Raw genomic sequence first — 100,661 nt, 5'->3', positions numbered from 1 at the left:
CCTCCGCCGCGAAGTCCTCCAGATCACACCGGACCGCGGCCAACTCCCCACCCAGCACACCCAGTCAACGACACACCCGATCAAACGGACACGCCACCGGCGAGTGAACCTGACCAAGCACTACTAGAACTTCGCCGGAAAGAGCAGGCGGAGGACGAGGTAGATCACCAGTGCGGCGGCGACGATCAGGCGGGCGACGTTCTCCACGCTCACCGGCGCCCGACTCCCGTGGCGGCCAGGCCGAGGAGGGCGAACACCACGGCCGTCAGGCCGACGTAGGCGACGTCCGACATGGCTGTGACACCCCGCAAGTCATCGGGGACGGGGGAGGGTACCGTCCGGCCGGGAGACTTCAACACGGTTTCTGACGCTACGTCAGATTGTCGGGGCGAGCCGCCTGCCGCGCCGCGGGCCGCGCGCCGCGGGCGGGCGACGGCGCCGGGCCGCCCGCCCGGCTGCCTCACGGATGCATCCGCGCGCCCTTGATCACCTTGTCGACGGCGTTCCGCGGCCCGTACACGGCCAGGCCCACCAGATCCAGCTGGTCGCCCGGCACGGCCCGCACCGCCGCGCGGTTGTCCCGGTCGTTGCCGGTGGCGAACAGGTCGGAGGTGAACAACGAACGGGGCAGGGCACGGCTCAGCGCGCGACCGTGCGCCGCCGTCAGCGTCTCCTTGCCCGCCTCGAAGACCAGGACGGGCTGACGGAACATGGGCAGGTACGCGGTGTCGTCGGCGTCCGCATACGGCTCGCCGATCACCTCGGGCAGCTCCGTACCCAGACCGCTGACCAGGAAGGCGGTCACGTTCAGTCGCTGCCAGGGTTCCAGGTCGTCGCGGAGCAAAACGGCAATCTTGGTGTCGAAACGTACGGGGGCCGGCTCGTGAGAAGTCATGACCCCAGGCTGCCGACCGGCCCGCCGCGCCGTCTTGTACGTTCTTTGCATGGTCGCCCAGCAGCAGGTTTCCGCATGGCGCCCGCAGGTTCCGGGCGTCGTGGAGGTCTTCCACGCCCACTTCACCGAGCACACCTACCCGATGCACGTGCACGACGCGTGGACCCTGCTCATCGTGGACGACGGCGCCGTCCGCTACGACCTGGACCGCCACCAGCGCGGCACCCCGCACGACACCGTGTCCCTGCTCCCGCCGCACGTACCGCACAACGGCTCGCCCACCACCGCGGGCGGATTCCGCAAACGGGTGCTCTACCTGGACCTGACACAGCTGGACGAGAGCTACATCGGGGCCGCCGTGGACGGACCCGACCTCGCCGACCCGCTGCTGCGCCACCGCGTCGGGCAGCTGCACGCCGCGCTGGCCCACCGCGGCGACGAGCTGGAGGCCGAGAGCCGGCTCGCCCTGATCGGCGCGCACCTGCGCAGCCACCTGCGCCCCAGGCTGACCGTCCCGCCCCCACCGGCGACCCGGGGCGTGGCCCACGCCCTGCGGGACCTCCTCGACGCACGACTGTGCCAGGGGGTGACCCTGGACGAGGCCGCCGGCCTGCTGCACGCCCACCCCACGCACCTGGTGCGCGCGTTCGGCGCGGCGTTCGGCATCCCACCGCACCAGTACGTGATGGCCCGCCGGGTGGAGCACGCCCGCCGCCTGCTGCTCGACGGCCGGCCGCCGACGACCGTGGCGACCGAGGCCGGCTTCTACGACCAGTCGCACCTGACCCGGCACTTCAAGCGGATCCTGGGCGTCACGCCCGGGCGCTACGCCCGCCCGGACCGCACCCGCGACGGCCGCAACGCGACGGCCCCGACACCACAGTGAGCGGCCCGGAAACGTCCCCCACTCGGCGCCCGCCGCCCCGACGAGCGTCCAGGTCGCCACTGCCCACAACGAGAGCGCGCTCAGCAGGCCCACCACCAGGCGGCCCGCCGGCCCGCCGGCCCGCCGGCCCGCCGGCCCGCCGGCCCGCCGGCCCGCCGGCCCGCCGGCCCGCCGGCCCGCCGGCCCGCCGGCACGGTCGCCGTCGCCGGTACGGGGCCACCAGGGGAAAGTGGGCGGCCTGTCCGTCGATGTGGCTGAGCAGGTCGCGGGCGCGCCGCCGTCGGTGGTGCCGAGGTACCGCGGGGCCCGCGCGAACCCGACGCGATCGAAGTGCTGGAGCAGGGCGCGTACGTTGCGGCCGCTCGCGGTGCGTTCGGCCACCGCACCACGCCGGACCGGACGGGAGAACCTGCCGCCCGGCATCGCTTCGTCCATGCTCCGCGACCCTACCGAAGCCGAGCGGGTGGGCCCGGTGCGCGGCTCACCCGGTGTCCGCGGCGGGCCCGGCGACCGGGCCGCGGATCTCCGAGACGATGGTGCGGGCCCAGTCGGCAGGGGAGTGGTCGCCGAGGAGCGCGGCCAGCGCCGCGGTGTGGGCGGTGCGCTGTCCGGTGGTCAGGGACAGTGCCCGGTGCAGCGTGTCGACCAGGTCCCGGGGGGAGTGCGGGTCCGTCAGCAGGGCCGCGGTGGCGAGTTGTTCGGCGGCGCCTGCATGGCGGGACAGCACGAGGGCGCCCGGCCGGCCGGTGGCGGCCCGGGCCGTGACGTACTCCTTGGCGGCGAGGTTCATGCCGTCCGCCACGGAGGTCACCCAGAACACGTCGGCGGCGAGGTACTCGTCGACCACCTGCGGGAACGGCAACGCCTGCGGAAGGTAGTCGACGGGCTCCCAACCTCCGGTGCGCCAGCGGTCGTTGACGGCGGCCACGGCCGCTTCGAGGGCGGTGCGGGTGGCGTCGTAGGCGTGGATGCCCGGTTCGGGGGGCGGGCACACCAGGCGGAACCGCAGCCGCCCCCGCCATCGGGGTTCCCGTTCCAGGAGTGCGTCGACGGCACGGACCTTGTGGACGGGTGCCTTGGCGTAGTCCAGGCGCTCGACGGACAGGACCAGCCGGGACGGCTCCCCGGTGGGGCGGTGCGCGGCGCCGACCCGCTCCCGGGCCAGGACGGAGACGGTCGTGCGGTCGATGCCCAGGGGGTGGACGCCGGTGCGCGGGACGGGCCCCGAACCGGCCAGCAGCCGGCGGAAGTTGTCCGCGAAGGCCGCGGTGTGGAAGCCCGCCCAGTGCAGTCGGGCCAGGGAGCCGATCAGCTGCTCGGCGTCCGGGAGCCGCCGGAAGACGTCCGGCGCGGGGAACGGGGTGTGGTGGAACAGGCCGATGCGCAGGTCCGGCCGCCGGGCGCTGAGCAGGCCGGGGACCAGCCAGAGGTTGTAGTCGTGCAGCCACACCGTCGAGCCGTCCGCGGCGTGCGCGTCGAGGTGCCGGGCGAAGGCGGCGTTGACCGCTTCGTAGTCGGCCCAGTGGGACGGCGCCCGACGGATCAGCTGCGGCTGGGACATCAGCGCCGGCCAGAGCGTCTCCTTGCAGGCACCGTGGAAGTAGCCGGCCCACCGCTCGGGCGTCACGGGCAGCAGGGCGAGCGGAAGCCCGGTGGCGGGGGCCGAGCCGTGCGAGCCTGGGGCTCCGGGCTCCTCCTCGACGAGGGCGGCTGCCCACGTCGCGTCGAGGCCGCCGGTGGCGTCGCCGAGCACGGACGTCAGCGTGGGCAGGATCCCGTTCGGGCTGACGGGCTGGCGCCACCGCCCCTGTGACCAGTGCACCGGCGGCCGGTGGTAGCCGACGACGACGGACCTGGGGGGCCGTACCCAACCCACCCGCTCCAGGGCGTCCAGGATCGCCGCCGCGCCCTCCAGTGGTGGGCGGTGGACCAGCTCGCTGTGCGGCACCTGGTCGAGGAGCGCGGGTTCGGCGTTGCCCATGATCACGCCGTGCGCACCGAGCTGGAAGAGGGAGAGGTCGTTGAGCGAGTCGCCGGCGACCAGCAGCCCGGACGCCGGCCATTGGAGCTTGTCCGCCAACCGCTGGAGGGCCTGGCCCTTGCCGGCGTGCGGTGGCAGCACGTCGAAGAAGCGCCCGGCGGAGTAGGTCCAGGAGCAGCCCAACCGGGCCACGGCCGCGGTGATTTCGGGCGACAGGTGCTCGGGGGTCAGGAAGAAGGAGCAGCGACCGTCCTGCGGCACGCCGTCCTGGTGGACGAGTGCGGGAAAGGGGCGCAGGGCCGTCCGGACGCGCTCCGCGCCGGGCCATCCGGTGCGCAGCTCCGCCTCCAGTGCGTCGACGTGGGCCATGCCGGCGGCGTCGATGACGCTGGCGCCGACGTCCGCGATGATCCAGCGCGGCCGGGGGAGCAGCGGATCGCGGGCCAGTCGGGTCCGGATCGACGGCAGGCCGCGCCCGGTGGCGAAGACCACGGTGATCTCCGGGTGCCGGTCCAGCGCCCGACGCAGCCGGTGCCGCGCGGCCCGGTCGCCGCCGAGCAGGGTGCCGTCGAGATCGGTCACCAGGACCCGAAGGTCCGGGCTCGGTGGTCGTGCCACCACCGCGTCGTCCCATGTGCGTTCGGACATCTCGCTCCTTCGCCGCCGCCGAACCACCCTCGCCATGTCTGCCGCGTCGCCGGCTTCAGGCCGGGAGGCGGGCGAGCCGGGCCCGCAGCCCGGCGGAGTCCAGCGCGGCGCTGGATCCGGGGCCGGTGACCGCGGCCGCACCGCAGACCACACCCGCTGCCAGGCAGGCATCGAGCGAGCCGCCCGCCAGCCGCTCGTGCAGGAAGCCGACGTTGAAGCAGTCACCGGCTCCGGTGGTGTCCACCACCGGCACCGGCAGCGCGGCCCGTGCGGCCCGCCGCCCGCCCTCGGCGGCCACCGCCCCGTCGCCGCCCCGTTTGATGACGGCGACGGGCACCACGTCCGCCAGCGCCTCCAGCGCCTCCGCCGCACTGGCCGTCCCGGTGATCCGCAGGGCTTCCGCCTCGTTGGGCGCGAAGACCTGCACCTGGGAGAGTGCCTTGGCCACGTCGGGCATCCCGAGGTGACCGGCGTAGTCCTGACAGTCCATGAAGACCTCGGCGCCGCGCCGGGCGGCCACGTCGAGCGCTTCCGAGATCTCGGGACCGAACTGGAGGTACGGCAACATGACCACGGCCGGCCGGTGGGTTTCGATCAGCTCCGCCAACGGCCGGGCCGGGATCGGGTCCTCGTACGCGATCATCGCCCGGTCCTGCGGGCCGGACAGCGCGACCGTCACGTTCCGCACGGGTTGCGGATGGTGCCGGAACCCGTGTTCGTCGATCCCCTCGGCGCGCGCCGCGGCCAGCACCTCACGGCTGAACACGTCGGATCCGAAATCGGCCGCCCACACCACGTCACGACCCAGCCGGCGCAGCCCCATCGCCAGGGTGAACGCGCCGCCGGGCACCATGCCCAGTCCGCCGGCCCACACCTCGGAGCCGAACGCGACCTGACCGGCCAGTTCCCGGAACACCAGGTCCACCGCATAGGCCCCGACGACCAGCACGTGGGCCCCGGTCCGCGGCGCGGTCCGGTCGGCCCGCCCGGCCAGCGGCTCCACCAGCGGTTCTGCCGGCGATGCGTCGTGTCTGGGCGCCTGCGGAACGCCGTGCGGGTGAGCCATGCGGGGAACTGTAAGCGGACGCCCGACGCGGGAGCCCGTCATCGTCACGGCCTGTCCGAAAGTTGTTGCTGACGGTGGCGGAACGGGGTGTTTTGGGCGGCGACATCCGGGCACGCGATCGTGCGTCGAGGAACCACACCAACGAGAGAAGGAGTGCGACCGTGACTGCCCATCAGAAGATGACTGCCAAGACCGAGCAGGCCAGGGGCGCTGCCAAGGAGGCCGTGGGCCGGGCGGTGGGCAACGAACGCATGACTGGCGAAGGGCGCCTGGAGCGAGCCAGGGGCGAGCTGCGCGAGGCGGCCACGCGCGGCGGCGAAGCCGTGGCGAAGGGCAAGGACGCCCTCCATCGGTGAGGGCGGGCCGCAGCTCGGCGGCCGGGAGTCATCGGGTGCGCGGAGCAGGTGCCGGCGGTCCGGAGTCCAGCTCCGGGCCATCCGCCTCCGCAGACACCACCCCGCTGCCGCACCGGCCGAACGCGACGGTTGCCCGTCCTGGTCCGTGGACCCGGCCGGCGCCGCGCACCACCGCACTCGTACGGGAGGAGAACCACAGTCATGACCCACGGCTACGAGGAGTGGCGGGCCCAGGAGGTCCGGCGCCCCGGTGACATACCGTCGGCGACCCCGCTGGCGTGGCTGGCGGAACGGCACTCGGCGCACGGCCAACGGCTGGCGGACCGCCAGTTGCCCGAGGACTTTCCGGGGCCGGTCGTCCGCGGTGACGCGGGCGACGCCCTGGCCCAGCTCGCGCTCGGCACGCAGCTCGCCCGCAGTGCGGCCGCCGGCCAACCGGGCGCGGTGCTGGAAGCCCTCCAACTGGGCGCCACCTGGCGGCAGATCGCCACCGCCTTGGACACCAGTCCCGATCGGGCCCGCGCGCTGCTCCGCGACCATGCGGACGCCCAGTTGCGGCTGCACGAGGGGGATCACGACGCCGGTGCCGGGCTGTTGGGATGGGATCCCGCCCAGCGCGACACGGTGCGGGCGCTGACCCTCCTCGGTGATGACGAGTCGGCCGACGCCGTGGGGGCGTCGGTGCCGGGCGCGACGTGAGCGCGGCACCGGGCGACCGGCCGATCCGTGGCTCGTCCGGGTGGCCCTGCCGGGACGGTCACGGTGCTCGGTGCGTGGCGGACGGGGCGACTGCGGGGACGGGCCGGAGCCGGTAGGCGTCCCCGTCCGTGACCACGCGGCCGCCGGTGGGCGGTGGGAAGTGCGTGCCGAGGAGCAGCGTCTCGCCGTCGGCGAGCTCCGACAACAGCGCGCGGCGGGTGGCTCGGGCCTGCTCGGGATCGATGTCCACGCAGCTGCCGAGCGTCGGGTGGGCGAGTTGGACGGGGTGGTGGAGGCAGTCGCCGGTGATGAGCGCGGCGGCGTCGCCGCTGCTGATCTCGACCGCGAGGTGCCCCGGGGTGTGGCCGGGCGTCGGGACCAACCGCAGTCCGGCGGCGAGTTCGGTGCCCTTCGAGGCCACGTCCACCAGGTCGAGCAGGCCGGCGTCCTCGACGGGGTGCACCGAGTCGCGGAACATCTGGCGGCGCGGTTCGTCCATGGCGTAGCCGGCCCAGAACTCGCGCTCGGCCCGGGACGTCACGTAGCGGGCGTTGGGGAAGGTGGGGACCCACGCGCCGCCGTGCTCCCGGGTGTTCCAACCGACATGGTCGGCATGGAGGTGCGTCAGGACCACCACGTCGACGAGGTGCGGGGCGAAGCCCGCGGTGGTGAGGCGCTGGAGGTAGTCGGTCCGCAGGTCGTGCCAGGCGGGGTTGGCCCGGGTCTTGCCGTTGCCGATGCCGGTGTCGACCAGGACGCGGAGGCCACCGACGGAGAGCGCGAAGCTCTGACTGGCGAGGTGCAGCACGCCCGCGCCGTCCGCGAAGTGGGGTTGCAACCAGCGGTGTTGGGCGACGGTGTCCGGGGTGGCGCCGGGCAGCAGCCAGGGGCCGGTCTCCGGCGGCAGAGGGACCTCGTCGATGCGGTGGACGGTGACGTCGCCCACGGTCCAGGAGGGGGCGGCGGGGTTGGTGGGCTGAGTGGTTGACGTGGAGCTCGACATCGATCGTCGTTCCTTCGTGCGGTGCGGTGGATAGTGGGCGACGAGGCGAACGGGTGCGGGGTGCGGGGTGCGGGGAATCGCTAAAGCAATCCGTTTGCGTTAGCTCGATCGTAGGGCCTATTCTCGACTAACGCAATCGATTAGCTTTTGGGTTCCGGTGGGTGCAACGCCCCACCGCCACGGCCCAGATCAGGAGACACCCCCCATGCCCCTCCCCGACACCGCCCTCACGCCCCAGGAGGCAGCCCGCTGGGCCGAGCGCTCCGGGCTCACCCTGCCGGCGGACCGACACGCCGCAGTGGCGGCCACCGCGGAGCACATCCTGTCCGTCGTCTCGGTCCTGCGGGAGCTGGACTTCGGCGACACCCCGCCCGCCACCGCCTACCACGCGGGGGAGGCCAAGTCCGATGCAGCCGTATGAGCTCTCCGCGACCGCCGCAGCCGACGCGTTGCGCGCCGGCCAGCTGTCCCCCGTCGAACTGGTCGACTCGGTGCTGGACCGCATCGGGCAGGTCGAACCGCACCTGCGGGCCTACGTGACCGTCACCGCGGACCGCGCCCGTCAGGAGGCCCGCGCCGCCGCCCGCGAAACCACCGACGGGCAGTTCCGCGGGCCGCTGCACGGCATCCCCATGGCGCTGAAGGACCTGATCGACGTCGCCGGCACTGCGACCACCGCCAGCTCCCGGGTCCGCGCCGACCACCGCGCGGAGGCCGACAGCACCGTCGCCGCCCGCCTGGGGGCCGCCGGCGCCGTGCTCGTCGGCAAGACGCACACCCACGAGTTCGCCTACGGACTCCTCACCCCCCAGACCCACAACGCCTGGGACCGGCAGCGCATCGCCGGCGGCTCCAGCGGGGGATCGGCCGTCGCCGTAGCCGCCGGAGCCGCAAGCTTCGCCCTGGGCACCGACACCGGCGGATCGATCCGCGTGCCCGCCGCGCTCAACGGCGTCGTCGGGCTCAAGCCGACGTACGGCCTCGTCCCCCGACACGGCATCACCTCGCTGTCCTGGTCGCTGGACCACGTCGGTCCCCTGACCCGCACCGTCGAGGACGCCGCCCTGGTCCTCTCCGCCCTGGCCGGACACGACCCGCGCGACCCCGCCTCCCTGCTCACCGACCCCACGGACCACCGACCACCGCACGGCGGCGACCTCACGGGACTGCGCGTCGGCGTGCCCCGCAACTACTACTTCGACCGGATCGCCCCGGACGTCGAGGCCGCAGTCCGGCGCGCCATCGACCAGCTGGAGGAGCTCGGCGCGCGGCTCGTCGAGGTCGAGATCCCCATGACGCGCTACCTCCAGGCCACCCACTGGGGCCTGATGGTCCCCGAGGCGACCGCCTACCACGAGCGCACCCTGCGCACGGTCCCCGACCGGTACGGGGACGACGTCCGCGTCCTCCTCGAAGCGGGTGAACTCATGCCCGCCGGCGACTACCTACGCGCCCAACGCGCGCGCACGCTGATGCGCCAGGCGTGGTCGCAGCTGTTCGACGAGGTGGACGTGATCGCCGCGCCGACCGTCCCCACGGTCGCCGTACCGGCCGACCAGGAGACCCTCACCTGGCCCGACGGCACCACGGAGGGCGTCCCGGACGCCTACGTCCGCCTCTCCGCGCCCGCCAACGTCACGGGACTGCCGGCCCTGACCGTCCCGGTGGGCCACGACGGGGCGGGCCTGCCGATCGGCATGCAGTTGATGGGCCGGCCCCTCGGCGAGTCCGCGCTCCTGCGCGTGGGCCACGCCTACGAGCAGGCCGCACCCGCCCGGACGCTCGCGCCGGTGGCCTGAGGCCGGGGCACTGCCACCACACTAGAAGCAAGGTCTTTGCGTTAAGGCTTAGGGTGGTGGCATGAGTCCCCGACCGATGGCGCGCCCGGGTGGGCGCAGCGCCCGCGTTCAGGAGGCGGTGCACGGCGCCGTGCGCGAGCTGGAGGCCGAGGTGGGCCGTGACGCCTTGACGGTGCCGCTGGTCGCGGCCCGCGCCGGCGTCACCCCGTCGACGGTCTACCGCCGCTGGGGCGACCTGCGGGAACTGCTCTCGGACGTCGCCGTCGAGCGCCTGCGCCCGGAGGCGCCGCCGGAGGACCACGGTGCGCTGGCCGCCGATCTGACCACCTGGGCCGAGCAGTTCCTCGACGAGATGACCTCGCCCCCCGGCCGCGCCTACCTCCGCGACGCACTGCTCGGCGACCCGGACGGCAACAACGCCGGCCGCTGCTCCGCCTACGCGGCCGACCAGATCGACGTCATCCTCGCCCGCGCCACCGACCGGGGTGAGCCGGCGCCCGACGTCGAAACGGTGATCGACCACGTGGTGTCGCCGATGATGTACCGCATCCTGTTCCGCCCCAGCCCCCTCGACGCCGACTACGCCCACCACCTGGTGGCGGGACTCCTCGACGGCCCGGCCGACGCCGCTTCCGACGGGACGGACGCCTGATGTCACGCCCGTGCCGCGCAGGTGACCGGAGGGCGACCTGCTCCCCGTACCGCCCGACGAAGTCGGCAACCGAAACGGCTTGGCGGAGCCCGCCCGGTGAGAGCAGGCCCCGCGTCGTGCAGTAACAGACGCGGTCCCTCGCGCCCCGGTCGCCTACGGGCAGCGCCAGGCCGTAGTGCCCGACGGGGACGCCCGCGTGCCCGACCCCGACCATCCGGCCGGTCTCCCGGCGGAACTGGCGTACTGTACGCACCGGTTCGAGTGATCGTGACCGCGCGGGGGAGCGCGGGGCCGGTGGGACGGCCGCCCTCGGCCGCCCCGCGACCGGACGGGCCGTGACCAGCGAGACGAGGAGTGCGAGCGTGCGGGCAGCAGTGATGTTCGGGGCGGGGGACGTACGGGTGTGCCAGGTGCCGGACGCCCGACTCGTGCGGCCGACCGACGCCGTGGTGCGCGTCACCCACGCCGCGATCTGCGGCAGCGACCTGTGGCGCTACCGGAAGTTGCCGCCGTCCACGGCCGGCGTGCGGATCGGCCACGAGTTCATCGGCGTGGTCGAGGAGGTGGGCGCCGAGGTCACCACCGTACGCCGCGGCGAGCTCGTCCTCGCGCCCTTCAAGTGGTCCGACGGCACCTGCGAGTTGTGCCGCGACGGCCTGCCCAACTGCTGCCCGAACGGCGGTTTCTGGGGTGGCGAGCTGGACGGCGGGCAGGGCGAGGCGGTGCGGGTGCCGCAGGCGGACGGCACGCTCGTGCCCCTGCCCATGGGACCGGACGACCCGCGCCTGCCCGCGGTGTTGGCCCTGTCGGACGTGCTGTGCACGGGCCACCACGCCGCGCTCGCGGCGCGCGTGCGCCCCGGAGCCACGGTCGCGGTCGTGGGTGACGGCGCGGTCGGCCTGTGCGGCGTACTGGCCGCGGCCCGGCTGGGCGCGGAACGCATCGTCATCCTGGGGCGGCACGCCCGACGGACGGAACTGGCGCGCCGGTTCGGGGCCGTCGAGGTGGTCCCGGAGCGCGGCGCGGCGGCCGTAGAGCGGGTCAGGGAGTTCACCGGCGGCCACGGGGCGCACGCGGTCCTGGAGTGCGTCGGCACCGGCGAGGCGCTACGGGATGCCTTGGACATGGCGCGTCCCGGTGGCGCCGTCGGCTACGTCGGGGTGCCGCAGGACGGCGAGGGCGTCGACGTGCGCCGGTTCTACCGCCGCAACGTCACCCTCGCCGGCGGCACCGCCCCGGCCCGCGCCCACGCGCCCGAACTCCTTCCGGACGTGCTGTCCGGGCGCCTCGACGCCTCCGCGGTCTTCGACCGCACCATCGGACTGGACGACGTCCCGGACGGCTACCGGGCCATGGCCGAGCGCGAGGCCCTGAAGGTACTCGTCCGCCCCTGAAATCCCAGCACCGGCCGGCGTTCCGTCCTGTCGGCCGGTGGTGGCCGGTCGTCGCTCCGCTCAGCGAACCGAGATCATGCCGTGGCGGCTTTTGCGTTCACCGGGAGTGGACTCCAGGCCAAGTAGGGTGTGCACGCTGCGCTATCGACGTCCACGTGGGACTTCGGCGATCGTTGGCATCACGGATTCCGGTGCCTCTCAGAGGGAGAGGGCGTCGTCGGGTTGGTCGGCCCAAGGTTGGTGTCCATGTGGCCCGTTGGTGACTCCGTGACGTCCAACGGGAGGCTGGCCGGCTTGGTGCCATTGCTCGTGGCGGCGTTGATTTCCTGCCAGAGGCGTCGCGGCCTGTGTTGGGAGACGCGGAACTGCTCGCTCTGCCGGCCGTCTCAGCCGACGGCGGCACATGAGGTGGCTGGGTCGTCGGCGAGCTAAGCCGGGTGTGGACTGCGTCGGTCTCGGTGTCCCGGGAGTGCCGCACGTCGGTGACGCGGAGGGCGATGGCGAACTGGGCGTCGAGGCCGTCGCCAGCGACGTCCCAGGGCGCGAGGGCGGCGCTGGACTGATGAGGGAGAACACGAACGATGACGACGACGGAAGGCGAACCCGAAGGCCGTGGCCTCCTGGTGCAGGTCTACGAGATCTGCCCGCTGTGTGAATTCTTGAACGTTCCCTCGCGGGAGTACACGAAGCTGGAGGCTGCGACGTCGCGCCTTTGCCCGACCCGGTGTGGGGCGACCCTCGATGTGGTCATCGTGCAGGCGCGGCAAGCCACGTCGGAGACGGACAGGCTCGTTGTCGCGTTCCATGACGTACTGGCCGGCACGGACTGGCCCCCGAGCGCCGACGACTTGGCCCTGTTGGTATATGACTCCGAACCGCGAGAACGGCTCTGGAACTCCACGGCGGAGGGCCCTCACCCCTCTGATGCTGACAGCGCTGAGGATGCCTGAGCCGCACCAGAGCGGACAGACCGAAGGCGGCCACCCTAATGGTGTTCCGAACGGCTCCGAGTACGAGACGGTGACCCCCGATCTCGGACCCGACTGCCATGGTCGGATCGATCCGAGGACCATGGGCGCGATCGGGTTGCGGTTGAACTCGTTGTGGTGCGTGGTGCGTCGCGGCGTCCGGAGGCGTGCGGGCCGCCCGGTCATGATCGGGCCACCTCGTCCAACAGGGCCATCGCCGCGCTGATCGTGCGGAGTTCCTGTTCGGTGCACCGTTCCTGGAGTGACTGGGCGAGCCATTCCTGGCGGGCCCACCGGTCGCCCCGGCGCCGGCCGCGGCCGACGACGGTGAGTGTGATCAGTTGCCTGCGGCCGTCGAGCGGGTCGGGGTGGCGGACGACCAGATCGGCCCGCACCAACGCCTCGACGGTCTTCGCCATGAACTGTGGACTGACCCGCTCCACGGTCGCCAGTTCGCTGGCCGATGCCGATCCCTGTGCGTCCAGGCGGGCCAGGACCGATGCCTGCTCGGGGGCGAGGTCCTCGTCGGTGGCCAGCTCCTTCAACCGCCGTTTCAGGCGACTGAACGCGATCCGCACGTCGGCCGCCGCCCGGACCGCCGACTCCGCAAGGAGGGCGTCGATGCTCTCGCTCATGCTCCGACGCTAAATATATTCAAGCTGGGCTGTCAATATAAATTGATCAATTGAAGTTGTCGGTTGTATCGATCCAAAAGTTGATCGGTTGCACTTTGTTAGTCGTTGCGCTTACTGTGGAGGGGCGGGCAGATCGGTGCGATCGACCACGGGGGCGCGCTGGCAGTGCCTCCCTGCGGGCCCGCGGCACCCGAGGGAAGGACCCACCATGAAGACCGATCCCCGCATCGCGATCATCGGCGGCGGGCCGGGCGGCCTGCTCTGCGCCCGTGTGCTCCAGGGCCACGGCATCGCCGCCACCGTCTACGACGCCGATGCCGCCGTCGACTCCCGCGACCCGGGCGGCACGCTCGACCTGCACGCAGACTCCGGCCAGATCGCCCTCGAAGACGCCGGCCTGATGGACGCCTTCACGGCCCTGGCCCGGCCGGAGGGGCAGGCCAAGACCCGCCGGGACCACCACGGCACCGTCCTCGCCGCGTTCGTCCCCGCCGAGGGCGATGCGACCGCCCCCGAGGTCGACCGCGGCCAACTACGCGCGATGCTCCACGACAGCCTGCGGCCGGGCACCGTCCGATGGGGACACGAACTCCTCCGGGCGACATCCACGGGTGGTGGCGCGCACCACCTCGCCTTCGCCAACGGCGCCAGCGTCGAAGCGGACCTCGTCATCGGCGCCGACGGCGCCCGGTCCAGGGTGCGCCCCCTGCTCACCGACGCCACACCGGAGTACTTGGGCGTCGCCTTCCTCGACGTCCGCTTCGACGACGTCGACGTCCGACACCCCGAGGTCGCCGCGCTCGTCGGCGAGGGGCACCTGTTCGCCAGCGACGGCGACGGCCGCGCGGTGATCGTCCAGCGCAACAGCAACGGCGTGGTCCGCGGCTACCTGGCCTTCCGTGCCGGGCCCGACTGGCACGTCGAGGCCGACCTCGACCTCACCGACCGGGCGGCCGTCCGCTCCCACCTCCTGCGGGAGTTCGGCGGTTGGTCCGCGGACCTGCGCCCGCTGCTCACCGACAACGACAGCGTCCACGTCCCGCGCTCCTTCTGGGCCCTGCCCGCCCCGCTGGCGTGGGACCCGGTGCCCGGAGCCACCCTGATCGGCGACGCCGCGCACCTCATGGCCCCGTTCGGCGGCCACGGCGCCAATCTCGCCCTGCTCGACGGTGCGGAACTCGCGCGCGCCGTGGCCAAGGAGGCCACCGTCGGCGAGGCCGTCGCGCGCTACGAGGCGGCGATGTTCCCCCGTTCCGGAGAGCTCGCGGCAGGGGCGAACGAAGGGCTCAGGCGGTTCTTCGCGACCACGTCACCGGACGCGCCGCACCTCCCCCCGGACCACGCCCGGGAGCACGGGAACTACCTGAACAGGGCCGCCGAATACCGCCGTCGTCGGGCCGCGGAGGAGGTGACCGCGGGGTGAGCGCCGTCGGCGGTGCGCCGCGCGAGTGGAGGGCTGCCGCACGGCGGGAAGCGGCGCGGGCGAGCCGGGGGTTAGTCCTGCTCGGCGGGGGCGTCGGGCCGCCCGGCCCAGCCCTGTTCGAGCAGGTCGAAGGCGCGCGCGATGGCGGCGTCGGGGTCCGGAGTGCCGTGGCCGAGGTCGCGGGCCTCCAAGGCGAAGCGGGCCAGCGCCCGGCACGTCGGGTCGCCCTCGGGCACACCGCTCTCGTCGGCGATCGCCGCCGCCAGGTCGACCTCGTGCTGGAGCCACATCCGGCGGGCGTAGTCGCGCAGCGCGGGGGTGTCGTCGATGAGTTCGAGGAACCGGGCGAACTGCGGATCGGTGTCGGCCCCCTTGCGGAGCCGGGCGTGCAGTACGTGGTCGCGCAGGGCGCCCGGAATGGACTGGCCGGTCGGGCGGTGCCGCACCGCGGCGAGCAGGTCCGCCCTGATCTCCTCGCCCTCGTCGAAGACGAGCGCCTCCTTGCTGGGGAAGTGCTTGAACAGCGTGGTGGTGGACACGTCGGCGGCCTCGGCGACGTCCCGGATGCCCACCTGGTCGTAACCGCGCTCGACGAAGAGCTGCAGGGCGGCGTCGGCCAGCGCCTTGCGCGTGGCGGCCTTCTTGCGTTCGCGCCGGCCGAGCGGTGCGCGGTCACTGGTGGCATCGGTCATGGCGCCATCATACGTTCGGGGTCACCGGCCCAAAAAGTTGTACGGGTCCACCCATGGTCCGGTCGCTCACAGTCCGAGCAGCAGCGGCTCGTCGGGGACGCCCGTGCTGAGCAGCTCCCGCAGCGGGGTGCCGAGATCGCGGGGAGAGAACAGGTCGGGCCCACGGTAGGCGGAGATCTCCGCCGGCGACCACCACTTCACGCCCACGATGCACTCCGCCGCCAGCTCCGCCGCGGTCAGCGCACCGCACGGCGTGAATCCGGCCGTCCGTACGAGGAAGTAGTCGTTGACCACGCCGTCGTGCTCGACCGCGTACCCGGCGCCGACGACTTCCTGGTGCCACACGTGCGGCGGGTCGTGCTTCACCACGAGGCCCACCTCCTCGCGCAGTTCACGCCGCAGCGCGGTCAGCGGCTCCTCGTGCGGCGCGATCCGGCCGCCGGGGGCGGCCCAGACCGCGGCCCCCTGCTCGCGGAGCGCGTGTCTGCACAGCAGGAGGCGATCGAGGTCGTCGAGCACGAGCGCGCGGGCCGAACGACGCAGACGCAACGGCATCCGGGCAGGCTAGCCCCGCGATACCGGGGGCGGTCAACCGTGCCCGGTGTCGATCACGCAGAAGAGGTTGCCCTCGGTGTCGGCGAGCACGACGAAGTCGGCGTCATCCGGGTAGTCATCCCACTCGACGCGCCGGGCGCCCAGCGCCAGCAAGCGCTCGACCTCGGCGGCCTGATCGGCGGCGTCCCTCGCGTACAGGTCGAGGTGGACCCGCGGGCGCGGCTGGACGGGAGACTCGCTCAGCCCGAGGGACAACTGCGTCCCGGCCCCGTTCTCGGGCACCAGGACCACCCAGTCGTCCGTCATCTCCTCCCGCGGGACGTACCCCAGCGCAGCCTTCCAGAACGCGGCTGCACGGGGCACGTCCGCCACACCCAGCACCACTGAACCGACCTTCAGCATGGGCCGATTCTGCCCGATGCCGACGAACTCAGGTGTCACCGGGTGGTGTTGGGGGACGCGCAGCTCCAACGGTGTGCGGGCGCGGCGCGGGTCGGCCGCGCCGGGGGTGGTCGGTGGTGTCGGTCGTCCGGGTGTGGCCGGTCAGCGGTTCTGGGCCCACCAGACCGCGAAGCCGATGACGCCGGTGCCGCACGCGTAGGACGCGCCGCGCAAGAAGTTCGTGGCGACGAGCCGACCGTAGCGGCGCCACGGGTGCGGGAATCGGCGGGGTGTCTGCGGGCGGCCCTCCAGGGTCTGCATAGGAAGCCCCTCTCGTGAACGCGGAGAACAGCGACGGTTCCACCTGGGGAGTCCCGAGCGGGCGGCGTCGGCCGCCGAACCGTTGGGCCCGAGCTCCCTAGCGTTGAGTAAGAGCTTACGAGGTTGTGCGCTTGTGAAGCCGTCGCGCTCCCGGCGCGTCCTCAAGGGATTTGAGGCGGGAAGCGCGAACCCGCCTGGATGCACCGCCGGATGGCCCACCTGGCGAACGGGGTGTCGGCCCGTGCCGGTGTTCCGTTCCGCTGCCCGAAGGTCGACGTCGGAAGGGGGCGCGAACGGAGGAGCGGCTTCAAGTGCACCTTGCCTGGGTGGACTTGATGCCGTGGAGCGTTCCGGTGGCAGTTCCGGTGGCGGAGGCCGTGCCCGGCTCGGGGGCTCGTCTGGGGCGCCGTCCAGCTGACTGTGGGTGGGGGAGGGGGCTCAGTGGAGCGCTCGTCGGCGGATGGGGTGGCGGCGCGGGGGCGTCTGGCCGAGTTGGAGGATCGGGTACGGGACCGGCGGGCGCCGGCGCAGGTCGACCCTGCGCGACACCGTGCCGCCTTCGCCGCCAGCCTCAACGAACTGGCCGGTGGTCTGAATGAGTGCGCCATGCGCGGTGGGCTGCCAGGCTGTTGAGGGGCGGCTGCCGGTCTACGGGGAGGCGTTGGCTCTTCATCGCGAGCCGGCCGAGGTCGAGGGTGGCGCGCGCCACGCCGGACTGGCCGTGAGCCTGGTCGGTATCTCTCTGCCGCTGGGGGAGGCTGGTCGGCTGTCGACTGTCGGATGCGGTGGCGTGTCAGGAGGGAGCGGTCGCCCTCTGCCGAGTGTTGGTCGACGCGGACCCCGGCGCCTGCCTGCCGCGGCTCGCTCGGACGCCCTGGAACCTCGCCGTCGTTCTTCGGGAGTTGGGCCGGTGCCGCGCGGACGTCGAGGAGGAGGTCGAACGCCTTCGGGAGCGGATCCGCGCCGAGGGGCGCGCCTCCCTCGGGAGGGTTGAGCCCCGCCGCTGCTCGCGGCGTGCGCCGCCGGGTGACTCACGACGGGTGGGTGTGATGCCCGGGGTGTTCTTCCCTCACGCGCCGGGGTCGCCGTCGCGCTGCGCCAGGAGTGCCGGGAGGAGTCCGGGGAAGGCCCGGTCGAACTCCTCCAGGCGCAGGGCGTTCATGCGGGAGGTGCCGGCGTAGTACTGGCGGATCAGGCCGGCCTCGCGGAGCACGTGGAAGTGGTGGGTGGCGGTCGACTTGCTCACCGGCAGGTCGATCGTGCCGCAGGCGACGTCGTGGCTGGTGGCGTGGAGGTGCCTGACGATGCAGCGGCGCACCGGATCGACCAGTGCCTCCAGTACCTGCTGGAGGGTGATCGTGGCCAGGTCCGGGTGCGGCGGGGTGCGGTCCCTGCCGGCTCGCTCTGCTGCCGCCATCGCCCGTGACCTCCCGATCGTCCGTTGGCCTCCCGCGCACATGGTACGACACGCGTCGAACTTTGATGACCATCAAGGTTTGATGTGTGTCGAAGTTTGACACTGGTCGAACTTTTGGTTTGAGTGAGGCACGGCGACCCGGATCGGCGTCGCCGTCACCGAACGGAAGGACGAGGCGTCATGGTCAGAACGGTGCGGTTCCACGAACTCGGCGGGCCGGAAGTGCTGCGGCTGGAGGACGTGGAGATCGGCGAACCCGGGCCCGACGAGGTGGCCCTGCGCGTCGAGGCGATCGGCCTCAACCGCGCCGAGGTGCTCTTCCGCAGCGGTACCTACATCGAGCAGGTCAAGCAGTTCCCCGCCCGTCTGGGAACGGAGGCCGCCGGCGTGGTCGAGGCCGTCGGCTCCCGGGTGACCGGACTCAAGGTCGGCCAGGCGGTGAGCGTGGTGCCGGCGTTCTCGATGAACGACTACGGCGTCTACGGCGAGCGGGCGCTGGTGCCCGCGGCCGCGGTCGTGCGTCGCCCCGACGGGCTCGACGCGGTCGCCGGCGCAGCGGTCTGGATGCCCTACCTGACGGCCTACGGCGCCCTGGTGGAGGTCGGCGGCATGCGCGCCGGGGACACCGTCGTGGTGACCGCGGCCTCCAGCAGCGTCGGCCTGGCCGCGATCCAGATCGCGCTGCGCGTCGGAGCGGTGCCGATCGCCACGACCCGCACCGCGGTCAAGAAGGACGCCCTGCTCGCGGCGGGTGCGGCGGACGTGGTCGTCACCGACGAGGAGGACGTGGTGGCGCGGGTGCGCGAGCTGACCGGAGGCCGGGGTGCCGAATTCGTCTTCGACGCGATCGCCGGGCCCGGTGTGCTGGACCTGGCCAAGGTGGTCGCACCCGGCGGCACGCTCTTCGAGTACGGCGCCCTGAGCGGCGAGGTCACGCCCTACCCGGCGTTCGAGCTGGGGATGCCCGCCCTGAACATGCGCACCTACACCCTCTTCGAGACCACCGCCGACCCGGAACGGCTGCGCCGGGCCGAGGCGTTCGTCGCGTCGGGGCTGAGCACGGGGGCCTTCAAGCCGGTCGTGGACCGGGTCTTCGGCCTGGAGGAGATCGGCGAGGCGCACCGGTACATGGAAGCGGGTGCACAGATCGGGAAGATCGTCGTCACCGTCGACCACTGACGGGCCGCGGGGCCGGTGCCGGGCCGGCGATCGCCCGGTTGGCGGGACGGATTGTTGCGGCGGGGCCGGTCGGGGTACCTCGGCAGAGGTCACCGACCGGGCACCCGACACCCTCCGGAATCGAAGGAGCCGCCGTGAGATTCGGCGTATCGACCTTCCTCACCGACCGAGGCACCGCGCCGACGGCACTGGCGCGCGCCGTCGAAGAACGCGGCCTCGACTCCCTCTTCGTCGCCGAGCGCACCCACATCCCGGTGGCGCGTCGTACGCCGTCCCCCCGAGGCGGGGAGCTTCCCGTGCCGGTCCAACGGCCCCACCCGCCGATCTACGTGGGCGGTGGTGAGGGCGCGTTCCCCCGGGTCGCCGCCCTCGGCGACGCCTGGTTGGCCAACGGCGGCCCGCCCGGCCAACTGGGGCCGCAGATCACACGGATGCGGAACACCGCGGGCCGCGACGTGCCGGTGACCGTCTACGGGGTGCCGGCCGACCACGCCGTCGTCGAGGAGTACGCCCGGCTCGACGTGGAACGGCTGCTGTTCTCCTTGCCCACGGTGCCGGAGCCCGAGACGCTGACCCACCCCGACCGGTTCGCCGAGGTCGCGGGGCGCGTCCGGTGACGGGAACGGGAACGGAACAGCCGTGCCGGCGATGACGAGCGGGCGGGCCCGGCAGTGCTTCGCCGCCTCGCGGATCGCCCGCCTCGCCACCGCGGACACCGACGGCCACCCGCACCTGGTCCCGGTCGTCTTCGTCCTGACGGGCGACCACCTCGCCTTCGCCGTGGACCACAAGCCCAAGCGGACCGCCGAACTCAAACGACTGGCCAACATGCGGGCCCGCCCCCAGGTCTGTCTGCTCGTCGACGCCTACGACGAGGACTGGGACCGGCTGTGGTGGGCACGGGCGGACGGGACCGCCACCGTGCTGCCACCCGCGGACGCCTCCTCGCCCGCCGCACACTACGTACGCCTGTTGGCGGCGAAGTACCCCGTGCAGTACGCCGGGCGCCCACCTGCCGGGCCCGTCGTCGAAGTGGCCGTGACCCGCTGGTCCGGCTGGCACGCCACATGAAGGAGCCCGAGGCGGGGCCGGGACGAGACGGGGGACGGCCGTGCGCTGACCCGGCGACCGCCCTCGCCCTGGAGACGCTGTTGGCAGGCTGACCGTGACCCGGGGAGGGCCTCCCGGCCGTCGTTCGACGGCGCGCCCCGGCCCGGCGTTCGGACCGGCGCGGACGGCGCACTGGGGTGCGCGCGGCCGCGAGCCGTGGGACTCCGCACGCCCCTACCGGGGGCGCTGGGGCACGGCAATGATGAGCACACCCCGAGCGAGCCAGGCGACTCCGCACACCTGCCCCCGGTCAGGTGCACATGCGGCGGAAGGAGTCCACGTTGCTGCTTCTCATCTCCCCGGACGGCGTCGAAGAAGCCCTCACGTGTGCGAAGGCGGCGGAGCACCTCGACATCGTCGACGTCAAGAAGCCCGACGAGGGCTCGCTCGGCGCGAACTTCCCCTGGGTCATCAGAGAGATCCGCGCCGCGGTCCCCGCGGACAAGCCGGTCTCCGCCACCGTGGGGGACGTGCCGTTCAAGCCCGGCACGGTGGCCCAGGCGGCGCTCGGCGCAGTCGTCTCCGGCGCCACGTACATCAAGGTCGGCCTCTACGGGTGCACGACGCCGGAGCAGGCCATCGAGGTCATGCGCGGGGTCGTCCGGGCCGTGAAGGACCACCGGCCGGACGCGTGCGTCGTCGCCTCGGGCTATGCCGACGCCCACCGGATCGGCTGCGTCAATCCGCTCGCACTGCCCGACGTCGCGCGCCGCTCCGGCGCCGACGCGGCCATGCTCGACACCGCGATCAAGGACGGGACGCGGCTGTTCGACCATGTTCCGCCGGAGGTCTGCGCGGAGTTCGTGCGGCTGGCCCACCAGGCCAATCTGCTCGCGGCCCTCGCCGGCAGCGTCGGTCAGGCCGACCTCGGCGCACTGACCCGCATCGGCACCGACATCGTGGGGGTGCGCGGGGCGGTCTGCGAGGGGGGCGACCGCAACGCCGGACGGATCCAGCCGCACCTGGTGGCCGCCTTCCGCGCCGAGATGGACCGGCACGCCCGGGAGCACGCCACCACCGTCACCACCGCCCCCTCAGAGTCGGTGGATTGAGGAACTGCGGGCGCCCGAGCCGTTCGTCGTAGCCCGTCCGGAGGCGGCGTGACCATCAGGTTCAGCGCGGCGGTGCTGCGCGCGTACAAGAGTCCGTTCGCGGTCGAGGAGGTGGTCCTCACCACCGGGCCGGCCCGTGACGAGATCCTGGTGCGGATCGCGGGCTGCGGCATGTGCCGCACCGACCTCGCCGTCCGGCGTTCGGCGGGCCGCTCACCGCTGCCTGCGGTGCTCGGCCACGAGGGGTCTGGCGTCGTCGTGGAGACGGGCGGCCCGGAGACCGGCCTGGACGTCGGCGACCACGTCGTGCTGAGCTTCGACTCCTGCGGCCGGTGCCGGAACTGCACGGGCGCGGCCCCCGCCTACTGCGACTCCTTCGCCGCGCTCAACCTCTTCGGCGGGCGCACGGAGCACGCCGCGCGGTTAACCGACGCGGCCGGAGACGCCTTGGCACCGCGGTGGTTCGGCCAGTCCGCGTTCGCCGAGTACGCGGTGGTCCCGGCCCGCAACGCCGTCCGGGTCGACCCCGCCCTCCCCCTCGCCCTGCTCGGACCGCTCGGCTGCGGCTTCCTGACCGGCGCCGGAGCGGCCCTGAACACCTTCGGCGTCGGCCCCGGAGACACCCTCGCGGTGTTCGGCGCCGGCGCGGTGGGCCTGGCCGCGGTGATGGCGGCCACCGCCGGCGGGGCGGCGACCGTGGCCGTCGACAGCCACCCCCAACGGTTGCTCCTCGCCGAGCGGTTCGGCGCGCGCCCGCTGCACGCCGCGACGGCCGACCTGCCCGAGCGCATCCGACGCCTGACCGACGGCGGAGCCCAGTACGCCCTGGACACCACGGGGTCCGCCCGGCTGATCAACGAGGCGCTGCGGGCACTGCGCCCGACCGGCCACCTGGCACTGGTCGCCCGGCTCCACACCCCACTGCCGCTGGAACCAGGGACCCTGGATCGGGGCCGGCGGATCTCCCACCTCTGCGAGGGGGACGCCGTACCGGCACTGCTGATTCCGCGTCTGACCGGACTGTGGCAGGTCGGACGGTTCCCCTTCGACCAACTGATCCGCACGTACCCGCTCGCGGACGTCAACGTGGCCGAACGTGACTGTGACGCCGGCCGCGTGGTCAAGCCCGTCCTGCTTCCGGTGACGGGAAGCGGATGAGCCGGGCGACCGCATGCCGGACGTCGGACGTTCGCGCCGTTCCGCCGTCCCGTCGCGCACCGCCCGAACGGATCCTGAACGTCATGCACGTGCCGTAGTTCGTGGGCGCCCCGCGCGCCGAGGGAGGACACATGGTCAGCACGGCCCGTCGGAACACCGGTGCGGACGGCGTGGACGGAGGCGTCGGCCTCACCGCGCTCCTGGTCGCCGCGGCCCGGGCGATCGAGACGCACCGCCACGACAGCCTGGCCCGGGACGTCTACGCGGAGCACTTCGTGCGCGCCGCCCCGGCGTGCGCGGCCTGGCCGGTCCGCATCGAACACGTTGCGGACGGGGACGCGAATCCCCTCTGGGGGCGATTCGCACGCTACTTCGGACTGCGCACCAGGGTCCTCGACGACTTCCTCCACCACGCGGTGCACGCCCGAGGCGCCCGCCAAGTGGTGTTGCTCGGCGCGGGGTTGGACACCCGGGCCTACCGCCTCGACTGGCCGCCGGACTGCGTGCTCTACGAGATCGACAGGCACGGCGTGTTGGCCTTCAAGCACGAGGTCCTCGACGGGGTGTCGGCCCGGCCGGGTACGGCCCGTGTGCCGGTCCCGATCGATCTGCGCGACGACTGGGCCGGGGCGCTGCTCGACGCCGGATTCGACGCCGACACACCGAGCGCCTGGCTGGCCGAGGGGTTGCTGTTCTACCTGCCCCGAGCCGTCGAGACGTACCTGATCGACACGATCGACGGGCTGACCACGGGCGGCAGCGCCCTGGCCTACGAGGTCAAGCTGGAGCCGAACTTGCTGGCGTACCGCGACAGTCCGCTCTACACCTCGACCAAGCACCAGATCGGCATCGACCTGCTGGACCTGTTCGACGCTGAACCGCGCCCCGACTCGGCCGGCGACCTGGCGGGCAGAGGGTGGTCCACGGCGGTCCACACCCCCTTCGACTTCACCCGGCGGCACGGCCGCGGCCCGCTGCCCGAGGAGAACGACGCGCTGGCGGGGAACCGCTGGGTGTTCGCCGACAAGCCCCGCCCGTAACGCCGCTGCCTCCCCGTGCCGACCCTGCCCGCCTGGCAGTTCAACGCCGCATGGGCTGGTCGCAGAGGGGGGACAGCTCGGCGTTCGTCGCGGGACGGAGCGTCGAGAGGACGTGCCGGGCGGCCGTCAGGTCGGTGGGGCGGTCGGAGTGGGACACGGTGTGGACCAGGCCGCCGCGGCGCAGGCGCAGTTCCCGCCACGCGGTGAACCCGTCGTAGGCCACCAGTTCGCGACCGCCGCCGTAGTCGTCGGTGCAGGTGACCGTGACCCCGGGGAGAACGGGACAACCGTGGGCGTCGGCGCGACGGGTGTCCTGGTCCGGGCGTGCCACGGCGAGGTGGGGTCCGGCGGCGCCCAGCCGCTCGTAGTCGGCGCCGAAACCGGGCCGGACCGCGGCGAGCGCCAGCCCACCGGCGGGCGTCCCCGCGACGGCGCCCACCCCGGCGAACAGCCACCCCCGCACCTGTACCCGCACCACCGTTTCGCCGCTCACTTCCCGCATGGGCCGCATGCTGCGGACCGCGTCGGGCCGTACCCCCCCCAACGGAGCCAGGCACGGCACCCCGTGCAGACGGGGCGTGTGCGCGGAGTGCGGGGCCTACCCAGCGGCACCGGCTCCCGTCAGCCAACCGGTGGCGCGCACCACCTCGTGTGCGATGTCGACGACGGAACGCCCGTCGGTCGCCACCCGTACCGTGTCCGCGGGGGCCCGTTCGTCCAGGAGCCGTGCCTTGAAGGCGCTGTTCTTCAGCTCCTGCGCCAGCTCCGAGCCACGTTCCCGGCCGGCCAGCCGCTCCCCGGTGGTCGCGTCCGACGCGGTGAGCAACACCCGGGCGATCCTGACGTCCGCGCCCATGGCCCGCCGGAACATGTCCTCGTTCTCCGCCAGTACGCTCACGGTGTTGGTGTAGACGAGGCGCCGGTACCCGAGCTCCGCGTAGTTCGACCAGATCGCCGCGAGATTGCGCGCGGCGAGCTCTCTCCGGTGCGGGTCCGCCTCCGGAGCGGGATGCGCCTGCGCCATGAAGTCGCCCTCGACGACGCAGTGCGCGACCGGCGCGGCGCGCAGGCGCGCCGACACCTCCCACCCCACCGTCGTCTTGCCGACCCCCGCCCGCCCGCCGATGAGCAACACCTCTGATCGATGTTCCATGCCCGCACCCTGCCACCGAACGGCCGGTGCGGGCGAACGAATTGCGTGCGGATCGGGAGCGGGGGAGAGGGGTCGCGGAGGGCACGGAGCCGGCGGCGCTGAGGTCCCGGCGGCAGCTACTGCTCGCCCGACGCGGGCTGCCCGGACGGCGCCGGATCGTGTGCGGGCGGGTCGGCGGTCAGGCTTCCCAGCAGGGCGAGCGCCTCTTCCGAAGGGCTGCCCGGGGCGGCTTGGTAGACGACGAGCTGTTGTCCCGGCGCGCTGTTGACGGTCAACGACTCGTAGGCGAGGGTCAGCTCGCCGACCAGCGGGTGCCCGAAGCGCTTGGTCTCGTGGGTCTTCTGACGGACGTCGTGGCGGGCCCACAGGCGGCGGAATTCCGAGCTCTTGAGCGACAACTCCCCTACCATCGAGATCAGTTCGAGATCGTCGGGGTCGGCCCCCGCGGCGGTGCGCAGTCCGCTCACGGTGTTGGCCGCCACGCGTTCCCAGTCCGGATAGAACGCCCGGGCGTGCGGGTCGAGGAACACCAGCCGCACCAGATCACCGCTGTGGGCGTGGCCGGCGAACAGCGCCCGGCCCAGGGAGTTGTGGGCCAGCACCGTCAGCCGCCGTCCCAGGACGACGGCCGGTGTGCGGTGCCAGGTCGCCATCAGCTGCGAGAGGACCGGACTGACCTGTTCCGGCCGTGCCCGGCCGCGGCTCCGTGAACGGACCCGCGTGGGAGCCGGTGTCGCCAGCCGGTGCACATGGTCCGTCGCCTCCTCGTCCAGGTGCAGGACCCGGGCGAGTGCCTCGACGACCTGCACCGAGGGGTTCCGCTCGCGGCCCTGCTCCAGTCGTACGTAGTAGTCGACGCTGACCCCGGCCAGCGTCGCGACCTCCTCCCTGCGGAGCCCCGCCACCCGGCGCCGTGGGGAGACCGGCAATCCCGCGGCGTCGGGTGTGACCAGGGCACGGCGGGCACGCAGGTACTCCCCGAGCGGGTTCGCGCTGTTCATGGACACAACCCTAGGACCGACGGACGGGGCGGGGGCCCCGGAAGGTGGCCGTGGTACTCCTACGACGGGGACCCCTGCGAGCAGACCTGCCTGTTCAGCAGTGTGCGGCCGCCGCATCGTCGAGCCATGAACGCAACTCCTCCCAGCAACACTTCCGACAACACCGCCAACACCGCCAACACCGGCAACATCATCAATACCGTCAACGCCGGGAACGTCAGCGGCGGCAGCCCCGCGCCGAACCTGTCCGGCCGGGTCGCGGTCGTCACCGGAGCGTCCAGCGGCATCGGTGCGGCCACCGCCCGTCGCCTGGCCGCCGGCGGGGCAGCCGTCGCCCTCCTGGGCCGCCGCACCGACCGCCTGCGCGCGTTGGCCGACGACTTGGAACGCACCACCCCCGGGGCAGTCCTGCCGGTGCCCGTCGACCTGACGGAGCCCGGGGCCGTCGACACCGCCGCCCGCACCGTCACCGCACGCCTCGGCCGAGCCGACCTCGTGGTCGCCAATGCCGGAGCGATGCTCGGCGCCCCCTTCGAGACCGCCGGCACCGACGAGTGGGACCGCATGATCGACCTCAACCTGCGCGCCCTGGTGCACACCGCCCGCGCCTTCACCGAGGACCTCCTCGCCGCCGCGGCCGCCGGCCGGCCCGCGGACTTGGTCCACGTCGGATCGGTGGCCGGTCACACCTGCTTCCCCGGCTGGTCGGTCTACTGCGCCACCAAGGCCGCGGTGGCACACCTGACCCGCAACCTGCGCGCAGAACTGGGCCCCCGAGGCGTCCGCGTGAAGAACGTCGAACCCGGTGTCACCGTCACGGAGCTCGGCAGCGACATGCGCGATGCCGCCATGCAGTCCACCCTCGCCCGCATGCGGACCGACCTGAAGCCCCTGACCGCCGACGACATCGCCGACGCCCTGGCCTTCGCCGTCGCCGCGCCCCCGCACGTCAACATCGCCGAACTGGTCGTCGTCCCCGTGCAGCAAGGCTGACCTCCGTCCGCCGGCCGGTGAACCGGGGCGCCGGCCCTCTTCCGCCCGGTGCCGCACCTCCGGCCGCGGAAACGGGGCGGGAGTCCGGAGGGCACCCCGCCGCGAACACCAGTTTTTCCCAAGGCCGTTGACATGACGTCGCTCCTCCCGGACGGGCGGTGCGTTCGAAGTCGGCGGCCTTGGGGTGGGGTTGGCGTGACGGGCCCGCACCCCGGTGTTCAAGAGTTGGTAATGGGCGGGGAAAGACATTGTCATGTCCATTCAACGCGCGTAGCGTTCAATGCGGCAGTGCGGTTTCCTCGAAAGGCGTCTCTCCAACCCCCCACATTTCAGGAGATCTTGATGCCTCGTGCTGCCCTCGGGCTGTCCGCCGCCGCCGTGATAGTGGTCGGCCTGGCCGCCGCCCCGGCGCTCGCCGAGCCGCCGGCACCACCGTCGACCTCCACCGCGCGCAGCGAGCTGGCAGCGCTGACCGTAGGCACTCCGCACTCCATGGACGGCTACGCCCGCGACAAGTTCTCCATATGGGCCAAGCAGCCCGACGGCTGCACCACGCGTCAGGACGTCCTCGCCCGCGACGGCAAGGACGTCCAGGACAAGCCGGGCAGCTGCCAGCCGGCCAGCGGTTCGTGGTACTCCGCCTACGACGACGCCACCGTCACCGACGTCGCCCAGGCCACCATCGACCACATGGTTCCGCTCGCCGAAGCCTGGCGGTCCGGCGCCGACACCTGGACCGCCGACCAGCGCAAGGCGTTCGGCAACGACCTGAAGGACCCGCAGCTGCTCATCGCCTCGGAATCCTCGAACAGTTCCAAGAGCGACAGCGGACCCGCCGACTGGAAGCCGACCAACCACACCTTCTGGTGCACCTACGCCAAGGACTACACCCACATCAAGTCCGTCTGGAAGCTGACCAGCACCGACGACGAGAAGAAGGCGCTGGGCTCGATGCTCGACACCTGCACCGACTGACCCGACGGTGACCCGCCTCCCGCACGCGCCACGGGGCTCCGCGCGTGCGGGAGGCGCTGCGTGCCCGCCTCTTGCCGGGCGGTGACAGTGTTAGTGGCGGCGGCAGTCGCGGTGGACCGGCCTGAGGGCGTCCGCTACGCCACGGTGGAACGGCTCGTGGCATCCCGGAAGTAGTGCCCCTGTTCCAAGTCCTCCATGAGCCCGTGATGGGTCGGCCGCCACCCCAGGAGCTCGCGGGTCAGTGCGCTGGAGGCCGCTGCGTCAGCCCCGAGGAAGGCCCCGAGCCAGCCGAAGTGCCGCTCCGCGTACTCGGGGGAGACGGGGAGGGCGGGCAGGTCGAGGTGCCGGCCGATCGCCTCGGCGATGGTGCGGACCGGTATCCCCTGCTCGGCGACGCCGTGCAGCACGGACCCCGCCGGGGCACCTTCCAGCGCCAGCCGGAACAGTCGGGCGACGTCGCTGCGATGCGCGGCGGACCACTGGTTGGACCCGTCGCCGACGTAGCCGGAGGCACCCTTCTCGCGGGCGGTGGCGATGAGGGACGGGACCAAGCCGTGATCGCCCTCACCATGCACCGACGGCGGCAGTCGCAGCACCGACGAGCGGACCCCTTGCGCGGCCAGGGCGAGCGTGGTTTGTGCGGCGGCGGCCCGGGGGCCCGCGGTCGGGGCGGGGGCGTCCCGTTCGGTCGCCAACCGCCCTTCGCTGATCCCCAGCGTGCCGGAGGCGATGACCAGGGGCCGGCCGGACCCCTCCAGGGCGGCGCCGAGGGTCTCGACGGCGCAGAGATCGGTGCGCGCCGCCTCCCGGAACTGTGAGAAGTCGTGGATGAACGCGAGATGGATGACGCCGTCCGCGGCGGTGGCGCCCGCCCGCAGGCTGTCGAGGTCCGTGAGTTCGCCGCGGTGCACCTCGGCACCGGCGTGCGTTAAGGCGTCGGCCGCGGCGTCCGAGCGGGCGAGCCCGACGACCTGGTGACCCGCGCCGATGAGCTCGGGGACGACGGCGGAACCGATGAACCCGGAGGCGCCCGTGACGAATACGCGCATGAGGGGAACTCCTAGTGGTCTCGCCCTCGTCGACAAAGATCGCCGAGGGTCGAACGATGTCAGTGACTGTCATCAACAGTACCACGGTGATGTCAGTCCCTGTCATCGCGTAGGATGCCCAGCATGAGTCGATGGGAGCCCAACGCACGTGGCCGACTTGAGCAGGCGGCACTGGAGCTCTACACCGAGCGCGGATACGAACAGACCACCGTGGCGGAGATCGCCAAGCGGGCGGGACTGACCGAGCGGACGTTCTTCCGGCACTTCCCCGACAAGCGCGAGGTCCTGTTCGCCGGATCGAGCTCCCTCCAGGACCTGTTCGTGCACACCGTTTCCGAGGCGCCCGACGCCGCCGCACCGATCGACGCGGTGACCGGGGCCCTCGAAGCCGCAGCTGCGCAGTTCCAGGGCCGCTTCGACCACGTCAGCCGGCGGCAGGCCGTCATCGTCGCCAACGCCGAACTCCGCGAACGCGAGCTCATCAAGCTCGCCTCGTTGTCCGGGGCGCTCACCGACATCCTGCGCCGCCGCGGCGTCGGCGAGCCGACCGCGCGCCTGACGGCCGAGGCGGCGGTCGCGGTGTTCAAGATCGCGTTCGAGCGCTGGATCGAAGAGGGCGGCGAAGGGGACTTGACGCACCTCATCCGCGAGTTGCTCGCCGAACTCAAGGCCGTGACCGCGGGCGGCTGACCCCGCCGTCGCGTCGAAGTTCCCCCGCACCGCCCGGTCGTGGAGCGGCCCCCGCGCTCCACGACGTCAGACGCCCTCGACAGACGCGCGACGCGGGCCCGCAGCGAGCGTCAACACCACGCCCACCACCACCTGGGCGTTGCCGCAACGCCACCACCGGCAGGGCGCCCCCGATCTGCGCAGGTGACGCGTTGCGGGGGCGTCGTACGACACCGCAACGGGCGGCTGCCGTTGCCGTTTCTTCGGTTGCCTGGCGCAACGGGTTCACCGGGCGCCATTGTGTGGCGCAGGGCGAGGCGGCCCACCCGGGGCCCGCCGCCCCCGTCCGCCCTGTGGCGGGTGAAGGAGGGCAGGGATGGATCGTTCGCTTGTGTCGGTGCGGGCGGCACTGGTGCTGTTGCTCGCGGCGCTGACCGGAGTCGGCGTCGGCCTGTTATCGGTGCTGGCCGGCGACGGAACGGCGCGCGGCATCCTCGCCGGGCTCGCCGCCGCCGGAGCGGCCCTGCCGCTGTGCAACCGGGCCATCGCCCCGGATGCCGCCACCGGCCGACCGGAGGCGGGCACGGAACGGGTGAACGGCGGAAGCGTCCGTGGGTGAGCTGCGCCCGCTCGGCGAGCACCTGACGCCGGAGTCCCGAGCGTTGGCCGTCGCACTGCGGGAGCTGTTCGAGGGCCTGGAGGTCTCGGTGCGCCGCTATGCCGCCCGACGGGTGCGCGACGCCGGCACGTTCTCCCGCTACCTCGGCGGTTCCCGCATCCCACCGTGGGAGGTGGTGATGGACCTCTTCACCGATGTCGCCGAGCACCGCGGTATGGCCGCCACCCCGGACGCCATCGAACTGGTGAGGCGGCTGCACCGGACGGCGGTGGAAACCAGCGGTTCGCCCCGGCACGCGGTCGAGGTGCTCGAACAGCAGCTCGCCGAGGCGGACCGCGTCTCGCGCCGCTCGACCGCCCGCGGCGACGCGCTGGGTGACGCCCTACTGGACCGCAAGCACCGCATCGCCGACCTGGAGGTGCGCCTGAACCAACTGGAAGCCGAATGGAGCGCGGAACGACAGCGGGCCGAACGCCTGGCCGCGGCCAACCCCGACGTCACGGAGCTGCTGCACGAACGCGACCAGTTGCACGACGAGGTGACCCGGCTGTCCGCCCAGTTGCACGAGGCGCAAAAGCGGCGCGACGAGGCCGAACAGCGCTGCGCCCTCCTGGAGCGCCAGTTGGACGCGGTCGAAAACGTGCAGCAGGCCGCCGTCGCCGTCGTACCCGCGGCGTCTCGGGCCATGCCCAAGGTCCTGATCGTCGATGACCAGCCCGACAACCTGCTGGCCATGACGGCCGTCCTGTCCACCCTCGACCAGGAACTGGTCGCCGTCCCCTCGGGCCGCGAGGCCCTCAAGGCCCTGCTCGACCACGACGACTTCGCCGTGATCATCATGGACGTCCAGATGCCGGACATGGACGGCTACGAAACCGCCGCCCACATCAAACGACGTCCCCGCACCCACGACGTGCCCATCGTCTTCCTCACCGCCATGGGCACCGACCCCGAGCACTCCGCCCGCGGATACGCCGCCGGCGCCGTCGACTACATCGGCAAGCCCTTCGACCCGTGGGTCCTGCGCGCCAAGGTCGCCGTCTTCACCGGCATCTACCTCGAACAGCGACGCCTCGCCGGCGGCCGGTGACGGCCGAGTGGACGGCCGGGCCGGCGCCCCGCCCTCCGCGCGGCAGCGCCCGGTGCCGCAGTCGGTGCGGCACGGGCGCTGCGCGACGCCGGTCCAGGCGCGCCGGTCAGAGGGCGCGCCGGTCCGGGAACGGCCGGAACTCGGGACCGTAGGTGCCCGGGTCGTCGGGACGCTCGATCTCCATCAGCTCCACCGCGGGGGTCTCCAGCCCGTGCATGGCGTGGACCGCCGCGCCCAGGGCACGGTGGCCGCCGCCGTCCCAGGCGCGTTCCAGAGAGCTGAGCACGGCGTGGAAGTTGGCGTCGAAGCGGTGCAGCAGGCGCCGCACGTGCTCCGGCGGACGGTGCCAGCCCCCCTCCGGCACCCGCGCCATGGGGCGGGTCTCCGGGAACGGCACGGGCGCGCCGGTGAACCGCCACCTGCCCCGGTCCTTGCGCAACCGCCGGCCGTGGTAGATCTCGCCGAAGGCGTAGTAGTGGGCCGGATGGTCGTCCTCGAACGTGTCGGACGGGGAACTGGCGGTGCCCTCGCCCTGTTCCTTGATCATCTCCATGGCCCACTCGACGTCGTCGAGGTTCGCGACGGGCCGCAGCACGTCCGAGCCGATGTGCTTGGACAACTGCTCCCGCGTGGACAGTTCGGGATCCACGCTGCGGAACGCCCTCTGCAGCTCGCCGTAGAAGACCCCCACGCTGAGGGATTCGTCCAGACGTTGCGCGAGCGGGGCCTCCGGCTCCTCGATCGCCATCATCACGTCGCGCACGAACGCCTTGCTGAGCCCCGCCAGGTACACGGTCACATCGGCGCGCACACCGCCGGGCAGGGGGCCGGGAAAGTCGGGTGCGGCGTCCCTGACCCTCGGCCGTCCGCCCACCGCAACCAACAGGTTGCACACCAGGCCCAAGTGGAACATCTCGTCGCCGACGATGCGTCGGATCAAACGGGCGGCCTCGCTGCGTCGGTCCTTGATGGACCACCAGGCGCACAAATAGGGCGGGATCGTGGCGAGTTCGAGTGCCACGGCGACCTGGAGCGAGTCCCGGATCCAGGCCACCCCGCGGGCCTCCTGGGGAACGGCGAGGAGGCGTCCCACGGTCCCGGAGCCCGGACCGGGAGCGATGGGCGGCCCGTCCACCGGGAGTTCGGCGGCCTGCGCCGCACCGGCGGCCGCGACCGGTGTGGCGGCCGCGACGGCGGCCGATGCCAGGAAGCTCCGGCGTTTGAAGCGGTTGTCCATCAGCACGTCCGGAACATCCCTCGCGTCAGTCACCGTTGCCTCCGCTCACAACCATGGTCCGCCTCGACGTCATTGCCTGGGGCTCTCAACCAGTTCGCGAAGGTAGCAGCCGCCACCACCGTTCCCGGGGCGCATGGCGTCGGCGAGTGCCTCGACCACCCTGTCGGGCCAATCGACGGCAGACGGAGGAGAGCCTGATCTCCGCTGGGGGCAATCGCCGGACCGACCGCTCCTGCGGCAGACACCGCCCCGCCGCGCCCGCGGCGCCCCGAGCAGGACGAGCCGAGGCCCGCCCGCGCCTGCGCCGCCCCGCACATTGCCGCCGCGCGCGCGGCTCCGACGGCCGCACCACCAGCGAAGTCATCACCATGTCATCGCGATGTCAACGGTCACCGTCAGCGTCGCTGACGTGCGATGCAGGAAGACCCGAGAACTTGAGGGAGCCAGGCCGATGCCGAACGGGAGGCTAGAAGTCCGGCCCCCGCGCGTCCCGTTGGCGGCGAATGCCGTCCAGGAAGGAGGAGATCCGTGCACGGTTGGCGCCGGCATCGGGCAGGGCCACCGACCGCTCGAAGAACTCGCGCGACCCGGCGAGGTCTTCCGCCGCGACGTCGTTCCAGACCAGCCGGGTGCGGAGCGCCTCGGACGCCACGTCGATCTGCCCGTTCAGCGCCCCGCGCGCCAGACGGCCGAGCTCGGCCGCCTGCTCCACGTCGCCCAGGCACGCCTCGGCGGTGCTCGACTTCCCGAGAACGGCCGCGTAGAGCGGCACGTCCCTCAGACGGACGGCCAGGTCCGCGGCCCGGCTCAACGCGTCGACGGCGTCCCGGGCCCGGCCGAGGTCGAGATGGAGGATTCCCAGGCGGAGCAGCGTCTTGCCGAGCAGCCGTGGGCTTTCGACCCGCTCGGCAAGGACGATCGCCTCGGTGTAGCACTCGTACGCCCGGTCGTGCTCGCCCAGCTGGTGGTGCATGTCGCCGACGGTCGCCGTGACCACGGCCGTGAGCCAGGCGTCGTCCAACTTCCCCGCGATCTCGGCGGCTTCGGCGAAGTGGCCCATGGAATCGGTGACCTGGCCCTGGAGGTTGGCGAACGTTCCGAGGTTGCCCAGGGCTCTGGCCTGTTCCAGCAGGTCGTCGGAGCTGCGGCTGATCTCCAGGGCCTGTGTCAGCCAGGGGTGGGCCTGGGCGTACCGGCCCTGCAGGCCGTACAGCATTCCCAGGCAGGTGCGGATTTCGGAGGCCATCCGTCGGTCGGCGACCACGGTGACCAGGGGCAGTACCGTCTCCAGGGTGGTGCGGCACTCGTGGAACCGGCCCTGCCGGGTGAGGTAGTCGAACAGCCCCTCGGCGAGCCAACAGGCTTCGTCCAGCTTGCCCACGCCCACCGCGTGCCCGACCACGTCGACCAGCTCGGCACCCATCGCGTCCAGCCAGTTCGTCGCCTCCTCCCAGTCGGCGAACGGCGCGCTCCCCGGCGTCGGACCGGTCGGGAAGGCGGACGGCCCCCAGTCGCTCGAACGCCGGGCGGCGGCCACGTACAACCGGAACACCCCGTCCCGGACCGCCGCGACCTCCGCGGGGAACCCGGCCGCGACCCGTCGCGCGTACACCGCGACCAGGTCGTGCAAGCGGTAGCGGTCGGCCGCCACCTGTTGGACGAGGCTCGCATCGACCAGGCTCGTCAGGACGTGCTCGGCCTCCGGCCGCGTCCAGTCGAGCATCGCGGCCAACGCCACCGCGTCGAGCTCCACGGTGGGCGACAGTCCCAGGGCCCGGAACGCACGCTGTGCGGCGACCGGCAGTTGGTCGTAGGAGAGCTGGAACGCGGCCTCCACGCTGCGGTCCTCGACCGAGAGTTCGCCGAGCCGCCGCTCGTCGTCCGCCAACCGGTCCACCAGGGAGCGCAGCGCCCACGTCGGACGGTTCTGCAACCGCGCGCCGGCGATCCGCAGGGCCAGCGGCAGCTGGTCGCACAGGCCGGCCAGCCGGCGGATCGTGTCGTCCTCGTGCGCGGGCCCCGCGCCGCCCACGATGCGGCTGAGCAGCCCCACCGCGTCGTCCATGTCGAGCGGCGCCAGCGAGACCCTGCGGTCGACGTCCAAACCGGTCAGCCGCTGACGACTGGTCACCAGCAGCATGCTGCCGGGGCCGGCGGGCAGCAGCGGACGCACCTGTTCGGCGCCGGACGCGTCGTCGAGCACCACGAGCAGCCGCAGGGCAGCGGTGGCCGTCCGCCAGGAGGCGGCCAACTCGTCCAGGTCCTCACAGTCCTCGCCCTCGTCGGCGCCGACCGCCCGCAACAGCCGGCGCAGCACCCGCTGCGGACCCGACGCCCCGCGATCCTCGCGGTACCCGTGCAGGTCGACGAAGAGGCAGCCGTCCGGATACCGCTCCCGGCCCGCCCGGGCCGCGCGCACCACCAGCGCGGTCTTGCCGACCCCGGCCATGCCGTCCACCGCGCGGACCGTCACGCCCCCCTCGTCGGCCGCCGGCGCGCCGAGGAGCGCGAGCTCCCGGTCCCGGCCGATGAAGTTCCCCACGCCGACCGGAAGTTCGTTGCGCACGCGGCGTTCCCGTCGGGTGCCCACGGGGTGCGCAGTCTGCGGACGCCGGTGCTCCGGCCGTACGGCGGTGCCGATCAGCTGCGCGTCGTCGCCGCGCAGCACCGCCTCGTGCACCTGCCGCAGTTCGGCGCCCGGCTCCGCCCCCTGGTCCGCCACCAGACGACGGCGCACCTTGGCGAAGACCTCCAGGGCGTCGGCCTGCCGATTGCCGACGTACAGGGCGCGCATCAACAGGGCGGCCAGCGCCTCGTGGTACGGGTGCGCCTCCGTCAGCGCGAACAGTTCGCCGATCGCGGCCACCTGCCGGCCCAGGCGCAGTTCGCAGTCCAGCTTGTCCTGGACCAGGGCCAGGCGGTATTCCGTCAGCCGCAGTCGTTCCCCTTGCGCGAACGGCCCGGGAATCCCGGCCAGCGGCTCGCCGCGGAACAGTTCCAGCGACCGGGACCAGGCATCCGCCGCGGCCTCCAGATCGCCGCCGACCCGTGCCGCCGACGCCTCGGCGGCGAGCTCCGCCATGCGTGCCGCGTCCACCCACACGTTCCGCGGGACGAAGCGGTAGCCCCCGCGGTCCGTGAGGATCACGGAATCCGCCGGGCCGCCGCCGGCGCCGTCCAGGCACTTGCGCAGTCGGTGGACGTAGACCGGCAGGACCTTGGCGCCGGTCCCGGGCTGTTCCGTGCCCCACACGCCGTCGAGGAGCTGCTGTCGGCTGGCCGTCGTGCCGGGGCGGAGCAACAACGCCGCGAGCAGTGCCTGTTCACGCACCGGGCCGAGGGCCAGCGGCACGTCGCCGCGCCATGCCTGGAGCGGGCCGAGGAGAGCCAATCGAAGCTGCTGCACGGCCGTGTGTACCCCCCGTCGAAGACCCGCAGGGGAGTATAAGCCGCTGATGACGGCCCTCCGGCCCGGCCTCCAGGAGGCTGCACAACGTGTGCGCGCGGTGAATTTCCCGCCCGGACCGCGCACCGACGCGGCCGGTGGCGCGAGGCACCGCTGAGGGCCGCCGCGCGCCACCGACGCCGTGCGGGACTACGACCGCAGCAGGGCCCGCGCGGCCCGGGCGACGTGGGCGTGGGAGATGCCGGCCGCGTCGAGGAGCTCGTCGGTGGTGCCGGAGCCCGGCAGGTCGGTGACGGCGAGATGGGCGAAGGCGGGATGGTCGCCGGTGGCGGCGAGCGACGACAGGACGGCCTCGCCGATCCCGCCCTCGGGGTGGTGGTCCTCGACGACCACCAGGGCTCCGGTCTCCCGGGCGGCGCGCGCGAGGGCGTCGGCGTCGAGGGGCTTGACGGAGTACAGGTCGATGACGCGGGCCTCGATGCCGTCGGCGGCGAGGTGTTCGGCGGCGGTCCGGCAGGCGTGCAGGGTGACGCCGGCGCCGATCAGGGTGACCCGGTCCTGCTCGCTGTGGCGGAGGATCTTGGAACCGCCCACCGGGAACGTCTCGTCGCTGTCGTAGAGGACCGGGTAGGCGCCGCGGGTGGTGCGCAGGTAGGAGATGCCGTCGAGATCGGCCATGGTCGCGGTCAGGGCCGCCGCGGAGGTGGCGTCGCTGGGGTACAGGACGGTCGAACCGTGGACCGCGCGCATCATGGCGAGGTCTTCGAGGCCCATCTGGGAGGGGCCGTCGGCGCCGATCTCGACGCCGCAGTGGGTGCCGCACAGCGCCATCGTGATCTGGGAGACGGCGGCCATGCGGATGAAGTCGTGGGCGCGGGTCAGGAACGCGGCGAAGGTGGTGGCGTAGGGGCGGTAGCCGCGCACGGCCATGCCGACGGCGTCGGCGATCATCTGCTGTTCGGCGATGTAGGTCTGGAAGTACCGCTCGGGGTGGGCCTTCGCGAAGTCCTCGGCGTGGGTGGAGTTGCCGACCTCGGCGTCCAGGGCGACGACGTTCGGCCGGGCGCCGACGGCGGCCAGCGCCCGGCCGAACGCGACGCGGGTGGCGACGGCGTCGCCGACGTCGAAGCGGGGCAACTCGACGGGGTCGGTCGACGGCACGGGGGCGGGCACCGCGTCCGGCGGTCGGGGGCCGCGCACGCGCAGGTGACGGATGCCGCCCAGCTCGGCCACGGCCCGCTCGGCCAGGTCCTTGGGCAGCGCCTTCCCGTGCCACCCCTCCTTGTCGGCCACCTCGGCCACGCCGCGGCCCTTGACGGTCCTGGCGACGATCACGGTGGGGGCCAGGCCGTCCGCTGCCGTGGTCAGGGCCTGGTCGATCTCCGCCACGTCGTGCCCGTCGATCACCAGCGCCCGGCACCCGAACGCCTCCACCCGGCGGGCGTAGGCGGCGGTGTCCCACTCCAGCTCGGTGGGTCCGCTCTGGCCGAGCCGGTTGACGTCGATGAGCACGGTGAAGTTGGCCAACCGGTGCTGCCCGGCCTTGTCGAGGGCCTCCCACACGGACCCCTCGGCCATCTCACTGTCCCCGCACAGCACCCACACCCGGTAGGGCTCCTTCTCCAGGTCCCGGCCGGCCAGCGCGATGCCCACGCCGTAGGCGATGCCCTGCCCGAGGGACCCGGTGGCCAGGTCAACCCACGGCAGCACGGGAGTGGGGTGGCCTTGGAGACGGTGGCCGAACCGGCGGTACGTCGTCATCAACTCGTCGTCGGTGACGGCACCGGCGGCCTTGAACATCGCGTACAGCAGCGGAGAGGCGTGCCCCTTGGAGAAGACCAGGTGGTCGCCGGCCGGATTGTCGGGCGCGTTCCAGTCGTAGTGCAGGTGACGGGTCATCAGGACAGCCATCAGATCGGCCGCGGACAGGCTTGAGGTGGGGTGTCCGGAGCCGGCGGCGGTGCTGGCGCGCACCGAGTCCACGCGCAGCTGCTGCGCGAGTTCGAAGACGTCGGGCAGGTCGCTCTCCGGCCCGAGCGTGGTGGTCTGCGCTGCGGTCATGAGGGGGCCTTTCGTGGACGGCCGGTGGGCGCCGGGTGGGGTGCCGCCGGTTCGGGTTTCGGGGTGGCCGATCAGCGTCCGGGCAGGGTAACCGCGCCCTTGGCCAGGGATCGGGCAGGAGCGCGCCCTTGGGCGATCCGTTCGAACGCGCCGACGGGCCCGCGGTCCGCCGCCCCCGGCCGGTCGGCCCCTGCCCGGAGCGGCCCGACGACCGCACGCTGGAACCGTCGCGACCCGGGGACAGCGGTCGTGGGGTTCCTCGACCTCCGCGGTCGGCACGCCGTACGGACCGCCTACCGCGACCTCACCGCCCAGCTCGGTACGGCGATGACCGGTGCGCTGGTGCGGCCCATGGCGGAACGGGGCGTGGAGCTCATGGCCGGGGTGGTCCGGGACGAGGTCTTCGGCGCCCTGGTCGTCTTCGGAACCGCCCGCACCACCACCGCGTTCCCGGCCGACCACGCCACCCGCCTCGCACCCCTCACCGACACCGACGTCGACGAACTGCTCACCGCGCCCCGCTGCGCACCCGCGCCGTTCCGCCACCGAGGCGCCGCACCGGTCGACCCGGCCGCCCTGAAGGACCTCCTGGCCCGGCTCTCACAGATGGCCGACCTGTCCGAACTCGCCGAAGCCGAATGCACCCCGGTGCTCGCCCGGTCGGACGGCTGCACCGTCGTCGACGCCCGGATCCGCCTCGTGCCCCACCGGCCCACCGACCCGTATCTGCGCCGACTCCCGTGAACCCCCGGTGAAACGACCGGCAACGGAGGCCGGACGCGCTCCGGCTCAGCGGCTCTCCGTCAACCCCTGGGTCCGCAAGGGGAGGTTCCAGGCATTGCGGCGGTGCACGGCGTGCAGCGTGCGGTGAAGTGGAGACGGCGGCACGGCCAGCACCGGGCAGCAGCAGCGCGCGAGGCAGTACCGCCCTACGGAGGGCCACATCGCGCGGTGCAGCCGGCCGCGCGGACCGGCCCCGACGACCAGTAGGTCCTCGACGCGGTCGGCGACCGCGACCAGGACCGCCCCCGGTTTGCCGCACACCACGATCCGCTCCAACGGCACACCGGGCCCGGCGCTGCCGAACGCGTCGTCGAGGGCTTCGGTGAGCCGGTCGACCGCCATGCTGCGCCAGGCAGCGGTGGACGTCGGGCCGGGCCCGCCACGATGAGGGATGTTGCCGCCCGGCGGCTCCCAGGCCAGCACGGCGCACAAGGCGGCGTTCCTGACGCGGGCCTCGGCGGCGGCCCGATGCAGAGCGGTCAGACTTCCCAGCGAACCGCTCACGCCCACCACGACGCGCCCGCCCGGCCTGCTCATCGGTCAGCTCCCCATTCCTCGTCCCGTGGGACGTCGACGTGCGCCACGGCTCTCCGTGACGCGGAAACCCGCGCCACGTCCTCACCGCTCCATCGAAAGCGCAGCTGCGCGGCCGGCGCGGGGTCGTTGGCGCTTCCCTTGCGCGGTCAGGGGCATCCCTGACGCTTCCTTGATTGTTCCCGTGCGCCAGCGAGCCGCCGCCGGCACCACCTCTCAGCCGACCAGCCCGACCGCGGGCCGAACCGGCTGCCCGACGGCGTAGTGCACGTACTCGTCCGCCAGGCGAAAACCGGCCGTCCAGGCCAGGAGGCGACTGGCGCGGTTGTCACGGGAGCAGGTCCAACTCGGCAGGTGTCCGCGCGCAGTGATGTCCCGGCACAGTGCGGTGACGCAGGCGAGGGCGAGCCGCTGCCGGCGGTGCGCCGGCAGTGTCACACAGGCGATGTCCTCGTACCCGGTCCCGCGGAAATACGTACAGGCGACGGCGAGGAGGCCCCCGTCCCGGAACGCACCCCAACAGTGTCCGGAGGCGGCCAGCTCCACCGGACCACCCCAACTGGCATGGACCCAGGAGACGTCCACGCCCGGTGCGCTCAGCGCGCCCAGCGCCTCGGCGTCCTGAGCGACCAGCCGGCGCACCGTCACGCCACGCGGCGGGCGCACAACTGCCTGGGGTTCGCGCAACAGATACACCATGCGCTCCCAGGGCACCAGCAGGTCGAAGGCACTGCCCAGCAGGGGCAGGAAACGGGCGGGTGCCTGGGCGTAGTGCGCGGCGAACCTGGCCAGTGCGAGCGGCGCGAGCGCCGTGGGGTCGCCCCGGAACAGCACGTGGTCGGCACAGGCAACCACCACGGCACGCGGGTCGTGCGCCCGGTCGGCCCACCAGTGGCCGGTGCGGGTGAGGAGCGCGTGTTCCGCCAGTGCGATCGCGCCAGGAGGCCCGTCCGCCAACCAGGCGTTCAGGTGCGGAAGCTGACGGGACGAAAGTTCGATCACAGGAGTTCCTCGTGGGTGTCGCGCAGCGCGCGGACCAGCCTGCCGGACGGGGTTCGCCCGGGCGTGGTGGTCGATGCGCTGGTCGCATGGCCCGAACGGGCCGTAGGGGCCGGTTCGGGTGGGTTGGGTGAGGCTGGCGTGCCGACTCACGCGGTGTCGCGTGGCGCACCGGCCGCGGTCGGCGGCTCGTCGGCGAACTGGGTGGACTCGACTGCCCAGTTGAGGTGAACGGCAGGCCGTTCCCGCACGGAACGCGGGGCGAGGACGCCGCCGCGGTCGCTCACGACGTCCCGCAGGGCCGCGGAACGCGCCTCAGCAGGACCCGGACGTCCTCAGGCAGCGCACAGCGTGCCGCGGACCCTGGGGATGGGGCGGGTGGTCGAAGAGAAGCCGGACACCGTTCACAGCCCCATCGAATGCCATGCACCAGCGGCCCGCAACAAGCGCCCGCCCCTCTTGACGCACCCCTGATGAACTGTGGTTTCGCCGGCCGGGGAAAGCGGATCGATGGGGCGGGGCGGTCCCGGCGCCCACCCGTCCCAGGGGCGGACGGCACCGGATCACCCGCCAATTCCAGTCCCCCCGGCTCACCGCACCGACTCTGCCGCCCACTCCACAGCGAGACCAGCCTCCCCTAATCTCCTCCTGAAGCAGCGTCATGACCGGCCAGCCGAAAAGGAGTCACCAGGTGGAGGACATCGCGCCCGTCGGGCCGCCGCACCGCATGGATCCTTCCGGCGGCTGCCCGCATGCCGACAACGCCCGACTGCTCGCGCACGGTGCCGTCGCCCCCGTGGTGCTGCCCGGGGAGATCGAGGGCATGGCCGTGCTCGGGCACGCGGCGCTCAAGGAGTTCCTCGGCCACCCCGACGTCGCCAAGGACGCCAGGCACTTCACCGCCCTGAGCGAGGGCAGGATCCCCGAGGGCTGGCCGCTGCGGACCTTCGCGACGGTGCGGAGCATGACCACCGCGGACGGCGAGGACCACCGGCGTCTGCGGTCGCTGGTGAGCCGCTCCTTCACGGCCCGGAGGGTGGCCGAACTCCAGTTCCGTGTCGACGAGTTGACGGACTCCCTGCTCGACGACCTGGCAGGGGCCGCCCGGGCCGGTGGGGGAGTCGCCGACCTGCGTCGTCACTTCGCACTGCCGTTGCCGATGGGGGTCATCAGCGAACTGCTCGGTGTGGCCCTCGCCCACCGCGACCGGCTCCACGAGCTGTCCGTGGAGGTGGTGACCACCGACATCGGGTCACAGCGGGCGATCGCCGCCAACCACGAGTTCGTCGCCGTCATCGGCGAGTTCGTCGCGGCCAAGGCCCGGCATCCCGGGGACGACCTCACCAGTGCGCTCATCGCCGCCCGGGACGACGACGGCGACCGGCTGAGCGGGCCGGAGCTGATCGGCACGCTCCTGTTGATGATCGTCGCGGGGCACGACACCACGCTGAACCTGATCACCAACGCCGTACGGGCCCTGTGCGGCCACCGTGACCAACTGGAGCTCGCGCTCAGCGAGCGGGTGACCTGGGGCGACGTGGTCGAGGAGACGTTGCGGTGGGACGCGCCCGTCAGCTACTTCCCGTTCCGCTATCCCGTGCGGGACCTGACCCTGGACGGAACGGTCGTCCCGAAGGGCACCCCGGTGCTCGCCGGTTACTCCGCCGCCGGGCGGGACCCGGCCGCCCACGGGCCGGACGCCGACCGCTTCGACGTCACCCGGCCCGGTCGGCCCGACGCGGTGCGCCACCTCTCGCTCGGGCACGGCGCCCACTACTGCCTGGGAGCGCCGCTGGCCCGCCTGGAGGCGGAAACCGCGCTCCAGAGACTCTTCCGCCGTTTCCCCGATCTGGAACTCGCCGTCGCGGAAGACGCGTTGCCCCGCCACGCCGGCTTCGTCGCCAGCAGCGTGGGCTCGCTTCCCGTACGGCTGTGGCCGTCCTGACCTCCGGAGTCCCGCGGAACGGCGCGTGGCGCCTGCCCCCGGCCGCCCGGCGTCACCACGAGGGGTGCCCGGCGTCACGACCACGGGCCGGAGTCGCGCGGGCACGCTGCGCCCTCCAGCGGGGCGCCCGGACACCGCGAGTGGGGGCGTCCATGCCTGGGGCGGCCTTCCCCGCGAGCGGTACGGGGCCGATGGGGTGACGATGGACATGACGTGACCCGACCGTGCTGGTCCATGAGAAAGGCGGGCGGTATGACATCACCCTCAGCATCTTCGGGCAACAGCCAGCCCCACGCCCAACCAACCGGCCCCGCGGGCGAAGCGCTGGGCGCCATGGCGAACCTCGGCTGGCAGGCCCTGCTGACCATCGGCCTGGCGTCGATCGCCCTGGGCGTCGTCGTCCTGGCCTGGCCGGGCCGGACCCTGCACGTCGTCGGAGTCGTCTTCGGCATCTTCCTGGTGGTCAGCGGCGTCTTCCAACTGGCCGCGGCGTTCGGCGTGCACGTGCCCGGACACCTGCGTGCCCTGCACTTCATCACGGGCGCGCTCTCCCTCCTGCTCGGACTCGTCTGCTTCCGCGGCACGCTGCAGTCGATCCTGCTGCTCGCCCTGTGGATCGGCTTCGGCTGGTTGTTGCGCGGCATCATGATGACGGCGGCCGCGGGTTCGTCCCCCGAGATGCCCGCGCGTGGTTGGCAGCTGTTCCTGGGCATCATCACCCTGCTGGCAGGCATCGTGTTGATCGTCTCGCCGTTCGGATCGATCGCCGCCCTGACCGTGGTCGTGGGCATCATGGCCATCGTCCTGGGGGCCGTCGAAGTCGTCCACGCCATCCAACTGCGCATGACGGCCGGTCGACTCACCCGGGGCACGACCACCAAGCACCGGCGGTCCCTGTTCCACGCACACCCCCACCCCCAACACTGACGTCCCGCAGCACGGGCCGGACGTACCGCGTCAGCGGACCCCGGCCCGCGCTGCATGCCCGGGCGTTCTAGCCCGGGGCGATCCGCGCCATGACGGGACATGACGCGTCGTGCGGGATCACCCAGGAGAGCCGGAGCCGGAGCCGGGCTCGCGGCGCCGTGGAGTGGCGGAGGCGGGCCGCGGGTCAGGGGCCGGGCCAGGAGTGGGTCCCGGCGTCGGTGGGGTCGGGACGGGCGGCACGGGGTCCGGTTCGGGCCGCGGCGGGGACGGCGGCACCGGGTCCGGGCCGGGTGGCGCGGGGACGGGCCCGGGTGCGGGACCCGGCTGCGGGCCCGGCGGACCGGGGTTCGGGCCCGGTGCGGGTGGGACCGGATCCGGCCGGGTGGGTCCGGGCGGTCCCGGGGGCTGCGGCACGGTCATGGCGACCTCCGTCCATGGGGTAGCGCGTCCTGTCCACCGTACGACGCCGGTGCCCGGGCCCCGCCCTCGTCCCTGCCCACGCACGCGGCAGCCACCCGTACGCACGAGCCTGCGCCCGTACGGCTCCTGGCTCCCAGAGGGACCGGCGGAGGGCACCACGTGGCGGCGGACGGGGCGACGGAGAAGGGAACGGCCGAAGGAGCGGGGCACGCCGCGAAGTTGCTGACGGAGGGCCGCGGCGGAAGGTCCGGCACACTGCGTGGAGGGCGGCAATGAGCGGCACATCCGGTACCCGCCAACGGGAACTCGTCCGAGCCCTGCTGGAACGCCACGGCGAGACGTACGCGGCGGAGAGCGGCATCCTCCTGCGGAACACCCCGCAGCCGCTCTACCAACTCGCGGTGCTGACCGATCTGCTCAGCACCCGCATGCGCGCATCGGTCGCCGTGGCCACGCTGCGGGCACTGCGCGACGCGGGACTGAGCACCCCGCGCCGCATGCTCGATGCCACCTGGCAGCAGCGCGTGGACGCCCTCGACGCGGGCGGGTACCGACGCTACGACGAGAGCACCGCCACCCGACTCGGCGAGGGTGCGGAACTGCTCCTGGACAGGTACGGCGGCGATCTGCGGCGGATGCGGGAGACGGCCGACGGCGACGCCGACGCGCTGCGCCGGACGCTCCGGGAACTGCCGGGCGTCGGCCCCACCGGATCCGCGATCTTCCTGCGTGAGGTGCAGGGCGTCTGGTCGGAGTACGCCCCGTTCCTCGACCCGAAGGCCGTGCAGGGCGCGGAGCGGCTGGGGCTGCCGGACGATCCGGGGAAGCTCGCGCGACTGGTCCCCAAGGGGCGGGCCGCCGCCTTCGCCTCCGCCCTGGTGCGCGTCGCGCTGGACCGGGCGATCGCCGAGGAGGTGCGGGCGGCGGCGCACCGCTGACCGGTCGGCCCGTGCCCGCCCGCGCCGGAGCGTCGCGCGTCCGTCCCCACCGCCTCGGACGACCAGCACGGCGAGCAACGCCACCCCGGCCAGGAACCATGCGACGTCGTCGCCGGCATGCCGCACTCCGCGCACCACGGAACGGCACCGGTGCCCTGTCCGACGCGGGTGGTTTGGCCAGGGCTCCCGTCCGGATACCCATGGCCCATGATCCCCTCAAAGGTCGACGACACCCTGCCGGAACTGGCGCCGTTCCTCCACGCCGTCCAGGCACGTAGGCCCGACGACGGCACCTGGTGCGAGGCGTGGACGGTGCGCGACGTCCTGGCCCACCAAACGGGCAACGCCGAGGAACTGGCCCGGGTCCTCGGGGCGTTCCTCGCCGGCGCACCGGTGGCGACCCGGGGCTTCGAACGGGAGGAGCCCTACCGGCGGATGTCCGACGCCGACCTGTGGGCGGCGTTCATGGCCGGCTGCGAACGGCTCACCGAGGTCGCCGCGGCCGCCGCACGGGACCTTTCGCCGGACACGGAGGTGGAGTGGACCGGCCGGGTCGTGAAGGTGCCCTTCTTCGCGGAGCACCTTCGAGAGGAACTCATCCTGCACCGCTGGGACCTGACCGGCGACGACCGCACCGCCGTGCAGGCGCTCAACGAGCCGTGGATGACGGAGCACAGCGTGGTGTCGGTCGGTCGACCGTTGCTGAAACGGGGCCGCACCGGCCTCGACCTGGGACCCGAGGGCCGGGTCGAGGGGCGCCTGCGCACACCGGGCACGGACGACGTCGTCGTGGTGGCCGACGCGGACGGCGCCAGCATCCGACTCGCCGCCCCCGAAGGGCCCGCCACGATCGAGAGCGACGCGGCCGTACGCGTCCTGCTGCTGTGGGGACGACGCCCCGCCGATCCGGCGCGTTGGCACAGCACCGTCGGCCCCGACGCGCTGCGCAGGGTGCGGACCCTGCTCAGCGGCTACTGAGACGACGGTCCCCACGCGGCCGGCGCGGCCCGCCAGCCCGCCACCCGCGCTACCGGTCTGCCGCGCCCCCGGCCGCCTCCTCGACCACGCGTCCGAGGGTCCGACCGCTGAGCACGGACCGGGCCCGTCGCGCGTCGGGCGCGCCGTGGTCCCCGGCCCGCCCGTCGTTCTCCTTGACCAGCAGCCAGGCTTCCCGCTCTCCGGCGCCACCGCCGCGGAACCGGGTGAGCGCGTAGCCGCCGTGCAGCTTGCTCCCGTCGAGCCAGAAGGAGGCGTGGCCGCGCTCCAGGGCTTCGCCGAAGGTGCGGCCGCGGTCCTTGCGCCCCGGCAACGGGCGGTAGCTGCCCTCGTCCCAGACGATCACGGTGCCCGCACCGTACTCGCCCGCCGGGATGACGCCTTCGAACTCCCGGTACTCCAGCGGATGGTCCTCCGTCGGCATCGCCAACCGCTTGTCGTGCGGATCGGCGGACGGGCCCTTCGGCACGGACCAGGACTTCAGCACGCCGTCGACCTCCAGCCGGAAGTCGAAATGCAGGGTGCTGGCGTCGTGGATCTGCACCACGAAGTGCGGTGCGGCCTCGGAGGGGGTCCGCCCGCCCCGCGGCTCGCCGGTCCGGTCGAAGTGCCGCCTGCCCCGGTACGTGGTCAGCGCTTCGTCGCCGCTCACGGTCCGCCCACCTCCCATCGGATGCCGGATGCCGGATGCCGGATGCCGGATGCCGGATGCCGTGCCGCACCTCCACTGTGGCGCGCGCCGGATCGCGCCGCACGCGCACCCGGACCCGTGCCGGCCGGGGCCTACCGGTTCGGTCCGGGCATCGAGTCGGTGATCAGCTCGGCGAGTTCGTGCAGCTGCGTCGTGAGGACGCGGCGCTCCTCGGGCGTGAACCGGGACAGGGCGCGCGACTGCCGGGCCCGCAGCTCGGTGCGCATCGCGGCGAGCCGGCCGGCGCCGTCCTCGGTGAGGCGGATCAGGACCTGGCGTTCGTCCAGGTCGGAGCGGCGCCGGGTGACCACGCCGGCGGCTTCGAGCTGCTTGAGCATCCGGGTCGCGGTCGGCACGCTGACGTCGGCGTGGGAGGCGAGCCTGCTGACGGCCAGCCCCTCGCTCCGCACGTCGTCGGCCAGCGGGTCGAGGAGCGCCAGCTGCGCCATGGACAGCCCGGCCGAAGACCGCCCGGCGGTGGCGGTCCGCGACCGCCGCATGGCATAGAAGAGCTGGTCAGCGGCGCGCGCCAGCTCCTCGACGCCACCTTCGTCGGGGGTGGCGTCCCGGTCGTCCACGACCTCGTGCTTGCTCGCCTCTCGCATGATTGTTAGCTTACTCAATGAAACACTTAGCAAGCTAACAACTAGAGAGCTAAGGAGCTGGCGATGAACTTCCCCGCCCGCATCGACGTCCACCAGCACATCGTCCCGCCGGTCTGGGCCGACGCCCTCGCCGCGCGCGGCCTGGACTCCGGCGGCTGGGCCGTCCCCGCCTGGAGCGCCGACAGCGCCCTCGCGATGATGGACCAGCAGGGCATCGCCATCGGCGTGCTCTCGGTCACCGCGCCCGGCGTCCACCTCGACGGCGAAGGCGACGCCGACGCCCGAGACCTGGCCCGCGCCGTCAACGAGTACACCGCCGAACTCGTCAAGGACCGCCCGGACCGCTTCGGCCACTTCGCCAGCGTCCCCCTGCCCGACGTCGACGCCGCCGTCGCCGAGGCCGTGCACGCGCTCGACGTCCTGGCCGCCGACGGGGTCGTGCTGATGTCCAACGCCCACGGCCGCTACCTCGGCAACCCCGACTTCGAGACGCTGTGGGCCGAACTCGACCGGCGCCACGCCAACGTCTTCGTCCACCCCGCGCAGCCCCCGATGCCGCTGCTCCCCGGGACCCCGGCCCCCCTGGCGGACTTCGTCTTCGACACCACCCGCACCGCCCTCAACCTGGTGCTCAACGGCGTCATGAACCGCTACCCGAACGTCCGGGTGATCCTCTCCCACGGCGGTGGCTTCCTGCCCTACGCCGCCTACCGCTTCTCCGGCCTGGCTCCGCTCGCCGTGGACCCGGACCGCGACTCCGACGCCGTGCTGCGCGACCTCAAGCGCTTCTACTTCGACACCGCGCTGTCCGCCAGCCCCAGCGCCCTGCCCGCCCTGCTCGCCTTCGCCGAACCCGGCCACGTCCTCTACGGCAGTGACTGGCCCTTCGCACCCCAAGAAGCGGGCACCTACTACAACACCTACCTGGAGACCTACCCCGACTACGCCCCCGGCCAGGCCGACGCCATCAACCGGACCAACGCCGAAGCGCTCTTCCCGCGCCTGGCCGGCCGCACCGGCACCGCCAACGCACCGGCGGGCGACGGCCACACGACGCCGCCCGGTCGGTGAAGCCGTGGCGACGGGCCCCACCGGCCACGTCGCCACCACTTCGCGGAACGCGTCCTAGTGCGGATTGAAGATGACGCTGGCGAAGCGCGCGCCCGCCGGCGCGGCCTGTCCGGGGGCGAGCTGCGTGAAGTGGCCCCGGCAGCGCTTGCCGTTGTAGACCGCGAGCGGCTTCTTCGTCGCGTTGCGCGCGCCGCGCGCCGCCTGGCTCATGTCGAGGCACTTGTTTTCCGGCGGGTTCTTCAGCGCGTACGTCTTGCCGTTGGGTCCCACCCACGCGAACGAGCCGCTCGCGGCGGCCGCCACACCGGCGGGGAGGGAGAGGGCCAGAGCAAAACTACTGACACCGAGGGCAATGCGGTGGAACGGGCGCATCATTGTCCTTTCGCGGACAGGAACGACAATTGACACCCGGACCAACGGCCGAGCCGCGGAGAAGGAAACGGTCTGCCCCGCGGTGTGGCCGCGAGGCGTGGAACGGGCGGAAGCCGAAGCCGGTCCCGCCCGCCCGCAGTTCGGCGATCCGGCGCTCGTCGTTCGAACCGTTCGCCGAGGTGTTGGCGGGCGGTTCCGATGAAGCCAGGATGGGACGCTCGGTCTGTGCCCGGGCCGCGAGTTCGTCGCGCCTGCCGTCGAGAAGGAGAAGCCATGCTCGTAGCTGTCGACCACGTGCAGCTCGCCGCCCCGCCCGGCAGCGAGGACCGGTTGCGGAGGTACTACGGGGACGTGCTCGGCATGACGGAGATCCCCAAGCCCCCGGTCCTCGCGGCGCGCGGCGGCTGCTGGTTCCAGGCCGGCCCGGTCCAGCTCCACCTGGGCGTCGAGGCGGATTTCCGGCCCGCGAAGAAGGCCCACCCGGGGCTGCGCGTGACCGGGATCGAGGAGTACGCCGCCCGCCTGGAGGCACGCGGCGCCCAGGTCGTCTGGGACGACGACCTGCCGGGCCACAAGCGCTTCTACTCCGAGGACCCCGTGGGCAACCGGCTCGAATTCCTGGAGTCGGCGCGGTAGGTGGTAGGTCGTAGGGGGCGCTGGAGGCGGGGCGCCGGACGGGCCTGGTCGAGCCGACGGCCGCGGTGACGCCACGCCTCGGACCGCGCTGGCATCACGCGAGGTGAGCAACCGAGTGCGCCTGGACGTGCCGGCCTGGGCCGGCACGTCCAGGCCCCGCATCGCGTCCGGCGGCAGAACGGGGTGAACTGGAGAGGAGTGGCCGGCTTCGCGCGGTGTCCGCGCACCGCCGCGTCGACCCGGCACGCACCGCCATCGATGAGGGGATGCACCATGCCGGCAGGTTCGAGCAGGAAACGCGAGCGGCAGTACGAGCACATCAAGGAGCAGGCCGAAGAGCGCGGCATGCCCGAAAGGCGTGCGAAGGAGATTGCCGCGCGCACCGTGAACAAGGAACGTGCCCGCGCCGGAGAAGCCAAGACCGCCAGCCGGACGTCCCTCCGGGACCCCAAGTCCGCCTACGAACGAGGCGGCGAACGCAGCCACCGCGGTGCGCAGGGCCCCACGAAGGACCAGCTGTACGAAGAGGCCAAGAAGAAGAACGTCGAGGGCCGTTCCCACATGAACAAGGAAGAACTTCGCAAGGCGGTCGGTCGGTGAAGCGCGGGTAGCCGACTTCCGGGCCGCCGCCCAACGGTCGAGCCGGCCCGCCCTGCCGACCTTGGGGCGCGCTGGTATGCGTGTGCCTGTGCCTCGGTCCCGGTGCGTCGTCTTGCTGTCCTGCGCTCATACCCACCCCACTTCGCTGTACCGGCGGCCGGCTCCCATCATCGCCAGGCCGGGCACTCGTCCGGCTCGCGGAGCCCGCGGCCGTGCCTCAGACGCAGCTGCCGGGAGTTCGACCAGGAGGGAACCGGCCGGGGCGTGACTTGGTGGGGGTAACGCGTGCAGAACGGTCGGTTAACCTGAATCCGTTATTCCGGAATTCATGGGGGCAGCGGGACTTTGACCAGGGTGGACGTCATGGTCGTCGATGATGAACCGTTGATGCGCGGCGGTCTCCAGCGCATCTTGGAAACCGACGAGAACATCCGTGTCTGTGCGACGTGCGACGGGGGCGAAGCCGTGGCCGCCGCGCTGCGGCATCGCCCGGACGTGGCGCTGGTCGACATCCACATGCCCGATGTCGACGGGGTCGCCGTGCTGGAGGAACTGCGTGCCTTGGCGCAGCCGCCGGTCGTGGCCATGCTGACGGGGTTCGGCAGCGACGCCAACGTCGTGCGGGCACTGGCTGCGGGGGCGTCGGGCTTCTTGCTCAAGGACCGGGCGTTGGACGAGTTGATTCCCGGTGTCCACCTCCTGGCCGCGGGCGGCAGCGCCCTGTCCGCACGGGTCACGCGCGCCATCCACGCGGCTCCACGGCCCGCGCAGGCGGCGGTGAGTGCCGCCGGTCCGGGGTACGCGGCCCTGACCGGGCGGGAGCGCGAGGTGTTCTGGCTGTTGCCCACGGGGGCGTCGAACGAGGAGATCGGTCGGCGGCTCTTCCTCAGCAAGACGACGGTGCGCGACCACGTCAGCGCCATTTTGGCCAAGCTCGGCGTGGCCAACCGGATCCAGGCGGCGGTGCTCGCGCAAAGCCTGGACGCCCGCGTCCCGGAGCAGTCGCGGGGCCAGGCAGGTGCGACGCCGTCCGCCCCGGCTGGCGCGTCACAGGGGTAGTGGTGCGGCGATGAGGCGTCCGCCGAGGTGGTTGATGGAAGGGGCCGTGCTCGGTTCCGCCACGGTGGAACTGTTCACCGTGGTCGACGAGGTCGGTGTGGGGGCACGGTGCACGTACCTGTTGGCCGTGGCGTTGCTGACGGTGCGCCGTCGCTGGCCGCTGGCGGCCGTGCTCGCCGCCCTTCCGGCCGCCGTCACCGGCTACCTGTGGCTCGCGCCGATGTTCGCGCTGAGCACGGCGGCCGCGGTGCTCGGCAACCGGCTGGTGGTGTACGCCTGCGCGCTGCTGATGTTCCTCGTCGCCGCGATCCCGTGGTGCGAGGAGATCCGGGACTGGTCGATGTCCCACTGGGTGACGGCGTTGCTGGGGCCGGGGCTCTTCAGCGCCGGCCCCTTGGCGTTGGGGCGGCTGGCCCGCATCAGAGGGGAGCTGTCGCTGCGGGTGCGGGAGCTCACCGAAAGCCGGGAGCGCGAGCGGCTGCTCGTGGCGCAGGAAGCCGTGGCCGCCGAACGGGCGCGCCTGGCACGGGAGATGCACGACGCGGTGTCCCACCACGTCAACCTCATCTCCGTCGAGGCCGGAGTGCTCTCCCTCACCGCCGACCACGCCGATGCGCGACAAGCCGGGCAACGGATCAGCGCGTTGAGTTCCACCACTCTCGACGAGTTGCGGGACATGCTCGGCGTCCTGCGCGGTCCGAGCGAGCCGGAACCGTCGCCCGGCCTGGCCGAACTGCCTGCGCTGATCGCGTCCAGTGGGCTCGACGTGAACCTGGCCTCCCGGCTGCCGTCGGACGCCCGTTGGTCCGCCGCGACGGAACTCGCCGCGTACCGAACGGTGCAGGAGTCGTTGACCAACGCCGCCAAGCACGCTCCGGGCTCCCGCGTCACGGTCACGCTCACCGCAACGGGCGGCGTCGACCGCCCGGCGGGGGAGTTGACCGTCGAGGTCCGCAACGGCCCTCCGGCGACGGGCGCCACACCCGCGCCGGGCGGCGCGGGCCACGGTCTGGTGGGGCTGCGGGAACGGGCGGCCCTGCTCGGCGGCACGGTGACCGCGGAACGGACCGGCGACGGCGGTCACCTCGTGCGGGCGTGCCTGCCGTGACCCCCGACGGGTGTCGGGGCCCCGACACCCGTCCGAACAAAACGGACGGCGTAGCGTTTTTGCGGAGGAAGGCGTTGGATTCCGCCTTGTTGCGTGAACGTGGCGACAGTGACAATCACCATCGCCGCCCGGAGGTACGGGTCGAAACGAACTCTCCGGGCGGCGACACGACAACGCACAGCACCATCAGAGAGGGCACACGCGTGTCTGCCTCCATATTGTCCCGCACCGCCCTGCGCCGTATGGCCGTGACCGTGGCCGGCGTCACCGCCGCCAGCATCTTCGCGACCACCGCGACCGCACACGCCGCGGAGGCCCAGTCCCACCAGGCGCCGCGCCCCGCCGCGGCCGCGGACGTCGCCGACGACATCCCGTTCGACGACGCATCGATCGACGCGTTCGCCAACATCCTGCGCATCATCGACGAGATCCCCGAGTCCGTCCTGGCCCAGGGTCAGGAAGCCACCGTGAAGTGGCTGGAGGAGCACGCCGGCATCAAGGCGGTCGAGGCCACCGGGCCGGTCCTGTACGCCTTCAACCTGGCCGGTTGCTCGCGCGGCATCCTGCTCGCGGTCGGCTCGAACATCTTCGCCATCGCCAAGGTCTACAAGGTCAAGAAAGCCATCGACAAGCTCGGTGGCATCAACAAGGTCATCACCAAGATCCGCTCGAAGAAGAAGGCGGGCAAGACCTTCAAGAAGGGGATCATGGAGGTCTTCGAGGAGGCCGGCGGCGGCCTCGGCGGCATCGCCGCGGAGATCCTCGGCATCGACGGCGTCGTCAAGAACTGCTGGTAGTCGCCGGCCGTCCGGCCGGAACCGAGGAGGGCTCACATGATGACCATGGCAACGGCGGCGTCCATCCTGCGCTGGGGATTCCTCGTCGCGGGGATGTCCGTGCTGATCGCATTCTCCGTGACGGCCGTGCGCCGTTGGCGCGCCGGCTCACGCTTCGGCGAACTGACCGACGTGATGGAACGCGAGTGGTTCAGCGCCGGGAAGGTGTTCTTCGCGGTGCTGGCGGGGGCGGCCGGTTCGTGGGCCGCGGCCTACGTGGGGGGAACCCGCAGTCCGCTCACCGAAACCGTCCCGATCGTTTTCCCCCTCGGCCTCGTCGCGGCCTTCGTGGTCTGCCGGTACGCCGGGCGGGGTGGCAACCCCCTGCGCGTGAAGGTGCTCGCACTGCTCCTGGCACCGCTGGCGCTGGGAACCGTCATGACCGGGTGGTGACCGTTCACCAGGTCACCACCTGAGGTCCGATCCGACCATCTTCCGCCCGCGTTCGCCGGCCCCCGCGCAACGTCCGGGGGCCGGCGAACGGCGTTTCGCCACGCGATGTGGAGGCGGGTGAACGGCGAGGCGACGGTACGGACGGCGGCGCAGAGGCCCCACCAGGCCGGGGTCTGCCGCGCACCCGGAGCCGGCCCCTCCCGGCCCAGGCACCCCCGGGCCGTTCACGGTCGGGCGACGCCTCAAGGCTGTTGGGCGCCGCCGCCGGTCGTGCGTCTGGTGGCCGCCCAGACGACGCAGAGCAGCAGGGCCAGGGCGGCACCCAACACGCACACCCCGTTCCAGCCGGCTTGGGCGTGCGCCGCGCCGGCCAGCGCCGAACCGACCGCGCCACCGATGAAGTAGCACGTCATGTAGGCGGAGGTGATGCGGCCGCGCGCCTCGGGGCGCAGGGCGTAGATCAGTGACTGGTTGGTGATGTGCACCCCTTGGTGGGCGAGGTCCAGCAGCACGATGCCGATGATCAGCGCGGCGAGGAGGTGCGCGCCCAGGGCCAGGGCCCACCACGAGCCGAGCAGGAGCAGTGCACTGACGACCGTGGTCAGAGTGGTGCGGCCGCGGTCGGCCAGCCGTCCGGCGGCCTGGGCGGCGACGGCGCCGGCCGCGCCGGCCAGTCCCAACAGGCCGATCTCGCTGTCGGACCAGCGGTAGTCGGGCCCGGACATCAGGAAGGCCAGGGCCGTCCACAGCACACTGAAACAGGCGAACGCCAGCATGCCGATGGCCGAGCGGGCGCGCAGCACCGGTTCCTCGATCAGCAGGCGGCCGGTGGACCGGAGCAGTTGCCCGTAGCGCAGGCCCGCGCCGCCCCGGTACTGCGGAAGCACGCGGTGCAGCGTTGCGGTCAGTACGAGCATCGCGCACGCGGCGACCCAGTACACGGTGCGCCATCCGCCGACGGAGGCGAGCGCGCCGGAGGCGGTGCGGGCCAACAGCATGCCCAGGACCAGTCCGGTCATCACCGTTCCGACGGTTCGGCCGCGCTGCTCGGGCAGGGCCAGGTCCGCGGCGAACGGCACCAGGATCTGGGCCGTCACCGACAGCAGGCCGGTCAACGTGGTGCCGATCAGCAGCAGTGCGGTGTTGGGCGCGATCGCCGTCAGCGCGAGCGAGAACGCCGTGGCCAGGGTGAGTGCGCAGACCAGTCGACGCCGTTCGAGCAGATCGCCCAGCGGCAGCACGAGGACCAGTCCGAGGACGTACCCGACCTGGGCGGCGGTGACCACGAGCGAGGCGGCCGCCGACGACAGGCTCAGGTCGTGGGCGATGGTGTCCAACAGCGGTTGGGCGTAGTAGTTGCTGGCCACGCACAGTCCCACGGCCACGGACATCACCAGGAGGGTGCGGCGCCCGGGCATGCCTGGGCTCGTGGCGCCAACTTCTTTGTGCGGAGCGGTGGTTGGGCCAGCTGGGGAAGCGGGGGAGGAGGGGGGCGGACTTGCGGAGGATGCCACGGGCGGGGCACTCCCTTCTAGCGGTACTCGTCCGCGGACCCCGGGGCCGTCCCGATCGAGGAGTGGGACGACGGTGGTTGGCCGGCGGGCCGGTCGGCAGACGACGTGGCGGGCGAGTGGGCGAGGGGGCGGTGCGGTGGGTGCCTTGCCCGTTCATGCTGTCCACCCTGGTGGCATGCGTCCAACAGATAGTTGTCATACAGGCCATCTCGGATCAAGATGCCTGGATGGAACTCCGTCAGCTCACCTACGCCGTCGCCGTCGCGGACACCGGCAGTTTCACCCGTGCCGCGCAGCGCTGTTTCGTCGTGCAGTCCGCGCTCAGCCACCAGATCGCCCGGCTGGAGGAGGAGTTGGGTACCCGGCTGTTCGAGCGCGGCAGCCGTGGCGTCCGGGTCACGGCGGCCGGTGAGGTGTTCCTGGGGCCGGCCCGCGAAGCGTTGGCCGCGGTGGAACGTGCCCGCGGCGAAGTGGTCGCCCTCGGGAGTCGGCTCCGGGGCACGCTGAACATCGGCACCATCACCCCGCTCGCCGCGGTGGACCTGCCGGACCTGCTGGCCACCTACCAGGAGCGGCATCCGGCGGTGCGCGTCACCTTGCGCACCCGGCTGGTCAGCGACCTGCTGGAACAGGTGCGTGACCACAGCTGCGACCTGGTGTTCGTCGACGCCAACGCACCGGAACCCCCACGGGGACTGATCGCGCGCAACCTCGCGCACGAGGACCTCGTCGCCATCGTCGCGGCCGACCATCCCCTGGCCGCAGCCGTCGAGGTCGCCCCGGCCCAACTGGCCGCAGGCACCATGGTCGACATGCCACCGGGCTCGGGGATCCGCCGCCACAACGACGCCGCGTTCGCCGCGGCCGGCGTCACCCGCAAGGTCGCCTTCGAGGCCGACGCCATGACCTTGCTGGAACCCCTCGTGGCCCGCGGCCTGGGCACCGCGCTGGTGTCCGCCGCCTCCGCCGCCCGCATGCCCACCGTGCGGAGCGTGCCGGTGACGGGCGTTCCACCCCGCGTGATCCAGGCGCTGTGGAAGCCCTCCGGCGCCTCGCCGGCCGCCAGGGCCTTCGTCGAGCTCCTGCGCGAACGGACCCCGGACGCCCTTCCTGAGGAGGACGGTCGGCCAGGGGCGGGCCCGACGGGCTGAGGCGGCGCATGACTGTTCGGTACGTCTCCTCGGCCGGGAACGGAACGCGTTCGCCCCGTGTCCGGGGCGGCTGTTTCGGGGACGCCGTCGCCGCGCCCTGATGTCGGACGAGGTCCCCGCCGGTGCAGGCATGGCACCGGCGGGGGCTCAGGGCGCGACGCCGAGACCCGTGGGTGTGCGGTGCGGGTCGGGTGCCGTCGCCGCGGGGGCCGTGGAGGCCGGCCGGGGGGACTGTTGTTGCTGCGGGGCGTCGTGGACGTGGGTGCCGATCCAGTAGCCGACCAGTAGGCCGAGGACGAGCAGGACCTTGTGCCGGTTGGCCTTCCACCCGGTGGGGCGGGCGGGCTCGGTGAGCACGCCCAGGACGGTCGGGGTCTGCATGGGCATCATCAACTCCCTTCGCTGGTTGGTGGGTTGGCCGGGCGGCCGGCCCGTGTTCCCGGAGTCGACTGGTGTTCTCGCAGCCGACTGGTGCTGAGGGGCGGGGCGCCCGGGAGGGGGCGGTGTGGCGGTGGGTGGGCGTGCTGGGGTTCGACGGCGGCGTCGGGCCCGCGGTGGGGCATCTCGTGCGGTCCGGGTGCTGAGGGTGCCGACGCCTGCTGCCGTGAGGGTGCCGGTGCCGTGGGGGTTCCGCCGCGGTTGGTGGTGCGGCGGGACAGCAGACGGTGGAGCCGTGGAGGGCGCGATGTCGTGGGGGCGGTGAGGTAGGTGCGGATCGACTGGGCGATGACGACCCGGAGACCGGTGGTTCGGCAGGTGCCCATGCCAATCTGCCTGGGAGAGAAGGCGATCGACAACTGGTTTATGGCCGGCCGAGGACGTCAGCGGGCCCGTGCCGTGACGCGTTGGTGTCAGCGAATGCGCTGGTCGACCGGGGACGGTGGGTATGCCGCGGGACGAGGTGCGGGGCGGCGCACGGGGTGGCGGTCGGCCAGTACCGGGTCGTGGTCGCGCAGTTCGCGCAGCAGCCACTTCCCGCCGCCCTGCCAGTCTGCTGGCGGCTCCTCCCTGGCACGGGGCAGCCGATGGTGTGGGGAGTTCGGTGCAGCCCGGACGCTGGCGCGTAGGGCGGGCGGGCCCGGCCGTCGTGCGTGCCGTAGCCCGCCCGCCTCTCGCTCACTTCATCGCGATGGCGGCGTCCATCTCCCACATGAGGACCTCCGCGCCGTCCGGGCCGGCGGTGATGCGCTGCCCCTCGGCGCGCGTGATACGTGCCGCGTCTCCCGTGGCCAGCGGTCCGCCGCCCTCCAGCTCGACGTTGCCCCGGGCGACGAAGAGGTGGGCGAACGGAGCGGTGGCGATCTGGAGGGTCTCGCCGGAACGCATGCGGCTGACGTGCAGGGCCGCGTGCTTCTGACGGATGCCGATCGCCCGCTGGTTGGCGTGCTGGGACATGCCGGAGGCCAGCGTGCTCCAGCCCCCGCGAGCGAGTTCGTCGTTGATGTCGAGCTGCTCGTAGCCCGGGCGGATTCCGGCCTCGTCGGGGATCACCCACATCTGGAGGAAGTGGACCGGGTCCTCGTGCTCCGGCTTGCCGGTCAGGGTCCACGAGTCGTTCTTCTCGCTGTGCAGGATGCCGGTGCCGGCGCTCATCCGCTGCGCCAGACCCGGGTAGATCACGCCGTTGTGCCCCTCGGAGTCCTGGTGCACGAGGCTGCCGTCGAGCACCCAGGTGACGATCTCCATGTCCCGGTGCGGATGGGTGTCGAACCCGGTGCCCGGCGCGACGACGTCGTCGTTGGAGACCAGCAGGAGCCCGAAGTGGGTGTTGTCGGGGTTCCAGTGGTGGGAGAACGAGAAGGAGTGGTGCGAGTCCAGCCACCCGGCCTGGGTGTGGAAGCGCTCGTCGGCGCGGCGGACGTCGAGGGTCGAAGCCATGGTGCGGTCCTCTCTGGCTGGTGTGGGCGGTTCGTGACCTGGTGTTCCGCGGGTCGGGCCGGGTGCCTGCGGCCCGGGGAAGGGGGCACCTCCCACTTGGTTGAATCATAAACAAAAGCGGGAGGCGTGGGTATTCCGGGGCCGCGCGAGCGGTCGCACGGCACGGAAGGTGGTTGCCCTGGTGCGGAGGGTGAGGGATCGTCCTGGTGTGGTCACGGACCGGCCGGCTCGCGCCCGAGCGCACGCTCCGGGGTGCGCGGGCGCGAGCCTCCGTCTCTCCTCGTGGGTCGTCAGGCAGGCGGCGCGGTCGGTGGGGGAGGGGAGGTCGATGAGCCCCGTTGGTCGGTCCAGGCGGCGCAGTCGGCGAGGCGCGCCCTGATCCACGGGTCGGCCGCCAGGTCCGGCGGCAGCCGGGTCCCCTCGTCGAGCAGGGAGCCGGACAGCTGCTCGGCGGTCACACCGCGGGTGTCCGTCAGGTCGGTACCGCTGAGATCCGTGCCGACCAGCGACGTCCCGCCCCCGAGATGAGCGCCGCGCAGATCGGCGTTGGCGACTGCTGCGCCGTCGAGATGGGCTCCGGCGAGCATCGACAGGCGGAGATCGGCGCCGTTGAGGATGGCGCCGCGCAGGTCGACTCCGCGCAGGTCGGCCCGGCGGAGGTCGGCCCAGGTCAGGTAGGAGCGGGCGAGGCGAGGCGGGGCGTCGAAATCGAAGCTGCGCATCATCAGCCCGACGAGGGCGGTCCGGCGGAGGTCGACCCGACGGGCCTCCTCGCGCTCGGGCCTGTGGGCGAGGACCTCCATCGCCGCCCTGATGTCCGCACGCGGTTCCGTGCCGAACGGTGGGGGAGGCCCCTGCTGCCCGGCGCCCTCTTCCGGGGGCGGTTCGGCCTCGCGGCGGGCGTGCTCACGGACGAACGCGGAGAGCACCGACACGACGGTGGCGTGATCCTGCGGCGACTCGGCCATGACCTGCTCCAGGCCGTACACCGCCCCCAGGCGCTCCTCGAGCTTGTCGGACGCCAGCTGCCCGATGGCCGTGCTGAACCGGCCGGTCACCTGGCCGCGCCGCGACAGGTGGTACGTGCGGGCCGTGTATCCGAACCCGAGCAGGACCGCCGCTCCGCCCGCGGCGGTCAGGACGGTTTGGCGCACCGCGTTGAGTGCATCGGCCTGCTCCTTGCCGTTGAGGTTGCGCACCGTGCCGCCGGCCACCAGCCACGACACCGGCCCGAGCATGACGAGGATGAAACCGAGCACGGCCGGGACCCCCAAGGCCAGTCCCGTCGCGGCTCGATGACGGCGAACCCAGCGCGTGCAGGCCCGTATGCCACTTCTGGCGCGTTCATGAGATCTCACAGCAGGCCATCCCATCGCATCACGGCGGCAGTTCACCAGCTCGTGCGGTGTGGGGAGTTGAGGGCCGGATTTCCGCTGGGTGAGCCATGCGTTGCATCACCTCCTTGACCGGTGACGCGACGCATGGCAAGGTCGTCACCTGCTGAGCTGGTGATGCCTGGATCGCGAGGAGCGCACATGGCCGGGAGCCACGCCATCGAGGTCGTCGTCTTCGACGTCCTCGGAACGCTGGTCGACGAACCCAGCGGACTGCGCGCGGCAATTCGCCGGGCCGTGCCGGCCGCTGACGATGCGTCGGTCGGCGAGCTGCTCGCCGTGTGGCAACAGCACGTGGAGCGCGAACAGCGCTGCATCACGCAGGGCCACCGGGCGTACGCCAACACCCAGATCATCGACGCGGAAGCGGCCCAACGCGTCGCCGACCAGGCCGGAATCACCGATCGGGCAGCCATCGCCGCACTGTCCACCGCAGGTCAGCGCCTGCCTGCATGGGCCGACTCCGTCGCCGGTCTCGAACGGCTCGGGCAGCACTTCCCCGTGGTCGCTCTCTCCAACGCCGGCCGCGCCGCCCTGCTGCGCCTCAACGCGGGCGCCGGGCTGCGCTGGCACCAAGCCTTGTCCGCCGAATCCGCCCGGACCTACAAGCCGGCCCCCGAGGTCTACCAGCTCGCCATCGACGCCGCCGGATGCCCCCCGGACCGCATCCTCATGGTGGCCGCCCATGCCTGGGACCTCCGCGGAGCCCAGGCGAAGGGCCTGCGGACCGCCTACGTCCAGCGACCGGTCGGCGATCCACCGACACGCTCCGACGCCTTCGACTGGCGCGTCGACGGGCTGGACGAACTGGTCACCGCACTGACGGCGAGGTAGCCGTACGAGGGTTGGAGACCGGCCGCATCCGGTGAGGGGCGGTGCAGGGTGGTGCCGTGATCGGCTGGTTGCCGAGGAGGTACTCACCCACCAACGGGCCGAGCAGCACCAGGGCCAACGCCAGAAGCAGCCGACGGCGAGGGCGAGTCGTGGGTGTCGGGGAAGCCATCGCGTCCAGAGTACGGACGGGATCGGCCCCGACGCAGGGCGATATGCGTACAACGCTCCCGTCCCGTTCCGCCCGGCCCCCGCGCACCGCAGCCGCCATGACCTCGACGAAGGGGAGACGATCCCACCGGGTGCAACGGCGCCACGAGAGGAAAGATCGGTGCCAGACGCGGGGGCGACGGACCCGATCCGCCGCCCATGACGTTTGATGGCGGAGACACGCAACTCAACTGCCCTTGCCGGTACCCACGGTTCGGGAAGCGGCAGTCCGCACATGGAGCACACTCTTTGACTGTCGGAACTCTCACCAAGCGCGCAGTTGCCCTCGCGGGCGGCACCCTGCTCGCCCTCTCCCCGCTGACCGCGCAGGCTGCGACCCCCACCCAGCCGGAGCCGCAGCCGACCCTCGCCGCCAAGGGCGCCTCGTTGGTGGACGACACCAGCGGCGACACGCTCTTCGCCAAGGACGCGGACACGGTCCGTCCCATAGCCAGCACGGCGAAGATCATGGCCGCGTCGGTCGTGCTCGACACCACGGGCGTCGACCTGGAGCGCCAGGTCCCCGTGCAGCAGGCGTATCGGGACTACGTCACCCAGCACGGATCCAGCACCGCGGACCTGCAGACCGGCGACAAGGTCACTGTGCGTCAGCTGCTGTACGCGACCCTCCTGCCCTCTGGCGCGGACGCCGCCTACGCGCTCGCCGACACCTTCGGCTCCGGTACCACCAGCGCCGAGCGCACCACCTCGTTCATCTCGAAGATGAACACGAAGGCCGGTGAACTCCACCTGTCCAAGACGAAGTTCACCTCCTTCGACGGCGGCGGATCCGACTCCAGCACCCCCACCGAGCTGGCCGAGTTGGCCCAGCACGCCATGAAGAACGACACCTTCCGCACCATCGTCAAGACCAAGGAGTACAAGGGGGAGGCGCCCGCCGCCAACGGCCGTACCCGCTACTACACCTGGACCAACACCAACCAGCTGCTCGGTTCGTACGACGGTGTCATCGGGATCAAGACCGGGACGACCACGCCGGCGGGCGACTGCCTGGTCTTCGCGGCCACCCGCAACGGCAGGACCCTCGTCGGCACCGTGCTGAACAGCGCCGACCGGTACGCCGACGCGGCGAAGCTGCTGGACTACGGATTCGGTGCCAGTACGGCGAAGAGCATGAAGCTGCGCGCGCTCCCGACGCGCGCCCAGCGCGACTGATCCGTCCCCGCGACCCCCGCGCGGCGTACGGTCGCCACGGTGACCGCACGCCGCGCGGGGCGATCCGCACGTGATCCGTCGACTGACGTGCGTGCAGAAGGCCACGCCCCCGAGAGTCGTGACCCCGCCGCCCCTGGGGCGCCGTCACTTGGGAGGCGTCAGCACGTGGTCGATGAGGTACACGGTCGCGTTCGCCGCCTTGAGGTTCCCGCAGGTGACCTGGGCGGTGTTGTTGACGGTGTACGTCGAGCCGGAGACCTGGGTGGTCAGTTCGCCGCCCTCAAGGGTCTTGAACTTCCCGTTCGGGAACTGCTTGGGCGTGATCTGCTCGCCGACCACGTGGTAGGTGAGCACCTTCTTCAACTCCTGCTTGTTTCCCAGGAGTTTGGCCAGATCGGCCTTCGAGATCTTGGAGAACGCCTTGTTGGTCGGGGCGAAGACCGTCAGGTGCTTGCCGTGGTTGAGGGTGTCGACGAGCCCTGCCTTCTTCAACGCCGTGACCAGCGTCGACAGGGAGGAGTTCTGCTCCGCGCCGGTCACCACCGGTTTGTCGGCCAGGGACTGGGCACTGCCCGGCCCGCTGTGGGGCAGTGCGGAGCACTGCGAGCCGACGGTGTCGGCTGTCGGAGAGGCGGCGGCCGGTGTCGCGGCGGCGGCCCAGCACAGCGGCAGGGCGGTGGCCGTCGCGATGGTGAGGGCGGTACGGATGCGGTGGGTGCTCATGAAGAACCTCCTCCGGCCCCGCGCTCCGATGCTGGTCACCACTGGCATGGGGTGCACAGAAGCAGCTCGGAAGGATGGTGGGGAAGTCGGATCGTCGCGCATGCCGGCGCGGTGCGGACTCGTGTGCCGCGCAACACCGCGGGCGACGTCGATGCCTCGGGCGGGGCCGTTGCCCTGTGGGCGAAGTACCCGGAACAAGTGATCTGTTTCACAACAGGCTAGCACGGGTGCGCGAACGGGGTCCGGCGAGGTCCCAGGGCCTGGGGGGACGGGATGGCGGCGCTGCGGGGCACCATGCAGAGGCGTGCGGCCCGATGCGGTGGACGGCCGCGCGCCGTGGCCGGCGCACGTGCCCGACGCGCGCGACGTGCACGCTGCGGACGCTCGCGCACGGTGCCGCTCCGGGCCGGCGGGATTCCGTAGCGACCTGCTGCGCAGCCCGCGTGCGTGCCTGCGTGCCTGCGTGGCTGGGTGCCTGCCGCCTCCGCCGACGGTGTGCGCCCACCCGCGGACAGACACCGGGCACCTGCACCGACCTTCGCTACGGCCGCTCCTCGCTCTGTCCGCAGAGCCACGCCAGCGCCACGTGCACCCCCTCCACGTAGTCGTGCGCCGCGCTGCCCGGTGACAGGCTCTCCAACCGCACGGCCGCCGCATCGGACTCGGCCGTCAAGTACGGCATCGCGGAGTCGGTTTCCAGGGGCCCGCCGGTCACCGGCCCGGTGGTTTCGACGCCGAGGGCCCACCGGCAGGCCGCCAGGAACCCCTGCGCCAGGCGTGCCTGGCGGGTCTCGCCGGGCGGGAGCGCTTCGAGCCCGGCGCACACTTCCTTGAGTTCGGACCGGGGCCGCGCTCCCACGAGTGCGTCGCCTTCGGCCGGTGGGGGTTGCTCGTCACGTGTCATGAGGCGTTCCTCGGGCTCGGGTCGGACGGGGAAGTCCCGGCCGGGCGGTCACCACCCGCTGTGCGGACGGGAGTTCAGCGTAGGCGGCGCGGCCGGTGCGCGCTTCGATCGAGGTGGACGTGGGCGGTGAGGTGGCGGGGCCGGGCCGCGTGCCGCGCCGGTGCGAGGACGGTGCGGGCGAACTCGTCCAGCACACGGGACGGTTGGGCGTCCGGGACGAGGCGGAGCCGCACCCGTGCGTGCAGCCGGTCCTTGCGGGCCGTCATCCGGCCGCGTGCGCGCGCCACTCCGGTCAGCGCGGCCGTCTGCTGGCCGAGGACCTCGGACAGGGCGCGGGTACGCAGGCTCACGCCGGCCGGGCGGAGCGGTAGGCGGCGGTCCTGCGCCGAACGGAACTGCCAGGCGCACCAGGCCAGACAGAGCACCGTCGCCACCGCGCTCGCGGCGAGCCGCACGGTGGTCCACGGCACGCCGCCCGGTGACGGGACCCCGCCGTCCAGCATGTGCGCCGGGGACGTCGCCGCGGCCCAGCCGTCCGGGAACCGGTCGCGCGGCGCGGAACGCGTCACGACGGCCCACAGGCCACCGGCCACCACGGCCGTGGCCAGGAGGCCGAGGAGCGTGCGGTTGACGACGTTACGGATGTGCGGCACGGTACGCCACCTCCGGTTGCTCGGTGGCCGTCGGATCGGTTTCGGGGCGCCGCCAGGCGGCCGTGGGGCGTACGCGGACCCGCAGGCGGCGGGGCCGAGCCAGACCACAGGCGGCGACCGCGTCCCGGGCCACGGACCCGACCTCGTCCCGGGACGCCACGGGGTCGCCGAAGGCGAGCCGAGCCCGCACCACCAGGCGCCGGCCGCCGACGGCGACACGCACCGCCCCGATGCCGGACACCCGGGCCACCGCGCCGCCCACCACGGCCGCCACCGCGCGCCGGGTGAGCACGGCCCCGGTGCCGGGGGCGGGCGGCGCCAAGGGGAGGCCACGGCGCCGACCGGGCGCCAACGCCGCCCACAGCAGGACGGCACCCAGCACCACCCCGGCCGCGCCCGCGGCCACCACGAGCCCGTCACCGGGGGAGGACAGCCACGTCACGACCCGGGCGTGCCAACCGGCCCCGCGGTGCGGCGCCACGGTGCGGACGACGAGATCCGCGCATCCGAGCGCGCTGACCGCGGCCCCCGCCAACGCCACGACCGCGGACGGCAGTCGCCGCTCGGACCACGGGCCGCGGGCCGGCTGCCGCCGCGGGGCGTCGACGTCGGCTCCCTTCGTCAACGAGACGGCCCGGCGCGGCCGCAAGCCGCTCAGACCCACGTCGGCGCTGACGGTCAACCCCGTCAACTCCCGGGTGCGCGCCGTGACGTGGCCGTGGACGTCCGCGCCGGCCTCGTCCAAGGGCACCGGGTACGGGGCCGTGACACGCAGCGCCACCTCTGCGTGACCGCCGCGGACGGCGGCCCGGGCGCCGGTCACCTCGACCCGCTCACCGGGCAACGCCTCGGTGGCGGCCCGGGCGGCGATGGCACGCACCGCCCGGTCGCCGACCCGCGTCGTGCCCCGCTCGCCGGCCGCCGTCACCGGTTCCTCCAGCCGCCCTGGCCCAGGAACTCCCGCAGGTCGGTCCCGTCGTCCAGTAGGCGCCCCAGTACGTACCCGATCGCACCGAGCGCGGCGACCAGGAGGAACGCCCCGAATCCGCCGAACCAGGCGGCGAACGCCAGGGCCACCCCCGTCATCAGGCCCATCGTCGCTCTGTTCACCACTGACCTCATTCCCCTCGTGGAACCGTCCCGGACCCCGTGCGTGACGCCGTGTCACCGCTACGCGACGCGGGTCTCCCCGGCGGGCCGGGCGTCGTCCTCGGGGAGGTGGACGTCGTTGACGGCGACGTTGACCTCTACGACCTCCAGCCCGGTGATGCGTTCCACCGCCGCGATGTCGGTCCGCGTGACGATCACCAACCGGGTGTGAGCCCCGGTTCGCGCCGCTCGGCGGGCCACCACGGAATGGCGACCGTCTACCGCCGCGGGCCACTCGGAGCAGACCCGCCGACCGCGTCGCCACGGTGCCCACCATCGCGGCCCTGACCAAGTCGGGCCCCAGCCGGGACGGGGGGCCCGGCTGGGGTACCACTAGGGCTGCCCCGAACACCCCTGCTCACACTCACCACTTCGGCGAACGGACCGGCATTCCCGGGTGGATCGGCGGCGTCGGGGCCGATGGGGTGGCTCGGATCGTGTGCCTGCGGGGCGTGATCCGGCCTGGTCACCGCCGGGGGTTTGCCCTCGCTGGCCGAAGCCGGACGAGGTCGGCCGACGCGGCGTACGCCTCGCGTTGCGGCCGGTCACAGGCGCCCCGTGCCCGCGCCCCCGTGCCCCTGAAGCGGGTTTCGCGAACCGCCCATAGCTCGTTTGAGTGGACTTATCGGCTCGGTCTGGACGGTCACGCAGCGTGTCAATTTCGATGATTATCATCACCGGCCGTTTCGGGGCGGGTGCACCTGCTGCGCGGGAGAGGCGGGAGAGTCATGGACACGAGCATGGGCGCGGGCGCGGGCGCGGGCGCGGGCGCGGGCCGGAGCGGGGCCACGGACTTCGGGGCGGATGCCAGAGCCGGCACGGTCGCGGGGCGGCGGGTGCCGCCGGGCTTCACCATCGAGCCGTTCACGGACCGCTGTCGGGAGATCTGGGCCCGGGGCGAGCACGTCCTGATCGGTGTCAGCCCCGGCAACGGCTACTTCAGCGAACAGCGGTTGACCGGCCTGCTGCGGTGGGCGAGCGAGGCGTTCGCCGAGGTGGACCCGATCGTCCCGGACGTCGCGCTCGTCCACACGTACCGCGCCCTCGGCCATCCCGAGGAACGCGCCCGGTCCTACGCGCAGCGCGACACCCGGCGGCTGTGCCGGCGCATCGCGCGTGCCTGGACGGCCAGCGGCGTGCCCGAACACCGCCATCGCATCCGCACGCTCACGGAGTTCACCGGCGACCCCACGTACCGGGCACTGCTCGGCAGGGTGGAGCGGGCGGCGGAGCGGCAGCCGTCGGTGCGGGAGGTGTTCCTGCGGGCGAGCGGCAAGGCGCTGGCATCGCATCTGAAGGGCGCGAAGCCGACTGCCGAGCAACTAGCGGAGGGAATGCGTTACTTGATAGCCGAGATGCCACTGTGCATGGACTCGCCGGGCATCCTGGGCGTCCCCTCCTCGGTGCACGTCTACCACCAGGTGATCCCCACCGTCCCGCTGGTCTTCGGAGAACTGTTCAGCACACCGCTCCAGGCGTACGCGGTGGTTCGCCCCGCTCTCCCCGGGCCGCCGCCGTCCGCCCCGCCCAGGCGATCCGGGCAACTGCCGCCTGTCGGGCCGCTGACCGGGGTGGTGACGGGCCCATGAACACCACCGACGCGCACCCGCCCACCTCGCGCGCCGCCGCCGAGGGCCCGCCGGCCTTCCCGTTCGACGACTGGGGACAGCAGATCTCGCCCGCCTACGCCCGGCTGCGCGAAGCTCCCGCCCCGGCCTGCCGGGTCGTGACGGTGACGGGCGACCAGGTCTGGTTGGTCACGCGCTACGACCTCGCCCGACGGCTCCTCGCCGACCCCCGGCTCAGCCTGACCGCCGCCTTGGAAGCCGACGCTCCGCGGCAGGAGCCGCTCCGGCCGCGCGCCACGGGCGCCAGGGGCGACGGCATGGCCACGCTCCAGGCGAGGGGGTTGCGCGGCATCCTGGCCGACGCCCTGAGTCCGCGCGCGATCCGGGCCCACCACGCCTGGACGCGTCTCCGGGCCCGCGCCCTGTTCGACGAGTTGTCGGAGCAGGGTCCTCCCGTCGACCTCCAGCAGGGGCTGGCCCGGCCACTGACCTTCGCGGTGGCCCGCCGGGTCCTCCTCGGCGAACTCACCGAGGACGAGGGGCAAGTGCTCAACGCCTGGTGCGACACGGTCCTGGTATGGCGGGACCGCACCCGCGACGAGATCCAGGCCGCCCTCGACGCCATGTACGGGTTCTTCCTGCGGCGCGCACCGGAACTGGCCGCCGCACCGGGCTCCGACGTCGTCAAACGGGCCGCCGCGGCCCGTACCCGGGACGGCGGCCGGCTCGGCGCCGACGGGCTCGCCGAAGTCGCCAACCTGATGTTGATCGCCGGCTACCGGACGGCCGCGAGCTTCGTGGCCAACGCGCTGGTGATGATGCTGTCCCACCCCACGGCCCTGGCGGCCCTGCGCGACCGGCCCGCGCTGCTGCCGTCCATGGTGGAGGAGGTGTTGCGCCACACGCCGATGTCGACGGGCGGGGTGAAGCGGGTGGCGACCGACGACGTGCCGCTCGACGGCCTGACGATCAAGGCCGGGGAGTGCGTGTTGGTCTCCCTGGAGTCCGGCAACCACGACCCGCACGCCTACCCCGAACCGGACCGCTTCGCGCCCGACCGCTTCGCCGCCGACCGCGGTCCGGTTGACGGCACGTCGTCCGGAGCCGGAATCCCGCGCCCCCGCCCCCACCTCGGCTTCGGCCACGGCAAGCACCACTGCCCCGGCAACGCCCTGGCCAGGATGCAGATCGCCGTCGTCCTTCAGACCCTGGCCGACCACACCCCGACGCTCCGTCTGGCCGTGCCGGCCGGGGAACTGCGTTGGCGCCCTGACGTGGCCTTCCGCATCCCCGAGACGATCCCCGTCACCTGGTGACCCTCCCCTCGTGGTCACGCGCTGCCCGGGGCCGTGCCCGGCGGCCGGTCAGGCGCCGCGGTGCAGCGCCGGGGCCTGGCCGCGACGCCTAAAGGGGTTGCGACGGGGCCCGCGGGGCCGGTGAAGTAGCGCCATGGAAGGTGCCACCGAGCAGGCGCGACAGGCGGCGGCGGGTACGGGCCGCGCCCTCACCGGGCGTTCGGCCGCATGGCGCGGCCCGGCGGTGCTCGGGGCCCTGATGCTGGCCGCCTTCACCTTCAACACGGCGGAGAACCTGCCGGTCGGTCTCCTGGAGATCATCTCCGGCAGCCTCGGGGTGTCGCTGTCCGCGGTCGGTCTCCTGGTCACCGGCTACGCCGCGACGGTCGCGGTCGCGTCCGTGCCGCTCGCCCACGTCACCCGGGCCGCGCCCCGACGCCATGTGCTCACGGGCCTGCTGGCCGTGCTCGTGGTGTCCAGTCTGGCCGCGGCGCTGGCGACCTCGTACGGTCTGCTGCTCGTGGCGCGGCTGCTGACCGCGCTCGCCCAGGCGTTGTTCTGGGCCGTGATGGGGCCCGTCGCGGTGGGCCTGTTCGCGCCCGACGTCCGTGGGCGGGTGGTCGGGGCGCTGTCCGTCGCCGGGTCGCTCGCCCTCGTGCTCGGGGTTCCCGCCGGCACCTGGCTGGGGCAGCGGAGTGCCTGGCAGGTGCCCCTCGCCGCGCTGGCGGTCCTGGGCCTGCTGTCCCTGGTGACGATCGCCGTTCTGCTGCCGACCGCGCCGGCGGACGAAGCGCCGGCGGCCTACGGGACCAGCCCCGACGCCCGCCGGTTCGGGACCGTGCTGGCCACCGGAGCCCTCTCCGCCACCGGGGCGTTCACCGGATACACCTATCTCGTGGAGTTCCTCGACGACGTGAGCGGGTTCGCACCGAGCACCGTGGGTGCGCTGTTGGTGGCGTTCGGCGTCGCGTGCCTGGTGGGGGTGAGCATCACCGGGGCACTTCTGGACCGTCACCCGCGCGCCGCGCTGACGGGCGCCGTGGCCACGCAGGCGGCGGCCATGCTCGGCCTGTACGCGGCCGGCTCCCGTCCGGTGGCGGCGGTGGCGTTCCTGGCACTCATGGGCGGTGCGCTCGGGCCGGTGTTCATGGCCACCCAGCACGCGATGCTGCGGTGCGCACCCGGCCGCACGGACCTCGCACTCGCGGCCAACTCCGGTTGCTACAACGTCGGCATCGCCGCGGGCGCCGCGTTCGGGGGGCTGATCCTCCCGCTGGCCGACGTGCGGGACACCTTCCTCGTCGGCGGGCTGCTGACGGCCGCGGCGTGCGCGGTGCTGTTCGGCGGACGGTTCCTGGGCGACGACCGCGATCGCGCCGCGTAGGGCCGACTGCGGCGCCCGCGGCCCGTGCCGGGTCGCCGGCCCTCGGGCGCTCCCGGCCTCCGGCGGTCAGGAAGCGGAGCCCGGGGCCGGCGGGATGTGCACGGTCATGATCAGGTGGCAGGTCTCGGTGCCCGCGCCGCGGTAGGTGTGGGGGGCGTCGCCGTCGAAGGCGGCGGTCTGCCCGGCTTCGACCGGGTGCTCGGTGCCGTCGACGGTGAGGGTCATCCGGCCGGCGGTGACGCTGACGGTCTCGACGACGCCGGCCTGGTGCGGGTGACTGGGGTACTCCTCGTCCGGCTCCAGCACCCAGCGCCAGATCTCGACGGGGGCCGGTCCTGAGGTGGTGAGCATGAGCCGGGCCTGGCTGCCCCGCTTCCCGGCCCACAGGGGCATGACGGCGTCGGCGGACACCACACGGACCCGGCCTTCGGCGGGTCCTTCCAACAGTGCGGACACCGAGACGCCGAGGGTGTCGGCGAGGCGGATCAGGGTGGCGAAGTTCGGGTTGCCCTGCGCCTTCTCCAGCCCGACCAGGGCGCCCTTGCTGACCTTGGCGCGGCGGCCCAGTTCGTCCAGGGACAGACCCGCGCGGGTGCGTGCGGCTCTGACGTTGTGCGCGAGCGTGCGCAGGGCTGCCTCTGCCTCGGGCACGTGATCACCGTCCTGACGGAGTAGGGCACTGGAATAGACCGCCCGGTCGTTTGGTTGACAACGAGCGGTCGTTTCATTGTACGTTCGAGTCGTTCCATTGTGAAAGTAAGGAAGTGCCGTGATCGCTCTGCTGCTGGCCCTGGGCAGCTCTCTCGCCTACGGATGCGCCGATTTCCTCGGCGGCCTCGGCGCCCGCAAGGCGCACGTACTGCGCACCGTGCTCGTCGCCGCACCGGCCAGCCTCGCTGTCGAACTGGCGCTGTGGCCGATCCTGGGCGCCTCGTTCACCGGGGCCAGCATCGGGTGGGGTGTCGCGTCAGGCGTCGCCTCCGCCGTGGCGTTCGTCCTGCTCTACAGGACACTCGCGATCGGCCCGATGAACGTGCTCTCGCCGGTCACCGCGCTGGTGTCCGCGGCCCTGCCGGTCACGGTCGGCCTGCTCCAGGGCGAGCACCTGGGCCTGGCCGGCCTCGTGGGTCTGCCGCTCGCGCTGGTGGCGGTGGTCCTGGTCAGCGCCGGACACGGCACAGGCGCGGTGCGTCCGTCCCGGACGGCGCTGTTGCTGGCCTTGGGCGCGGGGGCGGCCATCGCGCTGCAACTCGTCTTCCTGCACCAGGCACCCGTCGACAGCGGCGTGGCACCGCTGATCGTCGGGCGAGCGGTCTCCTCGACGGTCACCCTGGTCGCGGCCGCCGCGCTGTACCGCCGGCTGGGCCCGGAAAGGCCGGCCTACGCGATATCGGCGACCGCGGGCGTGCTGGACTCGCTGGCGAACCTGTTGTTCCTGCTCGCCGCCCGCAGCGGTGACCTCACGGTCGTCGCCGTGATCACCGCCCTGTACCCGGCCGGCACCGTCCTGCTCGCCCGTGGCGTCCTCGCCGAACGCATCCACCGCAGCCAACTCGTCGGCCTGGGCACCGCGGCCGTCGCCGTCAGCCTCCTCGCCCTCACCTGAGCCGCGGCACCCTCCCACCCCGGAAGCCCTGAGCCGCCCGCCCGCCACCCCCGTGCACGAACAGGACCTCACCGCGTGACCGACTTCCGCCTCGGCGCCGCCGTCGCCGACGCCTTCCCCGACACCCTCATAGCCCTGATCACCGCCACCGGCCTGCGCGGCAACGAACCCTGGCCGCACACCGCCACCGCTCTCGACGACCTGGAGCGGCAACTCGCGGACGGTGCCTGGCGGCCGGCCGACGAGACCGATCCCCGCATCGAGTCCTGGCACACCGCCTACCGGTCCTTCGGCACCAACCCCCGCCGCATCCGCCCCAGCGTCGACGCCCTCGGCCGCCGCATGGCGAAGAGGGGCGCCCTGCCGCGCATCAATCCCGCCGTCGACTCCTACAACTGCGTCTCGGTCCGCCACGGACTGCCCGCCGGCGCGTTCGACCTCGACCACGTCACCGGCGCCCTCGTCGACATCCGCCACGCCGACGGCACCGAGTCCTTCACCCCGCTCGGCGAACCCGAAGCCGTCGAGGTCCCCAAGCCCGGCGAGATCATCTACGCCGACGCCACCGGTGTCCTGACCCGCCACTGGAACCATCGCGACGCCCACCGCACCCGAGTCACCGAAGACTCCACGCGCGTCGCCTTCGTCCTCGAAACCCTCCAGGCCACCCGCGACGGTGACCTCCTCAAGGCCGCCGCCGAGGAACTCCTGAGCCTGCTCGACCCGCACGCCCAGCAGACCGCCGTGCAGTACCTCAGCCCGACACGGCCCCGGACGGCCGTTTGAGACCCGTTCTGGATAACCAACAGCAAAGAAACAACAGCAACTTCTACAACCTCCGTCCCTCGTCGCACGTCTGATCGAGTTGTGTGCGCCGGTGTGCGCACCGCTCGGTTCATCTGGAGGGGCTCCCTTGGCTGCTGCACACACCGCCCGACGCCGTCTCGGCGCCTGCGTCGCCACCGCTCGCGCCGTGACCGTCGGGGCCGGAGCCCTGGCCGCCCCCGGTGCGGTGGCCGCTCCGACCGTCGTGAGCGGCGCTACAACCAGCTCACGGCCGTCGGAGACATCGCGGGCACCCACGGCCGGCGACCTCGTCGCGCGCGACATCGCCGGCGTCCTGTGGCTCTACCAGGGCAACGGCACGGGTAACTTCACCACCCGGGTGAGGATCGGCGCCGGCTGGAACGCCTTCTCCCACCTGGTCGGCGCCGGCGACGTCACCGCCGACGGCCGCCCCGACCTGATCGCCCACGGCGCGAACGGCACGTACGTCTACCGCTCGACCGGCTTGCCGGCGGCCCCATTCAGTCGGCAGACGACCACCCTGTACGCAGGTGAGGGCGGCAAGTTCAACACCGTCGCCTAGCGGTCCGCGAGATTGCCCGGACGCTGTCGGCGGGTCGGCGGCAACGACGGGAGTTGTTCCTTCCCCCGCGGGGCCGGTGGTGGATCGCCCGGCCCCCGCGCACCGCTGAAGCCTGTCAGGCCGGTCACTCGAGCCCGGTGAAGCGATGGGTTTCGGACGGGGCCCAGCCGGGGTCGCCGGTGTGGGCGAAGGAGACCCAGGCGCCGTGCATGCGGGCGGCCAGACGGGCTGGTGGCGGGGTGGGGCCGAGCAGGCCGTGGGGGCCGTGCAGGGCTGGGAGGTCCAACCTGTCGAAGACGAAGGGCAGTTCCGTGGTGTGGGCCGCGCCGAGCTGCCCGTCGAGGGCCGGTGAGCGCCAGGCGAACGCGTAGGCGTGGGTGGGAGCGGCGCGGTGGGACGCATGGGCCTCGGCAAGGCGGCGGCTGCCGGTGCGGAACAGCGCGTCGCCCAGGAGCGCCGAGCGCAGGCGCCCCGCGTGCGCCCGTGGGTACTTGGCGCGGTACTCCGCCACGAGCGCGGCCGGGTCGGAGTGGATCCGGGCGGCGAGGGCGTGTACGTCCGCGGTCGTCGAGGCGGCCAGGTCGCCCTGCGGCGCTAGGTAGAGGTTGGCCTCCTCGGTGGTGGTGCCGATGAGGAGAGCCACGTCGGTGCCGGCGCCCGCGGCCACCGCCTCGGCCGGTTGACGGTCCAACACCAGGCCGTACGGGCTGAGCCCGAGGAGCGGATCGGTCCGGCTGGCGGTCCGCAGGTCCAGGCCGGTGAGGTGGGGGAGGAGGGCGAGGAGCCGGTCGTCGGGAACGGCGGCGAACGCCGTGACGGTCGGCTCGACGCCGAGGGCGGTGGCCGCCGCGCGGGTCACGCGGGCCGCCTGCTCGGGCGAGAACGCGCCCAGGCCGTTGCCGCTCTGGACGATGGCGCGGTGGAAGAGGCCCGCCGCCTCGGGGGTGGCCAGGACGCTGCCGATGAGCGTCGCGCCCGCCGACTGGCCGAAGAGGGTGACGTTGCCGGGGTCGCCGCCGAACGCCGCGATGTTGCGCCGGACCCAGCGCAGGGCGGCCACCACGTCGAGCAGTCCACGGTTGGGCGGGGCGCCGGGCAGGTCCAGGAAACCCGTGGCGCCCAGGCGGTAGTTGACCGTCACCAGCACCACCCCGTCGCGGGCGAAGGCGGTGCCGTCGTAGAGCGCGGCACGGGTGGAGCCGGCCAGGAAGCCGCCGCCGTGCACGAAGACCATGACGGGACTGCGGCGGGCATGGGGCGGCGCCCAGACGTTGAGCGTCAGGTGGTCGGCGCCGGGGATCCAGCCGGGGCCGAAGTACGGGGTCATGTCCAGTGCTCCGAAGCCGTCCCGACGTGGCTGGGGCGCGGTCGGTCCGGGCTGGGTCGCGTCGCGGACGTCGCGCCAGGGCGGGTGGGGCGCGGGCGCGGCGAAGCGGGCGGCGCCGGTCGGGGGTGCGGCATACGGGATGCCGAGGAAGGTGTGGGCGGTGGCACCGGCGAGGCCGCGGACGGGGCCTTCGGCGGTGGGGACGAGCGGGTGGGACATCGACTTCTCCTGTCGTGCGGTGCGGTGCGGTGGCGGCGGCGTGCGGCACCGCGGGGGCCTTCAGATGCGGGAGAGCGGGGCCCAGTTCTTGAGCGCGAAGCGGTCCCCGTCGCGGACGACTTCGGCGCCGCCGTGCCCGCCGAGGTGCGCCGGCAGGACCAGGGCGTTGGTGTCGGCGGCCCTGCCGAGCAGGCGCCGCCGGGTGGTCCTGGCCAGCTCCGGGTCCTCGCAGAAGCAGCTGTTGGTGTCGGGCTCGACGAACTGCAGCGGCGTGTGCAGCAGGTCGCCGACGAACAGGGCCCGGTCGGTACCGGATTCCAGGGCCAGGACCGCGGAGCCCGGGGTGTGGCCGGGTGCCGGCTCCAACGTGAGGTGGGCGTCGATGCGGTAGCCGTCCTCCCACAGCACCGTGCGGCCGGCCCGGTGCACGGGGGCGACGCTGTCCTCGAAGACGTTCTGGTTGCCGCGGCCCAGTCTGGGGCGGTGGCCGCCCGCGGGATTCCAGAAGTCGAAGTCGGCCCGCGGTATGAGGTAGGTGGCGTGCGGGAACGTCGGGACCCACTCCCGCCCGTCGAGGCGGGTGTTCCAACCGACGTGGTCCACGTGCAGATGGGTGTTGACCACCACGTCGACGTCCTCCGGTCGGACCCCGGCCCGGGCGAGGTTGGCGAGGAAGTCGGTGTTCAGGTGGCTCCACACCGGTGAGTAGGGCCGCTCCTTGTGGTTGCCGACGCCGGTGTCGACGAGGATCGTGCGGCCCTCGCTGCGCAGCAGCCAGGTCTGCACGGCCGAACGGCACAGGTCGGTCTGCGGATCGAGGAAGTCGGGCGCCAGCCACGGGGAATGGCGTTGCCAGGCCCCTTCGGGACTTTCGGGAAAGAAGGTCTCCGGCGTCATTCCGACCGGACCGACGTACTCCATGACGCGGGTGACGGTGACGTCACCGAGGACGAGGTCGTGCATCTGCGCTCCAAGTGCTCGCTGGTGAGGTGGCCAGCGTGCGGCCCCCGGCCGGGGGGGAGCCAGCCCCCACGAAGCCCATCCCCACGGTGCGTGTCCCCGCCCGTGCCTATCCCGGACGGGGACAGGCAGCGGGGCCGACGGCGGGCGATACTGGCCGCATGGGTGTCACCGGTCAACTGGGCGAGTTCCTGCGGGCGCGACGTTCGCGTCTGCGCCCCGAGGACGTGGGCCTGCCCGCGTTTCCCGAACGCCGGCGGGTGAGCGGACTGCGGCGGGAGGAGATCGCACACCTGGCCGGGGTGAGCCCGTCGTACTACACGCGCCTGGAACAGGGACACGCGGTCAACGCCTCCGAGGAAGTGCTCAACGCCCTCGCCGGGGCCCTGCACCTCGATCCGCACGAGCGGTCCCATCTGCGGGAGTTGGCCGGCCGCCGCCCCCGGACGTCGTGCCGGCCCGCACCCGAGCGGCTCCACCCGATGAACCGGGCGCTGATCGACTCCCTGCGGGACGTGCCGGCCCTGGTCCTCGGCCGGCGGACCGACGTCCTGGCGTGGAACGGCCCGGGGCACGCCCTGCTGGCCGGGCACACCGACCCCACCGCACCGGAACGGGCCGCGGACCGGCCGAACCTGACCCGGATGCTCTTCCTCGACCCGCACACCCGCGAGCTGTACGCCGACTGGCCGCGCAAGGCACGTGCCGTGGTGGGCAATCTGCGCCTGGTCGCCGGACGGCACCCCGAGGACGCGATACTGGCCGGGCTGATCGGCGAACTGTCCATGAAGAGCCCGGAGTTCGTGGAACTATGGGGAGACCACCGGGTGCGGCCGTGCGAGGGTGAGGGCCACGAACTGCACCATCCGCTGGTGGGTCCGCTGGCCGTCACCCAGCACTCACTGATGCCACCGCACTCGCCGCAGCAGTCCGTGGTCCTCATCACCGCCGCGACGGGGGACGACGCTGCACGGCACGCACTGGAACTGCTCGCCCGGACCGACTGAGCGGCCCGCCGCCGTCCGCCACCCGGCACCTTCTGCCGATGCCGATGCCGATGCCGTCGGCGTCGGCATCGGCGGCACGGCGTGTCAGTCGTGGTGGTCGTGCCGCCCGAGCGTCGTCACCGGGGTCGCGCCGGGCCGGGTCCACTGCGGCACGGGGCGACTGGTCGGCCCCCAGGTCGCGTTCCCGTCCGCGTCCGAGCGCCAGTACCAGCACGGGGCGTGCCCCTCGGGCCAGCCTTCGGGACTGTCCTGCCACGTCTCGCGGCGGCCGTAGGGCGTCATGTCGAGCAGGCTGAAGAAGGCGGCGACGGGCTCGATGCCGCGACCCGTCGTGGAGTAGGTCAGGAACGTGCGGTCGCCGTCGCGCAGGTAGCAGGTGAGGTACCCCATGGGGCCGCCGACCGGCGCGTCCACGCCGCGTACCGAGTACCAGGGCTGGGTGTACCCCATGAAGTCGACGAACGACGCCACCTCGTCCCACCGGCCGGTGGTCAGGATGGCCGACGAGACGCCGCGCGCGTTGAGGTAGACGGCGTCCCTCAGGTGCCAGGCCACGGTGGTGCAGCCCTCGCACTGCCCCTGGTGCGGCGCGCCGTCGTGCCACATGTGCTTGTAGACCACCAGCTCGTCGCGGCCCTGGAACAGGTCCAGGAACGGCACCGGGCCCTCGTCTCCGACGACCTCGACCGTCCCGTCGAACTCCACCATCGGCAGCCGGCGGCGGGCCGCGGCGATGGCGTCGCCCTCCCGGGTGTGTGCCTTCTCGCGGACCAGGAGCTCGTCACGGGCGGCCTGCCAGGTGGCCAGGTCGACCACGGGCGGGCGGCCGGGCAGTGCGCCGGTCGGGTCGTTCGGTGTGCTGGTCATGGTGTCCTCCGTGGTGACTCGTGCCGGGCAGCGTTGTACCGCGTCGCGCGACGCTCACGAGGAAGGACTCGCGGTCCGGTCGGAACTCATCGGCGTTCGGCGCTGGTGTTAGTGGGGTGTTAGCGGTGCGCTAGGAGATCAGGAGAGCGTGGGCGTCGTACCGGAGAGCCACTGAGAACCCCGACGGCCATGCGGGCCCGCGACGAGCTTCCGCACCGCCGTCCGCAACGAGGAGTTGAGCATGAAGCGCATCATCATCGCCCTGGGCGCCGTCGCCGTACTGGCGGCGGGTGTGGTGACCGTGGTGAACATGACCGGCCACGGCTCGGTAGCCACTGCCAGCGGCGCGGGGTCGACGGTGCCGCGGGCGGACTTGGAGGAGCGCGCGGCCAAGGACTTCCCCTACCGCGGAGCCGACCCCGACGCGGTGCACTGCCCGAGCGGACTGCCGGCGAAGAAGGGCGCGATGGTGAGCTGCACCGCCGTCTTCGGCCAACAGAGCAAGACGATGGAGGTCTCCGCCGACAAGGTCGACGGTGACCAGGTGTCCCTGGGTTTCGGCCTGCTGGAACGGCCCTGACCGGCTGGCGGATGGACCCGGGCACACCTCGCGCGCGACGCGGCGAACCCGGCCCGGCGACCGGCCCGGCGCACCCTGCCGGCGGGCTCCGGCGGCACCCGCATCAAGGCCCGTAGAGCACGCCCTCGGCATCGCTGACGCGCAGGTGGAGGAGGTGCGGGCCGTCGTCGTCGCCGAGCGACGTCAACGCGCGGTCGAGGGCCCCGCCCAGGTCGCGGGGATGGTCCGCGTACTGTGCCGGGCAGCCGAACGACGTGGCGAGGCCGGTGAAGTCGATGCCGCCGAGGTCGGTGCCGGGCACCGGCGCGATGCCGAGCCGGCGGCCGAGCGCGCGCACCGCGCCGTAGCCGCCGTTGTCGAGCACGACGAAGGTGACGGGGGCCCGGTGCCGGGCCGCCGTCCACAGTGCCTGCACCGAGTACAACGCCGAACCGTCGCCCACGACGCACACCACCCGCCGCCGGTCGGCGAGCGCCCGGCCGACGGCCAGCGGCAGGCCCCAGCCCAGCGCACCGCTGCCCGTGGTGAGGAACCCGCCCGCCCGGTCGACCGGGACGCGGACGTGCAGCACGTCCCGGTGGCCGGGGGCCTCCTCGACGAGCACCCGGTCGCGGGGCAGGCGCCGGTGCAGCTGGTCCAGGATCCAGTCGGGCGTGAGGACCTCGCCGACGCTCGCCGGCGCCGGCCGCGTCCGCGCCCGTGGCGGTTCCCGGTCCGAGCGGGCGACCAGCGCGGTCAGCTCGCTGAGGGCGGGGCGCAGTGTGGTGACCAGGCTCGTGCCCGTGGGCAGCCACGCCGCCTGGGCCGGGTCGCAGTCCAGGTGGAACAGCTCGGTGCCCGGCGCCAACGGGGGACCGTCGTCCGCCACGTGGTACGTGAACAGGGGCGCCCCGAGCGCGACCACGACGTCGTACGGCTCCAGGCGGGCGGCCAACGGGCCGGCGACCGGCGGCAGGAAGCCCTGGAAGAGCGGGTGGGACTCGGGGAACCCGGAGCGGCCGGACAGCGGGCTGATCCAGACGGCCGCGCGGATCCGCTCGGCCAGCGCGACGGCCTCGGGGAGCGCGCCTTCGTCGTCCACGCCGGGGCCGATCACCAGCGCGGGCCGCCCACAGGCGTCGAGGCGGGTGGCGAGCGCGGCGAGCGCGTCCGGGGCGGCGGTGAACCCACCGTGCACCGCCCGGGGCTCGACCGGATCGGCCGCCCGGTCCCAGTCGTCCTCCGGGACGGACACGAAAACCGGCCCGCGCGGAGGCGTCATCGCGATGCGGTGCGCCTCGGCGAGGACGGCCGGCACGTCGGCGGCGCGATCCGGCTGGCGGGCTAACTTCACGTACGGGCGCGGGAACTGATCCGGCGCGTCGGCGCCGAGGAACGGGCGCAGCTGGAGCAGGGAGCGGGCCTGCTGACCGGCGACGATCACCAACGGCACCCGGTCGCGGTGCGCGTTGAAGACGGCGCCCAGCGCGTGACCGACCCCGCCCGCGGAGTGCAGGCAGACGAACGCGGCGCGCCCGGTGCCCAGGGCGTGGCCCGCGGCCATGGCCACGGCCGAGGACTCCTGCAATCCGAGGACGTAGGTGAAGTCCTCGGGCCAGTTGCGGAACATGCGCAGTTCGGTGGAGCCAGGATTGCCGAACACGGTCGTCATGCCGGTGTCGCGCAGCAACCGGACGACCGCGTCCAGGACCGTTGTCGTCATGCCTTCCTCCCTGCACCGGGCAGCCGCTTCCCGACCGCCGGCGAGCCGGTGTGGAGCAGCTGGCCGAGGGCGGCGCGGGCGCTGGCCGGCGCCGCCCGGACGGTGCGCCGGTCGACGTGCCACGCGGTGTCGGCCGGCCGCGCCGGATGCCGTGCTCGGTACCCGGCAGCGGCCCTGACGACACCAACGGCAGCGGTCAGGCGCGCAGGAACGCTTCCAGGGCGGTGGCGAAGGCGACGGGCAGTTCGTACATCGGGTAGTGGCCCGAGTTGACGAGGACCTCCAGCTCGGCCTGCGGGTAGTGGGCCAGCCAGGTCGTCCGCATCGCCTCGGCGTTGATGGCGACGTCGTGTTCGCCGACGAAGACCTTCACCGGGAGGGTGCTGCCGGTGATCTTGGCCGCGAAGTCCTGGGTGGTCCAGTCGGTCAGGTACGCGGCGACGGCCTCGGGGCGGGAGCCGGCGACCGAACGGTCGGTCATGGCGTCCAGCCAGCGGTCGCAGGCGCGGTTGCCGGTGATCATGTCGATGATGGCCCGCCGGTTGGCGGGGTTCTGCGCCGCGCCGTGGAAGAGGTCGTACGCGTCCCCCTCCAGCGGGTAGGGGCTCGCCGGGACCGGGGCCACCCCGACCAGCTTGCGCACCCGGCGCGGCGCCTCGACGAGGACCCGCTGCGCCGCCTTGCCGCCCATCGAGTGCCCGACCAGTGAGAAGGTGTCCCAGCCCAGTTCGTCGGCGAGGGCGAGTGCGTCCCCGGCGATCTCGGCGAGCGTGAACTGCCCCTGGACGTCCAGCCGGTCGCCGTAGCCGCGGTAGTCGAGGAAGGCGTAGCCGAACTCGCTCGGGTCGAGGTGGTCGAGGAACTGACTCCAGGACGCGCTGGTGCCGAACCAGTCGTGGAGGACGAGCACCTTGTGCCCGCCGGTGCCGATGGAGCGGTGGCTGATCGTCATACCGAGACCTCCCGTTGGGTCGAGTATCGACCGATTCTTGCCCGACCCGAGCCGCGCTACTCCGCCCTCACCCCCGGTCGGGTGCACCGTGGTGCTGAGGACCGCTCGACCTGCGAACGGTCACCGCCGTGGCCGACCGTCCGGGAAACCACTGTTGCGCCGGGGCGGGGAGAGTCGAACATGGGTATGCGTGCGAGTCCGCCCAGCACCGGCAGGAAGGAACTCAGCCATGACGACCAGTTCGACCCCGGGAGTGGACGGCCTGGCCGCGATCGAAGCGCGGATCGACCGGCGCCGCGACCAGTACGCGCTGCCCGAAGGCCACATCGCGGAGGCGGACTCACCGTGGCTCCCCTTCGCCCCACAGGTCATGATCAAGCATCTGACGTTCGACATCCGCAGCAACTCCGCCGCGAACGTCCTGTGGGTGCAATCCGGCGGATCGCTGGGCCGGCACCGCCACCGCGGCCCCGTCTCGGGCTACGTGCTCGAAGGCAGCTGGCGCTACCTGGAGTACGACTGGGTCGGCCGACCGGGCGACTTCGTCCGCGAGAGCCCGGGACGCACCCACACCCTGGTCTCCGACGAGGGCATGAAGACCGTCTTCTGGCTGAACGGGCCCGTGGAGTTCCTCGACGACCAGGACGCGGTGACCGAGGTGATCGACGTCTTCTGGTTCATCGACCACTACGAGCGCGGCTGCGCGGAGCAGGGCATCCCGATCAACCGCGCGCTTTACCTCTGAACCTCTGACCCCGGCCTTCAGGGACGGCCTGCGCGTGCCGTGGGGGCGCGGGCGGGGCGCGCAGCGGCGGGGAGGTTCCCGTTCGCGGCCCAACGGGCGGGCCCCGCGTCTAGGGTGTGCCGCACGACGTTGACCCCGATGCTGGAGGTGCCATGCGGCAGATGACGCTGCGTGCGATAACCCTCGACTGCCCCGACCCACTGGCACTGGCGGCGTTCTACCAACAGGCCACCGGGCTGACACCGCACCCCGCATCCGACGCCGAGTTCGCTGCCCTCGTCACCGGCGACGACGGGCTGGCCCTCGGCTTCCAACGCGTCGACGACTACCGGGCTCCGCGCTGGCCCGACCAGACCGTGCCCCAACAGGTGCACTTCGACTTCGAGGTCGACGACCTCGACGAAGCCGAGGCGGACCTGTTGGAACTCGGCGCCAGCAAGACAGAGCACCAGCCCGACAAGGGACGGTGGCGGGTCCTGACCGATCCGGCGGGGCATCCGTTCTGCCTGGTCAAAGGGTGACGGGCGGAGGCCCCGCCGAGCGCGCCGCGGCGGCGTACTCGCTGCGGAAGTCGCGGTAGGCGGACGGCGCGTTCACCGGAACACCACCTCGAACGACCTGATGTGGTGGGCCACCTCTTCGGGCGGCAGGATCGCGGCGCTCTGCGCACCGTTTCCCGAGGGACGGATCTGGCTGACGAACTCCGCGATGGCGAGGGACTTCAGGGCGGTCGCCTCCGGCGGCAGGGGGAGGTGCGCAGCCAGCTCCCACGGCACGCGTGGATCCTCCGGCCGCGCCCAGCGCCACATCCACACCGGATACATCCACAGGGGCACGTCGGTGGCCCGGCAGGCATCCATGGCGGCCCGACCTGCGGCTTCGTGGTCGCCGTGCAGGTCTCCGACCCATGGCGCCACGCACCGGGCGGCCTCGACCTCGCGTAGCAGTCCGGCGATGGCCCGGGCCACCGTGCCCTGATGCCGGTCCACCCGGGTGTCCGGAATCCTCAGTCGCCTCACACGCACTTCCGGCAGCCCCAACTTCGCCAGTGCGTGCAGGAGTTCGCGGTGGCGCACGCGGGCCAGCTCGTCCGAGGCGTCCAGTGTGCTGCGCGGAGGGGGCCCCTCCCCGTCCGTGACCGACACGATGTGCACTTCGGCACCGCCGGCGGCCAGCACCGCCAGACTGCCGCCGAAGCCCAACACCTCGTCGCCCGGGTGAGCCGCGACGACCACCACCGGCTCGCCGGGCGGCGGCACCGGCGGCAGATGCCTCGGGCCGTACCAGGAGGCCCATTGATCCTCCGGTGTACCGGGCGGGGCGCCGAAACCCGCTCCGAGGCCGACGCCGGATGAGGGAGGAGGCTCCACGACGACTCCTCTCGGACGTGCGCACAGGCTCTCCCAACAGTGTGCTGCGGTGAGCCCTCCCGCCGCACGTCGTACGGGTCCTCGCCCGTGCGCACGGCGTGCCCGCCCGGTAGCAGAGAGTTCTTCGGTGTGGGCCGGCAGGGCGGCCGGCCTGTCAGGATGCGAAGGCCAGCAGGCGGGTCACCCTGGAGGTATGGCGCCGGAACTTCCAGTGGGGGCTGTCTGCCGCGGCGCCGGGCTGCACGCCCAGAGAAGGTGACGTACGCATGGACAGTGGGACCAAGGTCATGGTGGCTGCCGCGTTGGCCGGCGGTTACGTGCTGGGCCGTACCAAGAAGGGCCGCCTCGCCCTGAGTTTGATGTCCACCCTGGCGGGGCGCGAACTCGGACTCGATCCGCGGCGCCTGCTGACGGAGGGCGCTCGCCAACTCGGCGAGATTCCCCAGGTTGCCGAACTCAGCGAGCAATTGCGCGGAGAGGTCGTGGATGCCGGACGCCGTGCGGTCTCGGCGGTGGCGACCCGCGGCATCGCGACGCTCGCAGACACCCTGCACGACCGCACGCTGGCGCTCACCGAAGGAGAGGAGTCCTCCGAAGAGGAAGCCGATTACGACGAGGGCGAGGAGAGCGACGAGTACGACGAGGGCGAGGAAGGCGAGGAAGAACCGGAAGAGGAAGAACCGGAAGAGGAGGAAGAGGAAGAGGAGGAAGGAGAAGAGGAAAGCGAACAAGAGGAGCGAGCGGCGGCGCGCAAACGGGAGCGGTCGCGACGGCGCACGTCCCGCGGCACGTCGCAGCCGAAGACGGAACGACGCACGCCGAGCACCCGGAAGCGGGAATCGGGTGCGGAAAAGCGGGAGCCGAGCACGGAGCGGCGGAAGGCGAGCCGCAGTGGCAGCGGCATGAGCAAGCCCCGTTCTACGTCCCGGAGTTCCTCCGCCGGTGAAAAGCCGAAGCCCGCCGCAAAGAAGACCACTCCCGCGACGGCCAAGAAGGCTCCGGCGAAGAAGGCCCCTGCCAAGAAGACCGCGGCGAAGAAGGCTCCTGCCAAGAGGGCCCCTGCCAAGAAGGCTCCGGCCAAGAAAGCAGCGGCGAAGAAATCCCCTGCGAAGAAGGCCCCGGCCAAGAAGGCCCCGGCCAAGAAGTCAACGGCGAAGAAAGCGCCCGCCAAGAAGTCAACGGCGAAGAGGCAGACCGCAGCGTCTTCCCGCAAGAGCACCGGAAGAGCACCGTCGAGTCAGGGACGCCGGAGGTAGCCGATCATGGCCAAGGTCGCACAGGATGAGACGAAGGCGGAGCTCGATCGGTTGCGCGACGAACTCGGTGAATTCGTGACGGCGTGGGCGGGGGACCTCGCCGAACGGGCCGGTGACAAGCTGACCGACGTCACGGATCAACTCTCCGACGTCGCCGACAACGGGGGCTCGCTCGCAGGAGTGGGGGCCGCCCTCCTCGGTGGTGGATCGCCCGTGAAGAAGGTGCTCGGAGGCGTGGTGAAGGGCCTCGGCGGCAACGTGTTGGAGAAGGTCAAGGAGTCCTTCGGCGGGGGCAAACGCTCTTCGGGGGACCGCAAGGTCACCAACATCGTCGAGGTCATCGACGTCGGGCTGCCGGTACGCACCGTCTACAACCACTGGACACAGTTCGAGAAGTTCAGCAGCTTCACCAAGGGCGTGCGTGACGTGTCGACGAGCGACGAGGTGACGACGCACTGGAAGGCCAAGGTTGGCCCGTCGACACGGACGTGGAAGGCCACCGTGCTGGAGCAGGTGCCCGACGAGCGCATCGTCTGGACGTCCGAGGGCGCCAAGGGGTCGACGCGGGGAATGGTGAGCTTCCACGAGGTCACGTCCGACCTCACGCGGATCGTGCTCGTCGTCGAGTACTACCCCCAGGGGTTCTTCGAGAAGACCGGAAACCTGTGGCGAGCGCAGGGACGCCGGCTGCGCCTGGACCTCAAGCACTTCCAGCGCTATGCGAGCCTCGCCGAAGAGGAACCGGAGGGCTGGCGCGGTGAGATCCGCGACGGGGAAGTGGTCCTCAGCCACGAAGAGGGAGTTGAGGAGGACGAAGCGGAAGGGGACTACGCCGACGAGGAGGGCGAAGAGGAGGACGAAGAGGGCGAGGAAGACGAAGACGAAGACGGAGACGAGCGGCTCGACGACGAGTACGACGAGTACGACGAGTACGAGGATGATGAGGAGGACGCGGAGGGCGACGAGGCGGCATGAGGCGGCCGCTCCGAGGGGCGCCCTTGGTGACGGCTCGTGCGCGCACCGTGCCCCGGGACCCGGTGTACACAGGGCGACGGCGCGTGCGCCCCACGTCCGGATGATCTCCGGCGGCGATCGCCACGGTCCTGGGCGGAACGCAGGTGGCTACGATGGAGGGGCGCCGTGTGCGCGCGGCGCCGAATAGCACGAAGTCTCCGATGTCGGAGAGAGCAATGGCCGCACGCGAAGAGGACCACCCGCAAAGGGCCCGGCGCACGCCCCGGCGACGTACCGAGGCGGCGGACGGATCTCGCGAAGAGCGCCGCGCAGCGAAGGGTTCGGGCACGGGAGACCAACACCGTGTCACGGCCCGGCGGGCGATGCACTACGCGGCCGAGCAACTCCAGGAGCTGCTGGGGCGGGCCCCGGAATCCGTCTCCGCGGTCACTCCCACCTCGGACGGTTGGCAGGCGGACGTGGAAGTCCTGGAACTCGAACGGGTTCCCCCGACGACCAGCGTGATGGCCAGCTACCGGGTCAAGCTGGACGAGGAGGGCGAACTCGTCGCCTACGAACGCATCCGCCGCTACACCCGCGGCCAGATCGACAAGGGCCGCTAGCCGGCCGGCAGGACGCGCCACGCAGGGCGTGACGAACGACAGCGCCGCCCGCGAGCCGAACGGGCAGCTGAGAGGAGGCACCATGACTGTGGTGCCGCAGGGTGAAGGAGCACTGGCCAGGAACAACGGCGGTGGCTCGGGCAACCTCTACGACGTTCTCGACCTGATTCTCGACCGCGGCTTGGTCATCGACGTCTTCGCACGGGTGTCGTTGGTCGGCATCGAGCTGGTCAAGGTGGACGCGCGCATCGTCGTCGCCAGCGTCGACACCTACCTGCGCTTCGCCGAAGCCTGCAACCGGCTGGATCTGGAGTCCGGTCGCAAGGCCCCCGCGCAACTGACGGACATCGTCGGCGAGGTGACCGAAGGAGGGGCGCACGGCAAGACGAAGGGCGCCCTGTCCGGTGCCGCCGAAGCGATCGGCGACGCGATCAAGGGGGGCAAGGGCGATGAGGACGAGGAGGACGACGAGGAGGAAGCGGAAGACGAGGAGGAGAAGGAGCCCGTGGCGTCGAGACGGGAGCGGCCGGCGCGGCGGTCCGCGCGCCGCCGGAGGGAATGAGCCATGACTGTGTACGTCTACTCCGTGGTTTCCACCGAGCATCCGCAACGCGTCGACGAACTCGACGGTGTCGGGGATCCGCCGGCGAAACTCCGCACGGTTCAGCACGGCTCACTGTCCGCGGTCGTCAGCGACGCGCCCGAGGACCTGCGGCCCAAACGCCGCGACCTCAACGCCCACCACGCCGTGCAGGAGCACCTGATGGCCGACGGTGCGGTCCTCCCGCTGCAGTTCGGCTTCACCGCCGCCGACGAGGACGCGGTGCGCGCGGTCCTCGAAGAGCGCGTGGACGTGCTCACCGCCCAGTTGGCGGCGCTGGACAACTGCGTCGAGTACAACCTCAAGGTGGGCCAGGACGAGGAGGCGCTGTTGCGCCGGGTCCTGAGCGAATCGGACCAGGCACGGGCACTGAACGACGAGATCAGAAGCGGCAGCGGCAACCCCGAGTTGCCCCTCGCCCTCGGCGAACTGGTCGTCCAGGAAGTGCAGGCGCGTCAGGGCCGACTGGCCGCCGACATCGTGGCAGCCCTCCGCGGAGCCGTGCGCCAGGACCACCTTTCCGAGCCGGCGGCGAACGACTTCCTGAACGTCTCGTTCCTCGTGCACCGGGACGACGAGGAGGACTTCCTCGCCTTGGAGAAGCAACTCGCCGACGAGCTCGGAGCGGACTTCACGGTCCGGCTCCACGGCCCGCTGCCCGCCTACAGCTTCGTCTGAGGAGGCCGGACATGGGACTGCTGACGCAGATCGCGACCCTGCCGCTCGCACCGGTACGCGGAGTGGCCTGGGTCCTCGACCGCATCGTCGAGGCCGCCGAGGACGAGTACTACGACCCGCGACCCGTCCAACAGCAACTCGTCGAATTGGAGGACGCCCTGCTGTCCGGGGAGATCGACGAGGAGACCTTCGACAGGCGCGAGGACGAACTGCTCGACAAGCTTGAGGAGATCAGGGCGCACCGTGGGACTCCCCAGCCCTGACGGCCCCCGTCCCGCCCCGAACGCGCCGGACGAACCGGTGGGGGAGGAGTGACCACCGTGAACGAACCCGTAGCCCGAAGCATGGGGAACCTCCCCTCCAGGGCCGGCCCGTACGGGCAGGGCTCGTCGGCCAACCTCGCCGACATCCTCGAACGCGTCCTGGACAAGGGCATCGTCATCGCCGGTGACATCCAGATCAACCTCCTCGACATCGAACTGCTCACCATCAAGCTGCGGCTGATCGTGGCGTCCGTGGACAAGGCGAAGGAGATGGGCATCGACTGGTGGGAGCACGACCCCTCGCTCTCCTCGCACGCCGCGGACGGCCACCGCTCGCTGGCCGAGGAGAACGCCCGCCTGCGCGCGGAGATCGAGGCGTTGCGCAGCGGGGAGGAACTGCCGGCCGCCGAACGGCACGACGAACGCCGCGGCAAACGCCGGGAGCCGAGCCCCCGCAGCAGGAGCCACGACGCGTCATGACCGACGTCAGCTACGTGTACGGCGTGGCCCGGGACCGCGACGGCTGCCTGGACGAGGTCGTCGCCGAGGTGCCTGGGGTTGCGGATGCGGAGGTGCACCTGGTGCGTTCGGAGCGCCGCACGGACGTCGTCGCCGCCGCGAGTGCGGTGCCGGCCGTCGACTTCGACGAAGCGGCGTTGCGCACGCACCTCGAAGACCTCCAGTGGCTGGAGGCGGTCGCGCGGGCCCACCACCGGGTGATCGAGGCGTTGGCCGCACGCACCACGGTGATGCCGCTGCGTCTGGCGACGGTCTACCTGGACGACGACCGGGTGCGGGCCATGCTCGACGAGCGCCTGGCGGCGTTCGACCGCCGCCTGGCGGACTTGGACGGCCTGGTGGAATGGGGCGTCAAGATCTACGTGGACGTGACCGAGGCGGCGGACGTGCCGTCCGAACCGCTGGCGGGTTCCGGACGCGAGTACCTCAGACGGCGCAGAGCAGTGCGCCACGCACATGAGGACGTGTACCGCGCCGTCGAGGAAGTGGCGGCCCGTGTCGACTCCGCCGCCCGCGGCCACGCCGTCGGCCGGGCCCAGCACCGAGCGCAACAAGGCCAACTGCTCACGGGTCCCGGCGAGAACGTGGTCAACGACGCCTACCTGGTACCGGTCGACCACGCGGAGGCATTCCGTTCCGCAGTCGAAGGGTCCGCCCGAGGACTCACCGGTATACGGATCGACGTGACCGGCCCCTGGGCCCCCTACTCCTTCGCCGCACCCCCCGAAACCGAACCCGCCCCGAGGAATGGTGGGCCGTGACGGAGCCCGGCGGCCCTCCGGCGGCACCGACCGGTGCACTTCCGCAACGGCAGGTGGCCCTCATCGACCTCCTGGACCGCCTGCTCAGTGGCGGAGTGGTGCTCAGCGGTGACCTCGTGCTGTCCATCGCCGACATCGACCTGGTGCGGATCTCGCTGCGTGCCCTGATCGTCTCGATCAGTGAAGAGCATCCGTCCCCTTGGGACACGGCGCTCCGCCCGACGTCGGACGTCCACGACCCCCCTCCTCCCGATGACTCCTGAAGGCAACCGGCACAGTGACCGCTTCGGCGAGGTCGCCGACGCGGCGACGCGTGCGTTCCGCCTGCTGCCGGCCACCCCGCACGAACTCGGGCGGCCGCGCAACGCCGGTGCCCGCCCCGTGCCGCAGAGGATCAGCACCGGCCCCGACACGGTGGAGCGGGACCTGGTCAAACTCGTCCTCACCCTCGTGGAACTCCTACGGCAGCTCATGGAACGCCAGGCGCTCCAACGCGTTGACGCCGGCGACCTCACGGAAGAACAGGAGGAACGCCTGGGAACGACGCTGATGCTCCTGCATTCCCGGATGTCCGAACTCTGCGCCCAGTACGACCTGTCGCTTCAAGACTTGAACCTCGATCTGGGGCCGCTCGGAACGTTGCTTCCGCCGTCCGAATGAGTCCCCGACCCCCTGGGCACAAGACCGAACAAGTGAGACAATTCACATATATCTCCCGCGGTGCTCTGCGGGAGGGCGGTCGACCCGCAGCGGGTCGACCGAGTGCGCGAGGAGTACGTCATGAGCATCGGCAAGAAGGCCAAGGGCGTCGCCAAGACGGCAGAGGGAAAGACCAAGGAGACGGCCGGAAAGATCACCGGAAACAAGGACCTCGAACTGAAGGGCAAGGCCGAAAAGACCCAGGGCAGGGCGCGCAAGACCGTGGAGAAGGGCAAGGACCTGCTCGAACCCTGACCTGCTCGGCTCGCGGAATTCCCAACGCTCACCACTTCGTCCAGGCGCCGTGGTCACGGAGTGCGGGTTTCAGCCTGAAGGGCTGACAGTCCGTCCCGCTGCGCCACGAGGTCGAGGGCCGGCAGTCGGGACAACTCGGCGCGGGCGGCACGCACCGCGGCGCCGTACCTCGGAGCGCCCAGGACATCCGTCACGGCGTCGGCGATTTCGCCGCGCGTCGCCGTGAGTTCCAGTGCGCACCCGAGGCCGCGTCGGGCGAACGCGGCGGCGTTGTCGGGCTGGTCGGCGAGAACCCCCATGGCCAGGACGGGCGTCGCGCCCTGCACCGCGTCGAGCAGCGACGCCCGCCCGCCGTGCGTCACGAACAGGTCGGCGTGGCGCAGGAGCGCGGGCTGCGGGACGTGCTCGACCACCTTGATGCGGGGATCGGCGCTCCGCAGGTGCGCCGCGAGGTTGCCGGCGGACACGATCGCGTCGCAGTCGATTGCCAGGAGCGCGGCCATGATCTCCCGGTATGCGCCCTCCACGACGGCACGGAGATCGGTCATCGCGGTGGTCAAGGTGCCGAGGCTCACGTAGACGAGCGGGCGGGAGGAGGAGCGGTCCTGCCATCCGGGCAGCGCGGTGCGGAACTTCGCGACGGTGCGCCGGACCGCGTGCGCCGAGGGCGGGGGAGCCGGGTAGAACCACGGGACCGGCGCAGGGGTGACCATCGGCGGGAACGCGGGCGCGTCCTGGTCGTACTGCTTGTAGAGGGGGACCAGTGCGGGTGCGACGTCGGTGTCCCACAGGTCGAGGATCGCCGGTCCGAGGCCGTTGTCCGCCGCGAGCAGGGGCAGCCCCAAGACCTTGGCCGCGAGGTGCGCGCCGAGGTCGCTGCACTCCGCGACCACCAGGTCGGGCCGCGCCCGGGTCCACGTGGTGAGCAGGTCACGGGCCTTGTCCTCGGCCTGTTCCGGCCAACGGTGCCCGAAGACGTACCTGTTGAAGGCCGCGTTGCCCAAGCCCTTCCAGATCTCGCTCGCCGCCTGCTGAACGACGGGATCGCAGGTCCAGTTCGTTCCGGCGCGGTGGAACTCCACCCCGCGCCGCCGGGCTTCGCCGCGGAACATCGGGGGAGCGTGGAGCGCGACGTGGTGCCCCTCCTCAACAGCCGGGCAGATGACGTAATCCAACGCGGACACGTGCGAAGGCACCGGCTCGGCGGTGATCGCTATCCGTAAGGCCATGGACACTCCACAGTTCTCGGCGAGGTGGTACGCGGCGATCTCATCACGTCGCCACCAGTTGGGCCCAGCGGGGCGCTGGCGGTCCTGCCGCAGTGGAGCCCCCCGACTTGGCGGGACCATCCGAGCTTGCGCGGTGACGTGTCCCAGGCGCCACGGGGACCGGGCACCGCGGGAAGGCCGAATGCGAAAATCGCGCCTGAGCTGCCGGAACGCGATGTGCCTGGAACGTTGGAAGGGAACGCCGGCATCGGCTGGTTCGCCTGGCTGTGCCTCTGCGACGGCCGGTCGGACGACGGCGACGTCGGGCGCGGCCCCGAGGGCTGGACCAACGACCCGTACTCGTACCGGGGGCGGCGTCCCTACACCGCCGCCGCGTCGCCGGCCGGTGACGGCCGCGAGTCCCGGGCCGGCTGCTCGGAGGGTGGTGACGACACGGCCTGGAGGTGCGGGGTGGCCTCGGCGGCGGGGTAGGAGGAGGCGAAGGTGAACGCGCGGTGGGACGGCCCGTTCGCCCGCAGTTCCGCCAGCCGTTCCATGGCCTCGTCCACGGTCGGGAGGTGGCCGGCGGGGACCCACCAGAGCACCAGGTGCGCCTCGACGTGCCGTTCGAACCATTCGCGGCGCCGCTGCATCGCCTCCAGGTGCCCGCTGCGGTAGGTGAACTCCCACAGGGCCTCCGGGGTCTCCCACACCGACATGGTGATGATGACGTTCTCGCCAGCCGGGCGCAGGCCGGTGGCGTCGGCGGCGCCCTCCTCGACGAGCCGCCACACGAAGCCGGGTGCGTCGTCGGCGGAGGCGTTGACCGGGTCGAGCAGTTCCACGAAAGGGGCGACGCGCGGGTCGTCGAGGGGGTGGCGGAGCGTGGCGACGTTGAGTTGGGCGAGGTGGACGGCGGCATGCGCGGGTGCGGTCATGGCGTCATCCCAGCATGGCCCGGTTTTCTATGTCAATGATAATTGTTTTTAGAGTTCTCGATCACCACGCAACACTCCCCGGGACGGGCGTCCATACGGGCACGAACGGCACCATCCGTCCCGAACAGCCCCTCCAGCAGCGCGAGATTCATCCCGCAGACCAGTGGCGGAAAGCCCTCCGCGACGGCGTGGAACGGGCAGTTGCGCATGCGGACGACGCGCCCGGCCGGCTCGGTGTCCGCGGTGTCGTCGCCACCTCCAGGGCCCTCCAAGTGGGGTTCGTAACCGCGGGCCGCCAGCGTCTCCATGGCCTCTTCGAGGCCGCCGCAGGGCGCCGCCGTGCCGCGCAGGGCCGCACCCCGGCGACGCGCGACCGCGCGCAGCCCGGCATCCAACCCGGCCTCCTCGGCGGCCTCGGCGAGCAGCTCGGCGGCGGTGCGGTAGTCGCGGGCGGGCAGCGACACCGACCGCTCGCCCCGCGCCCGCGTGTACACCTTGGCGGGACGCCCCGCCCCCGGCCCCGAACGGCCCGTCAGACGGCGGCTGCCGCTCTCCAACAGCCCGACCTCGGCCAGCTTGTCCAGGTGGTGCGCCGCGAGCGTGCGCGCCACCCCTGCCGCCTCGGCGGCCTCGTTGCGGCCGACCTCACGGCCCTGCGCCGCCACGTACTCGTACAAGCGGCGTCGCACCGGATCCTGCAACGCCGCGATCGCCTCGATGTTCTCCACCCAGTCATTCTAGGAACGCCCCACAGGGGAGAGCGGAGAGCGCGGTGCGGCCAGGGCCTCCGGCATCAGGTCCGGAACGCGAGCTCGGCCCGGAGCCGGCCCTTGCCTGCCCGGCTCCGATCGCTCCAGTAGAGGGCCTTGTACGCGGCGTGCCGCCGCAGGTTCGCGGTGATCGGAGTCGCGCCGTTCGCGCCGCAGTGGGCGTGGCGGCAGACCCAGTCCCACGTGACGCGCTGACCGTTGTCGTCCACGATCTCGATCCAGTCCCGGCCGGCGTGCGGATCCCGCCCCGTGGGCACGCGCCACGTGACGCTGACGCCGCTGAGGTACGTCGGGTACGCCGAGCTCCGGAGCTGCGCCGGCGACACCTCTTCGATCACGAAGTCGGCGTCGAGCTTCCCAGGACCCGTCCCAGGAGCCTCGGGGCCCTCGGTCCGGTGCGTCGGTGGCGACCAGAGCCCGCGCGTCGATTCCGTCTTCGGCGCCTCCTGCACGGCGGCCCGCGTCGACCCGTCCGAACCCTGGGGCGCCGCGGAAGCCGCTCCCAGCGCCACCACGGACGCACTCGCCAGCACCCCGGCGGTGACCGCGGCCCGCCACCGGGACGTGTTCGCCCTGGCGCATAAGGAAGAGATCGTGCCCCTGCCTCGCGTGCGGAACGACATGCCCACTCCACTCAGCCGTTGATCTGTGATCGCTGCGCCGGAAACGCTAGGAAGCGGAGGTGAACGTTCCTTCAACGATCGCTCAACGTCCAGCATTCACCGAAACTCGCAGCGATGAGATGCGATGTGAGGCAGCCCCGCCCCGTGCACGATCCCGAGCACCTCGACGAACACCGCGTTCCCATGGGTCTGGAGACCGCCGCCGAGTACGACCGAAGCATGCGGAAGACGTAGGGAAAACAGACACCGGTGGGTGCCTCTCGGGACGACGGGTGGAGTTCGGTGCGAAGGCTGTGCCCGGCGAAATGGAGAGAGGGGAAAGCGTGTTGAGGAGGCGGGTCGGCCGGAAACGCGTTTGACGTTCCTCGGCGCCGGAAGGTCGGATGACGTGCCATGAGCGCAGGGCAGATGCATCCCGACATGCACCCCATCGACGACGACCTGGTGCGGCGGCTGATCGCCGGGCAGTTTCCGCAGTGGGCGGGGCTGGCGGTGGAGCGGCTGCCGTCCGGCGGCACGGTCAACGCCATGTACCGGCTGGGCGACGACATGGTCGTACGGCTCCCGCTGGTGAAGGGCGGGGCCGACGACGTGTCGAGGGAGTGCACCTGGCTGCCGCGACTCGCGCGCCGCCTGCCCACGCCCGTCCCCGAAGTGCTCGGAGCCGGGCGGGCGGCCGAGGGGTATCCGTGGCCGTGGTCGGTGTACCGGTGGCTCGCGGGCGAGCACCCCGAGGCGGGAGCGCTGAGCGCGCCGGCCCTGCTGGCCGAGGACCTGGCCGCATGCGTGGCGGCGATGCGGAGCGTCACCCTTCCCGGCGCACCGCAAGCCCACCGCGGCGGGCCGATCGCCCTGCTCGACCAAGAGACCAGGTCCGCGATCGAACAACTGCGGGGCATTCCGCAGGAGGGCGTCGACTGCGATGCCGCCACCGCCGTGTGGGAGGACGCGCTGCGGGCGCCTGACTGGGACGGCCCGCCGGTGTGGCTGCATGCCGATCTCATGCCGGGCAACGTCCTGGTGGACGGCGGCAGGCTGACCTCCGTCATCGACTTCGGGTGCCTGGGGGTGGGGGATCCGGCCTGCGACCTGTTCCCGGCGTGGAACCTGCTGCCCGCCGGTGCGAGAGAGGTCTTCCGGGAGGCGCTGGACGTGGACGACGCGACCTGGATCCGCGGCCGGGGACGGGCGCTCTCGCAGGCACTGGTCGCGCTGCCGTACTACCGGAGGACGAACCCGGCGATGGCGCACAACGCCCGGCACGTGATCCGGACGGTGCTCGACGAGGGCTGAGGGTGCCGCTGCGGGTGGGCGCGAGCCGACCCAGGTCCTTCGTTGATCCCGGCGGCCGGATGGTCGTACTGGCGAGTAAGGTGACGGAATTCCTCAAGGAGGCGTCATGTCACTGTCAGCTCGATCCCCCCGGTACCTCGCCGGACTCCTGGCCGGGGCGGCGGCCGCGCACTACGTCGTCCCCAAGCAGTTCGATGCGACCATTCCCCGTGCCCTGCCCGGCTCTCCCCGGACCTGGACCTACGCGAGCGGGGCCGTGGAACTGGCCCTGGCCGCCGGCGTGGCGCTGCCGCGCACGCGTCGCGTGGCGGCGCTGGCCGCGGCGGGGTTCTTCGTCGCGGTGTTCCCGGCCAACGTGCAGATGGCCGTCGACTGGCGCCGTCGCCCGGCCCCCTTGAAGGCCGCTGCCCTGGCACGCCTACCGTTGCAGGCGCCCTTGGTGCTGTGGGCCCTGAACGTCGCGAAGCAGCAGGGCGGATCTCCGTCCGGCGGTGGAAAGCGGTAAGGGAGCGGACGGGGCTGTGGGGCCGGCCGCCGCGTGCCGAGCGTTTCGTTCGTGACGGCCGGCCGTTGTGGTGCGCCGGGCGGCGGCGGTCCGGGCGCAGCCACCTGTCATGCGCAGCCGGTCGGGGCGGCGTGCGCGCGTGCGCGTCCGCATCAGGAACGCACCGGGGCTCGGTCGAACTCGCCGCGCAGCACGCAGAATCCGTTGCCCTCGGGGTCGGCGAGGATCGCCCAGCCCGAACCGTCGGGGTTCCGGTGATCGGCGTGATCTCCGCGCCAGGCGCCACCGGGTCGCGTGCATTCTCCGCGCGCACCGCTCGGGGCCCCGGGCAGCCACAGGTGGTCCCGCCGGTTGCGTCCGTCGGCTCCCGCTCCAGTGCCGCAGGAGCGGTCCTCGCCGACCTGGACGGCAGGCACCGGCGTTGGCTGTTCGGCATCGGCGCCACCGGCGCTCCGCCGAGGGCGCACGGCAGTCAGGATGCGTTCAGGTGGCCCGTGGCACGGTCGAGCCTCATGACATCCGAGACCTCACCCACCCCCGCGCCGACCGTGCCGGGCAGCGAAGCCGCACCGTCCGGCCGTCGCCTGCTGGGGAACAAGGTGCCCGAAGTCACCCTCTACTTCTGGATCATCAAGGTGCTGTGCACGACGGTCGGGGAGACCGCGGCCGACCTGCTCAACGCCCGGGCCGGCCTCGGCCTGACCGGGGTGTCGGCCCTGATGAGCGCCCTGCTCGCCGTCGTCCTGGTCGTGCAGTTCCGCAGCCGCTCCTACCGTGCCGGCGTCTACTGGCTGGCCGTCGCCCTGATCAGCGTCGTCGGCACCCTGGTCAGCGACAACCTCACCGACAACCTGGGCGTCCCCCTGGCGGCCAGCACGACCGTCTTCGCCCTCGTCCTGGCGATCGTCTTCGCGGTCTGGTACCGGCGGGAACGGACGTTGTCCATCCACCACATCGACACCACCGGGCGCGAGTCCTTCTACTGGCTCGCCGTGCTGTTCACCTTCGCCCTCGGCACGGCGGCCGGGGACCTGGTATCGGAACGCCTGGCCCTCGGATACTGGCTCTCCGCGGTCCTGTTCGGCCTGGCGATCGCCGCAGTCGCCCTCGCCCACTTCGCGCTCGGGCTGGACGCGGTGTGGAGCTTCTGGATCGCCTACGTGCTGACCCGCCCGCTCGGCGCGTCCCTCGGCGACTACCTCTCCCAGCCGACCGGCGACGGCGGTCTGGGCCTGGGCACCGTCGTCACCAGCGCCCTGTTCCTCGCCGTCATCCTCGCCCTGGTCGGATACCTGACGGTGACGCGGAAGGACGTGACGCCCCCTCAGGAGGTGGTGCGGGACGCGGGCTGAGGGGGGCGGGCGGCAGGCGTTCAGGATGCGTTCATGCTGCCCCTGCCAAGGTCGGATGTGGCGATCGTCCCCCCGGCGGTCGCCCGTCCCGCAGGGCGCTCGCCCCACACTGCGGAGCGTTTGCCCTGCGCCACGACCACACCAGGAGCCCCCACCTTGCAGCAGTCGCAAGTCCTCGCCGACCACGACGTCGCGAGCCCGCCGAAAGCGGTGCTGAAGAAGCTGCCCGAAGTCACCCTCGCCTTCTGGGTCATGAAGATCGCCGCGACGACGCTGGGGGAGACCGCCGGTGACCTCTTCTCCCAGACCCTGAAACTGGGCTACTTCCTCACCACGATCGCGCTGTTCCTGATCTTCGTGGTGACGCTGGTCGTCCAGCTCCGTTCCCGCCGCTACCACCCGTTCTCCTACTGGACGGTGATCCTGTCGACCAGCATGGCCGGCACCACGATGTCCGACTTCATGAACCGCGACGCCAGCGCCGCGTACCTCTCCAAGGGTTCCACCTCGCTCGGTTGGGGACCGCAGGGGCTGGGCCTCGGCTACCCGATCGGCGCGGCGATCCTGATCTCGGTCCTGCTGGCCATCTTCGCGCTCTGGAAGGTCAGCGGGATGACGTTCCGGATCCGGGACATCGTCACCTTCCGCGGCGAGGCGCTGTTCTGGTCGGCGATCCTCGTCTCCAACACCCTCGGCACGTCCATGGGCGATTTCCTGTCCGACAGCTCCGGCCTCGGCTACGGCGGCGGGGCGCTGCTCGTCGCGGGAGCGCTCGCCGTGCTCGTCGCCCTGATGAAGGCGCCCGCCGTGCCGAACGTCCTGCTGTTCTGGCTGGCGTTCGTGCTCACCCGCCCGCTCGGTGCGACCGCGGGCGACTTCCTGACCAAACCGATCGCCAAGGGCGGCCTGGACCTCGGCACCACCGGTTCGTCGCTGGTGCTGCTCGCCGTCCTGCTCGGCCTCATGGCCGTCATGCAGGTCCAGGAGCGCAGGACCCGGGTCGGACGCGCGCAGGTGGCGGAGCCGGTCGCTGCGCGGGGCGACTGAACCACCGCCCCACCGCTTCGGAGGCGAGTCGACCTCGCCGTTACCGGCGCACGGCACGGAGCCGGCGGCGGGTCACCCGGCCGGCAGGTCGGCGAGGAAGCGCGCCCCGGTCGTAAGTGTGGGGTCGTGGGACACCTCGCCGCCGACGGCGCGGGCCAGTCGCCGTGCGAGCGGCAGGCCCAGGCCCGCGCCGTCGTGTCCGTCGTCGTCATCGGCCCGGCGGCCGGGCTGGAAGAGGGCGTCGACGAAGTCCGCGGGGACGCCCGGACCGTCGTCCGTGACGTCGATGCGCACGCCGCCGGACCACGGCCGCACGGACACGGTCACCGTGGAGCGGGCGTAGCGGACCGCGTTGGCCAGCAGCGGGTTGACGATGCGTGCCAGGAGAGCGGGCGCCACGCCGGCCGCCAGTGCCGGATCCGCGGCCTCGACGACGGCCGTCACCCGTCCCCGCCCGTCGACGTCGGCGACCAGCCGGTGCAGCACGGGTGCGACGGCTGTGATGCCCGGGGCGGTTGCGGCGCCCGGTGCGCCCGCGCGGGCGTCGTCGAGCAGCGTGTCGCAGATGGTGCGCATGGACTGGGCGGCGTCGGCGATGACCGCGTGGGTGGCACGGGTTTCGGCGGCGGAGCGGGGGCGGGTCCGCCACCAGTCGAGTTCGGCGATGATCCGGGCGAGCGGGGTGCGCAGTTCGTGGGACAGCTCGCCGGTCAGCTGCTGCTCGTGGCGCAGGACGGCGTCTATGCGGTCCAGCAGGGCGTCCAACGACGTTCCCAGCAGGGCGAGTTCGGTCGGGTGGCCCTTGGTGCCGAAGCGTTCGTCGGAGCCGACGGCGCTCCACTGGGCGGCCTGGTCGGTCATGAGGCGCACCGGACGCAGTGCCCGCCCCACCGCCAGGCGGGTCAGCGCGTAGGTGCACGCGAGCATGAGGGCGTCCAGGACCAGGGAGCCCAGCAGCAGGGTGTCGGCCGAGTTGCGGTACGGGGCGAGGTCCAGGGCGGTCACGACCGTGGCGGCGCTGCGCGGACCGGGCACGGGGCGGGAACACAGGCGGACGAGGCGCGGGTCTTCGGCCTCGATCGTCGTGCACCGTTCGCCTCCTCGCGCGGCGAGCTGCGCGGCGGCCCTGGTCAGGGTGCCGTCGGCGATGGCCGTCGGCGGCTTCTCCAGCAGGCGCGTACCGGTGTAGATCCACACGTTCGCGTCCAGGAGACGGTCGTTGGCGGTCTCCACGATCCGCACCCCGCGGCCGCTGGTGTCGACGGTCGTGGCGACGGCGGCCCCGCGGCTGCCCAGTTCGTTGTCCGCCTGGTGCCGCAGGTGCCGGTTCACCGCGGTGTTGAAGACCACCGTCAACATGGCCATCAGGAGCGCGGCGGTGGTCAGCGCCACGAGCGAGAGCCGGCCGCGCAAGGTGCGGGGAGCCAGGCGACGCACGAGTGGGGTCATGACAGCCGGTTGCCGATGCCGCGCACGGTGGTCAGGCTCAGGTCGCTCCCCGCCGCGCGCAGTTTGCGGCGCAGTCGACTCACGTACTGGTCCAGCGTGTTGTCGCTGACCTGGGCTCCGTCGGGCCAGGCGGCCCTGATCAGGTCGCGGCGGCGCACGAGGTTGCCGCTGGCAGCCACGAGGGTGGCCAGCAGCCGGAACTCCGTGGGGGACAGATCCACCTCGGCAGCACCGGCGCGGGCCGTGTGTTGGGTCGCGTCCAGAACCAGATTCCCGGCCGTGGCCACGACCGACGGCGCGGCACGTTTGAGCATGGCTCTCAACCGGGCGACGAGTTCGGCGAGGTGGAACGGCTTGGGCAGGTAGTCGTCGCCTCCGGCGGAGAACCCGGACAGCCGGTCGGTCAGGTGGTGGCGGGCCGTCAGGAAGACGATGGGGGCGACGCATCCGTTGGCGCGCATCGCCTGGCACACGTCCCGGCCGTCCGCGTCGGGCAGCCCGACGTCCAGCACGACGGCGTCGATGTCGTGGGCGATCAGTCGTAGGGCCATGGCCCCGTCGGCGGCGAGCACGGGCGCGAAGCCCTCGTCGTCGAGGCCGCGGCGGAGCACGTCGCGCAGGGCGTGATCGTCCTCCACGACCAGGATCTTGTGGTGCATGGACCTCCGTCCGGGCCTCGGCAGCGACCCTCTCCGGTGGGCAACTCCACCGCGACCCCTCATTCGACTACAAGCTTGTAGACGCTCGGTGGGACTGTAACCGACGCCGCGGGGCGGATCCAACCACCCTCCCGTGCACCGCACTCGGCGTGGAGCGCGACGGCGACACACCGGCCCTCGACCGCCTGTCGCCGTCGTCACCTGACGCTCGTGCCGCACCGCGCCCCCGGGGGGCGGTGTCACTTCTCCAGTTCGGCCGCGTGGTCGGGGACGTAGGTCTGGAGATCGCGCGGCGGGCGCCGGTAGCCGCTGCTCGGCGGGCGGGGCGGGAGGTCCAGCAGCGGCGGGGTGACGTCGTGGTACGGCACGGTGGACAGCAGGTGGGCGATCATGTTGAGCCGGGCCCGGCGCTTGTCGTCGCTCTCGACGACGTACCACGGAGCCTCGGGGATGTCGGTGTGGACGAACATGTCGTCCTTGGCCCGCGAGTAGTCCTCCCAGCGGGTCAGCGATTCGAGGTCGACGGGGGAGAGCTTCCAACGCCGGGTCGGGTCGTCCAGCCGCTGCCGGAAGCGCTGTTCCTGGACGTCGTCGCTGACGGAGAACCAGTACTTGCGGAGCAGGATCCCGTCTTCGACCAGCATGCGCTCGAAGACCGGGCACTGGTGGAGGAAGCGCTGGTATTCGGTGGGCGTGCAGAATCCCATGACCCGTTCGACGCCGGCGCGGTTGTACCAACTGCGGTCGAACAGCACGATCTCGCCCGCCGCGGGCAGCTGCTCCACGTAGCGCTGGAAGTACCACTGCGTGCGTTCGCGTTCGGTGGGCCGGGGGAGCGCGACGATGCGTGCCACCCGGGGGTTGAGGTAGGCGGTGACGCGCTTGATGGTGCTGCCCTTGCCGGCCGCGTCGCGCCCTTCGAAGACCACCACGAGCCGGGCGCCTTCGCTGCGGACCCACTCCTGGAGCTTGACCAGTTCCGTCTGCAGTCGGAACAGCTCGCGTTCGTACCGGCCCTTCGACAGCTTCCTCGGCCCGTGGTCGCTGCCGTCCTGGTCGTCCGCCATGCCACGACGGTACGAAGACCCGGGCCGCGACGGGCGGGCGAGGGAGCCGAACGGGGCAGTGCCCGGAAGGCGGCCCCCTCCCGACGCGGGGAAAGGGCCGGACGGCCCTGTCCGGCCGACCGGGCGCGCCGCAGGGTGGGGAGTGGTGCCCGGACCGGGCGCGTGCCCTACGGCCGCACGAGGACCGTGCGGTGTGGAACCGCTCCCAAGGAGGCGTCACCATGTCGAACACTCCGCACCGGGTCAGCGACGTCATGACGCAGCCCGTGGCAGCCGTCGACCGGGGAGCCGGCTTCAAGCAGATCGTCGAGACCCTGTGGCGCTGGCAGGTGAGCGCGTTGCCGGTCGTCTCGACCGAGCGGCGGGTGGTCGGCGTGGTGTCCGAGGCCGATCTGCTGCCCAAGGAAGGCTTCCGGGAGGCGGACGCGGACCGGCTGGAGCGTCTGCGGGCGTCCGACGACGTCCGTCGCGCGGAGGCCGTGACCGCCGGGGAGCTGATGACCAGCCCCGCCGTGACCGTGCATGCGGACGCGACCCTGGCCCAGGCGGCGCGGACGATGGCGAGGGCGTCCGTCAAACGCCTGCCGGTCGTGGACGGGAACGGGCTGCTGCTGGGCATCGTCAGCCGGGCCGATCTGCTGAAGGTCTTCCTGCGCTCCGACGACGACCTCGCGCGGGAGGTGCGGCGCGCGCTCGCGAAGTTCTTCGCGGCACCGGCGAGGGACCTGCACGTCGAGGTCACCGACGGGGTGGTCACGCTGAGCGGGCAACTGCGGGACCGGTCGTTGGTGCCCGTGGTGGCGCGTCTGGTGCGCACCGTGGAGGGCGTGGTGGACGTGGCGTACGACGTGACGGGGGCCGCGCCGGTCCGTGTGGGCCCGGCGGCGGAGGGACCGAGTCGGTGAGCGCGGACGGGGCGCGGAGCCCCGCGCCGGAGCGCCGCCCCGCTCGCGCTCTTGCGCCGGACCCCTCCCGCCGGCGTGCGGCCCTCGGCCGTGCCGGACGGGCGCTCCCCGGCCGGTCGGGCGGCCGGTAGGGCCGGACGGCCCCTGCCCGCAGCCGGCGGATCGACGCAGGCTGAAAGCGTCGCACCCCGGGGCGCGGCAGCCAGAGGGAGGAGACGGCGTCATGGCGCACACTCCGCACACCGTCAGCGACGTGATGACCCAGACGGTGGTCGCCGTCGGTCAGGAGGCCCGCTTCAAGGAGATCGTCGAGACCATGGAGCAGTGGAAGGTGAGCGCCCTGCCGGTGCTCGCGGGCGAGGGGCGGGTGATCGGCGTGGTCTCGGAGGCCGACCTGCTGCCCAAGGAGGAGTTCCGGGACGCGGACCCCGACCGGATGGAGCAGCGGCAGCGGCTGGACGACCTGCGCAAGGCCGGTGGTCTCACGGCGGGTGAGTTGATGAGCGCCCCGGCGCTGACCGCGCACGCCGACGACACCCTCGCCCAAGCCGCCCGGACGATGGCGCGCAGGGCCGTCAAGCGACTCCCGGTGGTCGACCGTCAGGGCCTGTTGCAGGGCATCGTGAGCCGGGCCGATCTGTTGAAGGTCTTCCTGCGCTCCGACGCGGACCTGGCGGCGGAAGTCCGGGCGGACATCGTCGACCGGCTGTTCACCGGGACGCGTAAGAAGGTCGAAGTGAGCGTCAAGGACGGGGTGGTGACGCTGCACGGACCGCTCCTCGACAGCGCGCTGCTGCCCGTCGCGGCCCGACTGGTTCGGGCGGTCGAGGGTGTCGTGGACGTGACCTTCGACGTCCATGCGGCTTCGGCGGCGGAGCGACGGATGGTGGCCGGCTGAGGAACGGCCCGGGCCGCGCGGCCCGCGGGATCAGCCTCCGGCCCCACCGGGCCACCGATCCGCATCCGCGCCGGCTCTGATGGAGCCGGCAGGGGACGACGCACCGGGCGGAGGAGGGAACGGAGATGAAGCGGCGACGGGTCGGGGCGGTCATGACCGGCGACGTCGTCCGCGCGCACCGGGGGACGCCAACCGCGGACCTCGTGCGGTGGATGGCCGAGTTCGGCATCAACGGCGTGCCGGTGGTCGATGCCGACGACAAGGTGCTCGGGGTCGTCTCGGCGACGGACCTGGCACGGGCGCGCCCCACCGGCGACAGTGCCCCGGG

The 100,661-nt window shown here is 72.5% G+C and carries 109 protein-coding genes and 2 pseudogenes (1 of these 111 running past the window's edge); 63 read left to right on the top strand and 48 right to left on the bottom strand.

Going from position 1 to position 100,661, the window contains the following annotated elements:
- Positions 1 to 123: 123 nt before the first annotated feature.
- Positions 124 to 213 (bottom strand): K(+)-transporting ATPase subunit F, encoded by a 90-nt coding sequence (locus ACLJT4_RS21790; protein ID WP_411124274.1) that lies wholly within the window; start codon positions 211 to 213, stop codon positions 124 to 126.
- 247 nt (positions 214 to 460) lie between these two features.
- Positions 461 to 946: a DUF2000 family protein gene (locus ACLJT4_RS21785; protein WP_374206733.1), complete on the bottom strand. Its 486-nt coding sequence runs from the start codon at positions 944 to 946 to the stop codon at positions 461 to 463.
- Between ACLJT4_RS21785 and ACLJT4_RS21780 the strand changes: the two genes are divergently transcribed.
- Positions 945 to 1,781 carry a helix-turn-helix transcriptional regulator gene (locus ACLJT4_RS21780; protein WP_275467135.1) on the top strand — a complete coding sequence of 279 codons (837 nt, stop codon included), beginning with the start codon at positions 945 to 947 and terminating at the stop codon, positions 1,779 to 1,781. The two genes, ACLJT4_RS21785 and ACLJT4_RS21780, sit on opposite strands and share 2 nt — an antisense overlap.
- Before the next feature lie 481 nt (positions 1,782 to 2,262).
- Here ACLJT4_RS21780 and ACLJT4_RS21775 read toward each other — a convergent pair whose 3' ends face one another.
- Together ACLJT4_RS21775 and ACLJT4_RS21770 are read right to left on the bottom strand one after the other, a co-directional pair.
- Positions 2,263 to 4,410: an HAD-IIB family hydrolase gene (locus ACLJT4_RS21775; protein WP_411124271.1), complete on the bottom strand. Its 2,148-nt coding sequence runs from the start codon at positions 4,408 to 4,410 to the stop codon at positions 2,263 to 2,265.
- 55 nt (positions 4,411 to 4,465) lie between these two features.
- A complete protein-coding gene (locus ACLJT4_RS21770) occupies positions 4,466 to 5,476 on the bottom strand; it encodes a carbohydrate kinase family protein (RefSeq protein ID WP_411124269.1) in 1,011 nt (336 codons plus the stop codon).
- Between the two features lie 161 nt (positions 5,477 to 5,637).
- Between ACLJT4_RS21770 and ACLJT4_RS21765 the strand changes: the two genes are divergently transcribed.
- Both ACLJT4_RS21765 and ACLJT4_RS21760 read left to right on the top strand, forming a co-directional pair.
- Positions 5,638 to 5,832, top strand: coding sequence for a CsbD family protein (locus tag ACLJT4_RS21765; protein ID WP_411124267.1), 195 nt, complete (start codon positions 5,638 to 5,640; stop codon positions 5,830 to 5,832).
- A 201-nt stretch (positions 5,833 to 6,033) separates the two neighbouring features.
- Positions 6,034 to 6,531, top strand: a complete 498-nt coding sequence (locus tag ACLJT4_RS21760) for a hypothetical protein (RefSeq protein ID WP_411124265.1) — start codon at positions 6,034 to 6,036, stop codon at positions 6,529 to 6,531.
- A gap of 58 nt (positions 6,532 to 6,589) precedes the next feature.
- Here the strand turns inward: ACLJT4_RS21760 and ACLJT4_RS21755 are convergent, their stop codons facing one another.
- A complete protein-coding gene (locus ACLJT4_RS21755) occupies positions 6,590 to 7,534 on the bottom strand; it encodes an MBL fold metallo-hydrolase (protein ID WP_411124263.1) in 945 nt (314 codons plus the stop codon).
- Between the two features lie 205 nt (positions 7,535 to 7,739).
- On the opposite strand from ACLJT4_RS21755, the gene ACLJT4_RS21750 reads away from it, so the two are divergent.
- The 5 genes from ACLJT4_RS21750 (at position 7,740) to ACLJT4_RS21730 (ending at position 12,329) form a co-directional block, all read left to right on the top strand.
- Positions 7,740 to 7,955: a hypothetical protein gene (locus tag ACLJT4_RS21750; protein ID WP_275467143.1), complete on the top strand. Its 216-nt coding sequence runs from the start codon at positions 7,740 to 7,742 to the stop codon at positions 7,953 to 7,955.
- Positions 7,942 to 9,333: an amidase gene (locus ACLJT4_RS21745; protein WP_411124261.1), complete on the top strand. Its 1,392-nt coding sequence runs from the start codon at positions 7,942 to 7,944 to the stop codon at positions 9,331 to 9,333. The genes ACLJT4_RS21750 and ACLJT4_RS21745 overlap by 14 nt, the downstream gene beginning before the upstream one ends.
- 76 nt (positions 9,334 to 9,409) lie before the next feature.
- Positions 9,410 to 9,985 carry a TetR/AcrR family transcriptional regulator gene (locus ACLJT4_RS21740; RefSeq protein ID WP_411124292.1) on the top strand — a complete coding sequence of 192 codons (576 nt, stop codon included), beginning with the start codon at positions 9,410 to 9,412 and terminating at the stop codon, positions 9,983 to 9,985.
- Positions 9,986 to 10,347: 362 nt separating this feature from the next.
- Positions 10,348 to 11,379 carry a zinc-binding dehydrogenase gene (locus tag ACLJT4_RS21735; protein WP_411124259.1) on the top strand — a complete coding sequence of 344 codons (1,032 nt, stop codon included), beginning with the start codon at positions 10,348 to 10,350 and terminating at the stop codon, positions 11,377 to 11,379.
- 581 nt (positions 11,380 to 11,960) lie between these two features.
- The gene (locus ACLJT4_RS21730; RefSeq protein ID WP_411124257.1) at positions 11,961 to 12,329 is read left to right on the top strand and encodes a hypothetical protein; all 369 of its coding nucleotides are present in this window, start codon (positions 11,961 to 11,963) and stop codon (positions 12,327 to 12,329) included.
- Between the two features lie 200 nt (positions 12,330 to 12,529).
- Here ACLJT4_RS21730 and ACLJT4_RS21725 read toward each other — a convergent pair whose 3' ends face one another.
- The gene (locus tag ACLJT4_RS21725) at positions 12,530 to 12,982 is read right to left on the bottom strand and encodes a MarR family winged helix-turn-helix transcriptional regulator (RefSeq protein WP_411124255.1); all 453 of its coding nucleotides are present in this window, start codon (positions 12,980 to 12,982) and stop codon (positions 12,530 to 12,532) included.
- Between the two features lie 208 nt (positions 12,983 to 13,190).
- Here ACLJT4_RS21725 and ACLJT4_RS21720 point away from each other — a divergent pair, with 208 nt between their 5' ends.
- Positions 13,191 to 14,405 carry an FAD-dependent oxidoreductase gene (locus ACLJT4_RS21720; RefSeq protein WP_411124253.1) on the top strand — a complete coding sequence of 405 codons (1,215 nt, stop codon included), beginning with the start codon at positions 13,191 to 13,193 and terminating at the stop codon, positions 14,403 to 14,405.
- Between the two features lie 71 nt (positions 14,406 to 14,476).
- On the opposite strand, the gene ACLJT4_RS21715 is transcribed toward ACLJT4_RS21720, so the two are convergent.
- The 5 genes from ACLJT4_RS21715 to ACLJT4_RS21695 form a co-directional block, all read right to left on the bottom strand.
- Complete coding sequence (locus tag ACLJT4_RS21715; protein WP_411124251.1) at positions 14,477 to 15,097, bottom strand: TetR/AcrR family transcriptional regulator; 621 nt, start codon at positions 15,095 to 15,097, stop codon at positions 14,477 to 14,479.
- A gap of 66 nt (positions 15,098 to 15,163) precedes the next feature.
- Entirely contained in the window at positions 15,164 to 15,652 is a 489-nt protein-coding gene (locus tag ACLJT4_RS21710) for an NUDIX domain-containing protein (protein ID WP_411124249.1), read from the bottom strand.
- Between the two features lie 33 nt (positions 15,653 to 15,685).
- Positions 15,686 to 16,054 carry a VOC family protein gene (locus tag ACLJT4_RS21705; protein ID WP_411124247.1) on the bottom strand — a complete coding sequence of 123 codons (369 nt, stop codon included), beginning with the start codon at positions 16,052 to 16,054 and terminating at the stop codon, positions 15,686 to 15,688.
- 141 nt (positions 16,055 to 16,195) lie between these two features.
- Positions 16,196 to 16,354, bottom strand: coding sequence for a hypothetical protein (locus ACLJT4_RS21700; RefSeq protein WP_233655561.1), 159 nt, complete (start codon positions 16,352 to 16,354; stop codon positions 16,196 to 16,198).
- Between the two features lie 1,069 nt (positions 16,355 to 17,423).
- Entirely contained in the window at positions 17,424 to 17,771 is a 348-nt protein-coding gene (locus ACLJT4_RS21695; protein ID WP_411124244.1) for an ArsR/SmtB family transcription factor, read from the bottom strand.
- A 180-nt stretch (positions 17,772 to 17,951) separates the two neighbouring features.
- Between ACLJT4_RS21695 and ACLJT4_RS21690 the strand changes: the two genes are divergently transcribed.
- The 6 genes from ACLJT4_RS21690 (at position 17,952) to ACLJT4_RS21665 (ending at position 23,310) form a co-directional block, all read left to right on the top strand.
- Entirely contained in the window at positions 17,952 to 18,950 is a 999-nt protein-coding gene (locus ACLJT4_RS21690; protein ID WP_411124242.1) for a zinc-dependent alcohol dehydrogenase family protein, read from the top strand.
- A 134-nt stretch (positions 18,951 to 19,084) separates the two neighbouring features.
- Complete coding sequence (locus ACLJT4_RS21685; protein ID WP_411124240.1) at positions 19,085 to 19,567, top strand: hypothetical protein; 483 nt, start codon at positions 19,085 to 19,087, stop codon at positions 19,565 to 19,567.
- Between the two features lie 22 nt (positions 19,568 to 19,589).
- Complete coding sequence (locus ACLJT4_RS21680; protein ID WP_411124238.1) at positions 19,590 to 20,021, top strand: TIGR03668 family PPOX class F420-dependent oxidoreductase; 432 nt, start codon at positions 19,590 to 19,592, stop codon at positions 20,019 to 20,021.
- 320 nt (positions 20,022 to 20,341) lie between these two features.
- Positions 20,342 to 21,112 carry a (5-formylfuran-3-yl)methyl phosphate synthase gene (locus tag ACLJT4_RS21675; protein WP_411124236.1) on the top strand — a complete coding sequence of 257 codons (771 nt, stop codon included), beginning with the start codon at positions 20,342 to 20,344 and terminating at the stop codon, positions 21,110 to 21,112.
- A gap of 54 nt (positions 21,113 to 21,166) precedes the next feature.
- Complete coding sequence (locus ACLJT4_RS21670; RefSeq protein ID WP_411124290.1) at positions 21,167 to 22,270, top strand: NAD(P)-dependent alcohol dehydrogenase; 1,104 nt, start codon at positions 21,167 to 21,169, stop codon at positions 22,268 to 22,270.
- A gap of 131 nt (positions 22,271 to 22,401) precedes the next feature.
- Entirely contained in the window at positions 22,402 to 23,310 is a 909-nt protein-coding gene (locus ACLJT4_RS21665; protein WP_411124234.1) for a class I SAM-dependent methyltransferase, read from the top strand.
- A 40-nt stretch (positions 23,311 to 23,350) separates the two neighbouring features.
- Here the strand turns inward: ACLJT4_RS21665 and ACLJT4_RS21660 are convergent, their stop codons facing one another.
- The 3 genes from ACLJT4_RS21660 to ACLJT4_RS21650 all read right to left on the bottom strand — a co-directional run bounded on the left by ACLJT4_RS21660 (position 23,351) and on the right by ACLJT4_RS21650 (position 25,464).
- Positions 23,351 to 23,812: a hypothetical protein gene (locus ACLJT4_RS21660; protein WP_411124232.1), complete on the bottom strand. Its 462-nt coding sequence runs from the start codon at positions 23,810 to 23,812 to the stop codon at positions 23,351 to 23,353.
- Positions 23,813 to 23,908: 96 nt separating this feature from the next.
- Positions 23,909 to 24,463 carry an AAA family ATPase gene (locus ACLJT4_RS21655; protein WP_411124230.1) on the bottom strand — a complete coding sequence of 185 codons (555 nt, stop codon included), beginning with the start codon at positions 24,461 to 24,463 and terminating at the stop codon, positions 23,909 to 23,911.
- Positions 24,464 to 24,579: 116 nt separating this feature from the next.
- Positions 24,580 to 25,464, bottom strand: a complete 885-nt coding sequence (locus ACLJT4_RS21650) for a helix-turn-helix domain-containing protein (RefSeq protein WP_411124228.1) — start codon at positions 25,462 to 25,464, stop codon at positions 24,580 to 24,582.
- Positions 25,465 to 25,590: 126 nt separating this feature from the next.
- Here ACLJT4_RS21650 and ACLJT4_RS21645 point away from each other — a divergent pair, with 126 nt between their 5' ends.
- Together ACLJT4_RS21645 and ACLJT4_RS21640 are read left to right on the top strand one after the other, a co-directional pair.
- Positions 25,591 to 26,457 (top strand): SDR family oxidoreductase, encoded by an 867-nt coding sequence (locus ACLJT4_RS21645; RefSeq protein WP_411124226.1) that lies wholly within the window; start codon positions 25,591 to 25,593, stop codon positions 26,455 to 26,457.
- 342 nt (positions 26,458 to 26,799) lie between these two features.
- Positions 26,800 to 27,432, top strand: coding sequence for a DUF1524 domain-containing protein (locus ACLJT4_RS21640; RefSeq protein ID WP_233655548.1), 633 nt, complete (start codon positions 26,800 to 26,802; stop codon positions 27,430 to 27,432).
- A gap of 134 nt (positions 27,433 to 27,566) precedes the next feature.
- Here ACLJT4_RS21640 and ACLJT4_RS21635 read toward each other — a convergent pair whose 3' ends face one another.
- Positions 27,567 to 28,481, bottom strand: coding sequence for an SDR family oxidoreductase (locus tag ACLJT4_RS21635; protein ID WP_411124224.1), 915 nt, complete (start codon positions 28,479 to 28,481; stop codon positions 27,567 to 27,569).
- Between the two features lie 123 nt (positions 28,482 to 28,604).
- On the opposite strand from ACLJT4_RS21635, the gene ACLJT4_RS21630 reads away from it, so the two are divergent.
- The 3 genes from ACLJT4_RS21630 to ACLJT4_RS21620 all read left to right on the top strand — a co-directional run bounded on the left by ACLJT4_RS21630 (position 28,605) and on the right by ACLJT4_RS21620 (position 30,859).
- Complete coding sequence (locus ACLJT4_RS21630) at positions 28,605 to 29,171, top strand: TetR/AcrR family transcriptional regulator (RefSeq protein WP_411124222.1); 567 nt, start codon at positions 28,605 to 28,607, stop codon at positions 29,169 to 29,171.
- A 355-nt stretch (positions 29,172 to 29,526) separates the two neighbouring features.
- The gene (locus ACLJT4_RS21625; protein WP_411124220.1) at positions 29,527 to 29,769 is read left to right on the top strand and encodes a hypothetical protein; all 243 of its coding nucleotides are present in this window, start codon (positions 29,527 to 29,529) and stop codon (positions 29,767 to 29,769) included.
- Positions 29,762 to 30,859: a response regulator gene (locus ACLJT4_RS21620; RefSeq protein WP_411124218.1), complete on the top strand. Its 1,098-nt coding sequence runs from the start codon at positions 29,762 to 29,764 to the stop codon at positions 30,857 to 30,859. The genes ACLJT4_RS21625 and ACLJT4_RS21620 overlap by 8 nt, the downstream gene beginning before the upstream one ends.
- A gap of 106 nt (positions 30,860 to 30,965) precedes the next feature.
- Here the strand turns inward: ACLJT4_RS21620 and ACLJT4_RS21615 are convergent, their stop codons facing one another.
- The 3 genes from ACLJT4_RS21615 to ACLJT4_RS21605 all read right to left on the bottom strand — a co-directional run bounded on the left by ACLJT4_RS21615 (position 30,966) and on the right by ACLJT4_RS21605 (position 37,563).
- On the bottom strand, positions 30,966 to 32,129 hold the full coding sequence (locus ACLJT4_RS21615; RefSeq protein ID WP_411124216.1) for a ferritin-like domain-containing protein: 1,164 nt from the start codon (positions 32,127 to 32,129) through the stop codon (positions 30,966 to 30,968).
- Between the two features lie 433 nt (positions 32,130 to 32,562).
- Positions 32,563 to 35,502 carry a BTAD domain-containing putative transcriptional regulator gene (locus ACLJT4_RS21610; protein WP_411124214.1) on the bottom strand — a complete coding sequence of 980 codons (2,940 nt, stop codon included), beginning with the start codon at positions 35,500 to 35,502 and terminating at the stop codon, positions 32,563 to 32,565.
- 189 nt (positions 35,503 to 35,691) lie between these two features.
- Positions 35,692 to 37,563, bottom strand: coding sequence for a transketolase (locus ACLJT4_RS21605; protein WP_411124212.1), 1,872 nt, complete (start codon positions 37,561 to 37,563; stop codon positions 35,692 to 35,694).
- Positions 37,564 to 37,812: 249 nt separating this feature from the next.
- Between ACLJT4_RS21605 and ACLJT4_RS21600 the strand changes: the two genes are divergently transcribed.
- Positions 37,813 to 38,307 carry an acetate--CoA ligase family protein gene (locus tag ACLJT4_RS21600; protein WP_411124210.1) on the top strand — a complete coding sequence of 165 codons (495 nt, stop codon included), beginning with the start codon at positions 37,813 to 37,815 and terminating at the stop codon, positions 38,305 to 38,307.
- Positions 38,308 to 38,352: 45 nt separating this feature from the next.
- On the opposite strand, the gene ACLJT4_RS21595 is transcribed toward ACLJT4_RS21600, so the two are convergent.
- Positions 38,353 to 38,883 carry a universal stress protein gene (locus ACLJT4_RS21595; protein ID WP_411124208.1) on the bottom strand — a complete coding sequence of 177 codons (531 nt, stop codon included), beginning with the start codon at positions 38,881 to 38,883 and terminating at the stop codon, positions 38,353 to 38,355.
- Between the two features lie 213 nt (positions 38,884 to 39,096).
- A complete protein-coding gene (locus ACLJT4_RS21590; protein WP_411124206.1) occupies positions 39,097 to 39,882 on the bottom strand; it encodes a GNAT family N-acetyltransferase in 786 nt (261 codons plus the stop codon).
- Between the two features lie 658 nt (positions 39,883 to 40,540).
- Here ACLJT4_RS21590 and ACLJT4_RS21585 point away from each other — a divergent pair.
- The 4 genes from ACLJT4_RS21585 (at position 40,541) to ACLJT4_RS21570 (ending at position 45,087) form a co-directional block, all read left to right on the top strand.
- Positions 40,541 to 41,824 (top strand): cytochrome P450 family protein, encoded by a 1,284-nt coding sequence (locus ACLJT4_RS21585; protein WP_411124204.1) that lies wholly within the window; start codon positions 40,541 to 40,543, stop codon positions 41,822 to 41,824.
- A gap of 252 nt (positions 41,825 to 42,076) precedes the next feature.
- Positions 42,077 to 42,751, top strand: a complete 675-nt coding sequence (locus tag ACLJT4_RS21580; protein WP_411124202.1) for an HdeD family acid-resistance protein — start codon at positions 42,077 to 42,079, stop codon at positions 42,749 to 42,751.
- A 692-nt stretch (positions 42,752 to 43,443) separates the two neighbouring features.
- On the top strand, positions 43,444 to 44,109 hold the full coding sequence (locus tag ACLJT4_RS21575; protein ID WP_411124200.1) for an endonuclease: 666 nt from the start codon (positions 43,444 to 43,446) through the stop codon (positions 44,107 to 44,109).
- A 207-nt stretch (positions 44,110 to 44,316) separates the two neighbouring features.
- Positions 44,317 to 45,087 carry a maleylpyruvate isomerase N-terminal domain-containing protein gene (locus ACLJT4_RS21570; protein ID WP_411124199.1) on the top strand — a complete coding sequence of 257 codons (771 nt, stop codon included), beginning with the start codon at positions 44,317 to 44,319 and terminating at the stop codon, positions 45,085 to 45,087.
- 49 nt (positions 45,088 to 45,136) lie between these two features.
- Here ACLJT4_RS21570 and ACLJT4_RS21565 read toward each other — a convergent pair whose 3' ends face one another.
- Together ACLJT4_RS21565 and ACLJT4_RS21560 are read right to left on the bottom strand one after the other, a co-directional pair.
- The gene (locus ACLJT4_RS21565) at positions 45,137 to 45,757 is read right to left on the bottom strand and encodes a DNA polymerase ligase N-terminal domain-containing protein (protein WP_411124198.1); all 621 of its coding nucleotides are present in this window, start codon (positions 45,755 to 45,757) and stop codon (positions 45,137 to 45,139) included.
- 131 nt (positions 45,758 to 45,888) lie between these two features.
- Positions 45,889 to 46,401, bottom strand: coding sequence for a MarR family transcriptional regulator (locus ACLJT4_RS21560; protein ID WP_411124197.1), 513 nt, complete (start codon positions 46,399 to 46,401; stop codon positions 45,889 to 45,891).
- A 63-nt stretch (positions 46,402 to 46,464) separates the two neighbouring features.
- Between ACLJT4_RS21560 and ACLJT4_RS21555 the strand changes: the two genes are divergently transcribed.
- A complete protein-coding gene (locus ACLJT4_RS21555) occupies positions 46,465 to 47,472 on the top strand; it encodes an amidohydrolase family protein (protein ID WP_411124195.1) in 1,008 nt (335 codons plus the stop codon).
- A 54-nt stretch (positions 47,473 to 47,526) separates the two neighbouring features.
- Here the strand turns inward: ACLJT4_RS21555 and ACLJT4_RS21550 are convergent, their stop codons facing one another.
- Complete coding sequence (locus ACLJT4_RS21550) at positions 47,527 to 47,847, bottom strand: hypothetical protein (RefSeq protein ID WP_275467178.1); 321 nt, start codon at positions 47,845 to 47,847, stop codon at positions 47,527 to 47,529.
- Positions 47,848 to 48,117: 270 nt separating this feature from the next.
- On the opposite strand from ACLJT4_RS21550, the gene ACLJT4_RS21545 reads away from it, so the two are divergent.
- From ACLJT4_RS21545 to ACLJT4_RS21520, 6 genes are all read left to right on the top strand, one after another.
- Positions 48,118 to 48,480, top strand: a complete 363-nt coding sequence (locus ACLJT4_RS21545) for a VOC family protein (protein WP_411124193.1) — start codon at positions 48,118 to 48,120, stop codon at positions 48,478 to 48,480.
- A 273-nt stretch (positions 48,481 to 48,753) separates the two neighbouring features.
- Positions 48,754 to 49,080 (top strand): hypothetical protein, encoded by a 327-nt coding sequence (locus ACLJT4_RS21540; RefSeq protein ID WP_016576116.1) that lies wholly within the window; start codon positions 48,754 to 48,756, stop codon positions 49,078 to 49,080.
- 363 nt (positions 49,081 to 49,443) lie between these two features.
- Entirely contained in the window at positions 49,444 to 50,139 is a 696-nt protein-coding gene (locus tag ACLJT4_RS21535; RefSeq protein ID WP_411124191.1) for a response regulator, read from the top strand.
- Between the two features lie 46 nt (positions 50,140 to 50,185).
- Positions 50,186 to 51,247 (top strand): sensor histidine kinase, encoded by a 1,062-nt coding sequence (locus tag ACLJT4_RS21530; RefSeq protein ID WP_411124189.1) that lies wholly within the window; start codon positions 50,186 to 50,188, stop codon positions 51,245 to 51,247.
- 203 nt (positions 51,248 to 51,450) lie between these two features.
- Positions 51,451 to 52,044 (top strand): hypothetical protein, encoded by a 594-nt coding sequence (locus ACLJT4_RS21525; protein ID WP_411124187.1) that lies wholly within the window; start codon positions 51,451 to 51,453, stop codon positions 52,042 to 52,044.
- Between the two features lie 36 nt (positions 52,045 to 52,080).
- Positions 52,081 to 52,476, top strand: a complete 396-nt coding sequence (locus tag ACLJT4_RS21520) for a hypothetical protein (RefSeq protein WP_016576121.1) — start codon at positions 52,081 to 52,083, stop codon at positions 52,474 to 52,476.
- Positions 52,477 to 52,718: 242 nt separating this feature from the next.
- On the opposite strand, the gene ACLJT4_RS21515 is transcribed toward ACLJT4_RS21520, so the two are convergent.
- Entirely contained in the window at positions 52,719 to 53,867 is a 1,149-nt protein-coding gene (locus tag ACLJT4_RS21515; RefSeq protein ID WP_411124185.1) for an MFS transporter, read from the bottom strand.
- Positions 53,868 to 54,217: 350 nt separating this feature from the next.
- Here ACLJT4_RS21515 and ACLJT4_RS21510 point away from each other — a divergent pair, with 350 nt between their 5' ends.
- Positions 54,218 to 55,141: a LysR family transcriptional regulator gene (locus ACLJT4_RS21510; protein ID WP_411124183.1), complete on the top strand. Its 924-nt coding sequence runs from the start codon at positions 54,218 to 54,220 to the stop codon at positions 55,139 to 55,141.
- A 147-nt stretch (positions 55,142 to 55,288) separates the two neighbouring features.
- Here the strand turns inward: ACLJT4_RS21510 and ACLJT4_RS21505 are convergent, their stop codons facing one another.
- The 3 genes from ACLJT4_RS21505 to ACLJT4_RS21495 all read right to left on the bottom strand — a co-directional run bounded on the left by ACLJT4_RS21505 (position 55,289) and on the right by ACLJT4_RS21495 (position 58,278).
- Positions 55,289 to 55,522 (bottom strand): hypothetical protein, encoded by a 234-nt coding sequence (locus ACLJT4_RS21505; protein WP_411124181.1) that lies wholly within the window; start codon positions 55,520 to 55,522, stop codon positions 55,289 to 55,291.
- A 735-nt stretch (positions 55,523 to 56,257) separates the two neighbouring features.
- On the bottom strand, positions 56,258 to 57,019 hold the full coding sequence (locus tag ACLJT4_RS21500) for a pirin family protein (RefSeq protein WP_411124179.1): 762 nt from the start codon (positions 57,017 to 57,019) through the stop codon (positions 56,258 to 56,260).
- 290 nt (positions 57,020 to 57,309) lie between these two features.
- Positions 57,310 to 58,278, bottom strand: a complete 969-nt coding sequence (locus ACLJT4_RS21495) for a pentapeptide repeat-containing protein (RefSeq protein ID WP_411124177.1) — start codon at positions 58,276 to 58,278, stop codon at positions 57,310 to 57,312.
- Positions 58,279 to 58,554: 276 nt separating this feature from the next.
- Between ACLJT4_RS21495 and ACLJT4_RS21490 the strand changes: the two genes are divergently transcribed.
- Both ACLJT4_RS21490 and ACLJT4_RS21485 read left to right on the top strand, forming a co-directional pair.
- Positions 58,555 to 59,247 (top strand): haloacid dehalogenase type II, encoded by a 693-nt coding sequence (locus tag ACLJT4_RS21490; RefSeq protein WP_411124175.1) that lies wholly within the window; start codon positions 58,555 to 58,557, stop codon positions 59,245 to 59,247.
- A gap of 456 nt (positions 59,248 to 59,703) precedes the next feature.
- Entirely contained in the window at positions 59,704 to 60,630 is a 927-nt protein-coding gene (locus ACLJT4_RS21485) for a D-alanyl-D-alanine carboxypeptidase family protein (RefSeq protein WP_411124173.1), read from the top strand.
- 144 nt (positions 60,631 to 60,774) lie between these two features.
- On the opposite strand, the gene ACLJT4_RS21480 is transcribed toward ACLJT4_RS21485, so the two are convergent.
- From ACLJT4_RS21480 to ACLJT4_RS21455, 6 genes and pseudogenes are all read right to left on the bottom strand, one after another.
- Positions 60,775 to 61,353 carry a fasciclin domain-containing protein gene (locus tag ACLJT4_RS21480; protein WP_411124171.1) on the bottom strand — a complete coding sequence of 193 codons (579 nt, stop codon included), beginning with the start codon at positions 61,351 to 61,353 and terminating at the stop codon, positions 60,775 to 60,777.
- Positions 61,354 to 61,894: 541 nt separating this feature from the next.
- A complete protein-coding gene (locus ACLJT4_RS21475) occupies positions 61,895 to 62,257 on the bottom strand; it encodes a hypothetical protein (RefSeq protein WP_411124169.1) in 363 nt (120 codons plus the stop codon).
- A 74-nt stretch (positions 62,258 to 62,331) separates the two neighbouring features.
- Positions 62,332 to 62,910: a hypothetical protein gene (locus ACLJT4_RS21470; RefSeq protein WP_411124167.1), complete on the bottom strand. Its 579-nt coding sequence runs from the start codon at positions 62,908 to 62,910 to the stop codon at positions 62,332 to 62,334.
- The gene (locus ACLJT4_RS21465; protein WP_411124165.1) at positions 62,894 to 63,838 is read right to left on the bottom strand and encodes a DUF6286 domain-containing protein; all 945 of its coding nucleotides are present in this window, start codon (positions 63,836 to 63,838) and stop codon (positions 62,894 to 62,896) included. Before ACLJT4_RS21465 ends, ACLJT4_RS21470 begins: the two co-directional genes overlap by 17 nt.
- Positions 63,835 to 64,020 (bottom strand): hypothetical protein, encoded by a 186-nt coding sequence (locus tag ACLJT4_RS21460; protein ID WP_411124163.1) that lies wholly within the window; start codon positions 64,018 to 64,020, stop codon positions 63,835 to 63,837. Before ACLJT4_RS21460 ends, ACLJT4_RS21465 begins: the two co-directional genes overlap by 4 nt.
- Before the next feature lie 60 nt (positions 64,021 to 64,080).
- Positions 64,081 to 64,197: pseudogene (locus ACLJT4_RS21455) on the bottom strand (Asp23/Gls24 family envelope stress response protein); the annotation flags it as partial.
- 590 nt (positions 64,198 to 64,787) lie between these two features.
- On the opposite strand from ACLJT4_RS21455, the gene ACLJT4_RS21450 reads away from it, so the two are divergent.
- From ACLJT4_RS21450 to ACLJT4_RS21440, 3 genes are all read left to right on the top strand, one after another.
- Entirely contained in the window at positions 64,788 to 65,648 is an 861-nt protein-coding gene (locus tag ACLJT4_RS21450) for a tRNA-dependent cyclodipeptide synthase (RefSeq protein WP_411124161.1), read from the top strand.
- The gene (locus ACLJT4_RS21445; RefSeq protein ID WP_411124159.1) at positions 65,645 to 66,943 is read left to right on the top strand and encodes a cytochrome P450; all 1,299 of its coding nucleotides are present in this window, start codon (positions 65,645 to 65,647) and stop codon (positions 66,941 to 66,943) included. The genes ACLJT4_RS21450 and ACLJT4_RS21445 overlap by 4 nt, the downstream gene beginning before the upstream one ends.
- Positions 66,944 to 67,181: 238 nt before the next feature.
- Entirely contained in the window at positions 67,182 to 68,306 is a 1,125-nt protein-coding gene (locus ACLJT4_RS21440; protein WP_411124288.1) for an MFS transporter, read from the top strand.
- A 66-nt stretch (positions 68,307 to 68,372) separates the two neighbouring features.
- On the opposite strand, the gene ACLJT4_RS21435 is transcribed toward ACLJT4_RS21440, so the two are convergent.
- A complete protein-coding gene (locus tag ACLJT4_RS21435; protein ID WP_411124157.1) occupies positions 68,373 to 68,957 on the bottom strand; it encodes a helix-turn-helix domain-containing protein in 585 nt (194 codons plus the stop codon).
- A gap of 118 nt (positions 68,958 to 69,075) precedes the next feature.
- On the opposite strand from ACLJT4_RS21435, the gene ACLJT4_RS21430 reads away from it, so the two are divergent.
- The 3 genes from ACLJT4_RS21430 to ACLJT4_RS21420 all read left to right on the top strand — a co-directional run bounded on the left by ACLJT4_RS21430 (position 69,076) and on the right by ACLJT4_RS21420 (position 71,281).
- Complete coding sequence (locus tag ACLJT4_RS21430; RefSeq protein ID WP_411124155.1) at positions 69,076 to 69,912, top strand: EamA family transporter; 837 nt, start codon at positions 69,076 to 69,078, stop codon at positions 69,910 to 69,912.
- Between the two features lie 75 nt (positions 69,913 to 69,987).
- Positions 69,988 to 70,698, top strand: coding sequence for a B3/4 domain-containing protein (locus ACLJT4_RS21425; RefSeq protein ID WP_411124153.1), 711 nt, complete (start codon positions 69,988 to 69,990; stop codon positions 70,696 to 70,698).
- A 127-nt stretch (positions 70,699 to 70,825) separates the two neighbouring features.
- The gene (locus ACLJT4_RS21420; protein WP_411124151.1) at positions 70,826 to 71,281 is read left to right on the top strand and encodes an FG-GAP repeat domain-containing protein; all 456 of its coding nucleotides are present in this window, start codon (positions 70,826 to 70,828) and stop codon (positions 71,279 to 71,281) included.
- A 124-nt stretch (positions 71,282 to 71,405) separates the two neighbouring features.
- Here ACLJT4_RS21420 and ACLJT4_RS21415 read toward each other — a convergent pair whose 3' ends face one another.
- Positions 71,406 to 72,827 (bottom strand): carboxylesterase/lipase family protein, encoded by a 1,422-nt coding sequence (locus ACLJT4_RS21415; RefSeq protein ID WP_411124149.1) that lies wholly within the window; start codon positions 72,825 to 72,827, stop codon positions 71,406 to 71,408.
- A 60-nt stretch (positions 72,828 to 72,887) separates the two neighbouring features.
- The gene (locus tag ACLJT4_RS21410; protein ID WP_411124147.1) at positions 72,888 to 73,790 is read right to left on the bottom strand and encodes an MBL fold metallo-hydrolase; all 903 of its coding nucleotides are present in this window, start codon (positions 73,788 to 73,790) and stop codon (positions 72,888 to 72,890) included.
- 158 nt (positions 73,791 to 73,948) lie between these two features.
- Here ACLJT4_RS21410 and ACLJT4_RS21405 point away from each other — a divergent pair, with 158 nt between their 5' ends.
- On the top strand, positions 73,949 to 74,794 hold the full coding sequence (locus ACLJT4_RS21405) for a helix-turn-helix domain-containing protein (RefSeq protein ID WP_411124143.1): 846 nt from the start codon (positions 73,949 to 73,951) through the stop codon (positions 74,792 to 74,794).
- Between the two features lie 84 nt (positions 74,795 to 74,878).
- Here ACLJT4_RS21405 and ACLJT4_RS21400 read toward each other — a convergent pair whose 3' ends face one another.
- Complete coding sequence (locus ACLJT4_RS21400) at positions 74,879 to 75,661, bottom strand: DUF899 family protein (protein WP_411124141.1); 783 nt, start codon at positions 75,659 to 75,661, stop codon at positions 74,879 to 74,881.
- Between the two features lie 241 nt (positions 75,662 to 75,902).
- Here ACLJT4_RS21400 and ACLJT4_RS21395 point away from each other — a divergent pair, with 241 nt between their 5' ends.
- Positions 75,903 to 76,241, top strand: coding sequence for a DUF4333 domain-containing protein (locus ACLJT4_RS21395; RefSeq protein WP_411124139.1), 339 nt, complete (start codon positions 75,903 to 75,905; stop codon positions 76,239 to 76,241).
- A gap of 103 nt (positions 76,242 to 76,344) precedes the next feature.
- On the opposite strand, the gene mdlC is transcribed toward ACLJT4_RS21395, so the two are convergent.
- On the bottom strand, positions 76,345 to 77,943 hold the full coding sequence (gene mdlC / locus ACLJT4_RS21390) for a benzoylformate decarboxylase (protein WP_411124137.1): 1,599 nt from the start codon (positions 77,941 to 77,943) through the stop codon (positions 76,345 to 76,347).
- Positions 77,944 to 78,139: 196 nt separating this feature from the next.
- Entirely contained in the window at positions 78,140 to 78,895 is a 756-nt protein-coding gene (locus ACLJT4_RS21385; protein ID WP_411124135.1) for an alpha/beta fold hydrolase, read from the bottom strand.
- A gap of 229 nt (positions 78,896 to 79,124) precedes the next feature.
- On the opposite strand from ACLJT4_RS21385, the gene ACLJT4_RS21380 reads away from it, so the two are divergent.
- Entirely contained in the window at positions 79,125 to 79,640 is a 516-nt protein-coding gene (locus ACLJT4_RS21380; protein ID WP_411124133.1) for a 2,4'-dihydroxyacetophenone dioxygenase family protein, read from the top strand.
- Positions 79,641 to 79,792: 152 nt separating this feature from the next.
- Positions 79,793 to 80,161: a VOC family protein gene (locus ACLJT4_RS21375; protein ID WP_411124131.1), complete on the top strand. Its 369-nt coding sequence runs from the start codon at positions 79,793 to 79,795 to the stop codon at positions 80,159 to 80,161.
- Between the two features lie 72 nt (positions 80,162 to 80,233).
- Here ACLJT4_RS21375 and ACLJT4_RS21370 read toward each other — a convergent pair whose 3' ends face one another.
- Entirely contained in the window at positions 80,234 to 81,010 is a 777-nt protein-coding gene (locus tag ACLJT4_RS21370; RefSeq protein ID WP_411124129.1) for a PIG-L deacetylase family protein, read from the bottom strand.
- A gap of 266 nt (positions 81,011 to 81,276) precedes the next feature.
- On the opposite strand from ACLJT4_RS21370, the gene ACLJT4_RS21365 reads away from it, so the two are divergent.
- The 11 genes from ACLJT4_RS21365 (at position 81,277) to ACLJT4_RS21315 (ending at position 87,619) form a co-directional block, all read left to right on the top strand.
- Complete coding sequence (locus ACLJT4_RS21365) at positions 81,277 to 82,266, top strand: histone protein (RefSeq protein WP_411124127.1); 990 nt, start codon at positions 81,277 to 81,279, stop codon at positions 82,264 to 82,266.
- Positions 82,267 to 82,272: 6 nt separating this feature from the next.
- Positions 82,273 to 83,241 carry an SRPBCC family protein gene (locus tag ACLJT4_RS21360; RefSeq protein WP_411124125.1) on the top strand — a complete coding sequence of 323 codons (969 nt, stop codon included), beginning with the start codon at positions 82,273 to 82,275 and terminating at the stop codon, positions 83,239 to 83,241.
- 152 nt (positions 83,242 to 83,393) lie between these two features.
- A complete protein-coding gene (locus tag ACLJT4_RS21355; protein WP_411124123.1) occupies positions 83,394 to 83,843 on the top strand; it encodes a gas vesicle protein in 450 nt (149 codons plus the stop codon).
- A gap of 82 nt (positions 83,844 to 83,925) precedes the next feature.
- Positions 83,926 to 84,405 carry a gas vesicle structural protein GvpA gene (locus ACLJT4_RS21350; protein WP_411124286.1) on the top strand — a complete coding sequence of 160 codons (480 nt, stop codon included), beginning with the start codon at positions 83,926 to 83,928 and terminating at the stop codon, positions 84,403 to 84,405.
- A 3-nt stretch (positions 84,406 to 84,408) separates the two neighbouring features.
- A complete protein-coding gene (locus ACLJT4_RS21345; RefSeq protein ID WP_411124121.1) occupies positions 84,409 to 85,122 on the top strand; it encodes a GvpL/GvpF family gas vesicle protein in 714 nt (237 codons plus the stop codon).
- An 11-nt stretch (positions 85,123 to 85,133) separates the two neighbouring features.
- Positions 85,134 to 85,385, top strand: coding sequence for a gas vesicle protein GvpG (locus ACLJT4_RS21340; protein ID WP_411124119.1), 252 nt, complete (start codon positions 85,134 to 85,136; stop codon positions 85,383 to 85,385).
- 81 nt (positions 85,386 to 85,466) lie between these two features.
- Positions 85,467 to 85,865: a gas vesicle protein gene (locus ACLJT4_RS21335; RefSeq protein ID WP_411124284.1), complete on the top strand. Its 399-nt coding sequence runs from the start codon at positions 85,467 to 85,469 to the stop codon at positions 85,863 to 85,865.
- Positions 85,862 to 86,665 (top strand): GvpL/GvpF family gas vesicle protein, encoded by an 804-nt coding sequence (locus tag ACLJT4_RS21330; protein WP_411124117.1) that lies wholly within the window; start codon positions 85,862 to 85,864, stop codon positions 86,663 to 86,665. The genes ACLJT4_RS21335 and ACLJT4_RS21330 overlap by 4 nt, the downstream gene beginning before the upstream one ends.
- Positions 86,662 to 86,928, top strand: coding sequence for a gas vesicle protein (locus ACLJT4_RS21325; protein WP_411124115.1), 267 nt, complete (start codon positions 86,662 to 86,664; stop codon positions 86,926 to 86,928). The genes ACLJT4_RS21330 and ACLJT4_RS21325 overlap by 4 nt, the downstream gene beginning before the upstream one ends.
- Entirely contained in the window at positions 86,918 to 87,325 is a 408-nt protein-coding gene (locus ACLJT4_RS21320) for a gas vesicle protein K (RefSeq protein ID WP_411124113.1), read from the top strand. The genes ACLJT4_RS21325 and ACLJT4_RS21320 overlap by 11 nt, the downstream gene beginning before the upstream one ends.
- A gap of 120 nt (positions 87,326 to 87,445) precedes the next feature.
- Complete coding sequence (locus ACLJT4_RS21315) at positions 87,446 to 87,619, top strand: CsbD family protein (protein ID WP_411124111.1); 174 nt, start codon at positions 87,446 to 87,448, stop codon at positions 87,617 to 87,619.
- A 53-nt stretch (positions 87,620 to 87,672) separates the two neighbouring features.
- On the opposite strand, the gene ACLJT4_RS21310 is transcribed toward ACLJT4_RS21315, so the two are convergent.
- The 4 genes from ACLJT4_RS21310 to ACLJT4_RS21295 form a co-directional block, all read right to left on the bottom strand.
- The gene (locus tag ACLJT4_RS21310; RefSeq protein ID WP_411124109.1) at positions 87,673 to 88,848 is read right to left on the bottom strand and encodes a glycosyltransferase; all 1,176 of its coding nucleotides are present in this window, start codon (positions 88,846 to 88,848) and stop codon (positions 87,673 to 87,675) included.
- A gap of 359 nt (positions 88,849 to 89,207) precedes the next feature.
- Complete coding sequence (locus ACLJT4_RS21305; protein WP_411124107.1) at positions 89,208 to 89,765, bottom strand: DUF3291 domain-containing protein; 558 nt, start codon at positions 89,763 to 89,765, stop codon at positions 89,208 to 89,210.
- Between the two features lie 32 nt (positions 89,766 to 89,797).
- The gene (locus ACLJT4_RS21300) at positions 89,798 to 90,493 is read right to left on the bottom strand and encodes a helix-turn-helix transcriptional regulator (protein WP_411124105.1); all 696 of its coding nucleotides are present in this window, start codon (positions 90,491 to 90,493) and stop codon (positions 89,798 to 89,800) included.
- A gap of 65 nt (positions 90,494 to 90,558) precedes the next feature.
- Positions 90,559 to 91,158 carry a hypothetical protein gene (locus ACLJT4_RS21295; RefSeq protein WP_411124103.1) on the bottom strand — a complete coding sequence of 200 codons (600 nt, stop codon included), beginning with the start codon at positions 91,156 to 91,158 and terminating at the stop codon, positions 90,559 to 90,561.
- 393 nt (positions 91,159 to 91,551) lie between these two features.
- On the opposite strand from ACLJT4_RS21295, the gene ACLJT4_RS21290 reads away from it, so the two are divergent.
- The gene (locus ACLJT4_RS21290; protein ID WP_411124101.1) at positions 91,552 to 92,451 is read left to right on the top strand and encodes an aminoglycoside phosphotransferase family protein; all 900 of its coding nucleotides are present in this window, start codon (positions 91,552 to 91,554) and stop codon (positions 92,449 to 92,451) included.
- Positions 92,452 to 92,557: 106 nt separating this feature from the next.
- Positions 92,558 to 92,956 carry a hypothetical protein gene (locus ACLJT4_RS21285; RefSeq protein WP_411124099.1) on the top strand — a complete coding sequence of 133 codons (399 nt, stop codon included), beginning with the start codon at positions 92,558 to 92,560 and terminating at the stop codon, positions 92,954 to 92,956.
- 152 nt (positions 92,957 to 93,108) lie between these two features.
- Here ACLJT4_RS21285 and ACLJT4_RS21280 read toward each other — a convergent pair.
- Positions 93,109 to 93,219, bottom strand: a pseudogene (locus ACLJT4_RS21280) (VOC family protein); the annotation flags it as partial.
- Positions 93,220 to 93,468: 249 nt separating this feature from the next.
- Between ACLJT4_RS21280 and ACLJT4_RS21275 the strand changes: the two are divergent.
- Positions 93,469 to 94,308 (top strand): hypothetical protein, encoded by an 840-nt coding sequence (locus ACLJT4_RS21275; RefSeq protein WP_411124097.1) that lies wholly within the window; start codon positions 93,469 to 93,471, stop codon positions 94,306 to 94,308.
- 156 nt (positions 94,309 to 94,464) lie between these two features.
- Entirely contained in the window at positions 94,465 to 95,355 is an 891-nt protein-coding gene (locus tag ACLJT4_RS21270; protein ID WP_411124095.1) for a hypothetical protein, read from the top strand.
- 72 nt (positions 95,356 to 95,427) lie between these two features.
- On the opposite strand, the gene ACLJT4_RS21265 is transcribed toward ACLJT4_RS21270, so the two are convergent.
- The 3 genes from ACLJT4_RS21265 to ppk2 all read right to left on the bottom strand — a co-directional run bounded on the left by ACLJT4_RS21265 (position 95,428) and on the right by ppk2 (position 98,530).
- Positions 95,428 to 96,804 (bottom strand): sensor histidine kinase, encoded by a 1,377-nt coding sequence (locus ACLJT4_RS21265; protein ID WP_411124093.1) that lies wholly within the window; start codon positions 96,802 to 96,804, stop codon positions 95,428 to 95,430.
- Positions 96,801 to 97,463, bottom strand: coding sequence for a response regulator transcription factor (locus ACLJT4_RS21260; RefSeq protein ID WP_411124091.1), 663 nt, complete (start codon positions 97,461 to 97,463; stop codon positions 96,801 to 96,803). The genes ACLJT4_RS21265 and ACLJT4_RS21260 overlap by 4 nt, the downstream gene beginning before the upstream one ends.
- 239 nt (positions 97,464 to 97,702) lie before the next feature.
- Positions 97,703 to 98,530, bottom strand: coding sequence for a polyphosphate kinase 2 (ppk2, locus tag ACLJT4_RS21255; RefSeq protein WP_233660150.1), 828 nt, complete (start codon positions 98,528 to 98,530; stop codon positions 97,703 to 97,705).
- 221 nt (positions 98,531 to 98,751) lie between these two features.
- Between ppk2 and ACLJT4_RS21250 the strand changes: the two genes are divergently transcribed.
- The 3 genes from ACLJT4_RS21250 to ACLJT4_RS21240 all read left to right on the top strand — a co-directional run.
- Positions 98,752 to 99,435, top strand: a complete 684-nt coding sequence (locus tag ACLJT4_RS21250; protein WP_411124088.1) for a CBS domain-containing protein — start codon at positions 98,752 to 98,754, stop codon at positions 99,433 to 99,435.
- 223 nt (positions 99,436 to 99,658) lie between these two features.
- Positions 99,659 to 100,333 carry a CBS domain-containing protein gene (locus ACLJT4_RS21245; RefSeq protein WP_411124086.1) on the top strand — a complete coding sequence of 225 codons (675 nt, stop codon included), beginning with the start codon at positions 99,659 to 99,661 and terminating at the stop codon, positions 100,331 to 100,333.
- 125 nt (positions 100,334 to 100,458) lie between these two features.
- On the top strand, positions 100,459 to 100,661 hold the 5' portion of the coding sequence (locus tag ACLJT4_RS21240; protein ID WP_411124084.1) for a CBS domain-containing protein. Its footprint extends 445 nt past the window's final position; the window shows 203 of its 648 coding nt (coding positions 1-203); the start codon lies at positions 100,459 to 100,461; the stop codon falls past the right edge of the window.

The sequence above is a fragment of the Streptomyces sp. x-19 genome, from assembly GCF_046549115.1.
Lineage (GTDB): Bacteria > Actinomycetota > Actinomycetes > Streptomycetales > Streptomycetaceae > Streptomyces > Streptomyces albulus_C.
This window is presented reverse-complemented; position numbering and strand designations above follow the sequence as displayed.

Bases quoted from the DNA above. Each gene is read 5' to 3' on its own strand.
- ACLJT4_RS21780 (WP_275467135.1), top strand. From the start codon at position 945: ATGGTCGCCCAGCAGCAGGTTTCCGCATGGCGCCCGCAGGTTCCGGGC.
- ACLJT4_RS21785 (WP_374206733.1), bottom strand. From the start codon at position 946: ATGCAAAGAACGTACAAGACGGCGCGGCGGGCCGGTCGGCAGCCTGGG.
- ACLJT4_RS21775 (WP_411124271.1), bottom strand. From the start codon at position 4,410: ATGTCCGAACGCACATGGGACGACGCGGTGGTGGCACGACCACCGAGC.
- ACLJT4_RS21770 (WP_411124269.1), bottom strand. From the start codon at position 5,476: ATGGCTCACCCGCACGGCGTTCCGCAGGCGCCCAGACACGACGCATCG.
- ACLJT4_RS21760 (WP_411124265.1), top strand. From the start codon at position 6,034: ATGACCCACGGCTACGAGGAGTGGCGGGCCCAGGAGGTCCGGCGCCCC.
- ACLJT4_RS21755 (WP_411124263.1), bottom strand. From the start codon at position 7,534: ATGTCGAGCTCCACGTCAACCACTCAGCCCACCAACCCCGCCGCCCCC.
- ACLJT4_RS21750 (WP_275467143.1), top strand. From the start codon at position 7,740: ATGCCCCTCCCCGACACCGCCCTCACGCCCCAGGAGGCAGCCCGCTGG.
- ACLJT4_RS21745 (WP_411124261.1), top strand. From the start codon at position 7,942: ATGCAGCCGTATGAGCTCTCCGCGACCGCCGCAGCCGACGCGTTGCGC.
- ACLJT4_RS21740 (WP_411124292.1), top strand. From the start codon at position 9,410: ATGGCGCGCCCGGGTGGGCGCAGCGCCCGCGTTCAGGAGGCGGTGCAC.
- ACLJT4_RS21730 (WP_411124257.1), top strand. From the start codon at position 11,961: ATGACGACGACGGAAGGCGAACCCGAAGGCCGTGGCCTCCTGGTGCAG.
- ACLJT4_RS21725 (WP_411124255.1), bottom strand. From the start codon at position 12,982: ATGAGCGAGAGCATCGACGCCCTCCTTGCGGAGTCGGCGGTCCGGGCG.
- ACLJT4_RS21720 (WP_411124253.1), top strand. From the start codon at position 13,191: ATGAAGACCGATCCCCGCATCGCGATCATCGGCGGCGGGCCGGGCGGC.
- ACLJT4_RS21715 (WP_411124251.1), bottom strand. From the start codon at position 15,097: ATGACCGATGCCACCAGTGACCGCGCACCGCTCGGCCGGCGCGAACGC.
- ACLJT4_RS21710 (WP_411124249.1), bottom strand. From the start codon at position 15,652: ATGCCGTTGCGTCTGCGTCGTTCGGCCCGCGCGCTCGTGCTCGACGAC.
- ACLJT4_RS21705 (WP_411124247.1), bottom strand. From the start codon at position 16,054: ATGCTGAAGGTCGGTTCAGTGGTGCTGGGTGTGGCGGACGTGCCCCGT.
- ACLJT4_RS21700 (WP_233655561.1), bottom strand. From the start codon at position 16,354: ATGCAGACCCTGGAGGGCCGCCCGCAGACACCCCGCCGATTCCCGCAC.
- ACLJT4_RS21695 (WP_411124244.1), bottom strand. From the start codon at position 17,771: ATGGCGGCAGCAGAGCGAGCCGGCAGGGACCGCACCCCGCCGCACCCG.
- ACLJT4_RS21690 (WP_411124242.1), top strand. From the start codon at position 17,952: ATGGTCAGAACGGTGCGGTTCCACGAACTCGGCGGGCCGGAAGTGCTG.
- ACLJT4_RS21665 (WP_411124234.1), top strand. From the start codon at position 22,402: ATGGTCAGCACGGCCCGTCGGAACACCGGTGCGGACGGCGTGGACGGA.
- ACLJT4_RS21660 (WP_411124232.1), bottom strand. From the start codon at position 23,812: ATGCGGGAAGTGAGCGGCGAAACGGTGGTGCGGGTACAGGTGCGGGGG.
- ACLJT4_RS21655 (WP_411124230.1), bottom strand. From the start codon at position 24,463: ATGGAACATCGATCAGAGGTGTTGCTCATCGGCGGGCGGGCGGGGGTC.
- ACLJT4_RS21650 (WP_411124228.1), bottom strand. From the start codon at position 25,464: ATGAACAGCGCGAACCCGCTCGGGGAGTACCTGCGTGCCCGCCGTGCC.
- ACLJT4_RS21645 (WP_411124226.1), top strand. From the start codon at position 25,591: ATGAACGCAACTCCTCCCAGCAACACTTCCGACAACACCGCCAACACC.
- ACLJT4_RS21640 (WP_233655548.1), top strand. From the start codon at position 26,800: ATGCCTCGTGCTGCCCTCGGGCTGTCCGCCGCCGCCGTGATAGTGGTC.
- ACLJT4_RS21635 (WP_411124224.1), bottom strand. From the start codon at position 28,481: ATGCGCGTATTCGTCACGGGCGCCTCCGGGTTCATCGGTTCCGCCGTC.
- ACLJT4_RS21630 (WP_411124222.1), top strand. From the start codon at position 28,605: ATGAGTCGATGGGAGCCCAACGCACGTGGCCGACTTGAGCAGGCGGCA.
- ACLJT4_RS21625 (WP_411124220.1), top strand. From the start codon at position 29,527: ATGGATCGTTCGCTTGTGTCGGTGCGGGCGGCACTGGTGCTGTTGCTC.
- ACLJT4_RS21605 (WP_411124212.1), bottom strand. From the start codon at position 37,563: ATGACCGCAGCGCAGACCACCACGCTCGGGCCGGAGAGCGACCTGCCC.
- ACLJT4_RS21595 (WP_411124208.1), bottom strand. From the start codon at position 38,883: ATGAGCAGGCCGGGCGGGCGCGTCGTGGTGGGCGTGAGCGGTTCGCTG.
- ACLJT4_RS21585 (WP_411124204.1), top strand. From the start codon at position 40,541: ATGACCGGCCAGCCGAAAAGGAGTCACCAGGTGGAGGACATCGCGCCC.
- ACLJT4_RS21580 (WP_411124202.1), top strand. From the start codon at position 42,077: ATGACATCACCCTCAGCATCTTCGGGCAACAGCCAGCCCCACGCCCAA.
- ACLJT4_RS21575 (WP_411124200.1), top strand. From the start codon at position 43,444: ATGAGCGGCACATCCGGTACCCGCCAACGGGAACTCGTCCGAGCCCTG.
- ACLJT4_RS21570 (WP_411124199.1), top strand. From the start codon at position 44,317: ATGATCCCCTCAAAGGTCGACGACACCCTGCCGGAACTGGCGCCGTTC.
- ACLJT4_RS21560 (WP_411124197.1), bottom strand. From the start codon at position 46,401: ATGCGAGAGGCGAGCAAGCACGAGGTCGTGGACGACCGGGACGCCACC.
- ACLJT4_RS21555 (WP_411124195.1), top strand. From the start codon at position 46,465: ATGAACTTCCCCGCCCGCATCGACGTCCACCAGCACATCGTCCCGCCG.
- ACLJT4_RS21550 (WP_275467178.1), bottom strand. From the start codon at position 47,847: ATGATGCGCCCGTTCCACCGCATTGCCCTCGGTGTCAGTAGTTTTGCT.
- ACLJT4_RS21545 (WP_411124193.1), top strand. From the start codon at position 48,118: ATGCTCGTAGCTGTCGACCACGTGCAGCTCGCCGCCCCGCCCGGCAGC.
- ACLJT4_RS21540 (WP_016576116.1), top strand. From the start codon at position 48,754: ATGCCGGCAGGTTCGAGCAGGAAACGCGAGCGGCAGTACGAGCACATC.
- ACLJT4_RS21535 (WP_411124191.1), top strand. From the start codon at position 49,444: ATGGTCGTCGATGATGAACCGTTGATGCGCGGCGGTCTCCAGCGCATC.
- ACLJT4_RS21520 (WP_016576121.1), top strand. From the start codon at position 52,081: ATGATGACCATGGCAACGGCGGCGTCCATCCTGCGCTGGGGATTCCTC.
- ACLJT4_RS21515 (WP_411124185.1), bottom strand. From the start codon at position 53,867: ATGTCCGTGGCCGTGGGACTGTGCGTGGCCAGCAACTACTACGCCCAA.
- ACLJT4_RS21510 (WP_411124183.1), top strand. From the start codon at position 54,218: ATGGAACTCCGTCAGCTCACCTACGCCGTCGCCGTCGCGGACACCGGC.
- ACLJT4_RS21505 (WP_411124181.1), bottom strand. From the start codon at position 55,522: ATGCAGACCCCGACCGTCCTGGGCGTGCTCACCGAGCCCGCCCGCCCC.
- ACLJT4_RS21500 (WP_411124179.1), bottom strand. From the start codon at position 57,019: ATGGCTTCGACCCTCGACGTCCGCCGCGCCGACGAGCGCTTCCACACC.
- ACLJT4_RS21490 (WP_411124175.1), top strand. From the start codon at position 58,555: ATGGCCGGGAGCCACGCCATCGAGGTCGTCGTCTTCGACGTCCTCGGA.
- ACLJT4_RS21480 (WP_411124171.1), bottom strand. From the start codon at position 61,353: ATGAGCACCCACCGCATCCGTACCGCCCTCACCATCGCGACGGCCACC.
- ACLJT4_RS21475 (WP_411124169.1), bottom strand. From the start codon at position 62,257: ATGACACGTGACGAGCAACCCCCACCGGCCGAAGGCGACGCACTCGTG.
- ACLJT4_RS21450 (WP_411124161.1), top strand. From the start codon at position 64,788: ATGGACACGAGCATGGGCGCGGGCGCGGGCGCGGGCGCGGGCGCGGGC.
- ACLJT4_RS21445 (WP_411124159.1), top strand. From the start codon at position 65,645: ATGAACACCACCGACGCGCACCCGCCCACCTCGCGCGCCGCCGCCGAG.
- ACLJT4_RS21440 (WP_411124288.1), top strand. From the start codon at position 67,182: ATGCTGGCCGCCTTCACCTTCAACACGGCGGAGAACCTGCCGGTCGGT.
- ACLJT4_RS21415 (WP_411124149.1), bottom strand. From the start codon at position 72,827: ATGTCCCACCCGCTCGTCCCCACCGCCGAAGGCCCCGTCCGCGGCCTC.
- ACLJT4_RS21410 (WP_411124147.1), bottom strand. From the start codon at position 73,790: ATGCACGACCTCGTCCTCGGTGACGTCACCGTCACCCGCGTCATGGAG.
- ACLJT4_RS21405 (WP_411124143.1), top strand. From the start codon at position 73,949: ATGGGTGTCACCGGTCAACTGGGCGAGTTCCTGCGGGCGCGACGTTCG.
- ACLJT4_RS21400 (WP_411124141.1), bottom strand. From the start codon at position 75,661: ATGACCAGCACACCGAACGACCCGACCGGCGCACTGCCCGGCCGCCCG.
- ACLJT4_RS21395 (WP_411124139.1), top strand. From the start codon at position 75,903: ATGAAGCGCATCATCATCGCCCTGGGCGCCGTCGCCGTACTGGCGGCG.
- mdlC (WP_411124137.1), bottom strand. From the start codon at position 77,943: ATGACGACAACGGTCCTGGACGCGGTCGTCCGGTTGCTGCGCGACACC.
- ACLJT4_RS21385 (WP_411124135.1), bottom strand. From the start codon at position 78,895: ATGACGATCAGCCACCGCTCCATCGGCACCGGCGGGCACAAGGTGCTC.
- ACLJT4_RS21380 (WP_411124133.1), top strand. From the start codon at position 79,125: ATGACGACCAGTTCGACCCCGGGAGTGGACGGCCTGGCCGCGATCGAA.
- ACLJT4_RS21375 (WP_411124131.1), top strand. From the start codon at position 79,793: ATGCGGCAGATGACGCTGCGTGCGATAACCCTCGACTGCCCCGACCCA.
- ACLJT4_RS21365 (WP_411124127.1), top strand. From the start codon at position 81,277: ATGGACAGTGGGACCAAGGTCATGGTGGCTGCCGCGTTGGCCGGCGGT.
- ACLJT4_RS21360 (WP_411124125.1), top strand. From the start codon at position 82,273: ATGGCCAAGGTCGCACAGGATGAGACGAAGGCGGAGCTCGATCGGTTG.
- ACLJT4_RS21355 (WP_411124123.1), top strand. From the start codon at position 83,394: ATGGAGGGGCGCCGTGTGCGCGCGGCGCCGAATAGCACGAAGTCTCCG.
- ACLJT4_RS21350 (WP_411124286.1), top strand. From the start codon at position 83,926: ATGACTGTGGTGCCGCAGGGTGAAGGAGCACTGGCCAGGAACAACGGC.
- ACLJT4_RS21345 (WP_411124121.1), top strand. From the start codon at position 84,409: ATGACTGTGTACGTCTACTCCGTGGTTTCCACCGAGCATCCGCAACGC.
- ACLJT4_RS21340 (WP_411124119.1), top strand. From the start codon at position 85,134: ATGGGACTGCTGACGCAGATCGCGACCCTGCCGCTCGCACCGGTACGC.
- ACLJT4_RS21335 (WP_411124284.1), top strand. From the start codon at position 85,467: ATGGGGAACCTCCCCTCCAGGGCCGGCCCGTACGGGCAGGGCTCGTCG.
- ACLJT4_RS21330 (WP_411124117.1), top strand. From the start codon at position 85,862: ATGACCGACGTCAGCTACGTGTACGGCGTGGCCCGGGACCGCGACGGC.
- ACLJT4_RS21320 (WP_411124113.1), top strand. From the start codon at position 86,918: ATGACTCCTGAAGGCAACCGGCACAGTGACCGCTTCGGCGAGGTCGCC.
- ACLJT4_RS21315 (WP_411124111.1), top strand. From the start codon at position 87,446: ATGAGCATCGGCAAGAAGGCCAAGGGCGTCGCCAAGACGGCAGAGGGA.
- ACLJT4_RS21310 (WP_411124109.1), bottom strand. From the start codon at position 88,848: ATGGCCTTACGGATAGCGATCACCGCCGAGCCGGTGCCTTCGCACGTG.
- ACLJT4_RS21305 (WP_411124107.1), bottom strand. From the start codon at position 89,765: ATGACCGCACCCGCGCATGCCGCCGTCCACCTCGCCCAACTCAACGTC.
- ACLJT4_RS21295 (WP_411124103.1), bottom strand. From the start codon at position 91,158: ATGTCGTTCCGCACGCGAGGCAGGGGCACGATCTCTTCCTTATGCGCC.
- ACLJT4_RS21290 (WP_411124101.1), top strand. From the start codon at position 91,552: ATGAGCGCAGGGCAGATGCATCCCGACATGCACCCCATCGACGACGAC.
- ACLJT4_RS21285 (WP_411124099.1), top strand. From the start codon at position 92,558: ATGTCACTGTCAGCTCGATCCCCCCGGTACCTCGCCGGACTCCTGGCC.
- ACLJT4_RS21275 (WP_411124097.1), top strand. From the start codon at position 93,469: ATGACATCCGAGACCTCACCCACCCCCGCGCCGACCGTGCCGGGCAGC.
- ACLJT4_RS21265 (WP_411124093.1), bottom strand. From the start codon at position 96,804: ATGACCCCACTCGTGCGTCGCCTGGCTCCCCGCACCTTGCGCGGCCGG.
- ACLJT4_RS21260 (WP_411124091.1), bottom strand. From the start codon at position 97,463: ATGCACCACAAGATCCTGGTCGTGGAGGACGATCACGCCCTGCGCGAC.
- ppk2 (WP_233660150.1), bottom strand. From the start codon at position 98,530: ATGGCGGACGACCAGGACGGCAGCGACCACGGGCCGAGGAAGCTGTCG.
- ACLJT4_RS21250 (WP_411124088.1), top strand. From the start codon at position 98,752: ATGTCGAACACTCCGCACCGGGTCAGCGACGTCATGACGCAGCCCGTG.
- ACLJT4_RS21245 (WP_411124086.1), top strand. From the start codon at position 99,659: ATGGCGCACACTCCGCACACCGTCAGCGACGTGATGACCCAGACGGTG.